Consider the following 115,343-nt stretch of genomic DNA (forward strand, 5'->3'; position numbering starts at 1 on the left):
AGCCGACGGCGATCGTCGGGGGGGTTACCGTATTCGGGGGAGCGGGGCTGCTGCTCGCGCGCCATGCTCCGTTCGGAACGGTTCCGGTCGTGCTGCTCGCGGCGCTCTGCGCGGTCGCGGCGGCGATCGGAATCTATTGGCTGTATATCCGGCCGATGGAGCGAAGCGAGAATTCGACCGGCTACTCCATGAAAGAGCTGACCGGCATGATCGGCGAAGTCAACGTGCCGATCCCGGCCAAGGGCTTCGGCGAGGTGACGGTGAAGGCGGGCGCGGGCTTGACGAATCATACCGCGGCCAGCTTCGACGGCGTCGAGATCGCGTCCGGCGAGCGGGTCGTGATCGTGGGGCTCGACGCGCACACGCTGCTCGTCTCCAAGCTGGAGCTTTGACCGGACATGAATGAGGAGAGGGGAATACGACGTGCCAGATTATTTAGTAATACCGGCTATCGTGGTCGGCATATTGATCGTGCTCGGCTTGGCGTTCTGGGCGAGATACCGGACGGTGGGACCGGACAAGGCGATGATCGTGACGGGCTCGTTCCTGGGCAGCCGCAACGTCGCCGAAGACGAATCGGGCCGCAAGAACAAAATCGTCCGCGGCGGGGGCGCGTTCATCCTGCCGATCTTCCAGAAGGCGGACTTCCTGTCGCTGCTGTCGCACAAGCTCGACGTGTCGACGCCGGAGGTGTACACGGAGCAGGGCGTGCCCGTCATGGCCGACGGCGTCGCGATCATCAAGATCGGCGGCTCCGTCGAGGACGTCTCGACCGCGGCCGAACAATTCCTCGGCAAGCCGACGGAATCGCTCAAGAGCGAGGCGCAGGAGGTGCTCGAAGGTCACCTGCGCGCCATCCTCGGCTCGATGACCGTCGAGGAAGTGTACCGGAACCGCGATAAGTTCGCCCAAGAAGTGCAGGGCGTCGCGGCGCGCGATCTGAAGAAGATGGGCTTGCAGATCGTCTCGTTCACCATCAAGGACCTGCGCGACAAGCACGGCTACCTCGACGCGCTCGGGAAGCCGCGCATCGCCGCGGTCAAGCGGGACGCCGACATCGCCGAAGCCGAGGCGGTGCGGGATTCGAGGATCCAGAAGGCGCGCGCGGAGGAAGAAGGCCTGAAGGCCGAGCTGCTGCGCGACACGAACATCGCGGAGGCGGCGAAGGACAAGGAGCTGAAGGTGGCGTCCTTCAAGAAGGATCAGGATTCCGCCAAGGCCGAGGCCGATCAGGCGTACGCCATCCAGGAAGCGCGCGCGAAGCAGCACGTCGTCGAGGAGCAGATGCAGGTAGAGCTCGTCCGCAAGGAACGGGAGATCGACCTCGAAGGCAAGGAAATTCTCCGCCGCGAGAAGCAGTACGACGCGGAAGTGAAGAAGAAGGCCGACGCCGACCGGTATGCCGTCGAGCAGGCGGCCGAGGCGGATAAGGCGAAGCGGATGCGCGAAGCCGACGCCGCGCAGTACAAGATCGAGACGGAAGCGAAGGCGAACGCGGAGCAGAAGCGGCTGGACGGCCTCGCGATCGCGGACGCGGAGCGGGCGAAGGGAACGGCGGAGGCGGACGTCATCCGGCTTCGCGGCTTGGCGGAAGCCGAGGCGAAGGAGAAGCTCGCCCGGGCGTTCGAGCTGTTCGGCGAAGCGGCCGTGCTCGACATCGTCGTGAAGATGCTGCCGGAGCTCGCCGGCAAAGTGGCGGATCCGATCGCCGCGATCGACAAGCTGACCGTCGTCGATACCGGCCACGGCGAAGGCGCGGCGCGCGTCAGCAATTACGTCACGTCGCTGATGGCGACGGCCCCGGAAATGCTGAAGAGCGTCTCCGGCCTCGACCTGAACGCGCTCATCCGCGGGCTGACGACGCGCGGCGCATCGGCCGCCGGCGCGGCTGTCGCGGGAGCGGCGGCTGCCGCGGCGGGAGCCGGACTGCCGGAGGCGGGTAACCCGATGCTGAAGGCCGATCCGGTCGCCGGAGGCGACCTGGCCTAAACGCCGCCGCCGACATGTCCGGGCCGCGCTGCGCCGGTTCGGGCGGAAGCGGCCGCGCGGAAACTGGCTACGCGAAACGGCCCGTCCCCTAAGGGACGGGCCGTTTCGCGCGTCCGTCCGAGACCGGTAGGGACGCGAGCCGGCCGCGGATTCAAGCCGGCTTGACGTTCGCGACAGGAACCGCGCGGCTTCGCGGCGAAGGAATACGGCATTAGGCAATCGGAGGAGATGGCAGCCATGATCAAGATGCACACGTGCTACGTCAAGGATTTTCACGGGAAATGGGAAATGGGCCGGGAGCCGACGCAGTACAACATTCTGCTGGTCGTGACGCGCGGGAAGATCATGTACTACGTGAACGACGAGACCGTGTTCCTGCAGAAGGGCGACGTGCTCTTCATGCCGGCCGGCACCGTGCGGGGCGGCGTATCGATGGAGGAGCATCAGCGGTACGCGACGCACTTCACGCTGGAGGCGCACGACCGCGCGCTGTTGCCCGTGCTGCGGGAGGAGCGCTTCTGCAAGACGTCGATCCCCGGCTTCGAATATTTCAAGCAGCGCTTCTTGCTGCTGAAGCATCATTGGCTCATGCGGGGGCCGTACTCGGAGACGGCCTGCTACGCCGTGCTGCTCGAGCTGCTCGGCATCCTCAACTACGAGCGGGACAAGCGGAAGCTGCCGGCCAAAAAAATCGACATGGCGGAAGACATCAAGCGCTACATGCTGGACCATTTCAAGGAGCCGGTGACGCTGAGCGACCTCGCCGCGTATACCGGGCGGACGCCGAACCACGTGTCGCATGTGTTCAAGTCGGTTACGGGCCAATCGCCGATCGAATATTTGCACCACGTCCGGATATCCAAGGCGAAGGAGCTCATGTTCGACAAAATGACGCCGATCAGCGTCGTCGCGGAAGAGACCGGCTTCTGCGACCAGGCCTACTTCAATCGGGTGTTCAAGAAGCTGACGGGCTGTTCGCCGACGGCGTTCCTGAAGGGACGGACGGATTGACGAAAGAACGGGCGATAGGATGAGGCATAAATGTCAGCGCTCTCATCAAAATCGTTGAATCGTGCAAAAGAAAGCCGGATCGTTAATCGAATGCGCCCCCTCGGCCCCGTATGATGAATACATGCGTTAATTACTCAGTTGGAGGGGATGTCGATGAATCCGTCTTGCTTGCAGTACGCATTGACCGAGGAAGAGCGCAAAACGTTTTTGGAAACCGGCTATCTGATCATGGAGGACGCGCTGTCGCCGGAGCAGGTCGCCGCGCTGACGGTGGAGTTCGACCGCATTTACGACGATAAGCTGAAGGCGGGCCATGATCCGAAGACGGCGCTGTTTTATCCAAATTTCATACCCGACCACGACGTCTTCCTGAACCTCGTCGATTACGAGAAGGTGCTGCCGAAAGTATGGGGCATTCTCGGCTGGAACATCTACCTGTACCACGCCCACATGATCGCGACGCCGCCGAACGGGCAGGCGAAGAACGACAACACGTTCGGCTGGCATCAGGACAGCGGGCGCGTCAACCAGGAGATGGAATCGCATCCGCGTCCGCGCTTGTCGCTGAAGGTCGCGTATTTCCTGTCGGACGTGTCCGAGCCGGACCGCGGCAATTTCTGGATCGTGCCCGGCAGCCATTTGAACGACAATCTCCGGCTCCCGGCCGACCGCCAGGGCCAGCCGGAAGGCGCGATTCCGGTACGCGTGAAGCCGGGGACGGCGGTATTCTTCGACCGCCGGTTGTGGCACGCGGGCACGCCGAACTGGTCGGAGCTGCAGCGCAAGGTGCTGTTCTACGGGTACGGCTACCGCTGGATCCGGACGAAGGACGACATGACCGTGCAGCATTTGTGGGACAAGAGCGACCCGATCCGCCGGCAGCTGCTCGGCGCGGGCGTGAACTGCAACGGCTATTATACGCCGACGGACGCCGACGTGCCGCTGCGCGTCTGGTTGAAGGAGCATCAGCCGGAGCTGGTGCGTTAAGAGGAGGCGGGAGGATGGCCCCGAGCCGTTGCGGCGCTCCGCGACGGCTCGGGCCGGCCCGCGAAAATAGGCGGAAAAAAAGAGTTGACGGATATCCTTGCCATCCGGTACGATGAACATGTGAACGGCAAGTAATCGATTACATACGGCTGGCTGCCGAGTTTCGCGCAAGCGCGGAGCTTGGAGCGGCATGCCGGGAGCGATCGCGCGGCAGAGGCGCCGACAGGGCAAGGAGACGAAGGCGCCTTCTTTTTCGAACCGATTTGAAAGCGGTTACGCATTGCCCGTGATCCGACATTGGAGCGGCGTTCCAAGCCCAAGCAGCGCCGACCGGCGTGTTGTCCCGACGTGAAAGACCGACGTGCTGTCCGATACGAGGCGAGAGCGGCAAGAAAACCGGCCGGCGGGGGGAAGAAATAAGGCTTCCGCGAGCTAGTAGGACTGCAGCCGCCGGCAGCCGGCGCCGATCGTGCGCCATGGCTTGACTTCATTCTGCAATCGATTGCAGAATTCGTCGCTCCCGGCCACCGGCCGCTCTCATGGCGCGTCCGCTCCGGTGACCCCGCCAGGATTGCGGCTGCGACGTTCGGATCCCGGTCCCGGAAGCTAACCGGGCGAAGCGGTCTTGGCCCGACAGGCCGCATGTCTGATGCGGGCTCCCGAGGAAGGCAAAGCTGACGCCTTCGAGCCGGCGACAGGAGCCGACGAGAAGCAAACCGGCAAAACAAGTAAGCCGCTTCCCTTTTGTGGCATCGATTGCACATGGGGTGTTCAAGAACACGACTATACGGCAAAGGGAGTGCCCATCATGGACGTACAGCAAAGCCTCGCGGGTTTGAGCCAAGCGCGAATCGGCAAGCGCAAGCGCGAATCGAGCTATGACCGCACCGGCGGCAACAAGGACTTTTTCACGATCAAGCCGGGCGACGTCACGGACGTCTGCCGCCTTTCCGGGGCGGGGGCGATCACGCACATCTGGATGACGATGGCGCCGGACGCGCCGGTCGAGGAAGCGTTCCTGCCGCGCAAGATCGTCCTGCGCATGTTCTGGGACGACGAGACGGAGCCGAGCGTGGAAGCGCCGATCGGCGATTTCTTCGGGATGGGCCACGGCTTGACCCGGAATTACGCGTCGGCCGCGCTGATGATGAGCCCGGAGGACGGCAAGGCGTTCAATTCCTTCTTCCGGATGCCGTTCGCGGACGGCGCCCGCATTCAGATCGAGAGCGAAGCGGAGCATCCGATCAAATTTTACTTCTACGTCGATTACGAGGCGTACGGCAAGCTGCCGGACAGCGAGCTTCGTTTCCATGCCTCGTGGCGCCGCGAGAATCCGACGGACGGCATCCCGGATGACGGCGTCGACAACGCCTATTACGAATTCGGCGGCAAGAACACGACGGGCGACGGCAATTACGTCATTCTCGAGGCCGATGGGAAGGGACACTACGTCGGCTGCAACTTCAACGTGCATAATCTCCGCGACTCGAACGAGTGGAACTGGTACGGGGAAGGCGACGACATGATCTTCATCGACGGGGAGCCTTGGCCGCCTTCCCTGCACGGCACGGGGATGGAGGATTATTTCAACACCGCTTGGTGTCCGCAGCAGGAAGTTTTCACGCCGTACCACGGCATCATTCTGGGAGGCGGACCGAACTGGAGCGGCAAAATCACGACCTACCGCTATCATATCCTCGATCCCGTCATGTTCGAGCAGAGCATCCGGGTGACGATCGAGCACGGCCATAACAATCACCGCTCCGACGACGTCTCGTCGACGGCCTACTGGTACCAGCAGGAGCCGCATCGCCCGTTCGCGCCGCTGCCGAAGATCGGCAAGCGGCTTCCGCTGCCGGATATCAAGCCGTTCGACGGCGGCAGCCTGGCCCGCATTTTCGGCCACGCCAATCCGTAATCCGGACTTATAGCCTCGAAAGGACGGTGCCGCATTGAAACCGAAGAGCGGTATAGCCATAACCGCCGCGGCCGCCGCGCTGCTGCTCGTCGCGGCGGGCTGCGCGGACGGCGGAAAATCGAATCCGATGCTGGACGGCGCAGGGAAATCGTTCCTGCTGAAAGGCGTATCGGGCGTAAAGCAGATCTCGCAGCTCACGGGCGCGGAGTCGCCGAACAAGACGGAGCGGTTCGGCGTCTACGGCACGGACCTCGGCTCGATGTTCAACGTCGGCGACCGGACGTATTTCGTATTCGGCGATACGTTCGGCGAACGCGATCCGGATCAGATCGGCGGGGGCGGCAGCTTCTGGCGCTCCAACACGATCGGGTATACGACGGACGGCGATCCCGCGGACGGCATTGCGCTGGACGGCATGATCGCGGACGACACCGGCCTCGCCAAGGAGCTGGTGCCGTCCAAGAAGACCGATTACGACGAGATGACGACGATTCCGACGCACGGGCTGTCGGCGAACGGCGCGATGTACCTGTACTACATGTCCGTCAACCATTGGGGCGATCCCGGCAAGTGGGACGCCAATTTCGCCGGCGTCGCCAAGTCGGCGGACGAGGGCCAAACCTGGACGCTGCTGGACGGCTTGAAATGGCCGGGCGACAGCAATTTCATTCAGATCAGCCCGTATCGCGTGGCAGCGGACGCTAACGCCGCGGAGATTTATTTCTGGGGCATCCCGTCGGGCCGGTTCGGCGGCGTGCAGCTGATGAAGGTCCCCGAAGCGGACATCGAGAAGCCCGAAGCGTACCGCTATTACGGGGGCAGCGACGAGAAGGGAGCGCCGGTCTGGAGCGAGGCGGCCTCCAAGGCGAAGACGGTGGTCGACGACACGGTCGGCGAACTGTCCGTCGTTTGGAATCCCTACCTCGAACGCTGGCTGATGACGTACCTCAAGGAAGGCGAAGGCGTCGTCATGCGGGAGGGACTGGCGCCGTGGGGGCCATGGGGTGACGCGATCGATCTCGTCACGGCCTCGGAGCAGCCGGGGCTCTACGCCCCGTTCATGAACGACCGCTATACGGCGGACGGCGGCAAAACGATCTATTTCACGCTGTCCCTGTGGAACCCGTACAACGTCTTCTGGTTCAAAGCCGACTTGCAAAAATGAAAGCGGATGCAGGTTGACGATCATCATCCATCCGGTTTAAGCGCCACCGGCGTTTAAATAGCATGTCGACAAAAAAGGGAGGTTTCTTTCATGCAGCCAAAGAAGGGAATTCACTACGGCACGGCGCTGCTATCGCTCATGCTCGCATCCTCGCTCGCGCTGACGGCTTGCGGCGGTTCGGGCGGCGGGAACGGCGCGAACGGCAACGCGGCGAACGGGGGCAATGCGGCGAACGGCAACGCGGCAAGCGGCAACGCATCGGGCGGCAACGGGGCGGACGGCAGCGGCGCGGCGGACGCGGGCGGGGCGAACGACGGCGGCAGCGCGGCGCCGGCGGAGAAAACGACGATCGAGTTCTGGGCGAACCAATTCGAAAACACGACGAACGACTGGTTCAAAAAATGGGTCGCCGAATTCAACAAATCGCAGGACGCCGTCGAAGTGAAGATCCAAATCGTCCCGGGCGACGCCTGGGCGCAGAAGATGAAAGCGGCGCAGGCCGCCGGGAAAGCGCCGGACCTGTATACGATGAACTACGGCAGCATCGCCAACTCCGCGAAGCTGGCGCAGATTCAGCCGCTCGACGGGCTGATCGACGGCGGCAAGTTCGACGACGTGTACGACAACATCAAGGATTTCGTCTCGGCCCAGGGCAAATTCTACGCGTATCCGATGCTCGTCGAGCCGTCCGCGGTGCTCTACTACCGGAAGGATCTGTACGAGAAGGCCGGCCTCGATCCGGAGAAGCCGCCGGCGACGTGGGACGAACTGCTCGCGAACGGCAAGAAGCTGACGGAGAAGGGCATCTTCGGACTCGGCACCGGCGGCAACGCGGGCGACATCGGCTGGTCCTCGTGGGGGCTGCAGTACGGCGCGGCCGGCCATCTGGCGCTGACGGACGACTGGTCGAAGGCCGACGTGCTGAACGACGGCTACCGCGCGGTCGTCGACTTCTACGCCACCGCGTACAAGTCGGGCATCATGCCGAAGCAGCCGCTCGCCGGCTATACGGACATGGCGCCGTTCGGCCAAGGCAAGCTGGCGCAGCAGGTCAACGGCTCGTGGGGCATCGGACAGCTGCGCAACGACTACAAGACCCTGCTCGATAAAGTCGGCGTCGCGCCGATGCCGTCCAAGGACGGCGATCCGTCGGCCACGACGGCCACGCTCGGCGGCTGGTCGCTCGTCGTCGACGGCAAGTCGAAGCACGCGCAGCAGGCGGCGGCGTTCATCGGCTACCTGCTCGCGGGCGACCCGAACATCATGATCGACTTCTTCAAGACGGCGCAATTCTCCAAGTTCTCGCCGCGCAAATCCGTCGACGAAGCGATGAAGGCCGATCCGGCCGCTTCGCAGGATCCGTGGCGCGCCTTGATCGCCGAGAAAGTCATTCCGTTCGCGAAGGCGGAGCCGATCTACCCGTACGACGTCAGCCTCGCGGTCTCGACGGCGATCGAATCGGCCATGAAAGGAACGGACACGGAGAAGGCGCTGGAGAAGGCGGATAAGGACATCAACGACTTCATCGCGAAATCGAAGCTCGCCGGCACGAATCCGAAGCAAGCGCAGCAGTAGCGACAGCCGGAAGACGCCCGGGGACGCGGCGGGTTCAACCCCCCGTCAACGGGCGTTCGTTCCGATTCCGAACCCACGGTGGTGAGTGAAGCCATGTTCAAAAAGAATTTCCGGCACGACAACAAAACCGCGTATCTGCTGCTTGCGCCGATACTCGTGCTGCTGACCGTCTTCGTCGTCATTCCGTTCCTCTATTCCGTCCGCGTCAGCTTCTTCAACTGGAGCTTCTATCAGCCCTCCCGGTTCGTCGGCGTCGACAACTTCTCGTTCGTCCTGTCGGACGACCGGTTTCTGAAGTCCGTCTGGATCGGCCTCAAATTCGCGCTCATGGTCACGCCGGCCACGCTCGTCGTGTCCTTCCTGTTCGCGAACGTCATTAAAGGCATGGGCGGCAAAATGTCGGGCTTCGTCAAGACCTCGATCTATATCCCGACCGTCATATCCGGCATCGTCGCATCGGTCATCTTCGTATTCATTTACGATTATCTGGGCGGTCTCGCGAACTACGCGCTCGGCCTGTTCGGCGCCGAGCCGAAGGCGTGGCTCGCGGAAGTCGGCACCGCGCTGCCGAGCATCGCCGTGCCGGCCGTCTGGCTCGGGTTCGGGCTGACGACGCTGATCATGCTCGCCGGCCTGCTCGACATCCCGGAGAGCTATTACGAGGCATCCGATCTCGAGGGGGCCGGCGCGTGGCAGAAGATGCGCTACATTACGATTCCGCTGCTCAAAAACATTTTCCTGTTCCTGACGGTCACGGGCTTCACGGCGAATATTTCCCAGTACGAGCTGTCGCTCATCATGACGAACGGCGGGCCGCTCGATTCCACGATGACGCCGAACCTGTACATTCTGACTCATTTCCGGAACGACGTGATGGTCGGCAACTCCATCGCGGCGTCGCTGCTCCTGTTCGTCGTGCTGGGCAGCATTTCGGCCATCATCTTCAAGGTGCTCAATTCCGACAAAGCGATCGACGGCTAACGGCCGGGCGGGAAGGAGGATACGGACTATGAAAACAAAGCAAACCGCCGCGAAGGCAACGCTGACGGTCATCGCGCTGATCTGCACGCTGCTCGCGCTGTTTCCGCTCGTCTGGGTCATTCTCGCCGGCTTCAAGGAGAAGACCGAGGTGCTGGCGACGCCGTTCCGGTTCTTGCCCCGGCAGTGGCTCAGCGTCAACTACGCGGATATCGTGAAGGATGCGGCATTTCAGGAAACGATGCTGACCACCTTCGGCGGCGCGCTGCTGTTCGCGGTGCTCTGCCTTGCGGTGAACGCGGCGGCGGCCTACGTGTTCGCGCGGCTGGAGTTCCGGTTCAAGACGTTCCTGTGGCTGTACGTCATCTCGACGATGTTCATTCCGAGCATGGCGATTCTGCTGACTTCGTTCATCGTCGTCAACAAGCTGGGCATGCTGGATACCTTCGCGGTGCTCGTGCTACCGGGGGTGGCCTCGGCCGGCTCGATGTTTTTCATCCGGCAGTTTTACTTGAACATCCCGCTCGCGCTGGAGGAAGCGGCGCTGATCGACGGCGCGGACCGGATGCGGATCTTCACGAGCATTTTCGTGCCGATGTCGTACCCCGTGTTCGTCATCGTCGGCATCGGCGCCTATCTCGGCTATTGGAACTCCTTCGTCTGGCCGACCATGACGATCACGAACCCGCATCTGTTCCAAATCATGCAGTATCTGGCGACGTTCCGCTCCGAGCGCTCGACGGAGCTCGGCATGCTGATGGCCGGCTCCGCCCTGTCGGCGATTCCGACCATCGTGCTGTTCCTGATCTTCCAGAAGTACATCATCGCGGGCGTCAAAATATCCGGCCTGAAGTAACGGCCGCCCAACAAGGAGGCGCATGCGCATGATCGTGCTTGAAAACGACCACGTCCGGCTCGAACTCGGCGATTCCGACGGAACGGTCCGCGGCTTGCGGGACAAGAAGCGGGACCTGGCGTTCATCGCGGACGGCGGCGCGGAAGGGGCCGTGCCGTTCCGGCTCGAACGGGACGGCGGGGCCGACGGGGCGTTCGCGTCGTTTGCTTGGGAGCTGGCGTTGACCGAGGCGGGTGCGCAGCAATTAAAGCTGGCGTGGACGACGGAGGACGGCGTCGCGGTGCGGGCCGAGGTCTTCCTGGCGCCCGGCGAAGGCGAGCTCGTCTTCCGCTGCGCCGCCGACAACGGTTCGGGCGAGCGGCTGCTCAGCCTGGAATACCCGGTGCTCCCGGGCATCGGCACCATCACCGAGGGCGGCGCGGCCGACGTCGTCGCCCATCCGTTCGCGACGGGCGTGAAGGTGCGCGATCCGATGGCGAATTTCGCCGCGGACGGCCCCGGGCTGCGCTACATGCCGTACCCGGAAAGCTTCTCCGGCGCGTCGATGCAGTTTTTCGCCTATTACGGCGAGAATCGGGGCGGACTGTACTTCGCCGCGGACGACGGGGAAGGCCGGCCGAAATGGCTCAACTTCTTCAAGGGCGCCGGCGGCTTGCTCGAGGCGTCCTTCATCCACGGCTGCGAGAACATGGGACCGGGCAAAGGGATCGCCCCGCCTTATGCGGTGACGGTCGCGCTGCTCGCCGGGGAGGGCTGGGAGGAAGCCGCGGACCGGTACAAAGGCTGGGCGCACGCGCAAGCCTGGTGCGCCTCGGGCAAGCTGGCCGACCGGCCGGCGGGGGACGGCGGCGAATGGCTCTTCAAGGACATGGGCGCCGCGACGTTCGGCATCAACGCCGGTTCGGACCGGACGGCCTGGCTGCGCGCCTACCACGACGCGATCGGCACGCCGATTTTTCACGTGCTCGGCCCGGATTGGACGAACGCGCCGCAGACGTTCTACAAGGGCGTGCCCGGCGGCTTCGACGATTGGTTCCCGACGCGGTTCAACGAAGCGAACCTCGCCTGCATGAAGGCGTTCGGCGATAAGTTCGCGCCGTTCGAATTCGATTATCTGTACCGTTTCGAAGGCGCGGACGGCGAACTCGGCCGCGCGGCGGCCCAGAAGTTCCCGGACGCGAAGAAGAGCATCGACGCGTACCGGTTTCCGTTTCTCTGTCCCGTGCATCCGTACGCGCACGATTTTCATGTCCGCCGGGACGCGGAGCTGCAGCGGGCGAACGACGTCGACGCGATCTACTACGATATTTCGGCCAACAATATCCTCAAAGTATGCATGGACGATTCCCACGGCCATCCGGTCGGCGCGGGCCGCGTCGTCGAGGAGGCGTACCGGCGCAATTACGCCGACACGAAGCGGGCCATGCGCGAGGCGGCCGGACGGTACGTGCCGATGGGGACGGAAATGATGAACGAAACGATGCTCGGCCTCATCGACTATTACCAGGCGCGGGCAGGCGGTCAGCCGGCGGCGCCGCTCGAGCTGTGGCCGCTCCGCGAGCTGCTCAAGACCGGCGAAGCGGAGCTCGCGCCGATGTTCGCGTACGTCTACCACGAGTACGGCATCCTGCGGATGGACGGCTGGGGCAAGCTGACGGAGGAGATCGGCGAGCTGTTCTACTTCACGGTGGCGCGAACCTATCTGTGGGGCGGCCTGTACGAGCTGAATTACGAGTACAGCCCGATGGAAGCGCTGGACGGCCGGGAGAACGCGCCGGAGGCGCATTATTATCCGTTCGAGCCGCGGGGTTACGCGTTCTCGCCGTCGCGCGCGGCATACCTCGGGGCTTATGCGAAATTGCGCGTCGGCGAAGCCAACAAGTACTGGGCATACGGCCGGATGCTTCGGCCGCCGGCGTACGAATGCGCGCGCGTCCGGCTGGATTGGTTCCATTACAATCACGGCAAGGAGTCGCCGGAGTACAACGACGCCGGCACGCTGGAGGTCGAGGCGGTCGTTCACGCCGCCTGGGCGCACAAGGACGGAAGCGCCGCCTTGTTCTTCGCCAACGCCACGGGCGAGGAGCAGACCGTGCGTACCCGAATCGATGCCGGCGCGCTCGGTTTGAATCGGGACATCGGCGTCTCGGTCGCGGTCCGGTTGTTCGGCGCGTCGGCGCAAGCGGGAGGCGTTCGGCTCGACCTCGGCGATGCGGGCGAAACGGAGTTCAAGATTCCGGCCAGGAGCGCCGCGATGATCGAGCTCTCGTAGCGGGCGCGCCGTCCCGCCGGCCGGTGTCGTCATGAAGGCAGGAAGGCGCGAATCGGCGGCTTTCGAGGGGCGCGGCTCTTCGGAGGCCGCTTTCGCATCGGCCGGGAGGATGGCCGAGCCGCGGGCAGGATTTGTTTGCCTAATGATAGATTAGATGATACTGTGAGCTTAATCGTTTTTTCATAATCGGTTACTTGACAAAGGCCACGGAGGACACTTCATTACGATGGACAACAATACCATTTACCATATCGCGGAGCGGGTCGGCGTCTCTCCCTCTACCGTATCACGTGCGCTGTCCGGTAGAGGCTATTGCGGTCAAAAAACGAAAACGAAAATCCTGGCCGTCGCCAAAGAATTGAATTACGCGCCGGACAGCGCGGCGCAGACGCTGAAAATGCGGCTGACGAAGAAGATCATTTTCGCCGTGCCCGATATTTGCAATCCGTTCTATTTCGATATGATCAACGGAATCAATCAAGTGCTGGAAGAGCACGGCTATCTGCTCATCCTCATCTATACGAAGCACAGCCTGAAGGAAGAGCTGCGCGCCATTCAGAACTTGAAGGAGAAAGTCGCCGACGGCATGATCATGGTGTCCTTCAACTTCATGGAAGACAACATCGGCGCGATCAACGCCCTCCAGTCGCCGGTCGTGCTGACGAACAAATACGTTTCGCCCGAAGGCGCCGACCGGTTCGATTACGTGTATGCCGATACGTATCTGGGCATTAAGCTCGGCGCCGAGCATCTCATCGCGCAGGGCGTAGCGCGCATCGGCTATATCGGCGGGAGCAATGCCGAACAGACGGGCTATCAGCGGTTTTGCGGTTTCCGCGACGCCTTGGATCTGGCCGGGCTGCCGGTGCGCATGGACTACGTCGCCGAATCCGATTACACGGAGAACGGCGGGTACGAGACCGCCAAGGCGTGGCTTCAGCGCGCCGAGCTGCCGGAAGCGATCGTGGCGGCCAACGACCTGATGGCGATCGGGGTGATGAAGGCGTGCGAGGAAGCGGCCCTCCGCATTCCCGAGGATATCGCGATCGTCGGCATGGACAATCTCGACATCGCCTCTCGGGTGTACCCGAAGCTGACGTCCGTCTCGCTCAATCAGGAGGAGATCGGCCGGCGAGCGGCACAGGTGCTCATGGACCGACTCCTCGGCAAGCCGCGGGAGAAAGGGGAGATCCGGATCCAGCCGCGGCTCGTCGTCCGGCATTCCAGCATCCGGCCGGGATGAGGAGGAGCGGAATTGGGGCCGCGGTGCCGCTAGACCGGATGGAAGAAGGCGCATGCGGCCGGGAAGGAGAAAGGGAGCTTTGCGTAAGGCCGAATGGCTTTCGCGAAGCTCCCTTTGTTCGTGCTCGGACAGCGGCGGGGATACGTACGCGGATGGCTCGGCCCTCAACGAGACGTCGCGTCCCGGTAGCCGGACGGACTGCAGCCGGCGTTCGCCTTGAACGCCCGGCTGAACGCATGGATCGTCGAATAGCCGAGCTGGTCCGCGATTTCCTGGATGGACAGGTATGTATATCGGATCATCGTCTTCGCCTTCTCGATCCGAATCTTCTGGTGGTACTGGATCGGGGTCATCTGAAACCCTTTCTTGAACAGGTGGATCAAATGAAACTTGCTGACGTGGAACCGCTCCGCGAGCTCGTCCAGCTGCACGCCGCGGTGCGCGTTGTCGTCGAGGTAGGCTCGCACCTCCGACAACCGCTCCAGCTGACCGCCGCTCTTCATCGCGCTCCCCCAGTAATGCTCGCGCATGATGCGGGCCAGGATGGCCAGCATGGCGCTTTTCAGCCGTAGCTCGTAGAAGGGCGGTTTGGCGGCGAATTCCCGGATGACCTCGAACAAACTCTTCTCCAGCGGCAGCGGGTCGGCGGGACGGAATCGAGACGGAATGAAATAAAGCCGGTCGTTCAGCTCGTTCTCCCGAAACCAGCCCCGTTCCTTCGCGTTCATCTGCGCGAGCGGCTTGAAGGAGACGCCGACTTCCCGGCTGTCGGGCCGTTCGGTCAGGTCGAAATGGATGTGGGGCTGGCGAATCCGCGACTCCCCGACGATGCGAATGGCATGCCGCTGCCCCGGCTTGAAGAAGAAGAAATCCCCGGCTTGCCCGTGCAGCACCTCGTCTTCCACCGTAACCAGCAGCTGACCCTCCATCAGGTAGAGCAGCTCGTAATCCCAGATAACCCGTTCCTCCAGCGTCCACGACGGATCGAGGATGCTGTCGATCGCGACGCGGACATAAGGGGAGAGCTTCTCGATTTCCATGACGGCACCTCGCAATAATAGATAAACAATTCAACAATAACCGCTAACGAATCTCTTCGTTCATCATTATATAATAGATTCGGAAATGCACAATAATTGATACACGAGGTGATCGGTCAATGCTGCAACAATACGGACTGGGATTAGGGCTGTCCTCCGCGCCGCTCGTCATGAAAGCGCGCACGCGGTCGATTACGGCGGAAAATCCGAACGGCGAAAAAGGGCAAGGCGGCAAAGAAGCGAACCATTTGGGAACGGGCCGCAAAGGCCGGCCGGCCATCACGCTGAAGCAGGGCGACGAGGTCACGCTCGCCGAGGTGCAGGGCACCGGCATCATCCAGCATTTCTGGATCACGGTGACGGACAAGACGGGCAAGGGACATGCGGGCCAGTTCGTGCTGCGCGACCTCGTCCTGCGCATGTACTGGGACGACGAGACGGAGCCTTCGGTCGACGTGCCGCTCGGCGACTTCTTCTGCAACGGCTTCGGGGTGCGCACGAACGTGAGCTCGCTGCCGATCTGCGTCGTGCCGACCGGCGGCATGAACTGCTACATTCCGATGCCGTTCCGGAAGTCCGCCAAAATTACGATCGTCAACCAGCATGCGGTCGACATCGACGGGTTCTTCTACGCGTTCAACTATACGCTCGTGGACGAGCTGCCCGAGAATACGGCGTATTTCCACGCGCAATGGCGGCGGGAAGCCGTCACCGAACGCGGCAAGGATTACACGATCCTCGATAACGTCAAGGGCGAAGGCCAATACATCGGCACGTACCTGGCCTGGGCGGCGCTCGAGCGGAACTGGTGGGGCGAGGGCGAGATCAAGTTCTACATGGACGGCGACGACGAATGGCCGACCATCTGCGGCACCGGCGTCGAGGACTACGTTGGAGGGGCCTGGTGCTTCAACAACATGAAGACGAACGAGCCGGAATCCTACTCCACGCCGTATTTGGGCTATCAATTCTATAAGGAAACGACCGAGATCGACGCCTGGTACGGCCACGACGTGCCGATGCACGGCATGTACCGCTGGCATCTGCCCGATCCGATCCGGTTCGAGCGCGATCTGCGCGTCACGATCCAGCAAATCGGCCACGACCATGCGCAGCTGTTCGAACGCTCGGACGACGTGGCGTCGGTCGCGTATTGGTACCAAATGGAGCCGCACGCGTCGTTCCCGGCGCTGCCGCCGGCCAACCGGAGATGGCCGCGCTAAGCGCCGGCGCACGCGTCAAGCCGATGAATTGAACGCACCTCGAGCAGGCGCGCCCACAGGTCCGGCTGAACAAGCGCGCAAAAAAAAGAGGTCCAAAGCATTCGCTTTGGACCTCTTGCTTATTAACGGCTGTAAAACTCGACGATTTGCTTCTCGTCGATCTCTTGCGGAAGCTCCGCGCGCTCCGGAAGACGAACGTATTTGCCTTCGACGGCAGCGTCGTTGAATTCCAGGTAGTTCGGCAGGAAGTTGCGGCCTTCCACCGCTTCTTTGATCGATTTCAGGGCGCGGCTGCGCTCGCGCAGGCCGATAACGTCGCCGACCGAAACCGTGTACGAAGCGATGTCGACTTTCTTGCCGTTGACCGTCACGTGACCGTGGGATACGAGCTGACGCGCGCCTGCGCGGGAGTTCGCGAAACCGAGACGGTATACGAGGTTGTCCAGACGGCTTTCAAGCAGCGTCATGAAGTTTTCGCCGGAGATGCCTTTCATTTTCGACGCTTTGTCGAACAGGTTGCGGAATTGCTTTTCGTTTACGCCGTACATGTGGCGCAGTTTTTGCTTCTCTTGCAGTTGAATGCCGTAGCCGCTCATTTTTTTGCGTTGGTTAGGACCGTGTTGACCCGGAGGGAATGCGCGCTTCAGTTCTTTGCCCGTACCGCTCAGGGAGATGCCGAGGCGGCGGGAGAGTTTGAATTTAGGGCCTGTATATCTTGACATGTGTCGTAAAACTCCTTCTTCAAATGGAATGTTTGAAAATGGGTGTTTCGCCGAGTACTGTCCGCGCTACGCTGCCGGGCAGCGAAGTCCGATCGGGCATGTTCAGCCGCAGGCCTGACCGCGACAGCCTCTTGAGGGTGACACAAAACCGCTCCCATGTATTCAACTATAAAATATTATATAAAATCATGGCGTTTTGTCAAGTCATGACTAGCGTCCGCGCCCATGTAAACGGCAACATCGATGCGACTCAAGAACTGAAACCAAAGTCCTATTAGCACGAATCATTTCTAGTGCAATCCAGCTAGTTTTCCAGTATAGTGAAGGGTAGAGATAACCGATTAATCATGAGGTTTACGACAGAGCGGGGTGATGCTGCGTATGAACGATTCCACGAAAATGAGCGAACCGGCTCCCGGCGGCCTGCGGGCGGAGGAGCCGAAGGAAGCGCAGCAGCCCGACGCTTGGACGCCTTCGGGCGCGTATAACCTCGGCGGCGAGCCGCTCTGCGAAGACCTGCTGGCCCAGGCTTGGGAGAGCTGGCTGGCGGAAGCGCTGGCCGTCGATTCCCCGCTTGCGCGCCATACGCTTCGGCTGTCGAACGAGCACGGCGATGTAGTAGCGCGCCGGCAAAGCGGCACCGGTTCCGCCGGCCCGCGCGCGCTGGAAGAGCCGCTATTCGGCCGAGCAGGCGGCCCTTTGAACGGTCCGAGCCTTGCTTTGGAGCCGTCGGGCGAGGTCGACGAGGCGTTCTACCGGCCGCTCCTCCAGATAGCCGCCATGCTGCTCCGCGAGAAATGGGAGCGCGCCGCCGAATCCGCGGCCGTTCAACGGGCGATCAAGCGGCATCGGCTTAACGAACGGGAAGCCCGGCGGCGCGACAATCTGTTTCAAGCGGCCATTCGGCTGAATAACTTGAACGACGTCTATTCCGTGCTCCGCGCGCTGCTTGACGACGTCGGGCTGCTCTATCCGAGCGCGAACGCGCATTTGTTTTTGACGCAGGATTACGTCGACGGCGACTCGCGGATTCAGCCGCTGCTGCTGCGGCATACGAGCGACGACCTGAACGCCGACGCCTTTTTGTCGGGCAGGCCGGTGACGGGGACGGACGCGGACGGCACGATCCGGCTGGCGATTCCGATGCGGGGCAAGCAGGCGGTATACGGCGTGCTGAGTCTGGCGCTGCCCGGCGAGGATTGGGACGCGCCGGAGCTTCAATCCGTCGCGATGCTGACGGAGACCGCGGGTTTCGCGTTCGAGAACGCGAAGCTGTTCGAGCAATCCAACCTGCTGGTGAGCGAGCTGCAGCTGATCAACGAATTGACGAAGCGGCTGAATCAGTCGCTGCGCCTGAACGAGATATTCGAATTCGCGATGACCGAGCTGCTGCAGATTTTCAAAGCCGACTACTGCAATTTGCTGCAGCTGAGCGCGGATAACCACTTCCAGATCGTGGCGAGCAACGTGCCGGCTGCGGCGAACGAGCTGTATTCCGCCGGCTACGGTTTTTGCGGCATCGTCTACAGCACGAAGGAGCCATTGATCATCTCCGATTATACGGCGACGCGCGTCGTCGATTCCCGGCTGATGGACGCCACGGGATCGCGCTCGCTGATCGCCGCGCCGGTCATGGCGGGAACGGAGGTCGTCGGGGTCATCCTCGTGTCGCACAGGGTACCGAACTATTTCTCGTACGAGAACTACAAGCTGCTGCAGGTCCTCTCCACGCATATCGGGCTGGCGATCTCCAACGCCTCGCTGCACGCGGAGGTGCGGCGGATGGTCATAACCGACAATTTGACGGGGCTGCACGCGCGGCATTACCTCAACGAACAGATCCAGCTGCGCCAGCGGAAGGACCGATGCGGCTCGCTCGTTCTCGTCGACATCGACCATTTTAAGCGCGTGAACGACACGTTCGGGCATTTGACCGGCGACAGCATCCTGGTCATCGTGAGCGACGTCATTCGCGCCAGCATCCGGGATTCCGATATCGCGGCGCGCTGGGGCGGGGAAGAGCTGGCCGTCTACTTGCCGGACATCCAGTCCGGCCAAGCGTACCGGATCGCGGAGCGGATCCGCAGCGCCGTCGAAGCGCACACGAACCCCGCCGTCACCGTCTCGTGCGGCTTGTCGGAGTGGATCTTCGAGGAAGAGAAAATCAGCGTCGAGTCGTTGTTCAACCGCGCGGACATGGCGCTCTACGAAGCGAAGAAAAACGGACGGAACCGGATATGCGTCGGTTGACAGCGCGCCGGCCGGCCATAACGAGAGCTCATTATAACGGAAACGGCGGGCATAGAGCCCGCCGTTTTTCCGTTTCGTACAGGTCGCGTACATAAAGAAGAATCGGGAGACAGACGCTATCCGGGAGGCTTGCAATCAAGCTTGAAGGATGGTGGATTTGATGAGCTGGTATATGAACAAATCAATGGGCAGGATCGCGGGGGCATGCGGCTTGGCGCTGGCGCTGTCCGGCTGCGCCCACGACGCGAACCGGTCGCCGAAGGAGCTGTTGTCGCTGTCCGTATCGGGCTTGTCGGGCGTTGACCGGTACGCGTTCAGCGGCGACACCGCGATCGGCGCGGCGAGCGGGACGGCGAGCCGCCCCGCCGCTTTTCGCGGCACGGTGCAGCATCATGACCAAGTGTCCGTCCAGACCGAAGGCGGGGCGGACGAGATGCCGGCCGGGGTCCATCCGCTTCGGCTTCTGAACGATGTCGAGCGCATGGCGGCGCGCGCGGAGGTCGTGCCCGAAGCGTCGAACGGACAGCGGACCGTGCTGCGCATTACGGCCGACCCGGCGAAAGCCGCGAAGGTCTGGTCGAACCGGCTGCGAAGCGAGTTCGCGTTGCTGGAGAATAAAGTGCCCGCGAATAGTCCGGCTGCCTCGGCGCGGGACGACGGGACGCGCAGCCAAGCGAAACCGTCCGCGTTCCGGGAAGCATGGGACCGGGAGCTCGACCGTTCCAGGAAGGAATTCGAGGCGATGCTGTCGACGATGTCGGTGCGATCGACCAGCACGCTGGCCATCGACCGCAAGAAGCTGCTGCCGCTGTCGCTCGAAGAGCGGACCGAGTTCCGCTACGAGGCGAACGGCAAGCCGGCGCGGGAAAGCCGGACGACGCGGATCGCGTTCAAGCGGCCGTGAATCGGAACGCAGGGCCGTGCCATACTCGTGCATCGGCCGGCCAAACGTGATAGGATTAACTCCGTAACGATCGAACCATGGAGGTAATGAACGATGCATGATCCAAGAATCCGGAAGCTGGCGCAGAACCTCGTCAGCCATTCCATCAACGTGCAGCCCGGAGAAAACGTATTGATCGACATGATCGGCTCCGAGCGCGATCTGGCGAAATGCCTCGTCGAAGAGGTCGCGAAGCGCGGCGGCCGTCCGTTCGTGGAGACGAGTGACCGCTCGGTGCTTCGCGCGATGCTGATGAACGCGACCGAAGAGCAAATCAAGCTGTGGGCGTCCTTCGATCTGAAGCGGATGGAGGCGATGCAGGGCTACATCGCGATCCGTTCCGGCGAGAACGTCAACGCGCTCGCGGACGTGCCGGGCGATAAAATGCGGCTGTACGACAAGTACTACCGGCATCCGATCCATTCGGAGCGGCGCGTGAAGCATACGAAGTGGGTCGTTCTGCGCTATCCGAACGACGCGATGGCCCAGCTGGCCAACACGAGCACGGAAGCGTTCGAGGATTTTTATTTCGACGTGTGCAACTTGGACTACGGCAAGATGGACAAGGCGATGGAGCCGCTCCGCGAGCTGATGGACCGGACGGACCGCGTGCGCATCACGGCGCCGGGGACGGACCTGTCGTTCTCGATCAAGGGCATCGGCTCGATCAAATGCGCCGGCGAGAAAAACATTCCGGACGGCGAGCTGTACTCCTGCCCGATCCGCGAGTCCGTGCAAGGCACGATCACGTACAACACCCCGTCGGTCTATTCCGGCATCACGTTTGAGAACATCGCGTTCACGTTTAAGGATGGGAAGATCGTCGAGGCGACAAGCAACCAGACGGACAAGCTGAACGAAGTGCTCGATACGGACGAAGGCGCGCGCTACATCGGCGAATTCAGCCTGGGCTTCAACCCGTATATCCTGCATCCGATGAAGGATACGCTGTTCGACGAGAAGATCGCCGGAAGCCTGCACTTTACGCCGGGCCAGGCCTACGAAGACGCGGACAACGGCAACCGTTCGGCCGTGCATTGGGATCTCGTGCTCATTCAGCGGCCCGAATACGGAGGCGGCGACGTGTATTTCGACGACGTGCTGATCCGCAAGAACGGCCTGTTCGTACTGCCCGAACTGCTTGGCCTGAATCCCGAAAATTTAAAGTAAAAGGCTCTTGTAGGAATGGGGAAATCGGGTTATGATGAGTGAAGTTAGCGCAGTCAACTAAATAATGGAGGGATTCCTATGTCCAATAACGCGGCAATCGTAGACATTTCCCAAACGGCCAATAAATTCCGGTCGTCGATCGTTCTTCAAGCCGAGAACAAATACATCGACGTTAAAAGCATCCTCGGTCTCTTCACGACATTGGTCGGCGGACACTCCTATGAACTGCATGTCCACGGTCCGGATGCGGAAGAAGCCAAAGCGGCGATGTCCGAAGTATTCGCGAAACATAACCTGAACGTTACGGTCATCGAATAGCGTTTCGTTCTAAACGACAAGGTAAGCGCTTCACTGAGCAATCGGTGGAGCGCTTGTTTGTTTTATCCTTGTACATTGCTTCGATATCGTCTAATATAAAGGATAAAGACGATAAGCTTGATGGACAAGGAGGGTTACGATGTCTTCATCCGATGTTCTTATTCATTTGCATCAAAAAGCGCTGAACCTCCTTCACGAGGACGCCACCAAAATCGAGAAGCTGATCGAAGTGCAAATGGAAAATTTGACGACGAGACAATGTCCGCTCTACGAAGAGGTGCTGGATACTCAAATATATGGCTTTTCCCGAGAGATCGATTTTGCCATTCGCGCGGGGCTCGTAGCCGAAGGGGTCGGCAAGGAAATCATCAGCAAGCTGGAACGGAATTTGGCGCAGCTGTACGAGGCGTTGGAGAAGTAGCCGCGCTTTTCGCAGCTGCTTTTTTTTGAAATGGGCCGAAAGACCGATGGGCCATACGAAAAAAGACGCTCCGTACGGGAGCGTCTTTTTTGCGTCCTTGCGCTTCAAAGGGCCTTAGACGAGGTAGAACGAAATGCCGAGAATGATGTACACGAAGATCAGCAGCGAGCCCTCGTACCAGTTGGTCGTTCCGTCTTTGGAGATCGACTTGGCGATGAAGACGGAGACCGCGATGGCGGCGAGCTCGATCGGGCTGAAGACGATGTCCATCGTCGGACCGAAGAAGGTGCTGACCAGGATGAGCACCGGCGCCACGAACAAGGCGATTTGCAGGCTGCTGCCGACCGCGATTTCGACGGCCGCGCCGATTTTGTTCTTCATGGCGAGCATGACGGCCGCGCTGTGCTCCGCCGCGTTGCCGACGATCGCGATCAGGAACGCCCCGATGAACACTTCGGAGAAGCCGAACTTGGCCGTGAACGTATGCAGCGTGCTGACGAGCCATTCGCTGACGAAGGCCGTCATGACGGTCGCCAGGACGAGGAACAGCACGGAGGTCGTCTTGGACCAGGCTGCTTCTTCGCCGTGATCCGGCGTGGTCTCCTCGACGTCCGCGAGCACGTCCTTGTGCGTGATCATCGAGAAGATCAGCCACAGGACGTAGGCGACGATCAAGATGCCGGCGATGGTCAAGCTGAGCAGCTCCGACTTGTGCGCGGAGAAGTGCTGCGTGGAGATGAAGATCGCCGGAATGCCGAGCGCGATGACCGCGAGAATCATCAGGGACGAGTTGTGGCTGGCCAGCTGGACGTTGAACCGCTGTTCCTTGTATTTCAGGCCGCCGAGCAGCACGCTCGCCCCGAGGACCAGCAGCAGGTTGCCGATGATGGAGCCGGTGATGCTCGCCTTCACCATATCGAACAAGCCCGCGCGTACGAGGAAGATCGCGATGATCAGCTCGGCCGCGTTGCCGAACGTCGCGTTCAGGAATCCGCCGAGCCGCTGTCCGGCGTAATGGGAGACGCTCTCGGTCGCTTTCCCCAGGAAGCCGGCCACGAACAGGATCGCGAGAGCGGAGATGATGAACTCGGCGACGGTCCCGAAGTGGGCGTAGTGAGCGACCCCGCTAAGGACGAACAGACAAGCGAGAAGCAGAAAAAACAGTTTTTGATTCAATGGTTCAGGCACCTCGTTCTGCGGATATAGGAAATCGAAATCTGTAAACACTATAGCGGAAAAAGTCATTTGTGTAAACTTGGAAACGGACCGGCCGGATACCTTGCTTCATGGGTAACCTTCCATTACAATGAAAGCATGAAAGCATTAGGTGAACGAGGAGTGAGTGGCATGGCAGAAGAACTTCAAACCGGCATCATTCGTATCTCCGACGACGTAGTCGCCACGATCGCAGGCTTGGCTGCGCTTGAAACTCCTGGCATTGCTGCAATGTCCGGGGGGATATCCGAAGGCCTTGCGAAACGTCTCAGCGGCAAGAACGCTCAAAAAGGCGTATCGGTCGAAGTCGGCCAGCTCGAAGCGGCGATCGATCTGCGGATTATCGTGAAATACGGCATTCCGATTCAGGAAGTATGCCGGCAGCTGCAAGAGAACGTTCGCGAAGCGGTCGCGAACATGACGGGGCTGCACGTCGTGGAAGTGAACATCAAGGTCGAAGGCGTGGCCTTCAAGGAAGAGGAAATCCCGGTGGAACCAGAGGCGCCGGCTCGTCTCAAATAACGAAACGAACGAAACGCAAAAAAAGGCATGTCCATCGCGGACATGCCTTTTTCGGATTTATTTGCGCGCGAGCGGTTTCTCCTGCAACGGCCGGTTGTACTCGCGGGAGATGCTGAGCAGTACGCCCATCCCGAGCAGGCAGACGATGAGCGACGAACCGCCATGGCTGATGAAGGGCAGCGTAACGCCGGTGAGCGGCATCGCGCCCGTGACGCCGCCGATGTTGATGATGGCCTGCACCGCGATCAGGCTGACGATCCCCACGCCGACGATCGTGCCGTACGTGTCGGGACATCGAATCGCCACGAGCATGCCCCGCCAGATGAAGAACAAGTAGAAGACTAGGAACAGGAGACTGCCGATGAAGCCGAATTCCTCCCCGATGACGGAGAAGATGAAGTCGCTGTACGGATACGGCATGTACCGCAGCTTCTGGACGCTGTGGCCGAAGCCCGCGCCGGTGATCCCGCCGTGTCCGAGCGCCTCGAGCGAGCGCGACAGGTGGTACGTCGTGTTCTGCATGTCCGAGGTCGGATCCATGAACGCCGTGAAGCGGTTGATCCGGTACGTCCAGCTGTCCGGGTCGTGCAGCATCGAGACGCTGACGAGCGCGGCTACGATGGAGGCGATGATCACGCCGGACAGGAAGAGCTGCTTGAGGTTCGCTCCGCCGGCCACGATGATGATGAGCGACGTGCCCGCGATGACGATGCAGGCGCCAAGATCGGGCTGCAGCATGATGAGTCCGCAAATGACGGCGATGATGATAAAGACGGGAACGAGTCCTTTCTTGAAATCCCTGAATTTCTCGCCTTTCTTGGCGATCAACGAGCCCAGATAGAGCACGAGACCGAGCTTCGCGAACTCCGTCGGCTGAATGCCCAGGGAGCCGATGCCGAACCAGCTGCGCGCCCCGTTCAAGCTTTTGCCGACGAACGGGACGAGGATGAGCATGATCAATACGGGGAAAAAGTAGATGACGAACCCTTTCTTAAACGCCGTATAGGGGATGTTCATCGCGACGAACATGCTGAACGTGCCGAGCACCGCGAAGAGAAGCTGGCGCTTCGTGAAGTACAAGGCGTCGAAATTGTTGCTCTTGGAAATGACCGCCGTGTTGGAACTGGCACTGAAGACCATGATCAGTCCGAAGCCGACAAGCAGGAGGGTGAGCACGAGAAGCAAGAAATCCGGCCTGCCGCGCAGGCCGTTCGTCTTTGGTTTCATTTGTGGACTCATCGCGCGGGTTAGGCGAGCAGCTTCTTCAATTCTTGCAAGCGCTGCGAAGCCGCGTTCAGGATCGGCTGCGGAATCGGCGAATCATAGTCCAGCCCGTGCGGGAACGTAGCCCGTCCGATATAAACGGACTCCACTTGCAGCACGGCGTGCGCGGATTCCAGCTTCCCCTCGATCGCGCGGGTGTTGAAGCGCAGGTAGTAGTCTTCGCGGTTGGCGCGATCCTCCAGCTTCAGGTCGTACGTCGCGCGGTAATATTCCCATTGCCAGCGCACGAAGCCGAGCTTCTCCGCGGATTCGTCGAGATGCGCGAGTTCGCTGCTCATGCCGTTCAAGCCCGTATTCTCAATAATCATCGGTGATCCTCCTTCTAACTAAAAGCAGGTTTATTCTTCATTTATGATAGTCGTTTTCATGAGGCAGTGCAAGCCTTCGCCGAACGGGCTTCCGCGGGCAAAAGTGACAGCTTTACGAAAAATCCCCGCTTTCGCGGACAAACAACTTCCGTCCCCTTCCGGGCTTCTGTTACAATAAAGAGATCGCAAACGATTCAATGAATAGGGGGTTTGTAAGCGTGAGCGTGATGGCAAGGGTGGATGCACAGCTGCAAACTGCTTATCCGAATATGGTGGATGCGCGCCGGTACCTGCACCGGCATCCGGAATTGTCGTTCCACGAGCGGGAAACGTCCCGCTGGATCGCGGAACGGCTCCGCGGCATCGGCTGCGAGGTCAGGGAAGGCGTAGGCGGCTACGGGCTCGTGGCGACCGTCCGCGGCGAACGGCCTGGACCCGCGATCGCGCTGCGGGCGGACATCGATGCGCTGCCGATCCAGGACGAGAAAGGGACGGAATACGCGTCGCAGGTGCCGGGGGTCATGCACGCGTGCGGCCATGACGCGCATACCGCGACGATGCTCGCGATCGCCGCGTTCTATCAAGCCAACCGGGACGGCTTCGCCGGCGAGCGGCGCTTCCTGTTCCAGCCGGCCGAAGAGGTGTCGCCGGGCGGCGCCGTCGGCATGATCGCGGACGGGGCGCTGGAAGGCGTCGATGCCGTCTACGGCGTGCATCTGTGGACGCCGCTGCCTTACGGCGTCGTCGCGACCCGGTCCGGCCCGTTCATGGCCGCGCCGGACGAGATCTATATCGACATCGCCGGCAAAGGCGGCCACGGGGCGCTGCCGCACGAGACTATCGACGCCGTCGTCGTCGGCGCCGCGATGGTGCAGGCGATGCAGACGATCGTCAGCCGGAGCGTCAATCCGCTCGACCCGGCGGTCGTGACGGTCGGGTCGTTCCACGCGGGCTCGACGGCCAACGTCATCGCCGAGCGCTGCCGGCTGACGGGCACGGTGCGGTCGTTCTCGGAAGACGTCCGCGCCTTGGCGAAGGAGCGCCTGGAGGCGATCGTCGGCCAGACGGCCGCGATGTACGGGGCCAACGCTTCGCTGGAATACCGCGACGGGTATCCGACGGTCGTGAACGACGCCAAGGAGGCGGAACGGTTCTTCCAAGTCGCGGCCGAGACGTTCGGGGCGGAGGCCGTGCGCGAATCGACCCTGATCATGGCCGGGGAAGACTTTACGTACTACTTGCGCGAAGCGCCGGGCTGCTTCATGTTCGTCGGCGCGGGCAATCCGGACTGCGGCGCGACGTTTCCGCATCATCACCCGCGGTTCGACATCGACGAGCGGGCCATGCTGCGGGCGGCAAAGCTGATGATCGCGATGGCGGAGGATTTCGCGGCGGAAGCGTTGGCCGGACGGAACGGCGAATCGGCCTGATCCGGCAGCGGCGGCATGGCAAGAGTTGACGTCGCGCGCGGCGCATGGCGGCAACCGGACGGGGCCAACCTAAGGGACGCAAGCGACGAACCAAAGGGAGGCATGCGACGATGTCACGCGTAGTCAAGGAATTGATGTCGACGGATTGCGTAACGGCCACGCTGAAGGATAACGTGTATGAATTGGCGGTATTGATGAGAGACCACGATATCGGCTTCGTGCCGATCGTGGAAGGCAAGAAGCTGATCGGCATCGTGACGGACCGGGACTTGGTGATTCGCGGGTACGCGGAGAAGCATTCCGGCTCGACCGCCGTCTCGGACGTGATGACGGACGAGGTGAAGACGATCGACGCGGGCACTTCGGGCGACGAGGCGGCGAGAATCATGGCCAGCCATCAGATCCGGCGGCTGCCGGTCGTCGAGAACGGCAACCTGGTCGGCATCGTATCCATCGGCGACTTGGCGGTCCGCGAAATTTTCGTGGACGAAGCCGGGCAAGCGCTCAGCAGCATCTCCGAGCAAGGCACGGGCGAAACGCACGCGTATCACTGAGCGTCGGCGCGCGAATCGAAATTCATGGAAAACGCAATTCCTTCGGGGATTGCGTTTTTTCGCGCGCTACTGCCCGGGGCGGCGGCAAATGCATAAAATCGGCTCCATTCCTTCATACTGACTGATGACTATACATGCGGGAGCTGGAAATATGTTGAAACGAGAGCATCGGCCGTTGAGCGTGCAGGCGGATATGACCGTCCTGCTCGACGACCGGCACGAGCAGGCGGACGCGGCGCGCGAGCAGCTAAACCGGTTCGCGGACTTGATCAAACGTCCGGGCCATATCCATACGTACCGGATCTCGCCGATGTCGCTGTGGAACGCCGCTTCGGCGGGCATGACGCCGGACGACGTGCTGCGGGCGCTCGCCGCGCACAGCGCGTACGACCTGCCGCTGCAGGTCGTCGGCACCGTCCGCAAGCTGGGCGACCGTTACGGCAAGCTGCTGCTGGAGCAGACGCCGGACGGCCGCCTGCTGCTGCTTGGCGAAGAGGAGCTGCTCGCCGCGCTCGGCGAGCATGCGGCGGTAGCCGCCGCGCTGCAGCCGGAAGAGACGGCGGAAGGACGGCGAAGCGTGAAGCCGGAGGCCCGCGGCCTGCTGAAGCAGGAGCTGATCCGGCTCGGCTACCCGGTGCTGGACAAGGCCGGCTACCGGCACGGCGAGGCGCTGGACGTCGGGCTGCGGACCAAGACGGCGGGCGGGCGGGCGTTCCGGCTGCGCGACTATCAAGAGCGGGCGGTCAATTTGTTTTACCGCGAAGGGCAGGCGGACGGCGGAAGCGGCGTGCTCGTGCTGCCGTGCGGCGCGGGCAAGACGGTCATCGGCATCGCGGCGCTCGCGCGGCTGCGGTGCGACACGCTGATCCTGACGTCGAACGTGACCTCGGTCCAGCAATGGAAGGCCGAGCTGCTCGACAAGACGTCGCTCCGGGAAGACGAGATCGGCACGTACGCCGCCTCGTCCAAGGAAGTCCGGCCGGTTACGATCGCGACGTACCAGATTTTGACGAGCCGCCGCCAGAAGAGCGACGAATATGGACATATGCGGTTGTTCGGTCAGCGGAATTGGGGACTCATTATCTATGACGAGGTGCATCTGCTGCCCGCGCCCGTGTTCCGGATGACGGCGGATCTGCAGGCAACGCGGCGGCTGGGACTGACGGCCACGCTCGTGCGCGAAGACGGCCGGGAAGAGGACGTCTTCTCGCTGATCGGCCCGAAGCGGTTCGACCTGCCGTGGAAGACGCTGGAAACGCGGAATTGGATCGCGTCCCTGACCTGCACGGAGGTCCGGATTCCGCTGGCGAGCGACGATGCGAAGGCGTACATGGAGGCGGACGAGAAGGCGAAGATTCGCTTGGCCGGCGAAAACAAAGACAAAATCGACGTCGTGCGCGGGTTGCTGGAACGGCATGCGGGCAAGCAAGCGCTCGTGATCGGCCAATATTTGACCCAGCTTCACCGGCTGGCGGAAGCGCTTGAAGCGCCCGTCCTGACGGGCGAGCTGCCGCACGAGGAACGGACGGCGCTGTACGACCGCTTCAAGACCGGCGAAATTCAAGTGCTCGTCGTATCGAAGGTCGCCAATTTCGCCGTCGACCTGCCGGAAGCGGCGGTCGCGATTCAAGTGTCGGGCAGCTACGGCTCCCGGCAGGAGGAAGCGCAGCGGATCGGCCGCGTGCTGCGGCCGAAGGCCGGCGATAACGAGGCTTGGTTTTATACCGTCGTCACCCAAGGTACGAAGGAGACGGAATTCGCGAGCCGGCGGCAGCTGTTCCTGCTCGAGCAGGGCTACAGGTACGAGCTGACGGAATGGCGCGAGCCGCAAAACCGGCTGCCGGGTGGCGCAGCCGCGCTGAAACGGGGGGCAGCGCGGTGATGGCGCACGATATCGCGGCGAAGTTGACGGAAGAGCAGGCCGGACGGCTGCGGGAGCAAGCGATATGGGCCGGCTTGGCGGCGTCTTGGCCGGAGGCGATGCTGAACCCGGAGTGCGCGCGGACGGTATGGACCCGGTTGCCGGAGGAGGCGGCCTTGACGCTCGGGCTGATTCTGGCCGGCTTCGGGCCGGCGCCGTTTAAGGAAGAGCAGCTGCTGCAAGCCGCCCGCCCGGGCATCGCCGCCGGGGCCGACCTGCGGCTCGGGTTGCTGCGCCTTGCGGAGGCGGGCATCGTATTCCCCGTCCGCCGAGGCTGGGGCGAGAAGCTGTTCGTGCTGCCGCCGGACAGCTTCTTCGTCTGGCGCCGCGCGATCCGGTCCACGCGGAGCCCGCAGCCGCCCGAAGTCGACCCATTGTCCGTGCGGCCGATCGACGACGAAGGCTACGTCCCGCCGTTCAGCCTGCAGCTGCTGCACGTCATGGCAGCGATGGGGGAAGCCGGACTGAAGCTGACGGCCAAGGGCGTTCTGGCCAAGCGCACGGTGGCCAAAGCCGCCGAGCAGCTGCATGTCCGGGGCGAAACGCTCGCGCCGCTCCTTCCGCCGCCGGCCGGGGCGGAGGCGGAGGCGTATCCGGCGGGCGTGCTGCTCGCGCTGGAGACGATGGCGCGGCAGGGCTGGCTCGTCCGAAGCGGGCAATCGCTCGCGCGGGACGACGCGGTTTGGGAGGCTTGGCTGCGCCTGGATGCCGCGGACAGGGAAACGGCGCTGTGCCGGAGCCTCGTCGAGGCGATCGCGGCGCGGAACGGCCCGGCGGCGGCCGGCGCGGCGGCGCTTGCCGCGCTCGAGGCCGGCAAATGGTTCCGGCTGCGCGACGTCGACGCGTCGCATGCGGCCGGGCAAGCGCTGCTGGCGAAGCCGCAGCCCTCGGCGATCGAGCCGTGGTGCCGCCTGCTGCGGCAGCTGGGCTGGCTGGAGCTCGCGGCCGACGGTGCCGGCGAGCCCGCGGTTCGGTGGCGCCTCGACCCGCTCGGGCTCACGGACGCGCCGCGGGAGGAGGGCGGACGGGAACCGGCGGAGCCGGCATTCGGCCCGCCCCCGGTGCAGCTGACGCCAGACGGCGAAATGTTCGCGTACGAGGATTGTCCCTATTCCGTCCGCTGGCAGCTGGAAGGGCTTGCGGAACGCCGGCGTACCGACCACATGACGGCGTACAGGCTGGAGACGCACGGCTACGCCCGCGCGGCCGGGGCCGGCCATACGGCGGATTCGTTGGCCGCGGCCGTGGAGGCGATGACGGGCGAACCGCTGCCGGACACGGTCCGCGCGATGATCCGGATGGGCATGGATGCCCGAACGGCCGCGGCGGGAACGGTGCGGGACGAAGCGGCGGGCACGGCCCGCGCCGACGCCGCCGGAGCTGCGCGCGGCGATACTCCCGGAGCTGCGCGCGCCGGCCTCGAGCCGCGCGGCGATACCGTTCCCGGAGCCGGCGGATCCGCTTCCGGGCCCGGCGAGCCTAAGCCCGTCGGCGCCGCGTTCGTTTACCCGCCTTCCGGGGAGGGCGGTTACGAGCTGCTGAACGAGCGTCCTTCCGTGAAGCAGCTGTTCGCCGGCATCGACGAGGTGCCTTCCATGTGGCTGAAGCAATTCCGAACCTACCATCATTCGACCCGAAGGGAACTGCTGGAGCAGGCATTAAGTTGGCGCGCGACGGTGAGACTGAATTGCGAAGGCGTCGCGACGGCGTTCATCCCGGAGCGGATCGTCGACGAGGCGGACGGATGGGCGGTCGCCGGCTATCGCCCGGACGCGGAGGAGCCTCAGACGGTCACGAAGCTGTATCCCGGCATGTGGGATGAAATGATGCTCGTGCTGCCGCCGCCGCTCGGCGTCCGATAACCGCGATTTCCCAGTCCGCTCTACCTTTTTGCGGCCGTGGTATGGTATGATACCAGTAAGGCATACGCCTATCGATCCTAGAGGGGGCGGGAATAATGGAAACTTTGCCGTTATCGGACCCCGGAGCGCCCGAATTGAATTTGCCGCTTTACGAATCTTACGATTCCAGCGAGGGCAGCGGTTCGGCATCGCTCGATATGGGGCAGCTGCTGTTAAGCGCCTACGAATTAGGCGATTTGATCAACCAATCGGCGGAAGTCGCCGAATACGCATATTGGAAATCCGTCGTCGACGGCGACGAGCAGGTACGCGGGCTGGTGAAGAAGTTCGCCAAAGCGAAGGAGCAGTTCGCGGAGTGCGAGCGGTTCGGCCGTTTCCATCCGGACTACAACGCCGCGAAGGACAACGTGCAGGCCGTGCAGCGCGAGTTGAACGAGATCGACTGCGTCGTCCGCTTCAAGGCGGCGGAGCAGGCGGTGGACGACCTGCTGCACGACGTCGCGGCGCAGATCGCCGGCGCCGTGTCGGACGCGATCAAGGTGCCGAGCAACGACCCGTTTCCGAAGGGCGGCGGCTGCGGCGGAGGCGGTTCGTGCAGCTGCGGCAGCGGAGGCTGCGGGTAAGAGAAGCAAGCGGAGAAAGAGGAGAAAGCGGGGGGCAGTCATGTTTTCGGAACGCGTGGGTTACATCGTGTGGGTCAGCGATCTTAAAGCGGCCCGTTCGTTGGAGAAATACGGAACGGTTCATTACATGTCGCGTAAAATGCATTACGTCGTCATGTACATGAACGCGGACCGGGCGGACGAAGTCGTGCGCAACATGGGGCGCCTGCCCTTCGTGAAGCGCATCGAGCGCTCGTACCGCAACGAAATCAAAACGGAGTACACGCAGGGCGTACCTGACAAAACCCGTTTTTACAGCTTGTAATTCGCAGGCCCCCGGCCGTTTTTTCGGAGTTGGGGGTCTTTTTCTATCCCTGCAACATCCAGTAAAAACCAAATTTGGGTCGTCTTTATTTTTATGTTGAAATATCGGACATGCATGCTACAATAATATGGAAAGTACATATAGATAATAAGGCCTACTTCTGGGGAGGGGTGGATCGCGAAATGAAAGACAAGATGACGGAGCGTTGGAACACGTACGAGTCCTTTCATGTCGTATTGGGCGATAAGAAGGTGGCGGACATTGTCATCACCAACCACGCCAAAAGCCGCTGGGCCGACCGAGTCGAAAGCGAGCGCACCGGCTTCGAGGACATTGCGGATTTCATGTGGCAGTGCTTGAAGCAGGGGCGCATCGAACCTTATTACCGAAACGAACAAGACGTCTACCTGATCGACGAAGACCTGGTGTTCGTGGCCGAATTCGCCGTGCTGGAGAAGGAAACGGACCTCGCCGGCAATCCGCTGCACAAGATGATCGTCGTCACGTTTCTCGGAAGAATGTCTGAGACTATAGAACTACGCGATTTGAAATCGTATTATTCCTGGCTGCGTCATTCCCGCCGAATGACGTTAATCAAGAATAGCCGGAAACGCAAGTAAAACGGGGACGCGCCCGGCGCGGCCCGATTGATCTGCGACGTACAAGCACGAGCTGCTGCGGCTCGTGCTTTTTCTATGCCGGGGCGAGGATTTGCGGCGCGATTCATGTATAATAGTGGACAGACAGCGCACAGAGAAAGGGAGGGGTGCCCGTCATGGCGCTAAATTTTCATCAGCTGCATATCTTCTACACCGTGGCGGACCGGGGCAGCTTCTCCGCGGCCGCGCAGGCGCTGCACATGACGCAGCCGGCGGTGACGATGCAGGTGCAGTCGCTCGAGGATTACTTCGGCACGAAGCTGCTTCAACGCTCGACCAAGCGGATCGAGCTGACGGAAGCGGGCAGGGCGCTCATGCCGTACGCCCAGCGGAGCATCGACTTGATCCGCGAAACCGACCAGCAGATGTCCAAGTTTACGAAGCAGCTCAAGGGCCGGCTGCAGCTCGGCGCGAGCCTGACGATCGGCGAATACATCCTGCCGAGGCTGCTCGGCCCGTTCGGCCAAGAGTTCCCGCATATCGCGATCAGCATGAAAGTGATGAACACGGCGCAAATCATGGAGGAGATCGTCAACCACCAGCTGAATTTCGGCCTGATCGAGGCGCCCGTCAATCATCCCGACATGCATATGGAAGCGGTCATGAGCGACGAGCTGAAGCTGATCGTCGGCAAGGCGCATCCGCTGGCCGGCTCGCGGGAAGTCGAGCTCGAGGACGTGATGAAGCATCCGATCGTGCTTCGGGAGCAGGGCTCCGGCACGCGCCTCGTCATGGAGGAGCAGCTGCGGAAGAAGCAGATCAGCATCGCCGACATGAAGATCGTCATGGAGCTCGGCAGCACGGGCGCGGTCAAATCGGCGGTCGAGGCGGGGCTCGGCCTGTCGTTCGTGTCCGCTTCGTCGGTCAAGCACGAGGTGGCGCTCGGACTCATTCAGACGATTCCGATTCGCGACGTCCATTTCAAGCGGCAATTTTATTCGATATTTCTGAAGTCGGCGCTGCTGCCGATATCGGCCGTGACGTTCCTGACTTTTTTGAGAGAGAGGGATCTGCAGCAATGGCTATGAGCGGAAGAGCGGATTTGCACACGCACACGACGGCGTCCGACGGCCTCCACCGTCCGGCGGATAACGTGGCCCGGGCGAAAGCGAACGGGCTCGCGGCCGTCGCGATTACCGATCACGACACGATCGACGGCATTGCCGAAGCGCTGGAAGCCGGCGAACGCCTCGGCGTGACGGTCGTTCCCGGCGTCGAGATCAGCACCGTCGCGGAAGGCATCGACGTGCACGTGCTGGGATATTACATGGATTGGAACGACGCCGGGTGGCGAACGAAGCTGAACCGCCTGCTGACGCTCCGGGAACAGCGCAACGAGCTCATTATCGGAAAGCTGGCCGAGCTCGGCCTGCCCGTCTCCTGGGACGAAGTGGAAGCGGAAGCGAAGGCGCATGGCAAGGACGGGGGCTCCATGGGCCGCCCGCACATCGCCGCCGTGCTCGTCAAGAAAGGCTACGTCGGCACCATGCAGGAGGCGTTCGACCGTTACCTCGGCCAAGACGGGGCGGCCTACGCCAATCCGCCGCGGCTGCATCCGTTCGAAGCGCTGGCGTGGATCCGCGAAGCGGGCGGGACGAGCGTCATCGCGCATCCCGGCTTGTACCATAACGACGCGCTCGTGGAAGCGATCATCGCGCAGGGCGCGCAAGGCATCGAAGTCTTCCATCCCGATCACGACGCCGCAGCCGAGGCGCGCTATCTGGCCATGGCCGAGCGGCACGGCTTGATCGCGACCGGCGGCTCCGATTTCCACGGCGAGCGGCAGGGCGTCGTCTTCCACGGGGAGATCGGCAGCCGGACCGTCGACGTCTCGGTGCTCGAACGGTTGAACCCGGCCGGGCGGCGAAACGGTTGACGGCACGCCGTTTCCGGGTCGGAAAGCGGCGTGCCGTCCGGGGAACGTCGTCGTCGATTGAAGGGTGAAGGCAGCGATCGCGCTGGAACATGTATAACAACCGCGATTGCTCGTTCTCTCGTTCTATTGAAGGCGGGCAGGCGGCCCTGCGATTCGCGCTCCGCGATTCGCGGCCTATGCCGGGCGACGCGCCGCCCGGTCAACGGGCGCGACCGCTACGCTTTGATTTGCGAAGGCAGTTCCTTCAGACGCTGTTCATCCGGAGTGATGAACAGCGTTTTTTGATGGTCGTAGATGACGAAGCCCGGCTTGGCGCCGCTCGGCTTCTTCACGTGCCGGACGAGCGTGTAGTCGACCGGCACCATGGAGGAGGAGCGGGCTTGGCTGAACTGGGCCGCCAGCATGGCCGCTTCCTCGAGCGTCCGGCTGCCGAAGCCGCTGCCGCGGATGACGACGTGCGAGCCCGGAATATCCTTCGTGTGCAGCCACGTGTCGTTCGGACCGGCGAGCTTGTTCGTCAGGAAGTCGTTCTGCGTGTTGTTCTTGCCGACGTAGATCGTATGGCCTTCCGAGGACGTGTAGCTGAGAAGGGCGGGCTGCTTCGGCTTCTTCCGCTTCGCGCCGCGCTTCGCGCGCTGCCGCATGTAGCCCTCCTCCGAGAGCTCGTCGCGGATTTCTTCGATGTCCGCCAGGGACGCGCTGTCCAGCTGCTGCAGCAGCGAGGCGAGATACGCGATTTCTTCCCGGGCGCGCTCCATCTGCTCGGCCACGTACGTTTGGCTGTTGCGGAATTTCGCGTATTTCTTGAAGAGGCGCTGCGCGTTCTGCGACGGCGTCAGCTGCCGATCGAGCGGCACGGCGACGGTCGGCATCTCCTCCTCGAAATAGTTGACGAGCTCCACGGCGTTGTCGCCGCGCTGAATCAGATGCAGGCTGGCCGTGAGCAGCTCGCCCAGGATCCGGAACTTGTCGGCCTCTTGCGCTTCCCGCAGCGAATCCTCGAGCTTCTCCAGCTTCTTCTCGTTCTTGCTCCGTTCGTTCTGCAGGAAGCGGATGAGATCCGTGACGCGCTGCTTGACCGTGTCCCGCTCCGCCTTGTCGCCGTAGAAGGCTTCCAGGCAGGCGCTGACCGAGGCGAATGCGGTCCGTGCTCCGTTCAGATGCGTGAGGACCGTCACCGAAAACGCGGCTTTGCCTCCGCTTCCGCCATCCGGCGCGACGATCTGCGGCTCATAATTGCCCGCGCGGAAGCCCTCCAGCATGTCGCGGAACGAAGGCCACACCGTCTTGACCGTCACGTCCAGCCGGTCGAGGCCGTACGGCAGGACGACGCCCGCGGCGCCGCGGAAGACGATTTCCCGGGCCAGCAGCGGGCTGAGGCCGCTGAACGCCGCGACGATCAGCTTCTCGGCCGTGAGCGATTCGGGCGCGGCCGGCTTCGGCGCGGTGCCGAAATGGATGCTGTCCTCGTCCGGCACGGGCGGGTGGAGCAGCAGCTCGCCGGCCGCGCGCAGCGCGCCTTCGAAGGCGGCTTCGTCCCGAATCGCGAACGGATCGCGCTTGCCTTGCTCCGGCGGGGCGACGTACGCGGTGCCGGGCATGACGACGCGGTAGCTGCTGATGGACGGCGTGACGTGATGAATGCCGTCGTGGATCGTCTCGGTCGCGGCGTCGAGCAATATAATATTGCTGTGCCGGCCCATCAGCTCGACGACGATGCGCTTCTGGAACGTATCGCCGAGCTCGTCCCGCTTGCGGACGTCCAGGTGCAGGATCCGTTCGCTGCCGACCTGGCGGACCGCCTCGATGACGGCCCCTTCGCAATATTTGCGCATCAGCATGCAGAACATCGGCGCTTCCAGCGGATTGACGAACGATTGCTCGGTCCAATGAACGCGCGGGTAGGTCGGGTTCGCCGAGAGCAGCAGGCGGCCTTGCGCGCCGCCCCCCCGGATTTGCAGCACGAGGTCGTGCGGCGAAGGCTGATGTATTTTATGGATGCGCGCGCCGACGCAAGCTTGCAGCTCGTCGGCGACGGCGCGGGTCACGATACCGTCTAAGGCCATGATGCGAAAATCCCCTTTTCTTCTGAGTCATCCTCCCTATCATGCCATATCCGGACCAAAAACTTAAGTCCCCGCTGGGATATTTTGCGGGTTGTCCGAATACATTTAGGCCATAGAGGCTGTCCGTCAGGCGGCAAGTATCGGAAGGGAGTCGGAGCAATGGAACAGGGAATGTGGCATGGGCTGGAAACGGCCGAGCTGGCCAAAGCGCTTGACGCGAATTTGGATGCCGGGCTGACGCCGGAAGCGGCGGCGGAACGGCTGGCCCGCACGGGACGCAACGAGCTGTCGGAGGGCAAGAAAGCATCGCCGCTGATGCTGTTTCTCGGCCAGTTCAAAGATTTCATGGTGCTGGTGCTCATGGGGGCGACGCTGATCTCGGGGCTGCTCGGCGAATACTTGGATGCCATCACGATCATCGCGATCATCATCATCAACGCCGTGCTCGGTTTCGTGCAGGAATTCCGGGCGGAGAAGTCGCTGCGCGCGCTCAAAGCCCTATCCGCTCCGATGGCCAAAGCGCTGCGGGGCGGGGAAGTCGTCATCGTGCCGGCGAGCGAGCTCGTGCCGGGGGACGTCGTGGAGTTGGAGAGCGGCGACCGGGTTCCGGCCGATATCCGGTTTCTCGAAACGAACAGCTGCTACGCGGAGGAATCGGCGCTCACCGGAGAATCCGTGCCGGTCGGCAAGCATTGCGACCCGATCAAGACGGCCGACCTGCCGCTCGGGGATATGCGCAACATCGGCTTCATGGGGACGATGATCACCCGCGGCACGGCCAAGGGCATCGTCATCCGGACGGGCATGAACACGGAAATGGGCAAGATCGCGAACCTCATCCAGCAAACGGAATCGATGGAGACGCCGCTGCAGCACCGGCTCGAGCAGCTCGGCAAAATCCTGATCATCGTGGCGCTCGCCTTGACGGTCCTGGTCGTCGCCGCGGGCATCCTGCACGGACAGCCCGCCTACGAAATGTTCCTGGCCGGCGTGAGCCTCGCCGTCGCCGCCATTCCGGAGGGTCTGCCGGCCATCGTCACCATCGCGCTCGCGCTCGGCGTGCAGCGCATGATCAAGCGGCGCGCGATCGTACGCAAGCTCCCGTCGGTCGAGACGCTCGGCTGCGCGTCCGTCATCTGCTCCGATAAGACGGGCACGCTGACGCAAAACAAAATGACGGTCACGCAGCTGTGGATCGGCGGCCGGAAGATGGACGTTACGGGCGAAGGCTACGAGCCCGCCGGCAGCTGTCTCGAGGGCGGCAAGCCGGTCGACGTCAAGCACGACCAGTCGCTCCGCCGGCTGCTCCAGATCGCGGCGCTGTGCAACAACGCGACGGTCACGAAGCTCGACGAGGAGCCGGAGTCGGCGAAGCGCAAGAAAGGCAAAGGGACGGTCGTCCAGGACGAATGGGTGCTGAAGGGCGATCCGACGGAAGGCGCGCTCACGGTGCTGGCCTCCAAGCTCGGCGTCTCGGCCAAATCCATGGAAGGGCTGTACAAGCGCGTCAAGGAGTACCCGTTCGACTCGGATCGCAAGCGGATGTCCGTGCTCGTCCACCATCAGGGCGGCCGCCTCATCTGCACGAAAGGCGCGCCGGACGTGCTGATGAACCAGTGCACGTATACCCTGTGGGACGGCAAAGTCGTGCCGTTCACGGCCACGCTCAAGCAAAAGGTGAGCGAAGCCGCGGAAGGCCTCGCCGCCGGCGCCTTGCGGGTGCTCGGCTTCGCGTACCGCGAGCTGCGACCGCACGACGCGTCGGAGGTGGATACCGACGTGGAGAACCAGCTGATCTTCGTCGGGCTTTCGGGCATGATCGACCCGCCGCGCCGCGAAGTGAAGGACGCGATCGCGCAATGCCGGCGCGCGGGCATCAAGACGGTCATGATCACGGGCGACCACCAGCTGACGGCGGAGGCGATCGCGGGACAGCTCGGCATCATGCCGCGCGGGGGCATCGCGGTCAGCGGCCAGCAGCTGAACGAGATGTCGGAGGAGCAGCTCGACCGGCTCGCGGACAATATTTTCGTCTATGCCCGCGTCTCGCCGGAGCATAAGCTGCGCATCGTCAAGGCGCTGCAGCGCAAAGGCCACGTCGTGGCGATGACGGGCGACGGCGTCAACGACGCGCCGGCGATCAAAGCGGCCGACATCGGCATCGCGATGGGGATCACGGGCACCGACGTGTCCAAGGAGGCGTCGTCCCTCGTGCTGAGCGACGACAACTTCTCCAGCATCGTGTCCGCGATCGAGGAAGGCCGCGGCATCTACGAGAATATCCGCAAGTTCATCCGTTATCTGCTCGCGTCCAACGTCGGCGAAATCCTGACGATGTTCCTGGCCATGATGGCCGGCCTTCCGCTGCCGCTCGTGCCGATCCAGATTCTGTGGGTCAACCTCGTGACGGACGGCCTGCCGGCCATGGCGCTCGGCGTCGACCAGGCGGAGAAGGATCTCATGCAGCAGAAGCCGCGTTCCGCGAAGGAGAATATTTTCGCCCGCCGGCTGGGCTGGAAAATCATCAGCCGGGGCATCCTGATCGGCGTGTTCACGCTGCTGGCGTTCTGGATCACGCTCCGCATCAAGCCGGGCGATCCGCAAAACCTGATCCACGCGCAGACGGTCGCGTTCGCGACGCTGGTCATGGCGCAGCTGATCCACGTGTTCGACTGCCGGAGCTCGCGCTCGATCTTCCACCGCAACGTGCTGCAGAACAAATATTTGCTCTTCGCGGTGCTGTCCTCCGTCGCGCTCATGGCGGCCGTGCTGTACGTCCCGGCGCTGCAGCCGATCTTCAAGACCGTGCCGCTCGGACTGCGCGACTGGTGCCTCGTCATCGCCGCCGCCGGCGTGCCGACGTTCTTCATGGGCATCGGCAGCGTGCTCGGCACGACGGACAAGAAGAAAAAGAAGAAAAAATCCGGCATGCAGCTCGGCGGGCAAAAGCCGGCCATGCGCTGAGTTTGCGCAGGCACGGATTCTGCCCGGAAGCGTTCAAGCTTGAATAAGAGAGGTAACGAGGCCGCCGGGGTTAGTCCGGCGGCCTCGTCCGCGTTTCCGGGCTGCTGGACCTTCACCCTGCGTCATGGTTTATAATGAACGCAGCCGATGAACGGGACGGGAGGAGGGGATGAAGTTGAAAATCCATGAAGTCGCCGGCAAGCTCGGCATCACGCCGCGCGCGATCCGGCTGTACGAGGCGAAGGGCCTGCTGCGGCCGGGCCGGGAAAGGGACAACGGCTACCGGACGTTCTCGGAGCGCGACGCCTGGCGGCTGCAGACGATCGCCGCGCTGCGGGACGTCGGACTCGGACTGGAGCGGATCGCCGCGATGCTCGACAAGCTCGACCGCGGGGACTCCGCGAGCGCGCATCATTATCTGGAGCTGCAGCGGATGGCGCTTGCTTCCAAGCGGGTGGAGGGGAAGCACGCCCTCGACGTGCTCGACGAGCTGATCGGCCGCCTGGAAACGAAAGGCCGGCTGGAGGCCGACGCTCTGTTCCGGTTAACGGGCCGGCTGAACGAGATCCGGCGGCAGCAAGCCTCGTGGATCGACGCGTGGCGGTTCGACGAGCTCGCAACGCGGTTCGACGGCTCCGCGGCGCTGCTGTCCACCGGGCCCGCGCTCTCGCAGGCGGAATACGGGCGGACGCTGGACATGATCGCGCAGTGGACGGCTCCGCGGCCGGGAGAGCCGGGGCTGGACGTCGGGACGGGGACGGGCAATCTGGCCGGCCTGCTTGCCGCGCGGGGCGCGCGGATGTCGGCCGTCGACCAGTCCAAGGCGATGCTGGCGATCTGCCGGGAGAAGCATCCCGATGTGGCGGCCAAGCTCGGCAACGCGCTGGCGCTGCCGTTCGCGGACGGCCGGTTCGCGTTCGTCGCGTCGGCGTTCTCGTATCACTTCCTGAACGCGGAGCAGCAGCTGCTCGCGCTGGCGGAGATGGACCGCGTCCTAAAGCCCGGCGGGCGCGCGTGCCTGGCCGGACTCATGACGGAGGAAGGCGGGGAAGCGGCCGGGACGGAGCCGGCCAAGCACAGCATCGGGCGCGAGAGGACGGCGGCATGGTTCCGCGAGCGGGGGTACGTGACCGTTCATTATGCCATTAATCCGCAAATCGGCGTCCTGCACGCCGCCCGCGCGTCGTGACTTGACCTTCGCCCGGCGTCAGGGCTCATGCTGGGGATGCACCAACACACGGGAGGGAACAAGATGATCGATCACGACGTGATTTATCGGGAAGAAGCGGCGCGCTACGACCGGCTCGTCGCCCGGGAGGACCAAGCGGGCAATCTGTTGAAAGCCGTTCGCGCGGTCATGCCGGATTTGGAGGCGAAGGACGCGGCGGACATCGGCGCGGGCACGGGGCGGCTGACTTCGCTGCTCGCGCCGCACGTGCGGTCCATCCGGGCGACGGACGCCTCGGAGGCGATGCTCCGGCTCGCCGCGGAGCGGCTCCGCGCATCGGGCGCGGCCAACTGGACCGTCGCGCCGGGAGCCAACGACCGTCTGCCTTTGGCGGACCGCTCCGCCGACCTGCTGACCGCGGGCTGGACGATCTGTTACTCGGCCAGCTCTTCGGCAAGCGGGTGGCGGGACAACCTGCGGGCGATTATGGCCGAAATCGACCGCGTGCTGCGCCCGGGCGGCGCGGCGATCGTGTTCGAAAATTTCGGCACGGGCTCGGCGGAGCCGAATCCGCCGGAATTCCTGACCGCGTATTACGCCGAGCTCCAAAACCGCTACGGCTACAAGCACGTCTGGATCCGCACGGATTACCGGTTCGAAACGAACGAGGAAGCCGTGGCGCTGACCGATTTCTTCTTCGGCGGCGAATTAAGCCAAGCGCTGGCCGAGACCGGCGCGACCGAACTTCCCGAATGCACGGGCGTCTGGTGGAAGCACGTATAAGCGACATGCCGGCGGCCCCCAATTGCCGGCGAGCGAATCGCGAGCCTTGGCAATCCCGTGCGGCTAGCGTGAAGCGTGTCCCGCCAGGGACGAAAGCGAGCCAAGCACGCATATCCGGCAAAACCGTCTCTGCGGCGCGTCACGTTCCCATGGTCCCGTCAGGGACATCAGGCAACTCGCGAGCGCCAGACGTTAAGCGCGCCCGCGGGGGACGAAAGCGAGCCCTGCGGCCGGTCCCCCGGGCGCGCTTCTCGGTTCCGCCGACGTTAGACCATCGGGGTGTCCAGAGGACGGAGCCCTTGGGCTCCCTTGGCATAAGGGGGATTTAGGGGGAAGGTCCCCGGGGTGGAAAACTGTCGACAATTCCCCCCGGTGTAAGGTAAACTATCTCTTAATAAGCAAGTTGGCCAATCGGCACTTATGACGCTTTTCGACAAATTTTTCCGAACGGGGAGACCAGGGATCATGAACTTTACGAAAATGCACGGACTCGGCAACGATTTCATCGTGGTCGCGGGCGAATCGAAACTGCCGGACGACGCGGCGCAGCTGGCGGAACGGCTGTGCAACCGCTTCTTCGGCATCGGCGCGGACGGCCTCGTTTATATTTTGCCTTCGGAGCAAGCGGACTTCCGCATGCGGATCATCAACTCGGACGGCTCCGAGGCGGAGCAGTGCGGCAACGCGATCCGCTGCGTGGCGAAGTACGTGTTCGATAACGGCCTCACGGACAAAGAAACGCTGACGATCGAGACGCTCGGCGCGGGCGTGCAGGAAGTGCAGCTGACCGTCGACAACGGCAAAGCAAGCCGCGTGCGGGTCAATATGGGCCAGCCGATTCTCGAAGGCCTCAAAGTGCCGACGACGATCGACGCCAACCCGGTCATCGGCCAAGCGATCGAAGTGGACGGCCGCGAGTTCAAGTTCACGGCTGTGTCCATGGGCAACCCGCACTGCGTCATCTACGTCGACGACGCGGTCAATTTCGACCTCGCGACCTGGGGGCCGAAGCTGGAAGTGCACCCGATGTTCCCGCGCAAAATCAACGTCGAATTCGTGACGGTGCGCGCCAAGGACCGCACGGACATGCGCGTATGGGAGCGCGGCGCCGGCCCGACGCTGGCATGCGGCACGGGCGCGTGCGCGACCGTCGTGGCGTCGGTGCTGAACGGCTTGACCGACCGGACGGCGACGGTGTCGCTCAAGGGCGGCGATCTGCTCATCGAGTGGGACGAAGCGACCAACTACGTGTTCATGACGGGCCCGGCGGAAGAAGTCTACCGCGGAACGGTCTAAGCAGCGGACGAAGGAGTTTTGACATATGAAACCGGATTTGAGGGAAGCGCTGAAGGCGCGTATCTTGACCGGCGACGGCGCGATGGGAACCTACCTGTACGGAATGGGGTTCCCTGTCGGCGTTTCCTACGAAGAATTCAACCTGCTCCGGCCGGAGGTCATCGCGGACGTGCATCGCCGCTACTACGGCGCCGGGGCGCGAATCATCGAGACCAACACGTTTTCCGCCAACCTGATGAGCTTGACCAATTACGGGCTGGACGCCGAGGTGGAAGCGATCAACAGAGCGGGCGTGCGCATTGCCCGCGAAGCCGTCGGCGGCGACGCATACGTCGTCGGAGCGGTCGGCTCCATCCGGGCCGGGAAGCGCAAAAACATTTCGACGCTCGACCTGGAAGGGCTGTTCCGCCAGCAAATCGGGGCGCAGCTCGCCGAAGGGGTCGACGGCATCCTGCTGGAGACGTTCTACGACCTCGAAGAAGCGCTGCTAGCGCTTCGGATCGTGCGCGAGCGGTCCGACCTGCCGGTCATCTGCCAGTTCGCCGTGGAGAAGGAAGCGGTGACGCTGGACGGCAAACCGATCGCGGCGGCGTTCGAAAGCTTGCGCCTCGAAGGGGCCGACGTCGTCGGCTTTAACTGCCGCAGCGGCCCGAACGGCATTCTCCGCGCCATCGATTCCATCGGCGGGGAGCCGGGGCTGCCGCTATCGGTCTTCCCGAACGCGGGCATCCCGGACTACGTCGACGGCAAGTACCAATACACGTCGACGCCGGATTATTTCGCGGAATCGGCGCGCAAATTCGCCGACCGCGGCGCGCGCATCATCGGCGGCTGCTGCGGGACGACGCCGGAGCATATCGCGGCGATCGCCGCGGCGCTGGACGGCTACGCGCCGCGGCCGGTCGACCCGGCGGACCGGCTGGCGGCCGCGCCGGCGGAGCGCCTGACCGTCCGCGAGCCGAAGCAGCCGGAGGAACGCGCGGCGAAGACGGAGCCGACCATCGTAGACCTGGTCAACCGGCGCCACACCGTCATCGTCGAGCTCGACCCGCCGCGCGACCTGGACATCCGCAAATTCATGGACGGCGCCAAGGCGCTGAAAGCGGCCGGAGCCGACGCCGTGACGATGGCCGACAACTCGCTGGCCGTCACGCGGATGAGCAACATCGCGCTGGCTTCCCTCGTGCAGCACCAGATCGGCATCAAGCCGCTCGTGCACATCGCCTGCCGCGACCGCAACCTGATCGGGACGCAATCGCACATGATGGGCCTCGACGCGCTCGGGATCGACCACGTGCTCGCGGTGACCGGCGACCCGGCGCGGTTCGGCGACCTGCCGGATTCCAGCTCGGTGTACGACCTGACCTCGTTCGAAATGATCCGCATGATCAAGCAGCTGAACGAAGGCGTCGCTTTTTCCGGCAAGACGCTGAAGCAGAAGGCGAGCTTCGTCACCGGCGCGGCGTTCAACCCGAACGTGAAGTACTTGGACAAGGCGGTCGCCCGGCTGGAGCGCAAAATCGAAACGGGCGCCGACTACATCATGACGCAGCCCGTCTACGACAAGGCGCTCATCGCGCGGATCGCGGAGGCGACGCGGCATCTGAACGTGCCGATCTTCATCGGCGTCATGCCGCTCGCGAGCGGGCGCAATGCGGAGTACCTTCACAACGAGGTGCCCGGCATTCAGCTGTCGGACGACGTTCGCGGCCGGATGGCCGGCCTGGAGGGCGAGGCGGGCCGCGCCGAGGGCGTACGCATCGCGGAGGAACTGCTGGACGCGGCGACGGACCATTTCAAGGGCATCTACCTGATCACGCCGTTCATGTTCTACGAGATGACCGTGAAGCTGACCGATTACGTATGGCGAAAAACAGGCAGTTTGGCGAGGTAACCTCGTTATTTCTCGCGTTTGCGCTTTAACACTTGTTCGTCCGATAAAAATGGATTAATATAGACGTTGGATGCACTTGCCATGCCGCGCCCCCATGCGTTACAATTAGGGGCCCGAAACCCCGCGCCTCCGCTTGGGCTTTCGGCTAAGCGCAACGTATGCTCCGGACTTTTTTCGTCAAGAATAGTGCAATATTCTGCCATCGGCAGACGCCTTCATTCTTGCGCTTATCGATAGATCGTGTACTATTCCTAACCAAGCACGAGAGATACCGGAGGGGAACCTTAACATGGCCATCAAACTCATCAATATCGGCTTCGGCAACATCGTGTCCGCGAATCGGATCATTTCGATCGTCAGCCCGGAATCGGCGCCGATCAAGCGGATCATTCAGGAGGCGCGCGACCGGCACATGCTGATCGACGCGACGTACGGACGCCGCACGCGCGCCGTCATCATCACGGACAGCGACCATGTCATTTTGTCCGCAGTGCAGCCGGAAACGGTTGCGCATCGTCTCTCGACCAAGGATGACGATCACGACGAATAAGTAACGGGGAGTCTTATGAAAAGAGGATTGTTAATCGTATTGTCCGGTCCTTCGGGCGTGGGCAAGGGCACCGTGTGCGCGCAGCTTCGGCATAAGCAGAACGATCTGGTGTATTCCGTTTCGGCGACGACGCGCAAGCCCCGCCAGGGAGAAATCGACGGCATCAATTATTTTTTTAAGAGCAAGGAGCAATTCCAGGACATGATCGCGCGCGACGCGCTGCTGGAATACGCGGAGTACGTCGGCAATTACTACGGCACCCCGCGCGATTTCGTGGAGCGGACGCTGGCTTCGGGCAAGGACATCATCCTTGAAATCGAAGTGCAGGGCGCGCTGAAAGTGAAAGAGAAATTCCCGCAAGGCGTGTTCATCTTCTTGGTGCCGCCGTCTCTTGACGTGCTCAAACAGCGCATTACGGGACGCGGCACGGAGAATGCCGATATAATCGACCATCGCATGAACGTCGCGGTGGAAGAGATGAATTTGATTCATTATTACGATTATGCCGTCGTCAACGACCAGATCGACGCCGCGTGCCACCGGATTCAGAGCATCATCGTCGCGGAGCACTGCCGCAGGGAACGGTTCGTCGAAGAACTCGAAGAAATGAAAGCAGCTTCCGAGAAAGCATGAGCGAGGTGAAAGCAGATTGTTATATCCATCCATCGATGAAATGATGAAGAAAGTCGACAGCAAGTACTCGCTGGTCGTGGCGGCATCTCGCCGGGCGCGCAAGCTGCGGGACGGCAGCAAGAGCGAAATCCGCACGCCGAAGTCGCACAAATACGTGGGCGTCGCGCTCGAAGAAATCTACCATGACATTCTCGTGGTCGAAAGCACGCTGAACAAGAAGGACGAACAGGAATAACAACCCTCGCGGTTGTTATTTTTTTCATCCCGGAAAAGGAAGCGGCGCATTCCGCTGGACCGGGCGAACGGCGGCGCGGCCATGGATCAAGAGAGGAGAGCAGCCATGCTACAGGGAAAAACGATTTTGCTCGGCATTACGGGGGGCATCGCGGCTTACAAGGCGGCGACGATCTGCAGCCGGCTGACGCAGGCGGGCGCGAACGTGCGCGTCATCATGACCGAGTCGGCGACCAAATTCATCTCGCCGCTGACATTGCAGACGTTGTCGCGGCATCCCGTCTATCTCGACACGTTCGACGAATTCGATCCGGCCGTGGTCGCGCATATCGACGCGGCTGACAGCGCGGATCTGGTGCTGGTCGCGCCGGCGACGGCGAACGTGCTCGGCAAAATGGCCAACGGGCTCGCGGACGATTTCCTCAGCACGACGCTCCTGGCGGCGACGGCCCAGGTCATCGTGGCCCCGGCGATGAACGTGCATATGTACGCGCATCCGGCGGTGGAGCGGAACATGGCGCTGCTCGCGGAGCGCGGCGTCCGGTTCGTGGAGCCGGGCACGGGCAACCTGGCGTGCGGTTACGTCGGCAAAGGGCGGCTCGCGGAGCCGGAGGAGATCGTCTTCGCCGTGAAGCAGTGGTTCGCCTCGCGCACGGAGCTGGCGGGCAAGAAAGTGCTGATAACCGCCGGCGGCACGGTGGAACGGCTTGACCCCGTGCGTTACCTGACGAACGATTCGTCCGGCAAAATGGGCTTTGCCTTGGCGGAAGCGGCGGCGAACCGCGGCGCGGACGTCACCGTCATCGCCGCGCGGACGACGGCGGCGCCGATCGGCGGCGTCGAGCTCGTCCGCGCGGAGTCGGCTGAAGAGATGCTGCAGGCGGTGCTGGCGCGCTACGATTCCGCGGACCTCGTCATCAAGGCGGCGGCCGTCGCCGATTACCGGCCGGCCGCGCAGGCGCCGTCCAAGATCAAGAAGAGCGACGAACGGCTCGTCGTCGAGCTGGAACGGACGACCGATATTTTGAAGACGCTCGGCGAACGGAAGACGCATCAATTTCTCGTCGGCTTCGCGGCCGAGACGGAGCATGTGGCGTCCTACGCCATGGATAAGCTGGCCCGCAAACATTGCGACCTCGTCGTCGCGAACGACGTCTCGCAGGAAGGCGCGGGCTTTAACGCGGATACGAACGTCGTGCAGGTCTTCGGGCCGGAAGGGCTGGTCGAAGCGCTGCCGCGGCTGCCCAAGCGCGAAGTGGCGGAGCGGCTGCTCGCGCGGATCGCGGAGCGGATGAACGCCAAGACGGCGCCGGGAGACGCGGAATGATCGCGAGAGTCATCGTGGACGTGCCGAGCCGCGCGACGGACCGGCCGTTCGATTACGCGATTCCGGACGCGATGGCCGGCTGGGTGGAGGTCGGCAGCCGGGTCGGCGTGCCGTTCGGCGGCCGCGTGCTGCAGGGCTTCGTCGTCGGCATCGCGCCGTTCGCGGAAGTGGACGCGCGGAAGCTGAAGCCGATCGCGGAGCTGCTCGACCATCTGCCGCCGCTGTCGCCGGATCTCGTCGAGCTCGCGCAGTGGATCGCCGAGAAATACTGCTGCCCGCTCACGACGGCGCTGCAGGCGATGATCCCGTCGGCGCTGAAAGGCAAGGCGGACTCCGTCGTGCGGCTGTCCGAGGAGGCGGCGGCGGAGCCGAACGGCTTATTCGGACCGGAGGAAGAGCCGTGGCTGCGGTATTTGCGGCAGCAAGGCGGCGAAGCGCGGCTCGCGCTGCTGCAGGAGCGGTTTCCCGAAGCGGCGGCGTCCGTCAAGGCGGCGATCGGCCGGGGCATGCTCGAGGAGCGGGTGTCGATCCGCGACCGGCTCGCGGTGCGCAAGGTACTTACGGTGTATCCGCCGGAGGATGCGGACGCCGTCCGCGCCGAGCTCGCGAACGCGTCGGCCCGCGCGGCGAAGCAGCGGGAGGCGGCGCAGTACATGCTCGAGCATGCCGAGCCGATCCCGCTCGCCGCGCTGGCGCAGGCGCTCGCGACGACGACAGGCACGATCCGCGGCGCGGAGGCGAAGGGCTGGCTCGCGATCCGCGAAACGGAGCAGCGCCGCGACCCGTACGCCGGCCGCGGCTTCGGCAAGACGGCGCCGCTGCGCCTGACGGAAGGGCAGCAGGCGGTCTACGACGAGCTCGCGCAAGCGGTGGACGACGCGTCGCCCCGCGTGTTTCTGCTGCACGGCGTGACGGGCAGCGGCAAGACGGAAGTGTACCTGCAGGCGATCGAACGCTGTCTGAAGGACGACCGGCAGGCGATCGTGCTCGTACCGGAGATCGCGTTGACGCCGCAAATGGTGGAACGCTTCAAAGGCCGCTTCGGCGACGCCGTCGCCGTGCTGCACAGCCGTCTCTCGAGCGGCGAACGCTACGACGAGTGGCGCAAAATCCGCGAAGGACGCGCGGAAGTGGCGGTCGGCGCGCGCTCGGCCGTGTTCGCGCCGTTCAAGCGCATCGGACTCATCATTATCGACGAGGAACACGAATCGTCTTATAAACAAGAAGAAAGCCCGAAGTACCACGCCCGGGACGTCGCGGTCCGACGGGCAAACCAGCATGGCGCCGTCGTCGTGCTCGGCTCGGCGACGCCGTCGCTGGAGTCGTTCGTCGCCGCTTCCGCTTCCCGCGGCGGCCAGGAGGCGCCCGGCGAGGGCGCGGCCGCCAAACGCGGCGCGTCGCTGCTGCCGATGCCGGACCGGGTGGCCGGCCGGCCGCTGCCCAAAGTGCACGTCGTCGACATGCGGGACGAGCTGAAGGACGGCAACCGCTCGATGTTCAGCCGCCAGCTGCACGAGGGACTGCTGCAGCGGCTCGAGCGCGGCGAGCAATCCGTGCTGCTGCTGAACCGCAGAGGCTATTCGACGTTCGTGATGTGCCGGTCCTGCGGGTATACGGCGCAGTGTCCGCATTGCGATATCTCGCTCACGTACCATCAGAAATCGCGGGCGCTCCGCTGCCATTACTGCGGCCACGCCGAGCAGGAGCCGAAGGCGTGCCCGTCCTGCGAGAGCGAGCATATCCGGTTCTTCGGCACCGGCACGCAGCGCGTGGAGGAAGAGCTGGCGAAGCTGTTTCCGGGCATCCGCGTCATCCGGATGGACGTCGACACGACGACGGAGAAAGGCTCGCACGAGAAATGGCTGACGCAGTTCGGCAACCGGGAAGCGGACGTGCTGCTCGGGACGCAGATGGTCGCGAAAGGGCTCGATTTTCCCTATGTGACCCTGGTAGGCGTCATCGCCGCGGATACGTCCCTGCATCTGCCCGATTTCCGGGCGGCGGAGAAGACGTTCCAGCTGCTGACCCAGGTCGCGGGCCGGGCCGGGCGCCACGAACTGCCGGGCGAAGTCATCGTGCAGACGTATAACCCCGAGCACTACGCCATCGTCAGCGCGCGGCATCACGACTACGCGTCGTTCGTCCGGGAGGAGCTGAAGCACCGCCGGTTCATGGCGTATCCGCCGTTTTGCCGGCTCATTCTCGTGACGCTGTCCCACGAGCAGCTCGCGCTCGTCATCGGCGAAGGCGAGAAGCTCGCGGGGGCGCTGCGCGACTTGGCCCGGGCCGCCGGCATCCGGGGCTCGGACGAAGGAGACGGCAGCCGGTTCATGGACGTGCTCGGGCCAGTCGCCTCGCCGATTCCCCGCATGAAAGATCGCTATCGTTTTCAATGTATGCTAAAATATCGGGGAAACGTGGGGGCCGCGGACCTGCTGCAGCAGGCGATCGCGCAGCTCGCCGGCACGAACGGGCAGCCGCCGGTCACCATGAGCGTGGACGTGGATCCGCAAATGATTTTATAACGTACGTTATAGAGAGCAGCTAAGATTGGGAGGTCGTTTGGTATGGCAATTCGATTAATCGTGCAGGATCCGGACCCGGTGCTCCGCGAACGCGCGGCCGCGGTGACGAAGTTCAATTCCAATTTGCATAAGCTGTTGAACGATATGGCGGAAACGATGTACGACGCGGAAGGCGTCGGCTTGGCCGCGCCGCAGGTGGGCATCTCCAAGCGCGTCATCGTCGTGGACGTCGGGGACGACCATGGGCTGATCGAGATGGTCAATCCCGAAATCGTGGAGCGCTCGGGCGAGCAGCTCGGACCGGAAGGCTGCCTCAGCATCGCCAACCTGAACGGCGAGGTTCGCCGCGCCCAGCACGTCAAGCTGAAGGGCTTCGACCGCAACGGCGCGCCGATCGAGCTCGAAGCGAGCGACTTTTTGGCGCGGGCGTTCCAGCATGAAGTGGATCATTTGAACGGGGTGCTGTTTACCGACATCGCGGAAACGGTGTACGACGTCAGCAAGCGTCCCCGCCCGGACGGAGAGTGACCGCATGCGCATCGTGTTCATGGGCACGCCGGAGTTCGCCGTGCCTTCCCTGGAAGCCATCCTGGATGCCGGCCATACGGTCGAGCTGGTCGTGACGCAGCCCGACCGCCCGAAGGGCCGCAAAAAAACGTTGACGCCGCCTCCGGTCAAGGAAGCGGCGCTTCTGCGCGGGCTCCCGGTCGAGCAGCCGGAGCGACTGCGCGGCTCGGAGACGGCGGCGCGCATCGCCGGGCTGCGGCCGGATTTGATCGTCACGGCCGCCTACGGGCAGATTCTGCCGAAAGCGGTGCTGGACGTGCCGCGGCTCGGCTGCATTAACGTGCACGGATCGCTGCTGCCGCGTTATCGCGGGGGCGCGCCGATCCAGCGCGCGATCATCAACGGCGAGACCAAGAGCGGCGTGACGATCATGTACATGGCCGAAGGGCTCGATACGGGCGACATGATCAGCGTCGTCGAAGTGCCGATCGCCGAGACGGACACGTCGGGCAGCCTGTTCGAGAAGCTGACCGCCGCCGGCGCGAAGCTGCTGGCCGAGACGCTGCCGGCGATCGAAGCGGGAACGGCGAAAGCGGTCCCGCAAAATCACGACGAGGCGACGTACGCGCCGAATCTGACGCGCGACGACGAGCGCATCGACTGGAGCCGACCGGCGCGCGACGTCTACAATCAAGTGCGCGGTTTGTCGCCGATGGCCGGCGGCTTCACGGTATGGAACGGCGAGCCGTTCAAGGTGTGGGGCTGCGAGCCGGTGAAGCGGGGCAACGCCGCGGCGGCCCCGGGAACGGTGCTGGCCGCGGACGAGCGGGGCATCGCCGTGCAGACGGGAGCGGACGCGCTGCTGCTGACCGTCATCCAGCCGGCGGGCAAGAAAGCGATGCCCGCCTCCGAATGGCTGAAGGGCGCGCGGCTCGCGCCGGGCACGGTCTTCGGCGCGGAGGCGGAAGCGTGAGCGGGGCCGGCGAAGGCAAGCGTCCGGCGACCGGCGGCCAAGCCCGCGGCGGCGGAGCGGCGGCCGGCGGCAAGCCGGGGGCGAAGCCGCGCGCTCATGCCGGCGCACGGCCAGGCGGCGCGCGCCCGGCAGCCGGAGCCGGCCAGCGCCCGGGCGGCAAGCCCGGATCGCCGGCCAAGGCCGGCCGGAAGCCGGAGCCGCGGCGCAAGACGGCGCGCGAGGTCGCGCTGGATACGCTGGTCCGGGTCATGGAGGCCGGCGCCTACAGCAACCTGCAGCTGAACCGCGCGCTGCAGGACGCGGAGCTGTCCCGGGCCGACGCGGCGCTCGCGACCGAGCTCGTGTACGGCACGATCCAGCACCAGCGGCTGCTCGACGACAGGCTGGACGCCTTGGTCGCGAAAGGAGTGCGGAAGCTGGCGCCTTGGGTGCTCGCGCTGCTGCGGATGAGCGCGTACCAGCTGCTGCTGCTCGACCGCGTACCGCCGCACGCGGCCGTCAACGAGGCGGTCGTCATCGCGAAGCGGCGCGGCCACGCCGGCATCTCCGGCATGGTGAACGGCGTCCTCCGCAACATGGAACGAAGGCTGAACGAGCTGAAGCAGCCGTCCTCGCTGACGGATCCGGTACGACGGATCGGCATCGATCATTCGTATCCCGATTGGCTCGTGAAACGTTGGATCGACCGCTACGGCGAAGAAACCGCGGAGCGGATCTGCGCCGCCGGCAACGAACGGCCGCATGCCAGCGCGCGCGTCAACGCGCTCAAGCTGTCGCGTGAGAAGGCGATCGCGCTGCTGGCCGAGCACGGGGTCGAAGCGAAGCCGTCCGCGTTGGCGGACGAGGGCGTCGTCGCCCTCGGCGGCGGCAACCTGGCGCAGTCCGGCGGCTACCGCGACGGCTGGCTGACGCCGCAGGACGAGAGCTCGATGCTCGTGGCGGACGTCTGCGCGCCGCAGCCCGGCATGCGCGTGCTGGACTGCTGCGCGGCGCCGGGGGGCAAGACGACGCACCTCGCGGAATTGATGGGGGACCGCGGCGAAGTCGTCGCGAACGACGTCCATCCGCATAAGCAGCCGCTGATCGACGAACACGCCGTGCGTCTGGGGCTCGCGTCCGTGCGCACGGTCGTCGGCGACGCGGCAGCGCTGTCGGAGCGATTCGCGCCCGGCAGCTTCGATCTCGTGCTGCTGGACGCCCCGTGCTCCGGCTTCGGCGTCATCCGCCGGAAGCCGGAAATCAAATGGACGAAGTCCGAGTCGGACGTCGCGGCGATCGCGGAGCTGCAGGAGCGGCTGCTGGCCGAAGCGGCGAAGCTGGTCCGCCCCGGCGGCACGCTCGTTTACAGCACCTGCACGATCGAGCGGGACGAAAACGAGCGGCAAGTACTGAAATTCCTGGAAGCGCACGAATGGTATAAGCTGGATGCCGACTGGCCGTCCCGGGTGCTCCGGCCGCTCCGGACGAACGGGATCGTCGGCGACGGTTTCGAAGGCATGGTCCAGCTGCTGCCTCAGCATTTCGGCAGCGACGGCTTTTTCATCGCCCGCATGAAACGCGATCCCGAAGGTTCCGCATAACCGTCTTGCCCATACGCCCCTAACAGCGCGCAAGTGGCCTGTTATGGGCGTTTATGGTACTATAAACGTGGCGGTCCGCAGCTATCGGACGCCAAGCCAACATTTCATGAAGAAATAGGTGTGAACCCGATGAAACCGTTCATCTACGACTATACGCTGGAGCAGCTGCAAAATTGGATGAAGGAGAACGGCGAGCCCGCGTTTCGCGGCACCCAGCTGTTCGAATGGTTGTACGTCAAGCGCGTGAAGAGCTTCGACGAGATGAGCAACCTGTCCAAGCCGCTTCGGCAAAAGCTTGAAGACCAGTTCGCGTTCGTGACGCTGAACGAAATCACCCGCTTCGAATCGAAGGACGGCACGGTGAAGTTCTTGTTCGGCCTCCACGACAACCACGCGATCGAAACGGTCATCATGCGCCATAACTACGGCAACAGCATTTGCGTGACCACGCAGGTCGGCTGCCGGATCGGCTGCACGTTCTGCGCCTCGACGCTGGGCGGCTTGAAGCGCAACCTGACCGCGGGCGAAATCGTCGCGCAGGTCGTCGTCGCGCAGCAGATGCTCGACGAAACGAACGAGCGCGTGTCCAGCATCGTCATCATGGGCTCCGGCGAGCCGTTCGAGAACTACGACGCGACGATGACGTTCCTTCGCCTCATGATCCACGAGAAGGGACTCAACATCGGACAGCGCCATATCACGGTGTCGACGAGCGGCATCGTGCCGAGCATGTACAAGTTCGCCGAGGAGAACACGCAGATCAACCTGGCCATCTCCATTCACGCGCCGAACGACAAGCTGCGCTCCAAGCTGATGCCGGTCAACCGCCGCTTCCCGTTCGAAGAAGTCATGGAAGCGTGCCGCAACTACATCGCGAAGACGGGAAGGCGCATCACGTTCGAATACGCGCTGATCGGCGGCGTCAACGACCAGAGCGAGCACGCGGAAGAGCTGGCGCAGGTGCTGAAGGGCATGCTTTGCCACGTCAACCTGATTCCGGTCAATCACGTGCCGGAGCGCGATTACGTGCGCACCCCCCGCGAACAAATTTTCGAATTTCACCGGATCCTGGAGAAGAACAAAATCAATGCCACCATCCGCAGAGAACAGGGCCACGACATTGCGGCGGCTTGCGGACAATTGCGCGCGAAACATATGGAGTCTACGGCGGGGTGATGATGGTTGAAAACGGCTTTGCGGAGTGATATCGGAAGAATTCGACTCGTGAACGAAGACCGGGTCTGGTCGGAAGTACTGGAACCCGGTCTCGTCGTTGCGATCGTGGCCGACGGAATGGGCGGCCACCAGGCAGGGGAAGTGGCAAGCAATCTTGCCGTCGATACGTTTCGCGAAGCGCTGAAGGGCTCGACGGCGGCCTTGTCGCCGGAAGAGCGCAAGACGCTGATCAGCCAGGCGATTTTACAGGCCAATGAAGTCGTGTTCGACACGGCATCCAACAACGAACAGTATTATAATATGGGCACGACGGTCGTTGCGGTGCTGCTGTCCGAGGATCATGCCGTCATCGGCCATATCGGGGACAGCCGCGCCTATCAATGGCGGGGCGGCAAGCTGACGCAGCTGACGGAAGATCACACGCTCGTGAACGAGTTGGTGAAGTCCGGGCAAATCAAGCCGGAAGAGGCCGAGCACCATCCGCGCCGCAACGTGCTGACGCGGGCGTTGGGCACGGATGAGCAGGTAGAGGTCGACGTCCAGAGCATTTCTTGGATGAAGGACGACCTGCTGCTGCTTTGCAGCGACGGGCTGTCCGACATGATCAATACGGCTGCGATCGTCGAAACGTTGGAACAGGACGGACTGGATCTGGACCAGAAGGCGGACAGGCTCGTACAGCTTGCGCTGCAAGCCGGCGGAGACGACAACATTACCGTCGCGCTGCTGCATCATGCCGAAGACACGGAGCTTGAGGGGTGATCGACATGATAGGACATGAGCTCGGCGGAAGATACGAAATCATTGCGCGTATCGGCGGCGGCGGCATGGCGCTGGTGTACAAGGCCCATGACGTGCTGCTGAACCGCAACGTGGCGGTCAAGGTGCTTCGCCAGCAATACGTGCACGACGAGGAATTCATCCGGCGGTTCAGACGGGAAGCGCAGTCCGCCGCGGCGCTGTCGCATCCGAACGTCGTGAGCATTTACGACGTGGGGCAGGAGGACGATACGCACTACATCGTCATGGAATACGTCGAAGGCAACAATTTGAACGAAATCATCAAGGAACGCGCGCCGCTCCAGGCCGAGGAAGCGGTCAAGATCGCGATCCAGATTTGCGATGCCCTGGAGCACGCGCACCATAACCAAATCATCCATCGCGATATTAAACCTCATAATATTCTTATCGGCAAAAACGGCCGCGTGAAGGTGACGGATTTCGGCATCGCGCGGGCGGTCACGTCGTCGACGATCACGCAGACGGGCTCCATGGTCGGTTCGGTGCATTATTTTTCGCCCGAGCACGCGAAGGGCAGCGCGACCGGCGAGAAGTCGGACCTGTATTCGCTCGGCATCGTGCTGTACCAGATGCTGACGGGCAAGCTGCCGTTCCTCGGCGAAAGCCCGATCAGCGTCGCGCTGAAGCATTTGCAGGAAAATTTCGAGGAGCCGCGCGAGCTGAATCCGTACATACCGCAGAGCGTCGAGAACGTGATTCTGAAGGCGATGCGCAAAAATCCGAACGAGCGGTACCATTCGGCGACGGAAATGCTGGCCGATCTCGAAACCTGCCTGCAGCCCGGACGGCTGCGGGAGCCGAAGATCGAATTCGATAATCCCGACTTCGACGAGACCCGCGTCATGCCCGCGATCCGCGGGAGCATCGCGGATACGCTCGCCGCGTCGTCGGCCGCCGCGAAAGCGGACAGGACCGCGCCGTACGGCGCGGCTGAACGGGAGCGGACGCCGGCGGAACGCACGGCCGCGACGTCGGCCGCGCGCGCGGACGAACCGGGCGAGGAAGAGGAAGACCGCTGGAATTCCGAAGGACTCGAAGAAAAAAAGCGCGGACGGCGGTGGGTCAAGCCCGTCGTGACGGTGGCGTCGACGCTGGTCATTATCGCGCTCGTTTACTGGGGCGCCATGACCGTGCTCGGCTGGTTCGACATCGAGGAGGTCGACGTCCCGTACGTCGTCAACATGAACGAGACCGACGCCCGGATGACGCTGGAGAAGGCGGGGCTGAAGGTCGAAGAGCCATCGATCTACACGGATAAGGAAGGCGTCGCCAAAGACATCGTCTACGAGCAGTCCAAGCCGAACCAGCGCGTGAAGGTCGGCTCGTTCATCAAGCTGTACGTCAGCACCGGACCGAAGCTGGAGGCGGCCGACAATTACGTCGGCAAGTCCTACGACGACGCGGTGGCGGCGCTCGTCGCGCTCGGCCTCGACCAGGAGAAGCAAATTTCCAAGAAAGAAACGTTCAGCGACGAAGCGCCGGGGACGGTGCTGGAACAGACGCCGCCGGCCGGCGAGCAATATGATCCCAAGACCGCGGCGTTCTCCTTCACGGTCAGCCAGGGCAAGGAGACGCTGAAGATGCCGAAAGTCATCGGCAAGAAGGAAAGCGAAGCCATCGCCCAGCTCCGTTCCCTGGGGCTCGTCGTGAACGATTCCGATATCGTCCGGGAGCCGAGCTACCGGCCGAAGGGCGAAGTAACCGCCCAATATCCGTACGATCCCGACGCGCAGGTGACCAAAGGGTCGGCGATCACGCTGACGGTCAGCTCCGGCTTGCCGGACGACGCGCTCGAGTATACGTTCAATATCGTCATTTCCCCGGCGCAGGCGGGCAAGACGAGCGAGATCCGCATCGTCTACTCCGACGCCACGGGACAAAACATCGAATGGGGCAAACGGAAGATCAAGGATACCGAGACGTTCCCGGTGAAGGTCGTGCTCGACCCGAATACGGAGGCACAGGTGCAGATCTACCGGGACGGCCAATTCACCGATACGTTCTCGCGCACGTACGGCGACGTTCAATCGGGCGCCGACGCGCCGCCGGAAACGGTGCCGGGCATGGACCCGCCGCCGGCCGACCAGCCAGCCAACACCGAGGAGAGTCCGACGAATGGCAACACGAACACGGATGGAGCCGACAATGACGCAGTCGCGCAATAAGGAAAGCAAAACCGGCCGAATCGTCAAGGCGCTCAGCGGCTACTACTACGTGCGTCCGGAGGTCGCGGCGCCGGGCGAGGCGGACGTGCAGTGCCGGGCGCGCGGCATCTTCAAGAAACGGGGCGAATCGCCGCTCGTCGGCGACGTCGTCGACTTCGAAGAGACGGAGAACGGGGAGGGCGCCGTGAACGCCATCGCGCCGCGAAGCTCGGAGCTGATCCGGCCGCCGGTGGCGAACGTGGACCTGGCCGTGCTCGTGTTCTCCGTCACGGAGCCCGCGCTGAACCTGCAGCTGCTCGACAAATTTCTGGCGCATATCGAGCATGCCGGCATCGACGCCGTACTATGCTTAAGTAAACAGGATTTGGCGGAGGACGGCGAGGAAACGGAAGAGGCGCGGCGCGCGATGGGCGAGGTGCAGCGGATCTACGAGCCGATCGGCTACGAGGTGCTCGTCACCAGCTCGAGGCGCGGCGCGGGCACGGCGGCGCTCAAGGAACGGCTGCAGGGGCATTTGGCGGTGTTCGCCGGGCAATCCGGCGTCGGCAAATCGTCGCTGCTGAACGCCCTCGTCCCGGGCCTTACGCTGGAAACGAACGAAATCAGCAACCGGCTCGGCCGGGGCAAGCATACCACGCGTCACGTCGAGCTGATCGACATCGGCGGCGGCTTGGTGGCGGATACGCCGGGGTTCAGCCAGCTGGACTTCGCGGAGCTCGGCATCGAGGAACTCGGCAGCTGCTTCCGCGAAATGCGCGAACGGGCGCCCGAGTGCAAATTCCGCGGCTGCACCCACATCCATGAACCGGAATGCGCGGTGCTGAAGGCGGTGGAGGACGGCGAAATCGCGCCGAGCCGCCATGCCAACTACGCGCTGTTCATGGCGGAGATGAAAGAGAAAAAGCGGAGGTACTGACATGTCCATCATCATCGCACCATCGATTTTGTCCGCCGATTTCGCGGCGCTCGGAGAAGAGATCAAAGACGTGGACCGTGCCGGCGCGGATTGGATCCATATCGACGTCATGGACGGCCATTTCGTGCCGACCCTGACGTTCGGCCCGCAGATCATTCAAGCCGTTCGGCCGGCGTCGAAGCTCGTCTACGACGTCCATCTGATGATCGAGCGGCCGGAGCTGCACATCCCGAATTACGTCGCCGCGGGCGCGGACCGCATCACGGTCCATGCCGAGGCTTGCGTCCATCTGCATCGCGTGGTGCATCAGATCAAGGAAGCCGGCCTTCCCGCCGGCGTGGCCCTTAATCCCGCGACGCCGGTCAGCGCGCTCGAGAACGTGCTGGACGATATCGACATGATCCTGCTGATGACCGTCAACCCCGGCTTCGGCGGCCAGAAATTCATCGCGCAGTCGCTGCAGAAGATTCGCCAAACGCGCGCGCTGCTGGCGGAGCGGGGCCGCGAAGGCATGCTGATCCAAGTGGACGGCGGCATCAACGCCGAGACGGCGCCGCTCGTGCGCGAGGCCGGCGCCGACGTGTTCGTCGCGGGCAGCGCCGTGTTCACCGAGCGCGACCGGGCGGCGGCGATCGCCGCGCTGCGTTAAGGGGCGCGCGGGTGGGCGGGCGCTTGAAGAAAGGGCTGCTGCTGCTTCTGTACGGCATCGGCTGCGGCCTGATGCTGTGTTTGTTCACGATCATCAAGGGCATGGCGAACCTGGTGTTCTCCCTGCTCGCCGTCGTGATCGCGATCCATTATTTCAAGAACTTCGCGTCGATCCGTTCGCGGATCGCGTTCATCGCGCTGGCGATCGTAAGCTTTCTGGTCTTCGTGTTCATCTATGCGGTGATCACGGCGATGCGGAGCGGGGCGCCAGGCGCGGCATAGAGAGAGAACGGCCCAAGCCCGGGTTTGGAATAGGACAGTCCCGCGGCGCATAGGATGGTTACATGAACGAACGTCGTTCTTGTAGCCTTTTTTTTATGGACGAAGGCGCGGAACCGTTACGGATGTTAAAGACGGCCCGTGCTTCAACGATCGGAGACCGCTTCCGGCACTTTGGGGCAAACGGGTTTTCTGCCTGCAATAACTCTTAGGAGGGGTGGAGCATGAAATTCTATACGATCAAGCTGCCGAAGTTCTTGGGTGGTTTCGTGAAGGCCATCTTAAACACGTTTCAGAAGAGCTAGCAGCGGCTGCCCCTGAAGCGGACGTTCGGCGTGCGAAATCCGGAGCGCGGAAGGCTTCGCCGGCTAACGTCGCGCCTTTCGCGCTTTGACATGCAAAAAAGCACCTGATGTTGAATCAGGTGCTTTTTGTCCATGGCTTCATGCCGTTATACGCGAGTGACTTTACCGGATTTGAGCGCCTTGGTGCTGACGTAAACGCGCTTCGGCTTGCCGTTAACAAGAATTCTTACCTTCTGAACGTTAACGCCCCAAGAGCGGCGGGTTTTGTTGTTAGCGTGCGATACGTTGTTGCCTACACCAGGACCTTTGCCCGTAATGAAACATTTGCGAGACATGGAATACACCTCCCCTTGACAATCACTGCAAACAAACAGACTTCAATATAATAGCATATGTCCGGGCTTTCATCAAGCATTGTCAACGCGCAATATCGACATCTAGCGCTTAAAAAAGGATGAAAACGGTCGAGAATGGGGGGCTGGACTTCAAAATCGTTCAAATTTATAGTACAATGTGGATTAGTCCATAATAACAACGGTGAAGGAGTGGTTTTCCATGCCTCTGCAGCTACAATCCGAACTCGGAAGCGTTCATATAACCGATCATGTGATTTCCGTCCTTGCCGGGTCCGCAGCCATGGACTGTTATGGGCTGGTAGGCATGGCATCAAGAAAGCAGCTGAAAGACGGCATCGCCGAGCTGCTGGGTCGGGATAATCTGTCGCGCGGTGTCGAAGTCCACCGAGAGAACGATTACTTACACATCGATTTGTACATCATCGTGAGCTACGGGACAAAAATTTCCGAGGTCGCACATAATATTCAGTCAAAAGTGAAGTATGTGATGAACGAGGTTGTCGGCGTAAAAGTCGACGTCGTCAATATTTTTGTCCAAGGCGTACGGGTATCTCGGTAGGAAGGGGTAATCACGCTTGATCAAACGCTTTATTAACGGCTCGGATTTCGCGAGAATGCTCCTGAGCGGAGCGGACAATTTACAACGAAACGAATCGCGCATCAACGCGCTGAACGTCTTCCCGGTTCCGGACGGAGATACGGGATCCAATATGAATTTGACGATGAGCTCCGGAAAACGCGAGCTGCAGAAAAACCCGAGCCAAGCAGTGGGCAAAGTTGCGGAAGCGCTTTCTAAAGGGCTGCTGATGGGCGCGCGGGGCAATTCCGGCGTCATTCTGTCGCAGCTGTTCCGCGGCTTCTCCAAGAGCGTCGCGAACCAGGAGCAGATCGACGCGCAGCAGTTCGCCGCGGCGCTGCAGAACGGGGTCGACATGGCTTATAAAGCCGTCGTGAAGCCGGTGGAGGGCACCATCCTGACCGTGGCGAAAGACACGGCCAGGCATGCCGTCGCCTTCGCCAAGCGCAACAACGACGTGGCGCAGCTCGTGCAGGAGGTCGTGTCGCGCGCGAACGAGTCGCTCGAGCGGACCCCGGAGCTGCTGCCGGTGCTCAAGCAGGTCGGCGTCGTCGATTCCGGCGGGCAGGGGCTCGTCTGCATCTATGAGGGCTTCCTGAGCTGTCTGGCGGAGGAGAACGGCATATCCGGCGAAGCCGCGGTCGGCGCGGAAGCCGCCGCTCCCATGGCGTTCCCGCGCCAAGAGGCGCCTAAGGCGCCCGCTCAGCCGATGCCGATGACGGTTCCCTCGGCGTCGCGGCACGCGAGCGCGCAGTCCAAGCTGGAAACGGAGCAGATCGAGTTTCTCTACGACATGGAGTTCTTCATCAACCGCAAACAGGCGGGACGGACGGGACTCCGCTTCGACGAGGCGCTCTTCAAGGGCATGCTGTCCCGGGACGGCGACAGCATTCTCGTCATCGTGGACGACGAGATCATCAAGGTTCACGTGCATACGCGCAAGCCGGGCGACGTGCTGAACTTCGCCCTGCCGTACGGCGAGCTGACGGAGATTCACATTTTGAACATGCGCGAGCAGCATCGGGATTTGCTGCATGAGGAGGAGAACGCGGCGATCGCCGGCGGCGTGTCCGCTCCGGGGGCCGACGTGCTGCCGGAGACGGCGGTCGTCGAAGAGGCCGCCCTCGGGCTCGCCGTCTCCGAGGTGCTTACGGGCACCCCGGCCGACGCCCTCTCCGCGGAGCAGGCGCACGAGCTCGCGCCGTTCGGCCTCGTCGCGGTGGCGATGGGGGACGGCATCCGCGCGATCTTCCTCGACAACAACGTCGACGTCGTCCTGTCGGGCGGCCAGACGATGAATCCGTCGACGGAGGATTTCGTCCGCGCCATCGAGTCGCTGCCGGCGGAGCATATTTTCCTGCTGCCGAACAACAGCAACATCATCCTGGCGGCCCAGCAGGCGGCGGAGCTTAGCGGGCGCAACGTCACGGTGATCGGCTCGAAGAACATTCCGCAAGGGCTGGCCGCGGTCCTGGCGTTCCGGGAGGAAGAGCCGGCGGAGATGAACGCGCAGGCGATGAACGAAGCGGTGCTGCAGGTGCGCTCCGGCCAAGTGACGAACGCGGTGCGCAACACGTCGATCGACGGCATCTCGATTCACGAAGGCGATTATATCGGGATATTGGAGAAGACGATCGTGACCGCCTCCCCGAGCCTGCAGGAAACGTGCAGGGAGCTGCTTGCGCGGATGCTGGAAGACGGCGGCGAGCTGGTCACGGTACTGACGGGCGAGCAGGCAAAGCCGGCGGAAACGGCCGAATTGACGGCATGGGCGAAAGAAACGTTCCCGGATGCGGAGTTCGAAGTGCATGCGGGCGGCCAGCCGCTCTATCCATATTTAATCGCGGTCGAATAGGGGGCATCTGCATGAGCGGGGTTAAAATCGTGACGGACAGCACCGCCGATATCCCGAAACGGGTCAGAGAGCAATACGGCATCGAGATGGTTCCGCTGAAGGTCATGTTCGGCGAAGAGTCGTTCCTGGACGGCGTCTCGCTGACCAACGAGCAGTTTTACACGCGGCTCGCTTCGTCGGCCGCGCTGCCGACGACGTCGCAGCCGTCGCCCGTGGAATTCACGGAAACGTACGAACGACTGAGCAAGCAATATCCGGATTCGGCCATCATTTCGATTCATATTTCTTCCATGCTCAGCGGCACGTACCAATCCGCGCTTCTCGGCTCGACGCTGATGGAAACGCAGGCCGACGTCACCGTCATCGATTCCCGGTCCGTCTCCTACGGGCTGGGCATGCTCGTGGTGAAAGCCGCCGAGATGGCGGCCGGCGGCGCATCGAAGGACGAGATTCTCGCCGCGGTCGACGCGATGCGGAAGGACATGAACATGTATTTCCTCGTCGATACGCTGGAGTATCTCCAGAAGGGCGGCCGGATCGGGAAAGCCGCCGCGCTGTTCGGCTCGATCCTGAACATCAAGCCGATCCTGACGATCGACCGGGAAGGCGAAGTCTCGCCGGTCGACAAAGTACGCGGCACGAAGAAGGCGATGCAGCGCATCGTCGACCTGTTCAAGGCGGAGTTCGGCGATCATCCGATCGACATGACGGTCGGCTGGACGTACAAGCGCGAGCTCGCGCTCGAGCTGGCCGCGCTCGCGCAGGGACAGCTGAACGTGCGCAGCATCAGGCAGACGGACATCGGCGCGGTCATCGGCTCGCATGCCGGCGCCGGGGCCGCGGCTTTATTTATTACGCGGGTGTGAGGTAATGGGGATGAAGCTGGATCAAGTACCGGTCCGGCAAATGAAAGGCGTGAGCGCTCAGAAGGAAGTGGAGCTTCACGCCTTTGGCGTTCATACGATCGCGGATTTGCTGGACTATTTTCCGTTTCGCTACGAGGATTATCGCATTCGGACGCTCGGAGAGACGAAGGACGGCGAGAAAGCGACCGTAGAAGGCAAGATCATGGGCAATCCGGTGCTGCAGCGTTACGGCCGGGCGAAATCGCGGCTGACGTGCAAGATCGCCGTGGACGGCTTGCTCGTGACGGCCGTCTGGTTCAACCGGCACTTCCTGCAGGAGCAGCTCGTGCCGGGACGGGACATCGTTCTGACCGGCAAATGGGAGCAAAGGCGGCTGCAGATCACGGTGTCGGAATCGGAATTTCCCGATAAGGGCACGGCTCGTTCCGGCACGCTGCAGTCGGTGTATTCCATCGGCGGGAGCGTCACGCAGGCGTGGATCCGAAAGCTGATCGCGCAAGCGCTGCAGCAGTACGGCGATATGGTCGAGGAGATTTTGCCGGCCGAGCTGGTGGACAAGCACGGCTTCATGCCGAGGCGCGAAGCCGTGCGGCTGATTCATCAGCCGGACGATATCGCGCTGGGCCAGGACGCGCGGCGCCGGCTCGTGTACGAGGAGCTGTTCCTATTTCAGCTGAAGCTCCAAGCGTACCGCTCGCTGAACCGCAGGCGGATGGACGGCATCGCCCACGTCGTCGACGCGGAGTCGATCCGGGCGTTCTCGCGGACGCTGCCGTTCGAGCTGACGGATTCGCAGAAGAAGGTCGTGAACGAGATTCTGATCGACATGCGGTCGCACGCGTGCATGAACCGGCTGCTGCAGGGCGACGTCGGCTCCGGCAAGACGGTCGTGGCGGCCATCGCCCTGTTCGCGACGTTCAAGGCGGGCCACCAAGGCGCGTTGATGGTGCCGACGGAGATACTGGCGGAGCAGCATTACCGCTCGCTGCAGAAGCTGCTGGGACCGGCGGGCATGGAGGTTGCGCTGCTGACCGGCAGCTTGACGGAGAAGAAGCGCCGGGAGGTGCTGGCCGGCCTGCAGATGGGGCTGATCGACGTCGTCGTCGGCACGCAGGCGATCATCCAGGACGGCGTCTTCTTCCGCAGCCTCGGGCTCGTCGTCACCGACGAGCAGCACCGGTTCGGCGTGAACCAGCGCAGCGTGCTGCGGCGCAAGGGATTGAACCCCGACGTGCTCACGATGACGGCGACGCCGATTCCGCGGACGCTCGCGATCACGGCGTTCGGCGACCTCGACGTCTCGACGCTGCGGGAGCGTCCGCACGGACGCAAGCCGATCCAGACGAATTGGGTGAAGCACGGCATGCTGGACCGCGTGCTCGGCTTCGTGCGCCGCGAGGTGAAGGCAGGCCGGCAATGTTATTTCATCTGCCCGCTGATCGAGGAATCGGACAAGCTGGACGTGCAGAACGCGATCGACCTGCATGTCCAGATCCAGCAGGCGTTTCCGGATCTGCGCGTCGGGCTGCTGCACGGCCGGCTGTCCGCCGCCGAGAAGGACGAGGTCATGCGCGCGTTCGCCGCAAACGAAACCCATGTCCTCGTGGCGACGACGGTCGTGGAGGTCGGCGTCGACGTACCGAACGCGACGCTCATGGTCATCATGGACGCCGAGCGCTTCGGGCTGTCGCAGCTGCACCAGCTGCGCGGCCGCGTGGGCCGGGGCGGCCACCAGTCGTACTGCGTGCTGATCGCCGATCCGAAGTCGGAGATCGGCCGGGAACGGATGAAGATCATGACGGAAACCGACGACGGCTTCGAGGTATCGCGCCGCGACTTGGAACTGCGCGGACCGGGGGATTTCTTCGGAACGAAGCAGAGCGGGGTGCCGGACTTCAAGCTGGCCGACATGGCCGCGGATTTCGCGGTGCTGGAGGAAGCGCGGGACGACGCGGCGGAGCTGACCGGACGCGCGGATTTCTGGCGCGAAGCGCCTTACGCGAGGCTGCGGGACTTGCTGCGCAAAGAGCAACTTTTTCAGGGGGAGCTGTTGGACTAGTTTTTATTGCGAACCCGCCGGCATATAGTACATCTATACGAGGTTTTCGGAGGTCAGCCGCGCCTTGCTCGCGGGGGAGGGCTTCTTGAAGCTGGACGGAGGTGCTATAACCGGACATGAGTTACGCGAAATTCGGCATACGCCCGGAGCTGGTCGAACGCATCAAATTCAAAATGAAAAATCCGGTCATCAAGGACCGGATCAAAATGCTGATGAACGGCGTGAACAAATACGATTTGCAGGACCGCGCGAAGGTGCGGAAGCTTGTCCGCACGGCAGCCGGCATCATGCAGGAAAACTTGACGGAGCAGCAGGAGGAGCAGATCATCGCGTTCGTCCTCGCGCAGAAGATCGATCCGAACAATACGCTGCACTTGATCCGCCTTTGGGCGATGTTCCGCTGATCCTTCGGGGTCGGCGGTTTTTTTCGGTTCGGCGCCCGGAATCGGGTTCGGGTCAGCCGTTCGACGCAAGCGGGGCGATGCAGCTCTCGTCGTCCTTCGCGACGCTGCCCACCTGCGCGCCGACCGGATAGGCCTCCAGCAGCTCGGACGGGAACGGGCGCAGCAGGCGGTTCAGCGTCGCGTTGTCGCGTTCGGAGCGGTCCAACCACGTTGCCTCGTCTTCGGGCCGCAGGATGACCGGCATGCGGTTATGGATCGGCTCCATGAGCTCGTTGGGCGCCGTCGTCAGCACCGTGCAGGTGCTCAGCTTGACGCCGTCCGGGGATATCCAAGTGTCGTAGAGGCCGGCCATGCTGAACAGCTTCCGGTCGCGACGGACGATGCGCATCGGCTGCTTGCGCCCTTCCTCCTGCCGCCATTCGTAGAAGCCGTCGGCCGGAATGACGCAGCGCTTGCGCTCCATCAGCTTGCGGAACGCCGGCTTCTCCCAGACCGTTTCGGAACGGGCGTTGATCATTTTGGCGGCCAGCTTCGTCGTTTCGGCCCAGGAAGGGACGAGGCCCCATTTCAGCTCGCCGAGCCGGTTCTTCTCGCCGTCGTGGATGACCGCGAGCACCATTTGGCCCGGCGCGACGTTGTATTTCGGCTGCTGGTAAGGCGCGTTCGAGTCGGAGATCCAGTAATGGAGCAGCAGCTCCTCGAGCGTAACGGTAATCGTATAGCGTCCGCACATGGCGCTTAAGCCTCCTCCCGTACCGAAACGGCACGTCTTTGCATAGCTATAGTATACTACAACGGCTAAGCGAGCGTGGAGCAGCCCATACTAATCCACAACGGATGCGGCAGAACAGAGATACGGGAGAACGGATGTAAAGGAAGGAGGACGAACGGCGATGACTCAACATCGGCCGCGCCGCGGCAAGCCGTCGCTGTTCGGATGGCTGCTGCACGCGCTGCGGCTCGTCCGCGATTACGCGGCGCATAAGCGGGACGCGCGCGCCGTCTCGCACGACTTGGCGGCGCACGCGCTGCCGGCCGTCATTCGCCGGGAGTCGGCGGAAGAGCTGTTCGCCGCGCTGGCCCGCGCCGCCGCGGATTCCTCCGGCTCGCAGCCGCAGGCGGAAGGCGCGGGAGGGGACGGCTTATCGGACGAGGAGCGCGCGCTTATTCATCGGATCCGGCACGAAACCGAGCTCGCCAACGTCAATAACGTGACGCGGACCGAAGCCTACCGCGCGGTATATCACCGCATGCCGGAGCTGCACTGGGCGCTGCTCGCGCACGTCGTCTCCCGCAACGGCGGCTGGAACATGACGGATTTGCAGGGCGAGCTGCTGCCGGAGCTGCTGGACGAGGAGAGCCGGCTGCATACGTTCATCCTGCTGGAGCGGATCAACGCGCTTATCTTCCACGACGCCTACCCGCAGCTGCTGCTGTACGAGGCATCCCGCAAGGAAGGACGGGACTTGTCGCCGCTCCTGCCGGCTTTCGGCGTGTCGCGCTTCATGCCGCCCGTCTGGGCGCACTATTGGGAGCGCCGCGATCCCGTGCTGCTGACGACCGCGCTCATCGTGAACGAACAGCACGTCATCGAGGCGCCGCTCGTGCAGAGCGATTACTTCAAGTCGCACGTGACGAAACGGCTGCCGTTCCTGATGCAGATCCCGCTGCAGACGAACACGGTCGTCCTGCCGTACGGCTCCCCGCTCGACGCCGGGGGCGAGATGCAGCTGGCCGGCTTGGTGCTGGAGCAGTTCGGCAGCCTGTACGAGCGGATCGAATTCGGCAAGCGGCTCTACGCGATCCTCCTGCGCGTGCCGGAGGTGATGCAGGGCGTGCTCGCGTTCGTGCGCGGCGTTCATCATACGGGCTCCCGCGCGGATTACGCGCCGCATCTGTTCGCGAAGGAGCGCGAGGCGTTCGACTGGGACGCCGCGTACGAAGAACGGCTGGCGGGCTGCAGCCTGATTCAAGGCGCGAAGAAGCTGCTCAGCCCCGAGCTGGCCGCCGCGTGGCCGAACGTGCCGGTCGCCATTCCGGAGCGGAGCGACTGGCTGCAGGACCCGGAGGCCGTCGCGGCTTACTTCGAGGAGCTGCCGCTGCCGGCTATCTTCGAGATTACGTTCGAGCACTGCATGGCATTCAATAAGCTGGAGCTGGCCGTGCAGGCGAAGCAGCGGTTCGGCGGGAACGGCAAAAGGCGATAAGCGCGGCTGATCGGTCAGCCGGCTTATCGCCTTTTTGGGCTTGCTCGGGGACGGGACGCGCCCGGTCCGTACGGTTAACGGCGGTGCAGCAGCTCCCAGCGGTAAACGTACTCGAAGAGGAATTCGAACGCCTCGAGATGGCGTTTCGCCTCGAAGGCGTTGGCGCCCCAGGCGTAGATGCCGTGCTTGCGCAGCATGATGCCCGGAATGCGCTTGTCGAGCCGCTCCGTCACTTCCGGCACGATGCTCGGAATATGGGCGTAGTTCGAGACGATCGGAATCTCGATATGCGCTTCCTCGTCCCAGATGTTGAACGCTTTGATCAGCTCCACGCCGTCGACGGGAATCGATTTGCGTTCCCAGAACAGCTCGGAGACGAGGTTGTTGAACACCGTATGGACGTGGAAAATCGCGCCGCAGCCCGTTTGCCGGTAAATCTCGCAGTGGATGAGCGTCTCGGCGGACGGCTTCAGGCCCGTCGTCTCGCTCGGCTTGCCTTCGCGGTCGACGAAGAGGAAGTCCTCCGGCGTCGACAAGGACTTGTCCTTGCCGCTCGCCGTGATGGCGAAGTGAAAGTCGTCCGGCGCGATATCGCCGACGCGGACGGACAGGTTGCCGCTCGTGCCGGGGAACCAGCCGCGGTCCGCGAAGAGGCGCTTCACGTCGGTCAGCTCGGCGAGCGCCCGTTGTTTCGTTTCGAGGGAAAGGGATGCAAAGGACATCGGTTAACGTGTCGCCTCCTGCAGCTTCAATTGATCGATGACGTCGTGGAACGTCTCGTATTCGTGGCACGGCAGTCCGAGCTCCGCGCATTTCTGCGTCAGGTGGGAGCGGGCGAAGACGGTGTCCACGAGCTTCGCGCCTTCGAAATCGGTGACGCTGTCGCCGATCAGGATGCGCTCGTACCGGTCGGCCGGGAAACGGTTAATGATCGTCTTCTTGCACATGCCGCATTCCGTCGCGCAATCCGGACCGCAAGGATGCGGCCAGGTGATCTCGATGGACGCTCCGCTGAAGTCGCTGCCGTTGCAATAGATATGGTCTTCCGGGATGCCGAACGGCGCGAGCAGCGGATAGACGAAGAAATCGATGCCGCCGCTCGTCACGTAAAAGTCGATGCCGTTGTCCTTGCAGTACCGCAGCAAGTCGGCGAACCCCGCCCGAATGCGCGCGTTCGAAATCGCGTAGTCGACGACCTCGCGCTTCATGGAAGACGGAAGCAGGCGAAACAGCTCGCCGACGCCCTGCTTGATGGACTTCGCTTGGCTGACGATCGCGTTCACGATCGCTTCCCAGCCCGGCGGGTTGAAGTGGCGGATGATCGCCACGATGTTGTCGTTCTCGGTGATGGTGCCGTCAAAATCGCAAAAGATGACGCGCTGCTTGGTCATGGTCGCCGCTCCTTCGTTCATCGTCATGGGTGCTTGTGGCCCCAGCTGTCGATCGCCGCGCGAAGCGCCTCGCTGCCCGGCTGCGCGGCTGCCTCCGGCAGGGACTCGCCGCGAAGCGTCGCGTCGATGGCCTGGCGGAACGCCTGTCCGCCGGCGGCCGTGCCCATCGGATGGCCGTGGATGCCGCCGCCGGCGTTGACGACGACGTCGGTGCCGAAGTCGCGCAGAATGAGCGGCACGAGGCCGGGATGAATGCCCGCGGACGGCACCGGGAAGCTCGTCCGTACCGGCAGGGCCGGATCGAGCAGGGCGGCCTGCACGGCCAGGTTCTCTTCCCGCGGCATGACGACGGAGCCGTAGGGGGACGGGAAGAGCGCCAGGTCCGCGCCGGCGAGCCGCATGAGCTTGCCGAGCAGCAGCGGCGCCGCGATGCCGTAATGCGGCGACGGATAGAACGCGCCCGCCATCGCCGGATGCGCGGCGATCGGCACGTTAATCTCCGGATCGGCGCTCAGCTCGTGCAGAACGTCGAAGCCGTACGCCAGCACGTTGAAGAGCAGGGCGTTGGCGCCGGAGGCGATCGCGAGCTTCGCTTGCGAGGCCAGTTTCGACGTCGGACCGGTGAGGTTCACCGCGTAGAGCAGCTTCTGGCCGGTCTCGGCTTCCGCCTGGCGGGCCGCCTCCATGCACGCCTCGACGCGCTTCCGGAGGGGAGTCAGCGGGTTCTCGAACAAAATTTCGTCGTCCTTGATCAGGTCGACCCCGCCGAGCGCCTGCTTATAAAATTGCTCGCGCAGGTTCGGCAGGTCGTGGCCGATGACGGATTTGAAAATGCTCATCAGAAGCGGACGCTCCTTGACCCCGAGTTGCTCGCGGACGCCGTCCATGCCGAACTTCGGCCCCGGGAACGCGGACAGGAAGTCGGACGAAAATCCTAGGTCGAGCAGCTTGATGCGCCCGTCCATGGACAGCTTGCCGAACACGGTGACGAGCAGGGCGGGCAGGTCGCGGCTGAAATTGACGTCCGGGTAGGCGATGACGATGTCCGCGTAACGGGTGCCCGGTTCCGAGCCGCCATGCTCCGTTACGGACACGACGCGGCCCAGATGCTTCTCCATCTCGGCTTTGCGCGCTTCCGGCAGGTCGGTCCAGCTGCCGACGGTCAGGCCGACGGCGATGCCGAGCGCTTTCTTTTGAAAATCGGCTTTATCGTCGTAGCAGCGATACGTCGCTGTGCAGTACGCTTGGCTCATGATTTCGCATTCCTTTCGATTTCGGCTCCCATTTCGACGGCGCGCTCGGCCGAACGGGCGACTGCGGCCTCGACCGCCTCCGTGAACCGGTAGGCGTCGAATTTCTCGATGGCCGCCTGCGTCGAGCCGTTCGGCGAGGTCACCTTGCGGCGCAGCTCGGCCGGATCTTCACCCGTAGCTTTTACCATGTGGGCGGCGCCTAGTACGGTCTGGACCGTCAGCTCGCGCGCGGCTTCCGGGGTCAAGCCGAGCTTGGCGCCGGCGGCGATCATCGCTTCCATCATGTAGTAGATATAGGCCGGTCCGCTGCCGGACAGCCCCGTTACGACTTCCAGCAGCGGCTCTTCCACCATAGCGGTGAGGCCGACGGCCTGGAACATCGCGTCGGTCAGCCGCCGCTGCGCGTCGGTCGCCGAAGCCGAAAAGCTGAGGCCCGTCGCGCCTAGCCCGATCGTGCTGGACGTGTTCGGCATCGTCCGGGCGATCGGCATCGGCTTGCCGAGCAGCGTCTCGAGCGTCGCGATCGTCATGCCCGCGATGAGCGAGACGACGAGCTGGCCGGGATGAAGCAGGTCGCGCACGCCGCGGATCGCGTCGGCGGCGTCCTTCGGTTTCATGGCCAAGAAGACGATGTCGGCTTCGCGGAGCATCGTTTCTTTAGCGGCGTCGCCGACGGCGCCGGTAATGCCGTACCGGTCGGACAGCTCGCGCATGCGCTCGGCGTTTTGCCGGTTCATCATGCCGATGCGGGACGGCTCGGTCAGCCCGCGGTCCAGCACGCCGCGCACGAGCGCCTCGGCCATGGAGCCCGCGCCGTAGAAGCATAGGTTCATCGTTTGAATGTCCGGCGCGATGCCGGAAGAGGATAGTGTCGTCATGATTGCGGTAAAACCTCCTTCAAGTAAGCGGACCGCCGCATGCTCTGCATGGAATCAATCCGGGTCGGAACGCTGCATGCAACGTATGGCGCTGCACGCAAACCAATCTGCTTTCATGCAGAATGCTGCATGCAAAGCTCGCGCTTTGCGCGCAAACCAATCCGCTTTCATGCAGAATGCTGCATGCAAAGCTCGCGCTTTGCACGCAAACCAATCCGCTTTCATGCAGAATGCTGCATGCAAAGCTCGCGCTTTGCACGCAAACCAATCTGCTTTCATGCAGAATGCTGCATGCAAAGCTCGCGCTTTGCACGCAAACCAATCTGCTTTAGTTCCTAATTTGCCCGCTGCCGTAGACGCGGAATTTGGTGGACGTCAGCGCGGGCAGGCCCATCGGGCCGCGCGCGTGGAGCTTCTGCGTGCTGATGCCGATTTCGGCGCCGTAGCCGAATTCGAAGCCGTCGGTGAACCGGGTCGACGCGTTGTGGTAGACCGCCGCCGCATCGACGCGCTGCATGAACGCCGCGGCGTTCGCCTCGTCTTCGGTGACGATGCATTCGGAATGCATCGTGCCGAAGCGGGCGATGTGCGTAAGCGCCTGCTCGAGCCCGTCGACGACGCGAATGTTCATGATGTAGTCGTTATACTCCGTGGCGTAATCCGCGTCGGTCGCCGCAGCGGCTTCCGGCACGAGCGCGCGCGTCCGCTCGCAGCCGCGAAGCTCCACGTTCGCGGACCGGAAACGGTCCGCCAGCGCCCGCAGGTGCTTCTCCGCGAAATCTTCGTGGACCAGGAGCGTCTCCATGGAGTTGCAGACGGACGGACGCTGCACCTTGGCGTTGAAGGCGATGTCGGCCGCCATCTCGTACGCGGCGCTCGCGTCGACGAACGTATGGCAGATGCCCGCGCCGGTCTCGATGACCGGCACCGTCGCGTTATCGACGACGTTGCGGATCAGCGCCGCGCCGCCGCGCGGAATGACGACGTCGAGCAGGCCGTTCAGCTTCAGCATCTCGTCGACCGACGCGCGGGAAGGATCCTCGACGAGTTGCAGCGCGTCCGGCGGAAGCGCCGTTCCGGCCAGCGCGCCCCGGAGGACGCCCACGATCCGGCGGTTGGATTCCAGCGCGGCGGAGCCGCCGCGGAGAACGACGGCGTTGCCGGTCTTGAGGCATAAGGCTGCCGCGTCCACCGTCACGTTCGGCCGGGCTTCGTAGATCATGCCGATGACGCCGAGCGGCACGGAAATTTTCTCGACCAGCAGGCCGTTCGGGCGCTGGAACGATTCCAGCGTCAGGCCGACCGGATCGGCCAGCGATTCCACTTGGCGCAATCCTTCGGCGATGCCTGCGACGCGCGCCGGCGTCAATTTCAGGCGGTCGAGCAGCGAATCGCTCGTACCGTTCCCGCGGCCGCGCTCGAGATCGAGCGCGTTCGCCGCGATGATCGCGTCCTGTTCCGCTAGCAGCGCGTCCGCCATGGCGAGAAGCGCTTCGTTCTTTTGCGCCGTCGTCAGGCGGTTCATGATTTGCGCGGCCTGTTTGGCCAGCGCGGCTTTCTCGCGTACTTCGCTCATCGTTTGCCCCTTCTTTCGCTTAACTATTCCAATTCGTCGCGATACCGGTCATTTTAGGCTTTCAGCGTGACCCATTCGTCCCGGTGAATGACTTCCATGCGGACGACCTCGACCCGCCTGCGCACTTCCTCGGAGCTGAGGCCCGCGGCCGCCTGCGCCTGCCAGGCGGCGTAATTGACGACGCCGCGTCCGAGCGTCTCGCCCCGCAGATTGCAGACCTCGACGACGTCGCCCGGATGAAAGTCGCCCTCGATCGCCCGGATGCCGGCGGGGAGAAGGCTCTTGCCCCCGAGGAGCAGCGCCCGTTCGGCGCCTTCGTCCACCAGGATGCGTCCCTGCGGCATGGAATGGAACCCGAGCCACTGCTTCTTCATCGGCAGATTATGCAGGCTCGTATCGAAATACGTCCCGCGCCCGTTGCCGTCGACGGCGAGCATCAGGTCGCCCGGTTCGACGACGCGGCCGATGAAGGCGGGAATGCCCCCGCGCATCGCGATGCGGGCGGCCTCGATTTTGGACCGCATGCCGCCCGTGCCGACGGACGAGCCCGCGCCGCCGGCAATGCTCAGGATGTCGTCCGAGATCTGGTCGACCCGTTCGATGCGGCGCGCGGCGGGATTTTTCCGCGGGTCCTCGGTGTAAAGGCCGTCCATGTCCGTGATGATGACCAGCCGTTTCGCCTTGACCATGTTGCCGACCAACGCCGAAAGCGTGTCGTTGTCGCCGAACTTGAGTTCGTCCGTGGCGACCGTGTCGTTCTCGTTGATGATCGGCACCATGCGCTGCTTGAGCAGCTCTTCGATGGTCAATTGCGCGTTCTGGATCCGCCGGCGGTTGGAGAAGTCGGCGCGCGTGAGCAATATTTGCGCCACGCCGATCCCGCCGTCCGCGCCGTACGAAGCGAACGCCTCTTGATAGGCCTGCATGAGCAGCGCCTGCCCGACGGCCGCGGCCGCCTGCTTCTCGTGCACGATCTTCGGCCTCGCCGCGTAGCCGATCTTGCGGAAGCCGGCCGCCACGGCGCCGGACGTCACGAGCAGCACCTGCCGGCCGGATTCGTGCAGCGCCGCGAGCTCGCGCGCGAAGAACGCGATGCGTTCGCGGTTGAGGCCGCCTTCCTCGGACGTCAGCGAGCTGCTGCCGATTTTGACGACGATCGTCTCTGTCATGTGCGCTCAAACCTTTCCCATGAATGGACTGCGATGCGGTAAAACAAAAAAACTCCCGCCCTCTGCAATGACAAAGGACGAAAGTTCGACTTCCGCGGTACCACCTTTAATTAACGGCCTCTCCGTTCCAGCGGACTGGAAGGGAGCCGTTCGGCTTGAAGACCTGATAACAGCAGGCCGCTGTCCGACTCGTCGCCGGCCGTTCAGGGGTGGGTTTCTGCAGCAGGCGCGGTAAATTCTCGCAGCAAGCGAATTTACTCTCTGGTCGCGTCGCGGATTGCATACTTAGCCCCGTCAAGACGTTGCTCGTGTGAAATTAAAGCTAGCATACCATGTGAGCCGCCGACCTGTAAAGCGATCGGGAGCCCGCGGCTGCGGGCTTGGCATAAAAAAATCGCCCGAACGCTCGTTCAGGCAATTGCGATTGGTTACGGCGCCATCAGCCGAATAAGCCCAGCTTGCCGATCCGGTGGATCGCTTCCGCCAGCCGGTCCTCGGAGGCGAGCAGCCCGAGCCGCACGTAGCCTTCGCCGTGCGTGCCAAAGCCGACGCCCGGCGCGAGGACGACGTCGGCCTGCTCGAGGACGCGGTCCGCGAACGACGCCGACGTGAAGCCTTTCGGCACCGGAAGCCAGCAGAAGAACGAACCGCTCGGCTTGCGGCTTTCCCAGCCGATCTCGTCCATGGCGGCGAACAGCGCTTCGCGGCGGCTTTCGTACGCGGCCGTGAGCTCCGTCACGCACTGCTGCGGACCGGTCAGCGCCGCGGCGGCGGCGGCTTGGATGCCGCCGAACAGGCTGCAGTAATAATGGTCTTGAATCAAATTGATCAGCGAGACCACTTCCGGATTGCCGAGGGCGAAGCCGACGCGCCATCCGGCCATGTTGTACGTCTTCGACAGCGTGTAGAATTCGATGCCGACTTCCTTGGCGCCCGGCGTCTGCAGGAAGCTCACCGGCGCTTTGCCGTCGAAGCCGATCGCCCCGTAAGCGAAATCGCTCGCGACGACGATGCCGTGCTTCGCGGCGAATTCGACGGTGCTCGCGTAGAAATCCGAACCCGCGGTCGCGCCGGTCGGATTGTTCGGATAATTAATGAACATCAGTTTCGCTTTGTCCGCGACGCCGGCCGGAATCGCGGCGTAATCCGGCAGGAAGCCGTTGCCTTCCAAGAGCGGCATGTACTCCATGACGCCTCCGGCCAGCGCGACGCCGGACCAGTAATCCGGATAACCGGGATCCGGCACGAGGCAGACGTCGCCCGGGTTCAGCAGGCACTGGCTGATCTCGATCAAGCCGGTTTTGCCGCCGAAGAGAATCGCGACTTCCTTCTCGGGATCGAGGTCGACGCCGTAGTCTTCTTTATAACGCTGGGCGACGGCCTGCTTCAAGAACGGAAAGCCGCTGAACGGCGGATACTTGTGGTACAGCGGGTTCGGCGCGGCTTCCCGCAGCGCCTCCACGATATGCGGCGGCGTCGGGCGATCGGGATTGCCCTGGCCCAAATTGATGACGTCGCGCCCTTTGGCGGCCTGCGCGTTCGCCTTGCCGACGAGCGCGGCAAAAAATTGAGCCGGCAGACCGGTCATCCGGGTTGCCGGCGCGATTTGAAATGGTTGTGTGCGTTCCATCTTTCTCCTCCACCCTTATTCTATGCTTTAATGTAGCATACGGATCGAATAAGTGTCGAGCATCGGCGGTCCGGCGCGCCGCGCGCTACAGATCCATCGCCTTCAGGAACGGCTTGACGTTCGCTTTGAATTTCAGCAAATAAGGCTTGCGGTTCTCGTCGAAAATAAGCAGCAGCTGCGGTTTTTTCGGGCAGTAGAACAAGAAGACGTCCTGCGTCGTGATCTGCTCCGAGCCGGCTTTGACCGCGGTCGGTTCGTCGAGCGGAATGCGGAAGACGTACCCGCATTTGTCTTCGGCCTGCAGCTTCGGCGACAAGCCGGTGACGCCTTTCAGCCACGATTTGGCATAGCCTTGGAACTCGGGTCCGTTCGGCACCGTCTTGACGACTTTGCCGGCGACGACGTCGAACGCCTGGACGGGACGCTGGTCCGGCATGTGATGGTCCGCGGCGTTCGCGAAGGCGGACAGGGGGAATACCAAACAAAGCAAAAGGCCGAATGCGGCGACGATTTTCAGGCTTCGTATTTTCATGACAAGGGCTCCTTTGGCGATCATGGATTTCGTTTCGTTGTTACGGTGCCCATCTTGACAGCGAAGCATGAGACGTTATGATTAGGTAAAAACTGCGCGGAAGCCGAATAGCGGCGCGGCCGCGCGGCAGGCATGGGAAACGGGAGGCAATGGCAATGAACGGTACGAAATTGAAGGTGGCGCTGGTGCAAATGCACGTGGACGCGGGCGAGCCGGACGCGAACTTCGAACGCGTCGCGCGCAAGCTGGAGGAAGCGGTCGGCGGGGAGACGAAGCCGGAGTTGATCGTGCTGCCCGAGATGTGGAACACGGGCTATGCGCTGGAGCGAATCGAAGACATCGCGGACCAAGGCGGAGAACGCGCGAAGGGGCTGTTGTCCGCGTTCGCGAAAACGCATGGCGTGCGGATCCTCGGCGGGTCGATCGCGGAGAAGCGCGCGGACGGCGTGTACAATACGACCTACGTTTTCGACGAACGGGGCGAGCTGACGGATGCGTATTCCAAAATCCACTTGTTCCGGCTGATGGACGAGGAGAAGTATTTGCAGGCGGGCGACCGGCCCGGCACGCTGAACGCAGGCGCGGTTCAAGCCGGCATGATGATCTGCTACGATCTCCGGTTTCCGGAGCTCGCGCGCAAGCTGGCCTTGGGCGGCGCGAAGGCGCTGTTCGTGCCGGCGCAGTGGCCGAATCCGCGGCTTCACCATTGGCGGACGCTGCTCACGGCGAGGGCCATCGAGAACCAGATGTACGTCGTCGCCTGCAACCGCTGCGGCGCGAGCGGCGACACGACGTTCTTCGGCCATTCCATGATCATCGACCCGTGGGGCGAGATCGTCGCCGAAGCCGGAGAAGCGGAGACGATCCTGCGCGGCGTAATCGATCCCGCGCTCGTCGAAGCGGTGCGCGCGAAGATCCCGGTGTTCGAGGACCGCAGGCCGTCGATGTATTAGTTAATCCGGCAAGGGTAACGGCGCGCGGTACGACGTTCGGCCGCCGGTCAGGAGCCGAAATGCTCTTCGGCGGTCACGTTCAGCGTGGCGATGAACGCTTCGGCCGCTCTCGACAGATAGCGGCCTTTTCGGCTCGCGATGACGAGCGTCCGCGTCGGCTTCGGCGCGTCGAACGACAGATAGGCCGGCGCCAGCTCGCCTTCGGCCGCCCGGATCAGCATCTTCGGGACGAACGTGATGCCCATGCCCGCGGCCACGAGCGACTGCACGGTCTCGATGTTCGTGCTCTCGAACACGACGCGCGGCTCGAAGCCGGCCCGCTCGCACGTTTCCAGTACGATTTGGCGGAAGCCTTGGCCCTTCTTCAGAACGATGAACGGCTCCGCGCGCAGCTCGTCGACGCGGACCGGCGTCGTCCGGTTCGCCAGCGCGTGGCCGGGGGGGACGGCCAATATGATTTCCTCCTCGATGATCGGCACCCATTCCAGCGACGGCTCGTGCAGCGGCAGCGCTAGGAGGCTGAGATCGGTCTGGCCGCTGGCCGTCAGCTGCTCCAGCTTGGACGGCGTGTCTTCCACGAGCACCACCTCGATCTCGGGAAAGCGGCGGTTGAAGATCGGCAGGACGATGGGGAGGACGTGGGAGCCGGTAATCGAGAGGCAGCCCACGACGAGCTTGCCTTTGCGCATGTGCGCGAGATCGTCCAGCTCCTGCTTCAGCTGCTCGACGTTGTCGAGGATGCCCTCCGCCTTCTCCACGAAGACGGCCCCGGCATGCGTCAGCTCGACGGAATTGGTCGTCCGCCGGAAGAGGAGGACGCCGATTTCCTTCTCCAGCTTGGACAGCTGCTGGCTGAGGGACGGCTGCGCGATGTGCAGCTTCTCGGCGGCGCGCGAAAAGTTTTTCTCCTTGGCGATTTGAATGACGTACTGGAGCTGGCGAAGTTCCAAGTAAAAGCACTTCCTTTCCCGGGCGATTTCCGTTACGATCGTCATAGGCCGTACCTATTGCTTTTATAGATATTATATCTTGGATCAATGAAGAAAGAAATGCTATGATGACTGCATGGATTTCATAGACAGCGCAACCGCACTTATGAGACTACGATGAGGTGAGTTCAATGACGAAGAGAACGATGTTTGAGAAAATTTGGGATAACCACGTCATTCATGCCGAAGCCGGCAAGCCGAGCGTTATTTATATCGACCTGCACCTCGTGCACGAAGTAACGTCTCCGCAAGCCTTCGAAGGCCTCCGCATGACGGGCCGCCAGGTTCGCCGTCCCGACCTGACGTTCGCGACGATGGACCACAACGTGCCGACGAAGGACCGCTACAACATTTCCGACCCGATCTCCAAGCAGCAGATCGATACGCTGACGCAAAACTGCAAGGATTTCGGCGTCACGCTGTACGACCTCGACTCGATCGACCAAGGCGTCGTGCACGTCATGGGTCCCGAGCTCGGCCTGACGCATCCGGGCAAAACGATCGTCTGCGGCGACAGCCACACGTCCACGCACGGCGCGTTCGGCGCGCTGGCGTTCGGCATCGGCACGTCCGAAGTCGAGCACGTGCTGGCCACGCAATGCCTGCAGCAATCCAAGGCGAAAACGATGGAAATCCGCTTCGTCGGCAGCCGCAAGCCGGGCGTTACGGCGAAGGACTTGATCCTCGGCGTCATCGCGAAATACGGCACCGACTTCGGTACGGGCTACGTCATGGAATACACGGGCGAAGCGATCCGTTCGCTGTCGATGGAAGAGCGCATGACCGTCTGCAACATGTCGATCGAAGCCGGCGCCCGCGCGGGTCTGATCGCGCCGGACGAAACGACGTTCAACTACCTGAAGGGCCGCGAGCACGCGCCGCAGGGCGAAGCGTTCGACCGCGCCGTCGCCGCGTGGAAAGAGCTGGCGACCGACGAAGGCGCGGCGTTCGATAAAGTGCTCGAATTCGACGTCGATTCGCTGATCCCGCAAGTGACCTGGGGCACGAGTCCGGGCATGGGCACCGACATCACGAAGAGCGTGCCGGTTCCGGCCGAGCTGCCGACGGAGAACGAACGCAAAGCGGCCGAGAAGGCGCTGGAATACATGGGCCTGACGCCGGGCACGCCGATGAGCGAGATCGGCATCGACTACGTCTTCATCGGTTCCTGCACGAACGGCCGGATCGAAGACCTGCGCGCCGCCGCCGAGATCGCGCGCGGTTACCAAGTGAGCGACCGCGTCACGGCGATCGTCGTGCCGGGCTCCGGACGCGTCAAACTGCAGGCCGAGAAGGAAGGCCTCGACAAAGTGTTCACCGAAGCGGGCTTCGAATGGCGCGACGCCGGCTGCTCCATGTGCCTCGCGATGAATCCCGACGTGCTTGAGCCGGGCCAACGCTGCGCGTCGACGTCCAACCGCAACTTCGAGGGCCGTCAAGGCCGCGGCGGGCGCACGCACCTCGTATCGCCGGCCATGGCCGCGGCAGCCGCGATCACGGGCAAATTCACGGACGTCCGCGACTGGAAAATCAAGTCCGAAGTGCTGAACTAACGGGGAACGAGAGAGGAGCCAACCAACATGGAAGCATTCAAACAACTGACGGGGATCGCCGTTCCGGTGGACCGGGTGAACGTCGACACGGACGCCATTATTCCGAAACAATTCCTGAAGCGCATCGAGCGCAGCGGCTTCGGCCAATTCCTGTTCTTCGAATGGCGCTGGGACGAGAAGGGCAACGTCATCGAGTCGTTCAGCCTGAACCAGCCGCGCTACAAGGGCGGCGAAGTGCTGCTGTCCCGCGCCAACTTCGGCTGCGGATCTTCCCGCGAGCACGCGCCTTGGGCGATCCTCGACTACGGGTTCAAGGTCGTCATCGCGCCGTCGTTCGCGGACATCTTCTACAACAACTGCTTCAAGAACGGCATCCTGCCGATCAAGCTGAGCGAGGAGCAGGTGGAAGAGCTGTTCCAACGCACGGCGAAGACGGAAGGCTACAAGCTGTCGGTCGACCTTGAGACCAAAACGATCACCGACGACCAAGGCCTGAGCATTCCGTTCGACCTTGACGAGCACCGCCGCCAATTCCTGCTGCTCGGCCTGGACGACATCGGCCTCACGCTGCAGCACGAAGACAAAATCGCCGCCTACGAAGCCAGCCGCGTCGCGTACTAAGCGGCCCCTCGCGGCGTTTCGCCACCGGAAAACCCCGGCATTTTTGCCGGGGTTTTTCTATTGTCGTTTTCTTTAGCTACATTTTTCCTAAAAACGCAACTTTTTCTGACAAGCCGCGTCTAATGTACGTCTGTAAGCATCGTCTTGTACGAGCTGCTTCAAGGCGAAAAAACAGTCACTGAGGTGAAAGATGAAGAAGATTGTAACCGCTGTTTTGCTGTTGTCGTTTCTCATCACATTGTTTCCGGTTCTTGCGGGAGCAGCGGAAGCACCGAAGCTTTATCTGAATGGCAAACAACTGTCGAGCAGCGCGGAACCGAAGAACGTGAACTCCCGGATCTTCGTTCCGATTCGTACCGTGACCGAAGGGCTCGGCTACGACGTCGACTGGAAATCGCCGAACGCGACGATTTCGAACGGCAGCACCCTCGTCGTCCTGACGATCGGCAGCAAGACGGCCGTCGTCAACGACCGGGAAGTCGCGCTTGACGCGCCGGCGATGATTTCGTCGAACTTGACGTACGTCCCTCTCCGTTTCGTAGGCGAGCAGTTCGGTTTAGATGTGTATTGGGATGCCGAGACCCGCTCCGTACATATGTACTCAAAACTCGTGGACACGCCTCCTCCGGCCGATCCGGACGGCGGCGGCAATTCGGCGCCCGGCGACGGAACCGACGGTTCGGGCCAACCCGGCACGGATCCCGGAACCGGCGGCGGCACGACCATCCCGTCCACCGACGAGAAGGCGCTTCTCAAATCCATTACGTACGACGGCCTCGGCAGCATTTATTTGCCGTACGAAGGCGATTTCGACGGCGTCAAGACGCAGGTGCTCCATAACACGGAGCGGATCGTCGTCGATTTGCCGTACATGAACTTCGACCCGTACTTCACGCCGGGCTTCCTGCCGTCGACGAACGGCACCAAGCTCGGGGAGCTGCTGATCGATTCCCATCCGACGCTGCAGAAGGTCCGGTATTCGTATTATTCGGACAAGCCGTCGACGATCCGCGTCGTGCTGGATCTGTCCGCGCCGACGAACTTCAAGGTCACGAACGAAGATCACGTCGTGCGCATCGACGTGCTCGAGCAGACCGGCCCGGCCGTCGATCCGCCGGTGACGCCTCCGGGCAACACGCCCGACAAAGGCGTATTCAAGGTCGTGCTGGATGCCGGCCATGGCGGCAAAGACCCGGGCGCCTCGAGCGTGAACGGACGCAAGGAGAAGGAGTACAACCTGGCGGTCACGCTGAAGGTGAAGGCGCTGCTCGACCAGGAGCCGAAGATCAAACCGTACCTGACCCGCTCGGACGACACGTTCGTCGAGCTGGCCGACCGGGCGAATTACGCGAACAAGCTGCCCGCGGACGTTTTCGTCTCGTTCCATGCGAATATGGCGACGTCGGGAACCGCGAGCGGCTCCGAAACGTATTACTGGCGTTCGGACAGCCTCGCGCTCGCGAAAGTGATGCACAAGCATCTCGTCGCGGGAACCGGCTTGAAGGACCGCGGCGTCCGCACGGGCAACTATCACGTCATCCGGGAAACGACGATGCCGGCGGTTCTGCTCGAGGCGGGCTACCTGTCGAACAGCACGGACAGCGCCGTGCTGTACAACAGCGCGAAGCAGGACCAGATCGCCAAGGAAATCGTGGCGGGCATCAAAGAATATTTGAAGATCGGCTAGGAGGATGCAGATGAAGCGACAGATGACGAAGACGATTTTGCTGGCATTCATAGCGGCTGCCACGATCGCATCCCTCAGCGCCTGCGGCAGCAAGGAGCAGCCGCTCCAGAACGGCGGGACAAGCAACCAGAATCAAGCGGCGACGGAGGGCGGCGGCAATGCCGGCGGGACGGCCGATAACGGAGGCGCGAACGACGACGGCGGCGCCGCGAATGCCGGAAACGCCCCGGACGCGAACGGCGCGGGCAACGCGGCGACGGGAAGCGCGGGCAACGCGGCGACGGGAAGCGCGGGCAATGCCGGCGGCGCCACGGAGCCGGCCGACGCGGCGGTCGAGAAGAAGCAGGCGGACATTTCCGTCTATTACACGGACGACCAAATGCTCGATCTGCACGCGCAAAAGGCCAAGATCGAATACGCCGACGACAAGGAGAAGCTTACGGCGGCGTTCGCTGCGCTCCGCAAGGACAGCGACAAAGGCGAGGCCTCCCTCTGGAAGAACGTCGAGCTGCTGAGCGCGAAGCAGGACGGCGGCGAAGTGACGCTCGACGTGCATATTCCCGTCGAAGCGAGACTCGGGGCGCCGGGCGAACAGCTGGCCGTCTCCGCCATCGCGCAAACGTATTTTCAATTCGAAGGCGTGACGTCCTTGAACATCCTCGTCGACGGCGAAGCGGTCGAAAGCCTGATGGGACACGAAGATCTGGAACATCCGATCAAAAAACAATAAAGGGGAGCACGGAGATATGCCGCAGCAAAAAAAATGGGTCAAGCTCGTCTCGTCGTTCATGGTATTCTCGCTGCTCACGGGCTTTACGGCGGCGGGCGCCGCATCGGTGCACGCGGACGCGGCGGTCGCGACGACGAAATTCAGCGACGTGCCGGCCGGACATTGGGCCGAGAAGCACATCGCGAAGCTTGCCAGCCAAGGAATCGTCAAGGGAACCAACGGCGCGTTCAAGCCGAACGACAACATCAGCCAGCAGGAAGCGGTCGCGCTCGCGATCCGGTTCATCGGCAAGGAAAGCGAAGTGAAGGCGGACGAAGCGGTCGTTTTTCCGGAGAACTTCAACGTCAGCACTTATTTCAAGCCTTATATTATCCTCGCGTTTCAACAAGGGCTGCTGAACCGCGACGAAGAGTTCAAGCTGGCCGACGCGGATCCGGCAACGGCCTGGGGCACCAAGAAGGCGTCCCGCGAATGGATCACGAAGCTGCTCGTCAAAGCGATCGGCAAGGAAGAGGCGGCGAAGGGGCTTGCGACCGCGCCGATCTCGTTCAAGGACGGCAATCAAGTCGGAGCCGGCTATGCCGGCTACGTCAACGCGGCGGTTCAACTTCAGCTGATCAAAGGCGTCGCGGTCGATAAATTCGATCCGAAGGGCAGCATTACGCGCGCGGCGATCGCGACGATGTTCAGCCGCGCCGAAGCGCAGTATCCGGTGGCGTACGCCGGGCAGTTCACGGCGGTGCTGACGGGCGCGGACAGCGCTTCGCTCAAGCTCTATCAGGACGGTAAAGAGATCTCCGTCGCGCTCGGCGCCGATACGTACGTCTACCGGGTCGATTCCGAGAAAGCGGCGACGCTCGACCAGCTGCAGCCGAACACGAACGTACTCGTCGTCGCGAGCGGCGGCAAGGCGCTGTACGTCGAGCAGCTGGACGACAAGCAGCAGGTCGAGAACCTGACGGGCACGTTCGATCGGCTGGTGACGAGCGAAAGCAAGCTGTGGATGTGGGTCGACGACGAGCCGATCGCCGTCAATTACAGCAGCGCCACGAAAGTCGCCGACGGCACGGGGAAGGCCATTCCGGTTACGTCGCTGACGAAAGACAGCAATATCGTCGTCGCGCGCGATACATACCGGGCGAAACCGATCGCGGTATCGATTACCGTACAGTCGGCGCCGGTGAACACGGCGGGCAGCGGCAAGGTCGAAGCCGTGCAAACGACGCCGCCAACGGTCACGATCGCCGACAGCGCGACGAAAACAACGGTCATGTACAGCGTGTCTCCGCAGGCGGACGTCGTATGGCAGGGGCAGATCTTGGACGGCGGCTTGTCGCAGCTTCGCGTAGGCGATGCCGTCTCGTACGAAGTAAAAAATTCCGTCGTGACGAAAATCACGATCACCCAAACGTCTTCGAAAGTAGTGCGGGGCGAGTTCAATTCCGCGAGCAGCGACGGCAGCACGATTCAATACGTCATGAACGCGGGTACCGCGCAGCAATCGCTGGAAGCGAAATTCGTTAGTCCGTCGGCCGACGTCTCCATCGACGGGCTGACCGGCACGACGATCTCCGACCTGGTGAAAGGCGACGTGCTCGACATTACGTTGAACGACAACGGGCAGGTATCGGCCATCAAAGTCGTCAACCGCAAAGTCAATACGCTGCCTGGCGCGACCGTCCTCAGCTACGACGCCGACCTGAAGGCGCTGACCGTCCGGGACACGAGCAACAATCTGGTGTCCGTGTACTTGAGCGACAAGACGAAGCTGGACATGAACGGATCGACGCTCCAACTGAGCGCGGCGACGTCCTTGCTGGCCAAGGGCAAGAAAATTACGCTCGGTTATACCGAGAACAAAGCCGTCTTCATTCAGTTCGTCTACAAATATACGGGCACGGTGACGGCGATCAATACGAACAACAACTCGATTACGCTGCTGCAGAACGGCGTTCCGGTGACGGTAGCGCTAGACTACCCGTACTACGTCGAAATCTCGGGCAAAACCTCCGCGACGCTGAGCGACGTGAAGGCAGGCGATACGGTGACCGCGCTGCTGAACGCGAATCAAGACAAAGTATCGACGCTTCAAGTCCAAACCGCCAAGCAGGTCGAAGTCTATTCCGTCGATCTCGTAGGCAAGCGGGCGAAATTCAAAAACGCCGACGGCACGGTCGCGGACTACGCCGCATCGGCGCTGACGCTGACGAACGAGAAGGGCGACAGCCTGGCCCTCGGCAGCCTGGCCGCCGGGCAGGTAGGCAACCTTTACTTCATGGGACAGACGGTTTCTTCCTTTAAAGCATTGAACGTTACGGTCGGCCGGGTAGCCTCGGTCGCGGCCGACAAGGTGACGGTGACCGATTACAACGGCAATACGGTGACGGTGCCGCTCGGCTCCGCGTATACCGTCGTCAAGAACGGCGCGACCGGCAGCTCCGCATCGGTGCTGACCCCGGGCGACCGGGTCGAAGTCAAGCTCGACGCAAAGGATCGTTTGTCCATTACCGTTAACAGCGGCATCGCGAAGAAATTCTGGAAGTACGACGCGAGCGCGCGCGTATTGTCCGTCAAACGGGAAAACTTGACGGATGCCTATACGTACGCGGTGCCGGCTTCGGCCAAAGTCACGCAGAACGGCGCGGCGATCAGCCTGAGCCAGCTGACCGACGGCGATGCCATCGTGCTCTATTTCTACCGCGATACGCTGGTCGAAATCGCGAAGGTTTAATAGCCGCGCAGGTAGAACGATTTGTCCCGGCGTTTCGCCGGGGCAAATTTTTTTCTATCAATTCTGTGAAAACCGCGAAAACTTTCCCGATTCGCCCGGTCTGGCGGTTGATTAAAGCGACAATTTTCGCTACACTTTGAAGCGATGGTTCTATTAGGAGTTGAGCGTTAGTTGAAGGCGAAAGAGAAAATGGCACACGTGCTCGCGGTCATCGGCGAGATGTTCCCGGACGCGCATTGCGAGCTTCATCACGGCAATCCGTTCGAATTGACCATCGCCGTGCTGCTTTCGGCGCAGTGCACCGACGAAACCGTGAATAAAGTCACGGCGACGCTGTTTCAGAAGTACCGGACGCCTGCGGATTATCTGGCCGTCCCCCTGGACGAGCTGGAACAAGATATAAAGCGAATCGGCCTGTACCGCAACAAGGCGCAGTTCATCCAGAAGCTGAGCCGCATCCTGATCGACGACTACGGCGGCGAGGTGCCGCGGGAGCACGAGGCGCTGACGAAGCTGCCCGGCGTCGGGCGCAAGACGGCGAACGTCGTCGTCTCCAACGCGTTCGGCGTGCCGGCGATCGCGGTCGACACCCACGTCGAACGCGTCTCCAAGCGGCTCGGCTTCGCGAAGCCGGACGACAGCGTGCTCGAGGTGGAGAAGAAGCTGATGCATCTCGTGCCGCGCGAGCTGTGGACGGAAACCCATCACCGCTTGATCTTTTTCGGCCGGTACCACTGCAAGGCGCAAAACCCGCAGTGCCCGGTATGCCCGTTGCTAGAAATTTGCAAAGAAGGCAAACAACGTATGAAACCCGCTCCAATCCGAAAGGCTAAGAGCTAAACGCTTTTCCACCCACCCCATAACAAGAAGGATGATAAACGATGAAATGCATTTCCGTGTACACGAAAGACTTTGCGTTGTTTTCCGACATTTACGAACAGATCATGGAAGCGCCGCCGGCCGAAAACGAAGAAATCGTATTGGAAGGCGTGACGGTCAGCGGAGCGGGCGACGTGCCGGAGCAATATATTGAACGTATGAGGCTGAAGCCGGAATGCGTCGTCATGAAGGAGAAGGAACGCGGCGTGACGATTTTGCAGCACGGCGACGTATTCGAAATTTGCCTGCCGGCCGTTCAGCTGGTCTAACTAGGGCCGCGAACGGAAGGGAACGCGTAAGACGGGGAGCAGACAGGGAGAGAGAAACATGAGCCATACGATGGAAAAAACGGCGCTCGCCATGGAAACCGCGCTGGGGAACATGGCGTCGCCGATGGCGGAGGCCGGAGACGAAGGCGACGCGAAGCGGATGCTGGAGTTGCGGTCGAAGCTGGACGACGGCCGGCTGACCATTGCGTTCTGCGGCCACTTCTCCGCGGGGAAATCGACGCTGGTCAACCGGATTTGCGGCACGGAGCTGCTGCCTTCGAGCCCGATTCCGACGAGCGCGAACGTCGTCCGCATCCTGAACGGGGAAGCGAAGGCGACGATCCGCAAGCTCGTCGGCGGGCAAGAAACGACGCTGGACGTGCCGATCCAAGACGTAAACGAGTACTGCAAAGACGGCGAGACGGTGCTATCCGTTTCCCTGTCTTACCCCATTCCCCGGCTCGGCGGCCATACGGTGCTGCTGGACACGCCGGGCATCGACTCGACGGACGACGCGCACCGGATGGCGACCGAATCGGCGCTTCATTTGGCGGACGTCGTTTTTTACGTCATGGACTACAATCACGTGCAGTCGGAAATCAATTTCACGTTCGCGAAGCAGCTGAAGGAATGGGGCAAGCCGCTGTACCTGATCGTGAACCAGATCGACAAGCACCGCGAAAGCGAGCTGACGTTCGAAGCCTATCGGCAAAGCGTGGACGAAGCGTTCGGGAACTGGCATTTGGAACCGAGCGGCATCGTTTATTTGTCGTTGCGCGAGCCGAACCACCCGCACTCCGAATGGGCGTCGCTGCTGGCGCTGTTCGAGTCGCTCGCCGAGCTGCGCGGGCCGCTGAACGTCTGCAGCGTCGACGCCTCCGCGCGGCACGTCGTGCGTCTGCACGGCAAGGCGATGGAGGAAGCGTCGGAGGCGGAGCGCGAACGGCTGCTGGCGCAAGCCGGCGGCGAAGCCGAGGCGGAGCGCGTCCGCGCGGAGATCGCGGAGCTGGAATCGCGGCTTCGGGGCATCGAAGACGAAGCGGGCGGCCTGCGGACCCGGCTGCGGCTGGACGTGCAGAGCCTGCTGGACAACGCGAACATCATGCCGGCGGCGACGCGCGATCTCGCGCAATCGTTCCTCGAGAGCCGCAAACCGGGCTTCAAGACGGGCCTGCTGTTCGCAGGCGCCAAGACGGCGGCCGAGCAGGAACGCCGGCTGCAGGCGTTTTATCATGATTTCCACGCGCTCGTGCAGGCGGGCATCGAGTGGCATCTCCTCGATCTGTTCCGCCGCGCGGCGGACGGCATCGGCTGGCGCGGCGAAGGGCTGGAAGCGGAGCTGGCGTCGTTCGTGAACGGCTTGTGGGACGCCGACCTGCTGATTACGCGCGTGAATGCCGGCGCGTCGTTCGGCAGCGCGTATACGATGACGTACGCGCGCGAGATCGCCGACGCGGTGAAGGGCTTGTACCGCAAGCGCGCGCTGGCGTGGATCGACGCGCTCGGCGACCGGGCCGCGGCGGCGGGCGAAGCGTCCGCCGCGCCGCTGCGCGCGCGGCTTGCCGAGCTCGGCTCGCAAGCCGGCGCGCTCGCGGAGCTGGCCGCGCTCGACGCGCGCGCGGCCGCGCACCTGGCGCGGCTGGCGGCGCTGCTGCCGCCGGCGCCGCCGCGCCCGGCGCTGCCGAAGCCGCAGGCGCCCGGAGGAGGCACGCGCAGCGCCTTCGGCGCCGAGCCGACGGCGGCGTCGCGGGCGGCCGAAGGCGCCGGCGCGGCCGCGCCGCAGGGCCGCGCCGCGGGCGCGCCCGGGCCTGCGGCGGCGGCCGTGCCCGCCGCCGCGGAGGCGCTCGCGCCACAGCGCGAGGCGGCGGAGCGGCTGAGCCGGGCCGCCGCGCTGCTGGCGCCGCATCCGGCGCTGGCCGCGACGGTGGGCGGCATGCGCGAGAAGGCGGAGCGCCTGCGCAGCAGCCGCTTCACGATCGCGCTGTTCGGCGCGTTCAGCGCGGGCAAGTCTTCGCTCGCCAACGCCCTGCTCGGCGAGTCGGTCCTGCCGGTTTCGCCGAATCCGACGACCGCCGCGGTCAACCGGATCGTGCCGCCGGCGGCGGACCGTCCGCACGGCACGGCCAGCGTCGTGATGAAAGCGCGCGAGGCCATGCTGGACGATCTGCGCTACTCGCTCGGCCTGCTCGGCGAAGAAACCGCGAAGCTGAGCGAAGAGGGGCTGCTGCAGGCGATCCGGAAGCTGTCCCCGGACGGCGTCCATGCCGGCGGGCGGCCGCATTACAGCTTCCTGAAGGCGGCGGCCAAAGGCTGGGCCGAGCACGAATCGCTGCTCGGGCAGCGGCTCGCCGTGACCGGCGAGGATTACCGCCGCTACGTGGCGGAGGAATCGCGCTCCTGCTTCGTCAGCGAGATCGAGCTGCATCACGCGAATCCGCTGACCGCGCAGGGCATCGTGCTCGTCGACACGCCGGGCGCCGACTCCGTCAACGCGCGCCATACGGGCGTCGCGTTCAACTACATCAAGAACGCGGACGCGATCTTGTTCGTGACGTACTACAACCATGCCTTCTCGCAGGCCGACCGGCAGTTCCTGATGCAGCTCGGCCGCGTGAAGGATCAATTCGAGCTCGATAAAATGTTCTTCATCGTCAACGCCGCCGACCTGGCCGCGAACCGGGAGGAGCTGGAGGGCGTGCTCGCGCATGTCGAGCGCAACCTGCAGCAGCACGGCATCCGCTTCCCGCGGATGTTCCCCGTCTCGAGCCTGCAGGCGCTCGACGGCAAGCGGACCGGCGTCGCCCGGCTGGTCAAGGAATCCGGCATCGCCGCGTTCGAGGAAGCGTTCCTCGGCTTCACGCGCGGCGACCTCGGCAACTTGGCCGTCGCCTCGGCCGAGCAGGAGCTGGAACGCGCCCGCCGGACGATCGCGAACTGGCTGGAGGCCGCGTCCGGCGACGAAGCGACGCGCGCCCGCGTCCGCGAAGCGCTGATCGCGAGCAAGGAGCAAGCGCTCCGGATCGCCGCCGCGCTGGCAGAGCCGAAGCCGCACGCGCAGCTGCAGCAGGAGCTGAAGGAGCTGCTCTTCTACGTGCTGCAGCGGGTGCAGTTCCGATTCGGCGATCATTTCAATTTCGCCTTCAACCCGGCCGCGCTGCAGGACGACGGCAGAGACTTGAAGAAAGCGATGTGGACGTCGTGGCTGGAGCTGCAGCGGCTGCTGCAGATCGAACTGGCCCAGGAGCTCGAGGCGACGTCGCTCCGGCTCGACAATACGCTCAACCGGCTCGCGGCGAAGCTGTACGCGGACGCGGCGGAAGAAGCCGCCGGCCGCCTGGAAGGCTTCGCGCCGTCGCCGTATAAGCCGGCGGAGCTGCCGGATCCGGAGGAGCGGCCGGCCTGGACGGCGCCGGACGTCGACCTGAAGCTGCTGTGGGGCAAGTTCAAATCGCCGAAGCATTTCTTCGAGGGCGAAGGGAAGGCCGCGCTGCGCGCCGTGCTGGAGCAAGAGCTCGCGACCCCGCTGCAGGCCTGGATCCAGGAAGCGGAGCAGGAATGGAGCGGCCGGTACGACGGCTTCATGCGGCAGGCGGCCGCCGACGGCGCCGCCGCGCTGCGGGACGATATCGCGGCGTTTGCCGAAGGCAAGCTGGCTTCGCTGACCGGCGGCACGGATCTCGCCGGGCTGCGGCGGCTGCAGGCGGAGCTGCTCGCGATCTAATCGCTTGCTTCGCGCAGCGTCCTTATCCCCGATCATCGCATACGACCCGAAGAAGCTTGCCGGGCGCCTCCGCGAGGCGTTCGGCAAGCTTTTTTGCCGCGGGCGGGAATAGGCTCGTCCGCGGACCGCGCGGCCGGCTGCGAAAAGGCCGGGAAGCCGCGCCGTTGCGGGCTTTTTTGAAAGCCCTTACAGGTTGTGAAAAATAAATCATGCAAAAACGGAGGCAAATGTGCAAAAACGGAGGAATATGGCCCTATTTGCCATGATTTCCGACGATTTCGAAGAAACCCCCCTTACTTTCGGTCGAGATGGAAGCGGAAGCGAATATTGTCACTTATATGCCCCCGCACCCTGTTTGCCGTGCCGCAATCATGCTGTTAATATTCAGTCATATCTAGAAGAAACGGCGAAGACGCCTGCTGCGGCGCGGCTTGTTTCTCCCGGATGACGCCTTGCGATGGCCGGATGGGACCGATGCCCGTACCTGGACGCGAGGCCGATAAACAAAAGCGTCACAAAACAGCACAGGGAGAGGGTTACCCAATTGGAAGTCTTCAGGCAGCTTAAACCGTTTTACTGGGTCGAACGCAAGAGCTTGTTTGCTTCGATCATTTTTATGATGTTCGCCACCGCGCTCGGCCTCGTTTATCCGAACTTGCTTCGCGTCCTCATCGACGATGTCATCGTTCCCAAAAACTTCACGTGGGTGCCCGGGCTGTCGCTCGCCGTTGTCGGGGTCGTGTTCATTAAAGGCAGCATGTCGTTTCTGTCGGGCCTCTTCGGCGGCCGCCTGGGCAACCGGGTCGCGTTCCGCCTGCGCAACGCGTGCTACGAGAAACTGCAATCGCTGTCGTTCCAGTACTACGACACCGCGAAGACCGGGGACCTCATGTCCCGCCTGACGGCGGACCTGGAGGCGGTCCGGAACTTCATCGGTTTCGGCTTCACGCAAATGCTGAACATGTTCTTGATGGTGATCTTCGGGGCGATCATGATGTTCTCGATCCACTGGCAGCTGACGCTAATCACGCTCTGCACGATGCCGTTCCTGGCGTTCACCGCCATGCGGTTCGAGAAGAAGATCCACCCGGCGTTCCGGGAAATGCGCCAAGCGATGAGCAACCTGACCACGGCGGTTCAGGAGAACATCACCGGCGTCCGCACCGTCAAATCGTTCGCGCGCGAATCGTTCGAGATGGAGAAGTTCTCGAACCGCAGCGGCATGTACAAGAGCAACCAAATCAACGCGTCGGGGCTCTGGGGCCGGTACTTCCCGGTCATGGAGCTGCTCGGCAGCCTGTGCGTCGTCATTCTGCTCGTCGCCGGCGGCCGGCTGGTCATCAACCACTCCATCACGCTGGGGCAGATGGTCGCCTTCTATTCCATGCTCTGGTACATTATCGGCCCGATGTGGAGCATCGGCTTCCAAATCAATAACTATACGCAGTCCAAGGCATCCGGCGAACGGCTCGTCGGCCTGCTGAACGAATACATTCACGTGAAGGACAACGACCATCCGATCGATCTGGACGAACGGACCGCGCAAGGCCGCGTCGAGTTCCGGAACGTGACCTTCAATTACGCCGACAAATCGCCGGCCCTGACGAACGTCGACATCGACGCGAAGCCGGGCATGGTCATCGGGCTGCTCGGCGCGACGGGCGCCGGCAAATCGACGATCATCCAATTATTGATGCGCGCGTACAACGTCAAAACGGGCCAAATCCTGATCGACGGCATCGACATCCGCGATCTGTCGCTCGAAAGCCTGCGCAAGCAAATCGCGATCGTATTCCAGGAAACGTTCCTGTTCTCCTGCTCGATTCGCGACAACATCGCGTACGGCATCGAGGGCGTCACGATGGAGCAGATCATTCACGCCGCCAAGCTGTCGAAAGCGCATGATTTCATCATGGAGCTGCCGGAAGGCTACGACACGGTCGTCGGCGAACGCGGCATGGGCCTCTCCGGCGGCCAGAAACAGCGGATCGCCATCGCGCGGGCGCTCATCAAGAACCCGCGGATTCTCATTCTCGACGACGCGACGAGCGCCGTCGACATGGAGACCGAGCACGAGATTCAAGCCGGCTTCAAGGAAGTCATGGCCGGCCGTACGACCTTCATCATCGCGCACCGCATCTCTTCCCTCCGCCACGCCGACGAGATCATCGTCCTGGAGGAAGGGCACGTGGCGCAGCGCGGCACGCACGATCAGCTGGTGAACGTCCCGGGACGTTATCGGGACACGTACGACATTCAATATGCCGACCGTCCTTTGACCGCTGACGAAATCATCGCAAGAGTGGAAAGAGGGGTCGTATAGTGAGCGAGCAAGAAACGAAGAAGCCTCGCGGCGCGCACGAGCGCTTCGTCTACAAGGACGACGACGCGATCGAGAAGCCGTTCAACTGGGCGCAGGTGAGACGCCTGTTTAGCTACATGAAACCGTACCGCAAGCAGCTGCTGCCGGTCATCCTCGTGACGATGGTGCTCGGCACGGCGACCCGGCTGGCCATTCCCGCGCTGTTCATCCAGGCGATCGACGAAGCGATCCAGCCGAAGGACGGCGGCGCGCCGAGCATGACGAAGCTGTACTTGTACGCCGCGGCGATGCTGGCCCTTTATCTTATTCAGTGGGCCGCTAACACGTACCGGATCCGCTACACGAACATGATCGGCCAGCAGGTCATTTACGATCTGCGCCACGATTTGTTCCGCCACATCCAGAAGCTGTCGTTCCGCTTCTTCGATAAGCGGCCGGCGGGCTCCGTGCTCGTGCGGGTCACGAACGACGTCAACGCCTTGCAGGACTTGTTCACGAACGGCGTCGTCAACCTGCTGATGGACTGCATCCAGCTCGTCGGCATCGTCCTCATCCTGCTGATCTGGAACTTCCAGCTCGGCATCGCGATCATGATTACGGTGCCGCTCATGTTCGTCGTCTCGACGGCGCTGCGCCGCCGGATCCGCTTCGCCTGGCAGGACGTGCGGATGAAGCAGTCGCGGATCAACGCGCACTTGAACGAGAGCATCCAGGGGATGCGCGTGACGCAGTCGTACACGCAGGAGAAATCCAACTTCAAGTTCTTCCAGAGCATCAACGAAACGAACATCAAAGCGTGGAACAAAGCTTCCGCGCTGAACCAGGCGTTCGGCCCGATCATCGAGGTCACCTCCGCGATCGGCACGCTCATTCTGTTCTGGTTCGGCTCGCATCTGATCATGACCGGGGCGATCACCGTCGGCGTGCTCGTCGGCTTCGCCAACTACGTCGGCAACTTCTGGGATCCGATCAACCGGCTCGGCCAAATGTACGCGCAGCTGCTCATCGCGATGGCGTCCTCGGAGCGGATCTTCGAATTCATCGACGAGGAGCCGACGGTCGGGGAGCTGGGCGAGGCGCGCGAGCTGCCGCGGATCTTCGGCGACGTGCAGTTCGAGAACATCGTCTTCGAATACGAGAAGGGCCGTCCGGCACTGAAGGGCATCGACCTCCACGTCCGGGCGGGCGAGACGATCGCGCTCGTCGGCCATACGGGCTCCGGCAAAAGCACGATCATGAACCTGCTCTGCCGGTTCTACGATCCCGTGGAGGGCGCCGTGAAGGTCGACGGCGTCGACATCCGCACGGTGACGTTGGAGAGCCTTCGCTCCCAAGTCGGCGTCGTACTGCAGGATACGTTCATCTTCTCGGGCACGATTCGCGAGAACATCCGGTTCGGCCGGTTGGACGCGACCGACGACGAGATCGTGAAAGCCGCGACCGCCGTCGACGCGCACGACTTCATCATGAATCTTCCGGACGGCTACGACACGGAGGTTCAGGAACGCGGCAACATCCTGTCCATGGGTCAGCGGCAGCTGCTGTCGTTCGCCCGCGCGCTGCTGGCCGATCCGCGCGTCCTCATTCTCGACGAGGCGACGGCGAGCATCGACACCGAGACCGAGCTGAAGATCCAGGAAGCGCTCAAGAAGCTGCTTCAGGGACGGACCTCGTTCATCGTCGCGCACCGGCTCTCGACGATCCGCAACGCCGACCGCATCGTGGTCCTCGACCATGGCCGGATCGTCGAAATCGGCAGCCACGACGAGCTCGTTCGCCACAAGGGCACGTACAACGGGTTGATCGAAGCGCAGTATCGCTTTTTATCGGCATAATTCTTGCAATTTCGGTACGGAACCTCCACAATGGAAGAAAAAACGCGCGCCGGCGGACGTTGGAAACCGTTCGTTTCCCCTCCGCCGGCGCGCGATCTTCCCGGGAGGTTCTTTTTGTCTTATGTATGGATCGCCTTATTCCGCCAACGCTCGTAAAATCATGCTGCTCGGCTCCGGCGAGCTCGGCAAGGAAGTCGTCATCGAAGCCCAGCGGCTCGGCGTCGAGACGATCGCCGTCGACCGCTACGCGAACGCGCCCGCGATGCAGGTCGCTCACCGGTCCTACGTGATCGACATGCTGGACGCCGACGCGCTCCGCGAGCTTATTCTGAAAGAAACGCCGGACCTCATCGTCCCCGAGATCGAAGCGATCGCGACGGGCGCGCTCGTCGAGCTGGAGCAGGAAGGCTGGGGCGTCATCCCGACGGCGCGCGCCGCGCTCCTGACGATGGACCGCGAAGGCATCCGCCGGCTGGCGGCGGAGACGCTCGGCCTGCCGACGGCGCCGTACCGGTTCGCCGACACGCTCGAGGAGATGAAGGCGGCCGTCGCCGAGCTGGGCACCCCGTGCGTCGTCAAGCCGATCATGAGCTCTTCCGGCAAAGGCCAGAGCGTGTGCAAAACCGAGGCGGACGCCGAAGCCTGCTGGCAGTACGCGATGGACGGCGGCCGCGCGAAGAAGCAGCGCGTCATCGTTGAAGGCTTCGTCACGTTCGAGTCCGAAATCACGCTGCTCACGGTCCGTTCCGCATCCGGCACGTCGTTCTGCGCGCCGATCGGGCACGTGCAGAAGGACGGCGACTACATCGAATCGTGGCAGCCGCACGAGATGTCGCCGCACCAGATCGCGCAAGCCGAGGAGATCGCCCGCAAAGTGACGGACGAGCTCGGCGGCTACGGCATCTACGGCGTCGAGCTGTTTCTGACGAAGGACGGCGTGCTGTTCAGCGAAGTGTCCCCGCGTCCGCACGACACCGGCATGGTCACGATGGCGACGCAGGACCTGTCGGAGTTCGCGCTGCACGCGCGCGCCATTCTGGGCTTCCCGATTCCGTCGATCCGGCTGCTGACGCCGGGCGCGACGTACACGCTGAAGGTGGACCGCGACGCCGATGCGTTCCGGATCGACGGCCTGCAGCACGCGCTCGCCGTCCCGAACACGCAGGTGCGCGTATTCGGCAAGCCCGTTACGAAGCCTGGCCGCCGCATGGCCGTCGCGCTCAGCACGGCGGCCGACGCGGAGCAGGCGCGAGCGCTCGCGAAGCAGGCCGCGCAGTCGCTGGTCATCCGTTATGACGCATAATCCGTTTTGATGCTTATCCGCGCATTGTCCTTGATGCGGCCGCAACCCGGAAACTCCGGGCGATCGGCCGCGGGCATGCACGGATTTTTTTGTCGTCGAACGCCGTCGCGGTTTTTCCTAGAAATGGGTGGAATTTGCAAATTGACTTCGAAAGCATTACTTTAAAAAGACTAACCGTTTGCGAAAGCCATTGATTTCAAACAATCGAGGAGAGACCCCCTGATGAGACCGTTATCCTCCGGAAGCTTATGGAAAATCATCGGCGTTTCCGCCGTTTTGTCGACCCTGCTCTTGCTGGCGGGGTTCGGGTACGCCGTCAAGGACATGCTGTATCCGAAGGGCGAGGCGTTCGCGGGAAGCGCGAACGCGCCGGCGCTGCCGGCGGGCGGCAAGCTGAGCGAAGGGAAGGACATATCGATCACGGCCATCGGCGACTCGCTGACCAAAGGAACCGGCGACGGGTCGGGCGAAGGCTACGTCAAGCAGGTCGTCGCGCTGCTGAAGAAGAAGTACCCGGACACGTCCGTCCGGCTCAACAACAATTTGGCCGTCAACGGCTTGAAGGCCGACCGGCTGGAGCAGCTGCTGGAAACGGACAAGGGCTACGGCTTCGCGCTCCGTCAGGCGAACGTGATCCTCTTCACCATCGGCGGGAACGATCTGTTTCAAATCGCCTCGGGCACGAGTCCGGGCAAGGCACTGGGCGAATTGAACCTGGATACGCTGAAGGCCGAGCTGCCGCAGGGGTTGAACCGGCTCGCGCAGGTCGTGAAGCGGCTGCATGCGATCAACCCCCAAGCGCAGATCGTGTACGTCGGCTTGTACAATCCGTTTTACGATATTCCGGAATACCGCGACGGCTCGCTCCAGATTCAACAGTGGAACGATCGGGCGTACGCGCTGCTTCACCGCTACCCCGACATGACGATGGTCCCGACGTTCGATCTGTTCGAGAACGCGATCGGCCGGTATTTGTCGTCGGACCATTTTCATCCCAACCACGACGGGTACGCGCAAATCGCCGCCCGCATCGTGCAGTCATTGGAATAGGAGGGAATGCGCATGCAACACGCGAGGCAGGAGACCGGGCGAACGCGGAATGAAGAAGTCGTGCTGTCCGTCCGCAGCGTCAAGAAACAAATCGGCGGCAAGCCGATCATCAAGGACGTCACGTTCGAAGTGAAGGCCGGCGAGATCTTCGGGTTTCTCGGACCGAACGGCGCCGGCAAAACGACCACGATCCGCATGCTCGTGGATCTCATCAAGCCGTCTTCGGGCGAGATCCTGATCTGCGGCGACGACATCGGCCGCCATCCGGAGGCCGCGCTCCGGCACGTCGGCTGCATCGTCGAAAATCCCGAAGCCTATTCCTACCTGACGGGCTGGGAAAATCTCGAGCATTTCGCGCGCATGCAGCGCGGCATCGACGACGCCCGCATTCGCGAGGTCGCCGCCATCGTCGGCCTCGACGCGCGCATCCACGATAAAGTGAAAACCTATTCGCTCGGCATGCGCCAGCGGCTCGGCATCGCGCAGGCGCTGCTCGGCCGGCCGAAGCTGCTCATCCTGGACGAGCCGACGAACGGGCTCGATCCGAAAGGCATCAAGGAGCTGCGGGAATTCGTCCGCATGCTGGCGGATCAGGGCATGAGCCTGTTCATCTCGAGCCATCTGCTGAGCGAGATCCAGCTGATGTGCGACCGCGTCGCCATTATCAGCCGCGGCGAGGTGCTGGCCGTCGGCACGGTGGACGAGCTGATCCACGGCGCGGACAATTACGTGGTGTGGCAGTTCGAACAGCCGGAAGCGGGGCGGCGGCTGCTTGCGGGCGAGCGCGGCGTCGAGCTCGTGCCGGAGCACGAGCAACGGATCGACGAGAGCTTGCTTGCGGGGATGAAGGAAGCGCTCGTCACGGCGATGAACCCGGAGCGGATCTCGTCCTTGGTCGAGAAGGCGGTGCGCGCCGGCATCGGCATCGTGTCGGTGCAGAGCATCGCGCCGACGCTGGAGCAGTTATTTTTACGGATGACGGAAGGTGAAAGCATTGGATAGATTGCTCCCGCTCATACAAAACGAGACGCTCAAGATCTGGAAGAAGAAACGGTTTTTCGTCATCGTGCTCGTGCTGCTGATCCTCATTCCGATCTTCACGTACGCGCAGCTTCGCATCGCCGAGACGAACAAGAAGAACTTCAAGGATTGGCGCAACCAGCTCGTGCAGCAAATCAGCGAATACCAGAACATGCTCTCGAGCGACCGGATCCCGGACGAATGGAAACGTTCGCGGCGGATCGCCGTGCAGCAGCTGCAATATTACCTGGATCACGACGTCAACCCGAATTCTCCGGACGGCGTCACGTTCACCCGCAGCTTCCTGTCGAACGCGGTCACGCTGTTCTTCCCGCTGCTCGTGCTTGCGCTCGCTTCCGACCTCGTGTCGGGCGAACGCACGTCGGGCACGATCAAGATGCTGCTGACGCGGCCCGTGCGCCGATGGAAGATTCTGTTCAGCAAACTCGTGGCGCTCAGCCTCTACGTGTCATTGACCGTTGTGGTCAGCGCCGTTCTCTGTTATCTTATATCAGGCGCGGTATTCGGCTACGCTGGATGGGGCATGCCTGTGTTTACGGGTTTTGTCATTAACGGTTCCTCGGTCGAAAGCGGCTTCGTGCACGCGATTCCGCAATGGCTCTATTTGCTGATGGAGGCCGGGCTGATTTGGGTGTCGGCCATGTCGGTGGCCTTGCTCGCGCTGATGGTGTCCGTGCTCGTGCGGAGCACGGCCGCGAGCATCGTGACGATGATGGCGGCCGTCATCTCCGGGACGATCTTATCGAATATGGCTTCCTCGTGGCACAGCGCGAAATTCATCTTCTCCGTCAATCTGCAGCTGACGGATTACCTGGCGGGCTCGCCGCCGCCGATCACGGGCATGACGCTCGGCTTCTCGCTTGTCATTTTGGCCTGCTGGGGGATCGCTTCCTTGGCCGTTTCGTTCTCCGTCTTTACGAAACAGGACATCTTGAATTAGAATAGCTTGAAGCGAGCGGCGATCGGATGACGCAAGATTTCGAAGCGAATCGCGGGAACGGAGCAGGATTATGCGGATTCCCCGATGAAGTTATATCGCAATTCTCCAAGCACCATCGCAAGTAACGAAGCAGATGCTTCCGAAGCGGGTTTTTTGCTCGCAATGAGGTTTGATCATCGAAGTAACCGCAAAAAACTTAGGTTTATGCTTCCGAAGCGAGTTTTTTACTCCCAAAGAAGCGTTCCATGCAGTGTTGAGTAAAAAACGAAGCCTAAGCTTCCGAAGCGAGTTAATTGCTCGCAAAGTAGCAACGCAAAGCAGCATCGCAATTAACTTTTAGGAGGCTCTCTATGACTGATCAGCTGGATCTGTTTGCGGGCGGGAACAATACGGCAGCCGGCAACTACGACGCGGACGACATTCAGGTGCTGGAAGGGTTGACCGCCGTTCGCAAACGCCCTGGGATGTATATCGGGAGCACGAGCGCCTCGGGTTTGCACCACCTCGTCTGGGAGATCGTCGACAACGCGGTGGACGAGCATTTGGCGAAATTTTGCAGCGCGATCGACGTCACGATCAACAGCGACGGCTCGGTCACGGTGCGCGACAACGGCCGGGGCATCCCGACCGGCATGCACAAGACCGGCATTCCGACGCCGCAGGTCGTCTTCACGATGCTGCACGCGGGCGGCAAATTCGGCGGCGGGGGATACAAGAAATCCGGCGGCCTGCACGGCGTCGGCGCGTCCGTCACGAACGCGCTGTCGGAATGGCTGGAGGTCGAAATCTTCCGGGACGGCAAAATACATAAGCAGCGCTTCGAATATTGGGTCGACAAGAACGGCAAGGAGCATGTCGGCGAACCGGTGACCGGCCTCGAAATCATCGGCAACACGAACCGGACCGGCACGAAAATCACGTTCAAGCCCGACGGCCGGGTCTTCCACGGCAACACGTCGATCAACTACGAAACGCTGTCGGAGCGGCTGCAGGAGATCGCGTTCCTCAATTCCGGCCTGAAGGTGAACGTGAAGGACAACCGCAGCGGCAAGGAAGAACAGTTTTATTACGAGGGCGGCGCGAGCCAATTCGTGCAGTTTTTGAACGAGGACAAGACGGTGCTGCACGACGTCATCCATTTCGCCGGCGAGAAGGACGACATCGAGGTCGAGGTGGCGCTGCAGTACAACGACGGCTACACGGAGACGATGGCCTCCTTCGTCAACGCCATCCCGACGCGGGGCGGCGGCACGCACGAGACCGGCTTCAAAACGGCGTATACGCGCGTCATGAACGATTATGCCCGCAAGAACGGCCTGCTGAAGGAGAAGGACAAGAATCTCGACGGCAACGACTTGCGCGAAGGCATGATGGCCGTCATCAACATCAAAATGGCGGACGTGGAATTCGTCGGCCAGACGAAGGACCAGCTCGGCAGCTCGTCGGCCCGCGGCGCCGTCGACGCGATCGTGTCCGAGAAGATGCAGGTGTTCCTCGAAGAAAACCCGCAGGTCGCCCAGCTGCTGCTGAAGAAAGCGGTGCAGGCGGCCAGAGCCCGCGAAGCGGCGCGCAAGGCGCGCGACGAAATCCGCAGCGGCAAGAAGAAGAGCGAAAGCTCCAACCTGAACGGCAAGCTCTCGCCGGCGCAGTCGAAGGACGTGTCCCGGACCGAGCTGTTCATCGTGGAAGGCGACTCCGCCGGCGGTTCCGCCAAGCAAGGCCGCGACTCCAAATACCAGGCCATTCTCCCGCTCAAAGGCAAGCCGATGAACCCGGAGAAGGCGAAGCTGCTCGACATTCTCAAAAACGACGAATACAAGGCGGTCATCGCGGCGATCGGCGCCGGCATCGGACCCGAGTTCGACGCGGAATCGTGTAATTATAGCAAAATCATCATTATGACCGACGCCGATACGGACGGCGCGCACATTCAAGTGCTGCTGCTGACGTTTTTCTACCGCTACATGAAGCCGTTGATCGACTCCGGGCGCGTCTTCATCGCCCAGCCGCCGCTCTACAAGATCACCCGCAAATCCGGCAAGCTGGAGACGGTCCGCTACGCCTGGTCGGACGAGCAATTGCAGAACTACTTGAAGGAATTCGGCAAAAACTTCGAGCTGCAGCGGTACAAAGGACTCGGCGAAATGAATCCGGAGCAGCTGTGGGAGACGACGATGAACCAGGAATCCCGGACCTTGCTGCAAGTGCAGATCGAGGACGCCGCGAAGGCGGAACGCCGCGTCTCCACGCTGATGGGCGACAAGGTCGATCCGCGCAAGCGCTGGATCGTGGAGAACGTCGACTTTACGGAGTTTGAGGAATAACCAACGAGGAGAGGTTCGGCATGAGTACGCTCGAACAGTTTTTACCGGCGTTTCTGGAAGAGGTCGTCGGCGACCGCTTCGGACGCTATTCCAAATACATCATTCAGGACCGCGCGATTCCCGACGTCCGCGATGGGCTGAAGCCGGTTCAGCGGCGGATCCTGTACGCCATGTACGACGCGGGCAACGCGCCGGACAAGGGCTACCGCAAGTCGGCCAAAACGGTCGGCGACGTCATGGGCAACTACCACCCGCACGGCGACTCGTCGATCTACGAGGGCATGGTGCGCATGGCGCAGCCGTGGAAGATGGCCCATCCGCTCATCGACGGCCACGGCAACTGGGGCTCGATCGACGACGACCCGGCCGCGGCGATGCGGTATACGGAGGCGCGCCTGTCGCCGATCGCGATGGAGCTGCTGCGCGACATCGAGAAGCGGACGGTGCTGTTCAAGGATAATTTCGACAACACGACGAAGGAACCGGTCGTGCTGCCGTCCCGTTACCCGAATCTGCTGGTCAACGGCGTCAGCGGCATTTCGTCCGGCTTCGCGACGGAAATCCCGCCGCATAACCTGCGGGAAGTCATTAACGCGTGCATGGCCATGATGGACCGTCCGGACATCGAACTGGCGCAGCTCATGACGATCGTGAAGGGACCGGATTTCCCGACCGGCGGCTTGATCATGGGCGAGGACGGGATCCGCGACGCGTACCAGACCGGCAAGGGCCGCATCTACCACCGGTCCAAGACGGAGATCGAAGAGCTCAAAGGCGGACGCCAGCAGATCGTCATTACCGAGATTCCGTTCCAGGTCGTCAAATCCCGGCTCGTCACCGCGATGGAGAACATCCGGATCGAGAAGCGGGTGGAAGGCATCGCGGAGGTGCGCGACGAGAGCGGTCGGGGCGGCCTTCGCATCGTCGTGGAGCTGAAGAAGGAAGCCGACGCGCAGGGGATTCTGGCGTACCTGCTGAAGAAGACCGACCTGCAGGTCGCGTACAACTTCAACATGGTCGCGATCGTCAACAAGACGCCGCAGCAGCTGGGCCTCAAGGCGATGCTGAGCGCGTACATCGACCACCAAAAGGAAGTCGTCACGTTCCGTTCGCGCTACGAGCTCGAGAAGGCGGAGGACCGCGCGCACGTGCTGGAAGGATTGGCCAAGGCGCTCAACCTGCTGGACGAGGTCATCGCCACGATCAAGGCGTCGAAGAACCGCCAGGACGCGCAGAACAACCTGGTCGCCAAGTTCGCGTTCTCGGAGCGCCAGGCGGACGCGATTCTGACGCTGCAATTGTACCGTCTGACCAACCTCGAGATCACGTCGATCGAGAAAGAGCTGAAGGACATCCAGAAGCGGATCGCGTACCTGCGTTCGATTCTGGACAGCGAGAAGAAGCTGCTCGGCGTCATCAAGGACGAGCTGACGGAAATCCGCGAGAAGTACGGCATCGACCGCCGCTCCGACATTCGGGGCGAAGTGGAGGAGCTCAAGGTCAACCTGGAGGTCATCGTCGCGGCGGAGGACGTGTTCGTGACGCTCAGCCAGGACGGCTATATCAAGCGGACGTCGAAGCTGTCGTTCACCCGTTCGGGCGGGGAGCTGGCGAGCGCCGGCGTGAAAGAAGGCGACGTCATTCGCACGCTGCTCGACGTGAACACGATCGACCAGCTGCTGCTCTTCACCCGCAAGGGGCAGTACTACCAGCTGCCGGTTCATCTCATTCCGGAGTTCAAATGGAAGGATACCGGCACCGCCGTCGTGAACGTCGTGCCGATGCCGAAGGACGACAGCATCGTCAGCATCATGCCGGTGAAGGACTTCGACGCGCCGGGACGCTCGCTCGTCTTCGTAACGAAGCGCGGGCAGGTGAAGCGGTCCGAGCTAAAGGATTACAAATCGTCGCGTTCGACCGCGATCGCCGCCGTCAAAGTCGCCGAAGGCGACGACGTGCTGCGCGTCTTGCCGAGCGATAACGGCAAAGAAGTGCTGCTCATCACGAAGGGCGGCATGAGCATCCGCTTCGCGGAAACCGAAGTGAACACGATGGGCCGCGTCGCGGCCGGCGTTCGCGGCATCGCGCTGCGCGAGGACGACGAAGTCGTCGCCGCGGAGCTCGTCGGCGGAGATGAGGGCGAAGTGCTCGTCCTGACGGATCTCGGCTTCGGGAAGCGCTCGCTGCTGCTGGACTACCCGGTGCAAGGCCGGGGCGGCAAAGGCGTGGCGACGTTCGAATTCAAGGAAGGCAAGCGCGTCCGCCCGAACGGCGAACGGCTCGTCGGCGGCCTGCACTGCAAGGAAGCGAAAGAGCTTGTCCTGCTGACGGCTTCGGGCGCCGCCATGGCGGTCTCGACCGAGAAGGCGCCGATCGAGGACCGCAGATCGACCGGCCGCGCGCTCGTGCCGGTCGATAAGAAAGACGGCCTCGTCACGGCGTTCGTCCGCGCGGATCTGCAGCAGCAGCCGGATCAATCGAACGGCTGATGCGGGGATTCCCGCTGTTCGAGCATCGCCACCATCATTTCCAGCACGACCCACAATGGAGCCGGCTCGTCGAGCCGGTCAAGCCATTGCGGGTCTTTTTGTATGCCGAGCCGGCTGAGTTTGCGCAGCAATTCCAGCTTGCGTTCCTCCATATCCGTTCACGCTCCTGATCGAAATTCGAGCCGGTACAACAGCCTATATCTTCAATCTATGTCTAACGGTGTCAAATGGTTCTCTTTTATCGCGATTAAGGGGACAAAATATTAACCGCGTTAACCTTAAATTCGACATCGGCGCATGGTATAATGAGGTATAAGCCTAATTCGGACAGAAAGCAGGTGATGGTCATCGTTTCTACGGAATTCGCCCGACTGTGGATGAAGATGACGAAGGAATGGAAGACGCATCTGGAGGATGAGCTGGCGCCGAACCTGACGGAGGGACAGCTGGTCGTGCTGGAGCTCATGCTGCAGCACCAGCCGATGAAGCCGTCGGACTTGCTCGGCTACTTGGAGACGACCCCGGCGGCGATCACGACGCTGCTCGACCGAATGGAGCGCGGCGGCCTCGTCGTGCGCAACCGCGACGAGAGCGACCGGCGGATCGTTTGGGTTACCTTGACCGAGAAAGGGAAAGAGGAAGCCGCGCGCGGCGTCGGGATCCGGGATGCCTACATCAGCGAGGCGCTCGACCGGATATCGCTTCATAATCAGCAGCTGCTCGTGTATTTGCTCGGCAAAGTCGCGAACGCGTAACCTAACCTGCCGTAACGACAAACCGCCCCTTTTCGTTCAACCGAACGGAAGGGGCGGTTTATGTTGGCTCAGGGGCTTGCCTGCAGCTCGACCGGCACGCTGCGCATGGCGTCGATGCGCTTCGTTACCTGCGCGTACGTGCTCTTGAGGGCGGCATAATCGGCGGCGCTCAAGTCCTTCAGCGATTTGGCGGCCAGGACGTCCGTTAGGGGCACGACCTCGTAATGGCCGACGCCCTTGACCGACGTACGGTGCACCCAGGTCGGAATCGCCTTCACGTCGCCGATCGTCGTGACGCCATGTTCCTTATGAATCCGGACCTTGTAGATTACGCCGTAGTCCTTGGTGCCGCCGCGCTGATTGGAGATGAAGTTGCCCATGGAATAAATGATGAGGCCCTTGCGGACGGAGCCGCCGGGCTGCGTCACTTCGGCGAATTCGTAGGGCTGCACGACATGCGGATGGGAGCCGGCGATGATGTCGGCCCCGGCGGCGACGAGGTCGCGCGCGAGCTTCTTCTGCGCGTCGTTCGGCGTCGTCTGGTATTCGATGCCGAAGTGCAGGGCGACGGCGACGAAGTCCGCGCCGGCCGCTTTCAGCCGGCCGATGTCGCGGATCATCGCCTGCTCGTCGATGAGCGAGACGGCGTACGGCTGATCCGCCGGCAGCGGAATGCCGTTCGTGCCGTACGTGTACGCGAGCAGGCCCATCGCGATGCCGTTCGCCTTCACGATCGTCAGCTTGTCGGCTTCGGCTTGGGAGCGGGCGGTTCCTTTCGTGGCGAAGCCGAGCTTCTGCAGCTTCGCAAGCGTCATCGCGATGCCTTGAACGCCGCGGTCCATCGCGTGGTTGTTGGCGTTCGTCACCGCCGTGAAGCCGGCGTACCGGAGGGCGTCGGCCAGCTCGGGCGGCGCGTTGAAGCGGGGATAGCCGGACAGGCCGAGCGGCTTGCCCGCGACCGGCGTCTCCAAATTCGCGAGCGTCCAGTCGCCCTGCTCCAGGATCGGCTTCACCGGGGCGAAGAACGGCTTGAAATCATACCGTTCCGTCTTCGCGTCGTAGGCGCCGGGAAGCTGCGGCATATGCATCATCACGTCGCCGACGGCGATCCAGGTCGCGTCGTGGATCCCGTTGTCGGCGGGCGGAGGCGCTTCTCCGGCAGGCTGCCCGGCGCCATCGCCGACGTCTTGGCCGGCGTCCGCGGAGCCGTTGCCGGCCGCGCCGTCGCCGCCGGGCTGCCCGTTCCCCGGCTGGCCGGCATTCGGCTCGCCCGGGTTCGGATCGGCTCCGCCGCCCGAGCCGTCCGGGACCGGCTCGCCGGCCGGCGGCTTCGACGCGTCCGCGGCCGGATCGGGCTTCGCGGGCTCGAGCTTCGGCGGCGTCGCGCAGCCGCCGGCGAGCAGGAGCGCGAGCAAGGCGAGGACGAGCCAGCTGAAGCGCGTCGCGGCGCCGCGGTTCATCGGCCGCCGCCTCCCTCGGGTCCGAGCAGGACGAGCGCTTTGGCGTAATCCTCCTCCGCGAAGCGGGTCCACGGCTCGGCCGCCGGCGGCTGCGCCACGATCGTCAGCCATTCCTTGGTGACGGGATGGGCCACGCCGACGGACGTCGACCAGAGCGCGATGTCCTGCTCGCCGTGCACGGGAGGCGCGCCGTACTTGCGGTCGAAGACGAGCGGGCAGCCGATGGCGGACAGCTGCGCCCGGATCTGATGCGAGCGGCCCGTCAGCAGCTTGACCGCGATTAGCGAATACGGGCCTTTCCGGGCGGCGACGGCGTAATCGAGCACCGCCTCCTTGGCGTCCCCGGCCGGCTTGTCGTGAACGGTCACGACGTTTCGCGCGGCGTCCTTGCGCAGGTAATGCTTCAGGCGGCCGGAAAGGGCCGCGGGAGCGCCGTGCGCGACGGCGAGGTATAACTTGTCAAAACTGCGGCTGCGAACGGCCTCCGATAGCCTGGAGGCCGCCTTGGACGTCTTGGCGAACAGCATGGCCCCGCCGACGGGCCGGTCCAGACGGTGGACAAGCCCGACATATACGTTGCCGGGCTTGTCGTATCGGTTCTTCAAATCCTGCTTCAGCAAGGTGACCATGTCGGCCTCGCCGGTCTCGTCGGCTTGCGACAGGATGCCGGGCGGCTTGACGACGGCGAGCAGGTGGTTGTCCTCGTACAGCACGGGCAGCAGGGGGGCGGGCGTCGTCCCGCCGTTGCCGCTCATGCTAGCGGCCCTCCCAGCGTCCCAGAATGCCGCAGGGCAGCGTCAATCCCGTCGCCGTGATCGGAATGCCGATCTCGCCGCTGTGGATCGTTCCGTCGAATTTTTGGCCGACCGTCAGGTGCAGCATGTTGTGCAGCACGGTCGGGGAGAGCCCCGTCGTGTAGGAATTGACGAGCACGAACAGCGGATTCTCGGACAGGATCGTCGTGCAGAACTCCAGGAACGGATACAGGTTCTGCTCCAGCTTCCACATCTCGCCGTTCGGCCCGCGCCCGTAGGACGGCGGGTCCATGATGATGGCGTCGTACTTCTTGCCGCGGCGCTCCTCGCGCTGGACGAATTTGAACACGTCGTCCGTGATGTAGCGGATCGGCGCGGCGGCGAGGCCGGACAGCTCGGCGTTTTCCTTCGCCCACTGCACCATGCCCTTGGCGGCGTCGACGTGGCATACTTCCGCGCCTGCGGCCGCCGCGGCGACCGTCGCGCCGCCCGTGTAGGCGAACAGGTTCAGGACCCGGATCGGCCGGCCGGCGGAGCGGATTTTGTCCATCATCCACGTCCAGTTGACGGCCTGTTCCGGGAACAGGCCGGTATGCTTGAAGCTGGTCGGGCGGATGTGGAACCGCAGCTCGCCGTACGAGATCGCCCAGCGGTCCGGCATCTTCGTGCGGAACTCCCATTCGCCGCCTCCGGAGGAGCTGCGGTGATAGTGGCCGTCGGCCGTCTTCCAGCGGCCCGTCTCGTTCGCGATCGGCCAGATGACCTGCGGGTCCGGCCGGCGGAGGACGTAGGACCCCCAGCGTTCCAGTTTTTCGCCGTTGCCGGTGTCGAGCAGTTCGTAATCTTTCCATAAATCGGCTTTATACATGCGGGCTTCCTTCCTTGATGCTGAATTTATAGCCGACGCCGCGCACCGTCACGATATACGTCGGGTTGGCGGGGTCGGGCTCGATTTTTTTGCGGAGGTTGCTGACGTGCACCATGAGCGTCCGCGTGTCGCCCATGCTGTCGTGTCCCCAGACGATCGTATACAGGTCGTCCAGGGCGAAAGCGCGGTTCGGGGACTTCGCGAGGCGAACCAGCAGCTCGAATTCCTTCGTGGACAGGAACACTTCCTTGCCGCCGACGTGGACGGTCCGCCCGGGCAGATCGATGACGAGCCGGTCGAAGCGGAGCACCTCGTCCGCCGCGCGCCGCCGGTCGTTCACCGTCTGCCGGCGCAGATGCGCCTTGACGCGCGCGACCAGCTGGCTCGGGCTGAACGGCTTCGTCATATAATCGTCGCCGCCTACGGTCAGACCATGTATAATGTCAGTATCGTCGTTTTTGCAGCTGACGAACAGGATCGGGACGTCCGACACGGAACGGACCTGCTTGCAGACGTCGAAGCCGTCCATATGCTTCAGCTGAATGTCCAAAATGATCAAATCCGGCCGGAACGAGGCCGCGAGCGCCACGGCGTCTTCGCCGTTGTCCGTCGCGCGCACGAGATAGCCTTCGCGTTCCATATATAAGCTAATCAGCTCGGTAATATCCGCCTCGTCGTCAACGACCAATATTCTGCTCCCAGACATCTTCCAGTTCCCCCTCTTCCTCGCACTATTATAGCGAATGGAGGGAGGGGTGGGCAATCTGCGTTTTCAGGAGGGTTCCGCCATTCGCCGCTTCGCCGCACTATTTTCGATCCTCTTATTGACCGCCGCCTTCCTGAGCGGCTGCAAGGCAAGCGCCGGCGGCGGCGCGCCGACGGCCAAGGACGGCGTCATCGACCTGCGGGACTGGTCCTTCGCGGAGGACGGGCAGGTCGCGCTCTCGGGACGCTGGGCGTTCTACGGCGACCGGCTGCTGGCGCCGGGCGACCCGGGGCTTGCGCAGGACGCGCTTTACGTGAACGTGCCCCGATCGTGGAACAGCTACAAGGGCAAGTTCGGCTTGCAGGACGGCCAAGGCTACGCGACGTACAAGCTGACGGTGCTCCTGAAGCCCGGCGAGCGCGTGCTGGCGCTGCGGGTGCCGAATATTTTCAGCAGCTACAAGCTGTGGATCAACGGCAAGGCGGCGGCGGAGCAGGGACGGGTCGGGACGAGCCGCGAGACGTCGGTGCCGCAGCAGTATCCGCGGATCGTCTCGTTCGCGCCCGGCGCCGAGCGCGTCGAGCTCGTCGTCCAAGTATCCAATTTCCAGCATCGCAAAGGCGGCATCTGGGTGCCCGTGATGCTCGGCGACAGCGATACGATCGTGCGCGCGCAGATGAAGACGACGGCGAAGGAGATGCTCATTCTCGGCAGTCTCGTCATCATCGGCGTCTACCATATCGGCCTCTACGCGTTCCGCCGGCAGGAGCGCTTCACCATCCACTTCGGCCTGCTCTGCCTGTTCGTCGCGGCGCGGGCGAGCGTGACCGGGGAGAATTATTTGCTGCAAATGTTCCCGATCCCCTGGGAGGGCGGACTCAAGATCGAATACATCTCGTTCGCGCTGAGCGCCGTCTCCGGCTACCTGTACGTCTACCGCCTGTTTCCGCTGGACGCGTCGAAGAAGGTCATCCGGTACGTCATCGGCGCCGGCGTCGCGCTCTGCGCGTTCGTGCTCGTCTGTCCGGCGGTCGTCTATTCGCGGCTGCTGTGGGCGTTCCAGCTCTACGTCATCGCGGTCAGCGTCTATACGCTGTGCGTGCTGGTCACCGCCAAGCTGCGCAGGCGGGTCGGCTCGGCGTTCGTGCTCGCGGGCGTGGCGGTCTTCGTCGTCACCGTGCTCAACGACATGCTGTTTTACAACGAATGGCTCGTGTACGCGCAGCTTGTCCCGCTCGGTCTCTTCTTCTTCATGCTGATGCAGTCGTTCATCATTTCCAAACGGTTTTCGAACGCGTTGTACCAGATCGAGCACGTCTCCCACGAGCTGCGGGAGCTGAACGTGCATCTGGAGGAGCGGATCGAGGAACGGACGGTGGCGCTGAGCGAGGTGAACGCGTCGCTCGCGCAGACGAATCGGGATCTGGAGCGGTCGGAAACGTCGCGGAGGCAGCTGATGACGAACATTTCGCATGATTTGCGAACGCCGATCACGCTGCTGCAGGGGTACTTGGAGGCCTTTCAGGACGGCGTCGTCAAAACGGAGGAGCAGCAGCAGCGGTACATCCGCATGATGCTGGGAAAGCTCGGCGGGCTCAATCGGCTCATTCGCGATCTGTTCGAGCTGACGAAGCTGGAGGCGGGGCAAACGCGGTTTGATTTCGGGGAGGTGGCGCTCGGGCAGTGGATCCGGCAGGTGCACGACCTGTACGAGATCGACATCATCAGCAGCGGGCTGCGGTTCAGCTGCGACTACCTCAGCGAAAACGTGCCCGCGGAAGGACAGGCTCGCGAGATCGAGCAGCAGAACCGCATCCGGCTGAGCTTGGATCTGTCCCGCATGGATCAAGTGATGGCGAACATCATTTACAATGCGATCAAGCATACGCCGAGAGGCGGAGAGATAACGCTTTCGTTTTATTTCGAAGCGTCCACGAACCGGGTGATCGTCACCGTGAGCGACACGGGCGGCGGCATCGACGAAGAGCATCTGCCGTTCATCTTCGACCGGTTCTACAAAATCGAGGCGTCCCGCAACTCCGCAGACGGCGGCAGCGGTCTCGGGCTCGCGATCGCGAAGGAAATCGTCGAAGCCCACGGCGGCACGATCGGCGCGGTCAGCGCTAAGGATAAAGGCACCATGATCTGGTTCATGCTGCCGTGCACCGTCAAATAACCTCAATCGGCTTGTTTCAGGACGGCCATCATCCGGTCGATGGACTGCTTGCGCCGTTCCTGATCCATCCCGTTCAAAATGCGGATGATCTCGATCGCTTCCGGCGTCACGGGCGTTTCCGGCTTGACGGGCTCGCCGCCGATAATGTAATCCAACGAGACGTTGAAGAGCGCCGCCAGCTTTTTCAGCGTTTCGTACACGGGCTGGCGGTTGTTGATTTCGTAATGGCTGTACGCGGACCGGGTGATGCCGATCTGCTTGGCGACTTCCTCTTGCGAGATGTTCATGCGCAGTCTCAGTTCTCTCAATCGATCTCCCATCGTCATGGTTTGAGTCTCCTTACGTCAATCTGGCCAGCTCGGACTCGTACAGAAGGGCCGGGCGGCTTTTCCTCTACTAATTTATGATACAAAATGTATCAATGTCAAGGAATTTGTAGAATCCGAAAGGCAGATTAACGATTTCTAACCAACGGTGAGCCGAGATCGCCGCGAATTGACGGTTGAAATGAAAGCCCTCTCATCGTACAATGAGGGAAGTTAGAGGTTGTACGTACAAGTTAACCGCGGTGATTGGGCCGTAATTCGGGATGTTCCGTCCGTACAAGCGCGCGCGTCTAGCGTCGAATCATGACGGTTTACTCTCCTGTTCGTACAAGTTGACAGCACTCATCGATTCCGTGAAGGAGGAGTTGTTCATGCTTACCGCAACGCCCTATCAATTCTGGTTCGTCACCGGGAGCCAGCATCTGTACGGCCCGGAAACGCTGCTCGAGGTCGCGGCGCATTCCCACGCCATCGCCGAAGGACTGGACCGCGACGAAGCCGTGCCCTACGAGGTCGCGTTCAAGCCCGTCGTGACGACGCCGGAGGACATTTACGCGCTGTGCGCCGCGGCGAACGCGGACGCCCGCTGCGCGGGCATTATCACGTGGATGCACACGTTCTCGCCCGCCAAAATGTGGATCGCCGGCCTGGCGGAGCTGCGCAAGCCGCTGCTGCACCTGCACACGCAGTTCAACCGCGACATTCCTTGGGATTCCATCGACATGGACTTCATGAACCTCAACCAATCCGCGCACGGCGACCGCGAATACGGCTTCATCGGCGCCCGGATGGGCATCGCCCGCAAAGTCGTCGTCGGCTATTGGGAAGATCCGGCCGTGCGCGGCCGCGTCGCCGGCTGGATGCGCACGGCGGCGGCGTTCACGGAGAGCCGTTCGCTGAAGGTCGCGCGGTTCGGCGACAACATGCGCCAAGTGGCGGTAACGGAAGGCGACAAGGTCGAAGCGCAGGTGAAATTCGGCTGGGCGGTGAACGGCTTCGGCATCGGCGATCTGGTGGCTTCCATGGCGAAGGTCACGGAGGCGCAGGTGGACGCGCTGATGGACGAGTACGCGTCGCGATACGCGATCGCGCCGGAAGTACGGGGCGATGCGGCCGCTTGGGCGGCCATCCGGGAGCAGGGCCGGACGGAGCTCGGCCTGAAGGCCTTCCTGGAGGAAGGCGGCTTCACGGCGTTCACGACGACGTTCGAGGATTTGCACGGCATGGAGCAGCTGCCCGGACTCGCCGTGCAGCGGCTGATGGAAGCAGGGTACGGCTTCGGGGGAGAGGGCGACTGGAAGACGGCCGCGCTGACCCGGGTCATGAAGCTGATCGCCGGCAACCGGGGCACGTCGTTCATGGAAGATTACACGTACCATTTCGAGCCGGGCCGGGAGATGATCCTCGGCGCGCACATGCTGGAGATTTGCCCGACCATCGCGGCGGACCGCCCGCGCCTCGAGGTGCACCCGCTCGGCATCGGCGGCAAAGCCGATCCCGCGCGCATGATTTTCAACGGCCGCAGCGGACAAGCGGTCAACGCGTGCCTCATCGACCTGGGCAGCCGGTTCCGCCTGATCGTGAACGTCGTCGATGCGGTCGACGTTCCGCACGACATGCCGAAGCTGCCGGTCGCGCGCGTCCTGTGGAAGCCGCAGCCGTCGCTGAACGAATCGGCCGAAGCGTGGATCCGCGCCGGAGGCGCGCACCATACCGTCTTCTCGTACGAGGTGACCGTGGAGCAGCTGACCGACTGGGCGGAAATGGCGGGCGTCGAGTGCGTCGTCATCGACAACAAGACGGACGGGTACGCGTTCCGGAACGAGCTGCGCCTGAACGATATGTACTGGCGGATGCAGCGGTAAGACCGGCGATTGGCGGGGCGGGGCCGGCGCGTCCGGCTCGGCGGGCGTTTCGGCGCCTCGCCGGCCGTGGCAGAGGAAGCGGGTTCGTCCGCGTCCGCGCGTCCCGCGGTCAGTGAAGGGAGATTCCCGGGAGCGCGCGCTCCTGCCCGGGGTCTCCTTTTGTTTATTGGCCGCCCCTGCCGCGGATGGACTTATTCAAGCGCCGGCGCGCCGCCGTATTTGTCGCGGTAATGCGCCAGCGCGAGCAGCGGCCAGACGAGCGAATAGCTGTCGTAGCGGGCGTACAGGCAGCCCGGCAGCCCGCCGCCCGTCGGGTACTCGGTCTCGGGACCGCTCCCCGCCTGCAGATGGCGCAGCAGATAGTCGCAAGCCCGTTCCATCGCGGGATTCGGCTTCGCGTGCGCGGCGATGAGCGCGTCGAGCGCCCAAGCGGTCTGCGACAGCGTACCGTGCGTCAGCGGCGTATAGCGCCTGGCGCTGTCGCTGGCGCACGATTCGCCGAAGCCGCCGTCGGCGTGCTGGATGCCGAGCAGCCACTCCGCCGCTTTGCGAATGCGCGGATGATCGTTCGGCTCGCCGACGGCGGTCAGTCCGGTCAAGGCCGCCCACGTGCCGTAGATGTAGCAGACGCCCCAGCGGCCGTACCAGGAGCCGTCCTTCTCCTGGCGGCGGTACAGCCAATCCGCCCCGCGGCGGACGTAGGCGTGCGCGGTCGTCAAGCCGGCGCACCGTCCCAGGTATTCCAGCGTCCGGCCGGTCAGATCCGGGGTGGACGGATCCGTGGCCGCGTCCTCGGCGCCGTCGAGCGGCACCCAGCGGATGAGCGGATGGTCGACGTTGCGTTCGAACGCGGCCCAGCCGCCGTCGGCGTTCTGCATCGCGAGCAGCCACAGCAAGCCGCGGTCCGCGGCCGCTCTTCCGCGATGGCCGGGAAGGCCGCGTACGGCGCGGAGCGCGGCGGTCGTGTCGTCCATGTCGGGATTGATCGCGTTGACGTCCGAGAAGCCCCAGCCGCCGGCCGCGGGCCGCTTCACGCCGCGCTTCCAGTCGCCGAGCTTCACGTGCTGGCGGGCCAGCAGGTATTCGCCGGCCTTCTCTACCGCCGGATGACCCGCCGGGACGCCCGCGTCCTGCAGCGCGTGGCTGATCAGGGCGGTATCCCAGACCGCCGACGTCGTAATCTGCATCGACGTCCTGGAGGCGCTGGCGATGTCCGGCGCCGTCAACGATTCGAGCCCCCGCACGGCCTTCTCGACGACGGGATGCGAGGTGGAGTAGCCGAGCGTGCGCAGGGCGTGCAGCATCAGCAGCGTCGCGCTGGAGTAGCCGTACAGCGTGCCGTCCGCCTCGATCCGCTCGAGGATGAAGCGCTCGGCGCGGTCCGTCGCCAGCTCGCGGATCTTGGCGGCCGGGCTCCACGGCCCTTTGCGCCGGTCTTCGGACAAGCCGCGGACGGCCGCGCCGAAATGCGCGTGCCAGCCGCGCTGCAGCCGCTTGAGCTCGGCGTCGCTCCGCGTATCCGGGGTCAGCGGCCGGATATGCGGCTGCTTGTCGACCGGCTTCCGGTCGGCGAGGATCAGCATCGGCGCCATATGGACGCGGGCATAACCCGAGAATTGAAAGAAATGAAGCGGGGACGAGGCGGGCAGCAGCAGGATCCCGATCGGGACGGGAAACCAGCGCGGCCACGGGTAGCGGCCGATGAGCGCGAGCTGGAATTTGGTCAGCAGGCTCTCGATCCGGCCCAGGCCGCCGATGTCGGCGAACGCCTTGCGCGCCTTGCGCATGAACGGCTCATCCGGCGAGATGCCGGCATACTGGAGCGCGTAATAGCATTCCGCCGTCGCGGACGCGTTGCCGGTCTTCTCGTCGGGATAGACGCGCCAGGCGCCGCCGTCCGACTGCTTGGCGATCATCCGCTCCGCCAGCGCCTTCACGAGCTTCGGCCGGGCGATGCCCGCGTTCTGCAGCTGGAGCACGGTCGCGGCGTCGAGCGACGTGCCCTGCTCGATGAAGCCGAGCCGCCAGCTGCCGTCCGCCGCCTGGCCCCGCAGCAAGCGGGCGACGAGCGCGTCGATGTCGGCCTGCAGCCGTTGTTGCATGCGAATCCCCTCGTTTCGGCGCGAATCGCGCGTAATGGTGCCGGGATGGCCGGCATCGGTCCGCCTCCCGGGCCGAAGGACGCGGGCATGAAGCTCCGTAAGCCCCGGCACGGCGGCGCGAACCGCCTTCTCGTAGTGTATGACGGCAGCCGTCCGGTTCATGATGGTTCGGCCGAAGTCGCGCGCCGGTCGCGCAGGCGGCGCGTTCGCTTGGCGTTCAGGGCCGCGACGGCGGTCTTTCGGCCTATAAAGGCATGGACAGGGCGCGTCGAACCCGATACAATTGAGATTGATTCTCACTTAAGGCGAGGCTGCGGCAAAACTTCCGCCCGTATCGCCGCGCCCTCGGCGGCGGCGCTCCCGGTGCGGCGGCACCCGCGGCTGCGGCCGCTCCCGCCGCCGCCGCACCGCATCGCGAAGGAGGAAAGAATGTCATGCTGTCGCGCTTCATCGCGTACTACAAGCCGTACAAGAAATTGTTTTACCTGGATTTTTTCAGCGCGATTCTCGCCGGTTTCCTGGAGCTCGGCTTTCCCGTCGCCGTCAACCAGTTTATCGACAAGCTGCTTCCAAGCAAGGATTGGAGCCTGATCGCCTGGGCCTGCGCGGGGCTCTTGTTCATCTATGCGCTGAACGCCTTTTTGAACTACATCGTAACGTATTGGGGCCACATGCTCGGCATCAACATCGAGACGGACATGCGCCGCAAG

The 115,343-nt window shown here is 62.9% G+C and carries 98 protein-coding genes (2 of these 98 running past the window's edge); 74 read left to right on the plus strand and 24 right to left on the minus strand.

Annotated features, from left to right (window positions below; genetic code table 11):
* The 11 genes from BMZ79_RS00790 to BMZ79_RS00840 all read left to right on the plus strand — a co-directional run.
* Positions 1-392: the 3' portion of an NfeD family membrane protein gene (locus BMZ79_RS00790; RefSeq protein ID WP_090635738.1), read on the plus strand. 136 nt of this gene lie to the left of the window's left edge; 392 of the gene's 528 nt are visible here — the last part of the coding sequence; its start codon lies beyond the left edge, outside the window; the stop codon is at positions 390-392.
* A gap of 10 nt (positions 393-402) precedes the next feature.
* Positions 403-1,989 carry a flotillin family protein gene (locus tag BMZ79_RS00795; RefSeq protein ID WP_090635740.1) on the plus strand — a complete coding sequence of 529 codons (1,587 nt, stop codon included), beginning with the start codon at positions 403-405 and terminating at the stop codon, positions 1,987-1,989.
* 237 nt (positions 1,990-2,226) lie between these two features.
* Complete coding sequence (locus BMZ79_RS00800) at positions 2,227-3,000, plus strand: helix-turn-helix domain-containing protein (protein WP_177221939.1); 774 nt, start codon at positions 2,227-2,229, stop codon at positions 2,998-3,000.
* Between the two features lie 153 nt (positions 3,001-3,153).
* Entirely contained in the window at positions 3,154-3,987 is an 834-nt protein-coding gene (locus BMZ79_RS00805; protein ID WP_090635743.1) for a phytanoyl-CoA dioxygenase family protein, read from the plus strand.
* Between the two features lie 808 nt (positions 3,988-4,795).
* Positions 4,796-5,905 carry a glycoside hydrolase family 172 protein gene (locus BMZ79_RS00810; RefSeq protein WP_090635744.1) on the plus strand — a complete coding sequence of 370 codons (1,110 nt, stop codon included), beginning with the start codon at positions 4,796-4,798 and terminating at the stop codon, positions 5,903-5,905.
* A gap of 34 nt (positions 5,906-5,939) precedes the next feature.
* The gene (locus BMZ79_RS00815; RefSeq protein ID WP_256252493.1) at positions 5,940-7,070 is read left to right on the plus strand and encodes a DUF4185 domain-containing protein; all 1,131 of its coding nucleotides are present in this window, start codon (positions 5,940-5,942) and stop codon (positions 7,068-7,070) included.
* Between the two features lie 90 nt (positions 7,071-7,160).
* Complete coding sequence (locus tag BMZ79_RS00820) at positions 7,161-8,645, plus strand: ABC transporter substrate-binding protein (RefSeq protein ID WP_090635746.1); 1,485 nt, start codon at positions 7,161-7,163, stop codon at positions 8,643-8,645.
* A gap of 93 nt (positions 8,646-8,738) precedes the next feature.
* Complete coding sequence (locus tag BMZ79_RS00825; RefSeq protein ID WP_090635747.1) at positions 8,739-9,626, plus strand: carbohydrate ABC transporter permease; 888 nt, start codon at positions 8,739-8,741, stop codon at positions 9,624-9,626.
* Between the two features lie 28 nt (positions 9,627-9,654).
* Positions 9,655-10,479, plus strand: a complete 825-nt coding sequence (locus BMZ79_RS00830; RefSeq protein ID WP_090635749.1) for a carbohydrate ABC transporter permease — start codon at positions 9,655-9,657, stop codon at positions 10,477-10,479.
* A 28-nt stretch (positions 10,480-10,507) separates the two neighbouring features.
* Positions 10,508-12,751, plus strand: a complete 2,244-nt coding sequence (locus BMZ79_RS00835; protein WP_090635750.1) for a DUF6259 domain-containing protein — start codon at positions 10,508-10,510, stop codon at positions 12,749-12,751.
* A gap of 226 nt (positions 12,752-12,977) precedes the next feature.
* A complete protein-coding gene (locus tag BMZ79_RS00840; RefSeq protein WP_090635752.1) occupies positions 12,978-13,994 on the plus strand; it encodes a LacI family DNA-binding transcriptional regulator in 1,017 nt (338 codons plus the stop codon).
* Between the two features lie 164 nt (positions 13,995-14,158).
* Here BMZ79_RS00840 and BMZ79_RS00845 read toward each other — a convergent pair whose 3' ends face one another.
* A complete protein-coding gene (locus tag BMZ79_RS00845) occupies positions 14,159-15,034 on the minus strand; it encodes an AraC family transcriptional regulator (protein WP_090635753.1) in 876 nt (291 codons plus the stop codon).
* A 119-nt stretch (positions 15,035-15,153) separates the two neighbouring features.
* Between BMZ79_RS00845 and BMZ79_RS00850 the strand changes: the two genes are divergently transcribed.
* Complete coding sequence (locus tag BMZ79_RS00850; RefSeq protein ID WP_090635755.1) at positions 15,154-16,257, plus strand: glycoside hydrolase family 172 protein; 1,104 nt, start codon at positions 15,154-15,156, stop codon at positions 16,255-16,257.
* Between the two features lie 122 nt (positions 16,258-16,379).
* Here BMZ79_RS00850 and rpsD read toward each other — a convergent pair whose 3' ends face one another.
* Positions 16,380-16,979 (minus strand): 30S ribosomal protein S4, encoded by a 600-nt coding sequence (gene rpsD, locus BMZ79_RS00855; protein ID WP_090635757.1) that lies wholly within the window; start codon positions 16,977-16,979, stop codon positions 16,380-16,382.
* A gap of 381 nt (positions 16,980-17,360) precedes the next feature.
* Here rpsD and BMZ79_RS00865 point away from each other — a divergent pair, with 381 nt between their 5' ends.
* The 5 genes from BMZ79_RS00865 to BMZ79_RS00885 all read left to right on the plus strand — a co-directional run bounded on the left by BMZ79_RS00865 (position 17,361) and on the right by BMZ79_RS00885 (position 22,081).
* Entirely contained in the window at positions 17,361-19,229 is a 1,869-nt protein-coding gene (locus tag BMZ79_RS00865) for a GGDEF domain-containing protein (protein WP_256252494.1), read from the plus strand.
* Positions 19,230-19,401: 172 nt separating this feature from the next.
* Positions 19,402-20,133 (plus strand): hypothetical protein, encoded by a 732-nt coding sequence (locus BMZ79_RS00870; protein WP_218154633.1) that lies wholly within the window; start codon positions 19,402-19,404, stop codon positions 20,131-20,133.
* 93 nt (positions 20,134-20,226) lie between these two features.
* Positions 20,227-21,342 (plus strand): aminopeptidase, encoded by a 1,116-nt coding sequence (locus tag BMZ79_RS00875; protein WP_090635763.1) that lies wholly within the window; start codon positions 20,227-20,229, stop codon positions 21,340-21,342.
* A 78-nt stretch (positions 21,343-21,420) separates the two neighbouring features.
* Entirely contained in the window at positions 21,421-21,660 is a 240-nt protein-coding gene (locus BMZ79_RS00880) for an HPr family phosphocarrier protein (protein WP_090635765.1), read from the plus strand.
* A gap of 139 nt (positions 21,661-21,799) precedes the next feature.
* Positions 21,800-22,081 (plus strand): Fpa/YlaN family protein, encoded by a 282-nt coding sequence (locus BMZ79_RS00885; protein ID WP_090635766.1) that lies wholly within the window; start codon positions 21,800-21,802, stop codon positions 22,079-22,081.
* Between the two features lie 114 nt (positions 22,082-22,195).
* Here BMZ79_RS00885 and cax read toward each other — a convergent pair whose 3' ends face one another.
* Positions 22,196-23,257, minus strand: a complete 1,062-nt coding sequence (gene cax / locus BMZ79_RS00890) for a calcium/proton exchanger (RefSeq protein WP_177221940.1) — start codon at positions 23,255-23,257, stop codon at positions 22,196-22,198.
* 171 nt (positions 23,258-23,428) lie between these two features.
* On the opposite strand from cax, the gene BMZ79_RS00895 reads away from it, so the two are divergent.
* Positions 23,429-23,818 (plus strand): Asp23/Gls24 family envelope stress response protein, encoded by a 390-nt coding sequence (locus BMZ79_RS00895; RefSeq protein WP_090635769.1) that lies wholly within the window; start codon positions 23,429-23,431, stop codon positions 23,816-23,818.
* A gap of 57 nt (positions 23,819-23,875) precedes the next feature.
* Here the strand turns inward: BMZ79_RS00895 and ftsW are convergent, their stop codons facing one another.
* Both ftsW and BMZ79_RS00905 read right to left on the minus strand, forming a co-directional pair.
* Positions 23,876-25,045 (minus strand): putative lipid II flippase FtsW, encoded by a 1,170-nt coding sequence (ftsW, locus tag BMZ79_RS00900; RefSeq protein WP_090635771.1) that lies wholly within the window; start codon positions 25,043-25,045, stop codon positions 23,876-23,878.
* Between the two features lie 20 nt (positions 25,046-25,065).
* Positions 25,066-25,410, minus strand: coding sequence for a YugN family protein (locus tag BMZ79_RS00905; RefSeq protein WP_090635772.1), 345 nt, complete (start codon positions 25,408-25,410; stop codon positions 25,066-25,068).
* 227 nt (positions 25,411-25,637) lie between these two features.
* On the opposite strand from BMZ79_RS00905, the gene BMZ79_RS00910 reads away from it, so the two are divergent.
* The 9 genes from BMZ79_RS00910 (at position 25,638) to BMZ79_RS00950 (ending at position 34,639) form a co-directional block, all read left to right on the plus strand.
* Positions 25,638-26,840: an amidohydrolase gene (locus tag BMZ79_RS00910; protein WP_090637035.1), complete on the plus strand. Its 1,203-nt coding sequence runs from the start codon at positions 25,638-25,640 to the stop codon at positions 26,838-26,840.
* Between the two features lie 110 nt (positions 26,841-26,950).
* The gene (locus tag BMZ79_RS00915) at positions 26,951-27,394 is read left to right on the plus strand and encodes a CBS domain-containing protein (RefSeq protein ID WP_090635774.1); all 444 of its coding nucleotides are present in this window, start codon (positions 26,951-26,953) and stop codon (positions 27,392-27,394) included.
* 151 nt (positions 27,395-27,545) lie between these two features.
* Positions 27,546-29,276, plus strand: coding sequence for a DNA repair helicase XPB (locus tag BMZ79_RS00920; RefSeq protein WP_090635776.1), 1,731 nt, complete (start codon positions 27,546-27,548; stop codon positions 29,274-29,276).
* Entirely contained in the window at positions 29,276-31,177 is a 1,902-nt protein-coding gene (locus BMZ79_RS00925; RefSeq protein WP_090635778.1) for a hypothetical protein, read from the plus strand. Before BMZ79_RS00920 ends, BMZ79_RS00925 begins: the two co-directional genes overlap by 1 nt.
* 197 nt (positions 31,178-31,374) lie before the next feature.
* A complete protein-coding gene (locus BMZ79_RS00930) occupies positions 31,375-31,800 on the plus strand; it encodes a YlbF/YmcA family competence regulator (protein WP_240546132.1) in 426 nt (141 codons plus the stop codon).
* Positions 31,801-31,840: 40 nt separating this feature from the next.
* A complete protein-coding gene (locus BMZ79_RS00935) occupies positions 31,841-32,104 on the plus strand; it encodes a YlbG family protein (RefSeq protein WP_090635781.1) in 264 nt (87 codons plus the stop codon).
* Positions 32,105-32,286: 182 nt separating this feature from the next.
* Positions 32,287-32,724, plus strand: a complete 438-nt coding sequence (locus BMZ79_RS00940; protein WP_090635783.1) for a hypothetical protein — start codon at positions 32,287-32,289, stop codon at positions 32,722-32,724.
* 155 nt (positions 32,725-32,879) lie between these two features.
* A complete protein-coding gene (locus BMZ79_RS00945) occupies positions 32,880-33,791 on the plus strand; it encodes a selenium metabolism-associated LysR family transcriptional regulator (RefSeq protein WP_090635784.1) in 912 nt (303 codons plus the stop codon).
* Positions 33,782-34,639, plus strand: coding sequence for a PHP domain-containing protein (locus BMZ79_RS00950; RefSeq protein WP_090635786.1), 858 nt, complete (start codon positions 33,782-33,784; stop codon positions 34,637-34,639). Before BMZ79_RS00945 ends, BMZ79_RS00950 begins: the two co-directional genes overlap by 10 nt.
* A gap of 215 nt (positions 34,640-34,854) precedes the next feature.
* Here the strand turns inward: BMZ79_RS00950 and BMZ79_RS00955 are convergent, their stop codons facing one another.
* Positions 34,855-36,705 carry an Rqc2 family fibronectin-binding protein gene (locus tag BMZ79_RS00955; RefSeq protein ID WP_090635788.1) on the minus strand — a complete coding sequence of 617 codons (1,851 nt, stop codon included), beginning with the start codon at positions 36,703-36,705 and terminating at the stop codon, positions 34,855-34,857.
* A 159-nt stretch (positions 36,706-36,864) separates the two neighbouring features.
* Here BMZ79_RS00955 and BMZ79_RS00960 point away from each other — a divergent pair, with 159 nt between their 5' ends.
* The 20 genes from BMZ79_RS00960 (at position 36,865) to spoVM (ending at position 59,429) form a co-directional block, all read left to right on the plus strand.
* The gene (locus BMZ79_RS00960) at positions 36,865-39,669 is read left to right on the plus strand and encodes a calcium-translocating P-type ATPase, SERCA-type (protein ID WP_090635789.1); all 2,805 of its coding nucleotides are present in this window, start codon (positions 36,865-36,867) and stop codon (positions 39,667-39,669) included.
* Positions 39,670-39,844: 175 nt separating this feature from the next.
* Complete coding sequence (locus BMZ79_RS00965; protein ID WP_177221941.1) at positions 39,845-40,858, plus strand: MerR family transcriptional regulator; 1,014 nt, start codon at positions 39,845-39,847, stop codon at positions 40,856-40,858.
* Between the two features lie 63 nt (positions 40,859-40,921).
* A complete protein-coding gene (locus BMZ79_RS00970; RefSeq protein ID WP_090635792.1) occupies positions 40,922-41,620 on the plus strand; it encodes a class I SAM-dependent methyltransferase in 699 nt (232 codons plus the stop codon).
* Positions 41,621-42,085: 465 nt separating this feature from the next.
* A complete protein-coding gene (gene dapF, locus BMZ79_RS00975; RefSeq protein WP_090635794.1) occupies positions 42,086-42,916 on the plus strand; it encodes a diaminopimelate epimerase in 831 nt (276 codons plus the stop codon).
* A 25-nt stretch (positions 42,917-42,941) separates the two neighbouring features.
* Positions 42,942-44,810 (plus strand): bifunctional homocysteine S-methyltransferase/methylenetetrahydrofolate reductase, encoded by a 1,869-nt coding sequence (locus tag BMZ79_RS00980; RefSeq protein ID WP_090635795.1) that lies wholly within the window; start codon positions 42,942-42,944, stop codon positions 44,808-44,810.
* A 289-nt stretch (positions 44,811-45,099) separates the two neighbouring features.
* Complete coding sequence (gene remA / locus BMZ79_RS00985; protein WP_020615370.1) at positions 45,100-45,360, plus strand: extracellular matrix/biofilm regulator RemA; 261 nt, start codon at positions 45,100-45,102, stop codon at positions 45,358-45,360.
* A gap of 15 nt (positions 45,361-45,375) precedes the next feature.
* Complete coding sequence (gene gmk / locus BMZ79_RS00990) at positions 45,376-45,993, plus strand: guanylate kinase (protein ID WP_090635797.1); 618 nt, start codon at positions 45,376-45,378, stop codon at positions 45,991-45,993.
* A 16-nt stretch (positions 45,994-46,009) separates the two neighbouring features.
* A complete protein-coding gene (rpoZ, locus tag BMZ79_RS00995; protein WP_090635799.1) occupies positions 46,010-46,228 on the plus strand; it encodes a DNA-directed RNA polymerase subunit omega in 219 nt (72 codons plus the stop codon).
* A 105-nt stretch (positions 46,229-46,333) separates the two neighbouring features.
* Positions 46,334-47,554 (plus strand): bifunctional phosphopantothenoylcysteine decarboxylase/phosphopantothenate--cysteine ligase CoaBC, encoded by a 1,221-nt coding sequence (gene coaBC, locus BMZ79_RS01000; protein WP_090635800.1) that lies wholly within the window; start codon positions 46,334-46,336, stop codon positions 47,552-47,554.
* The gene (priA, locus tag BMZ79_RS01005) at positions 47,551-50,079 is read left to right on the plus strand and encodes a primosomal protein N' (RefSeq protein WP_090635802.1); all 2,529 of its coding nucleotides are present in this window, start codon (positions 47,551-47,553) and stop codon (positions 50,077-50,079) included. The genes coaBC and priA overlap by 4 nt, the downstream gene beginning before the upstream one ends.
* A gap of 42 nt (positions 50,080-50,121) precedes the next feature.
* Positions 50,122-50,607, plus strand: coding sequence for a peptide deformylase (def, locus tag BMZ79_RS01010; RefSeq protein ID WP_090635804.1), 486 nt, complete (start codon positions 50,122-50,124; stop codon positions 50,605-50,607).
* A gap of 4 nt (positions 50,608-50,611) precedes the next feature.
* A complete protein-coding gene (gene fmt / locus BMZ79_RS01015) occupies positions 50,612-51,559 on the plus strand; it encodes a methionyl-tRNA formyltransferase (RefSeq protein WP_090635805.1) in 948 nt (315 codons plus the stop codon).
* Positions 51,556-53,139 carry a 16S rRNA (cytosine(967)-C(5))-methyltransferase RsmB gene (rsmB, locus tag BMZ79_RS01020; protein WP_256252496.1) on the plus strand — a complete coding sequence of 528 codons (1,584 nt, stop codon included), beginning with the start codon at positions 51,556-51,558 and terminating at the stop codon, positions 53,137-53,139. The genes fmt and rsmB overlap by 4 nt, the downstream gene beginning before the upstream one ends.
* 129 nt (positions 53,140-53,268) lie before the next feature.
* Positions 53,269-54,315 carry a dual-specificity RNA methyltransferase RlmN gene (gene rlmN / locus BMZ79_RS01025; protein WP_090635809.1) on the plus strand — a complete coding sequence of 349 codons (1,047 nt, stop codon included), beginning with the start codon at positions 53,269-53,271 and terminating at the stop codon, positions 54,313-54,315.
* A gap of 6 nt (positions 54,316-54,321) precedes the next feature.
* Positions 54,322-55,077 (plus strand): Stp1/IreP family PP2C-type Ser/Thr phosphatase, encoded by a 756-nt coding sequence (locus BMZ79_RS01030; RefSeq protein WP_090635810.1) that lies wholly within the window; start codon positions 54,322-54,324, stop codon positions 55,075-55,077.
* A 5-nt stretch (positions 55,078-55,082) separates the two neighbouring features.
* On the plus strand, positions 55,083-57,281 hold the full coding sequence (pknB, locus tag BMZ79_RS01035; RefSeq protein WP_090637037.1) for a Stk1 family PASTA domain-containing Ser/Thr kinase: 2,199 nt from the start codon (positions 55,083-55,085) through the stop codon (positions 57,279-57,281).
* Entirely contained in the window at positions 57,262-58,197 is a 936-nt protein-coding gene (rsgA, locus tag BMZ79_RS01040) for a ribosome small subunit-dependent GTPase A (RefSeq protein ID WP_090635812.1), read from the plus strand. The genes pknB and rsgA overlap by 20 nt, the downstream gene beginning before the upstream one ends.
* A 1-nt stretch (position 58,198) precedes the next feature.
* Positions 58,199-58,846: a ribulose-phosphate 3-epimerase gene (rpe, locus tag BMZ79_RS01045; RefSeq protein WP_090635813.1), complete on the plus strand. Its 648-nt coding sequence runs from the start codon at positions 58,199-58,201 to the stop codon at positions 58,844-58,846.
* A 23-nt stretch (positions 58,847-58,869) separates the two neighbouring features.
* Positions 58,870-59,127, plus strand: coding sequence for a hypothetical protein (locus BMZ79_RS01050; RefSeq protein WP_143088859.1), 258 nt, complete (start codon positions 58,870-58,872; stop codon positions 59,125-59,127).
* 221 nt (positions 59,128-59,348) lie between these two features.
* Complete coding sequence (gene spoVM / locus BMZ79_RS01055; RefSeq protein WP_040711006.1) at positions 59,349-59,429, plus strand: stage V sporulation protein SpoVM; 81 nt, start codon at positions 59,349-59,351, stop codon at positions 59,427-59,429.
* 146 nt (positions 59,430-59,575) lie between these two features.
* Here spoVM and rpmB read toward each other — a convergent pair whose 3' ends face one another.
* Positions 59,576-59,764 carry a 50S ribosomal protein L28 gene (gene rpmB, locus BMZ79_RS01060; protein WP_090635816.1) on the minus strand — a complete coding sequence of 63 codons (189 nt, stop codon included), beginning with the start codon at positions 59,762-59,764 and terminating at the stop codon, positions 59,576-59,578.
* 220 nt (positions 59,765-59,984) lie between these two features.
* On the opposite strand from rpmB, the gene BMZ79_RS01065 reads away from it, so the two are divergent.
* The 5 genes from BMZ79_RS01065 to BMZ79_RS01085 all read left to right on the plus strand — a co-directional run bounded on the left by BMZ79_RS01065 (position 59,985) and on the right by BMZ79_RS01085 (position 65,546).
* A complete protein-coding gene (locus BMZ79_RS01065) occupies positions 59,985-60,344 on the plus strand; it encodes an Asp23/Gls24 family envelope stress response protein (RefSeq protein ID WP_090635818.1) in 360 nt (119 codons plus the stop codon).
* Positions 60,345-60,360: 16 nt separating this feature from the next.
* Positions 60,361-62,217 (plus strand): DAK2 domain-containing protein, encoded by a 1,857-nt coding sequence (locus BMZ79_RS01070; RefSeq protein ID WP_090635820.1) that lies wholly within the window; start codon positions 60,361-60,363, stop codon positions 62,215-62,217.
* Between the two features lie 11 nt (positions 62,218-62,228).
* On the plus strand, positions 62,229-63,083 hold the full coding sequence (locus BMZ79_RS01075; RefSeq protein ID WP_090635822.1) for a DegV family protein: 855 nt from the start codon (positions 62,229-62,231) through the stop codon (positions 63,081-63,083).
* A 4-nt stretch (positions 63,084-63,087) separates the two neighbouring features.
* Positions 63,088-65,142, plus strand: coding sequence for an ATP-dependent DNA helicase RecG (gene recG / locus BMZ79_RS01080; RefSeq protein ID WP_090635823.1), 2,055 nt, complete (start codon positions 63,088-63,090; stop codon positions 65,140-65,142).
* Between the two features lie 116 nt (positions 65,143-65,258).
* Positions 65,259-65,546: a stage VI sporulation protein F gene (locus BMZ79_RS01085; RefSeq protein WP_090635825.1), complete on the plus strand. Its 288-nt coding sequence runs from the start codon at positions 65,259-65,261 to the stop codon at positions 65,544-65,546.
* 52 nt (positions 65,547-65,598) lie between these two features.
* On the opposite strand, the gene BMZ79_RS01090 is transcribed toward BMZ79_RS01085, so the two are convergent.
* On the minus strand, positions 65,599-66,279 hold the full coding sequence (locus tag BMZ79_RS01090; protein ID WP_090635826.1) for an SOS response-associated peptidase: 681 nt from the start codon (positions 66,277-66,279) through the stop codon (positions 65,599-65,601).
* Positions 66,280-66,439: 160 nt separating this feature from the next.
* Between BMZ79_RS01090 and BMZ79_RS01095 the strand changes: the two genes are divergently transcribed.
* Positions 66,440-67,753, plus strand: a complete 1,314-nt coding sequence (locus BMZ79_RS01095) for a DUF2515 family protein (protein ID WP_090635828.1) — start codon at positions 66,440-66,442, stop codon at positions 67,751-67,753.
* A gap of 74 nt (positions 67,754-67,827) precedes the next feature.
* On the opposite strand, the gene mtnB is transcribed toward BMZ79_RS01095, so the two are convergent.
* The 8 genes from mtnB to BMZ79_RS01135 all read right to left on the minus strand — a co-directional run bounded on the left by mtnB (position 67,828) and on the right by BMZ79_RS01135 (position 76,182).
* Positions 67,828-68,475 (minus strand): methylthioribulose 1-phosphate dehydratase, encoded by a 648-nt coding sequence (gene mtnB / locus BMZ79_RS01100; RefSeq protein WP_090635829.1) that lies wholly within the window; start codon positions 68,473-68,475, stop codon positions 67,828-67,830.
* Between the two features lie 3 nt (positions 68,476-68,478).
* Positions 68,479-69,144, minus strand: a complete 666-nt coding sequence (locus BMZ79_RS01105; protein WP_090635831.1) for a 2-hydroxy-3-keto-5-methylthiopentenyl-1-phosphate phosphatase — start codon at positions 69,142-69,144, stop codon at positions 68,479-68,481.
* A 23-nt stretch (positions 69,145-69,167) separates the two neighbouring features.
* Positions 69,168-70,397, minus strand: coding sequence for a 2,3-diketo-5-methylthiopentyl-1-phosphate enolase (locus tag BMZ79_RS01110; protein WP_090635832.1), 1,230 nt, complete (start codon positions 70,395-70,397; stop codon positions 69,168-69,170).
* Positions 70,394-71,275 (minus strand): pyrroline-5-carboxylate reductase, encoded by an 882-nt coding sequence (proC, locus tag BMZ79_RS01115; protein ID WP_090635834.1) that lies wholly within the window; start codon positions 71,273-71,275, stop codon positions 70,394-70,396. Before proC ends, BMZ79_RS01110 begins: the two co-directional genes overlap by 4 nt.
* Positions 71,276-71,603: 328 nt before the next feature.
* Positions 71,604-72,851, minus strand: coding sequence for a glutamate-5-semialdehyde dehydrogenase (locus tag BMZ79_RS01120; protein WP_090635835.1), 1,248 nt, complete (start codon positions 72,849-72,851; stop codon positions 71,604-71,606).
* 53 nt (positions 72,852-72,904) lie between these two features.
* Complete coding sequence (gene proB / locus BMZ79_RS01125; protein ID WP_090635837.1) at positions 72,905-74,020, minus strand: glutamate 5-kinase; 1,116 nt, start codon at positions 74,018-74,020, stop codon at positions 72,905-72,907.
* A 439-nt stretch (positions 74,021-74,459) separates the two neighbouring features.
* Positions 74,460-75,650: a pyridoxal phosphate-dependent aminotransferase gene (locus tag BMZ79_RS01130; RefSeq protein ID WP_090635838.1), complete on the minus strand. Its 1,191-nt coding sequence runs from the start codon at positions 75,648-75,650 to the stop codon at positions 74,460-74,462.
* A gap of 85 nt (positions 75,651-75,735) precedes the next feature.
* Positions 75,736-76,182, minus strand: a complete 447-nt coding sequence (locus tag BMZ79_RS01135; RefSeq protein ID WP_090635840.1) for a hypothetical protein — start codon at positions 76,180-76,182, stop codon at positions 75,736-75,738.
* Between the two features lie 155 nt (positions 76,183-76,337).
* Between BMZ79_RS01135 and BMZ79_RS01140 the strand changes: the two genes are divergently transcribed.
* The gene (locus BMZ79_RS01140; protein WP_090635841.1) at positions 76,338-77,135 is read left to right on the plus strand and encodes a carbon-nitrogen family hydrolase; all 798 of its coding nucleotides are present in this window, start codon (positions 76,338-76,340) and stop codon (positions 77,133-77,135) included.
* Positions 77,136-77,182: 47 nt separating this feature from the next.
* On the opposite strand, the gene BMZ79_RS01145 is transcribed toward BMZ79_RS01140, so the two are convergent.
* Positions 77,183-78,085, minus strand: a complete 903-nt coding sequence (locus tag BMZ79_RS01145; protein ID WP_090635843.1) for a LysR family transcriptional regulator — start codon at positions 78,083-78,085, stop codon at positions 77,183-77,185.
* 170 nt (positions 78,086-78,255) lie between these two features.
* On the opposite strand from BMZ79_RS01145, the gene leuC reads away from it, so the two are divergent.
* The 16 genes from leuC to gyrA all read left to right on the plus strand — a co-directional run bounded on the left by leuC (position 78,256) and on the right by gyrA (position 103,620).
* Positions 78,256-79,677 (plus strand): 3-isopropylmalate dehydratase large subunit, encoded by a 1,422-nt coding sequence (gene leuC, locus BMZ79_RS01150; protein ID WP_090635844.1) that lies wholly within the window; start codon positions 78,256-78,258, stop codon positions 79,675-79,677.
* A gap of 27 nt (positions 79,678-79,704) precedes the next feature.
* Entirely contained in the window at positions 79,705-80,298 is a 594-nt protein-coding gene (gene leuD, locus BMZ79_RS01155; protein ID WP_090635846.1) for a 3-isopropylmalate dehydratase small subunit, read from the plus strand.
* Positions 80,299-80,488: 190 nt separating this feature from the next.
* Positions 80,489-81,985: an N-acetylmuramoyl-L-alanine amidase gene (locus tag BMZ79_RS01160; RefSeq protein WP_090635848.1), complete on the plus strand. Its 1,497-nt coding sequence runs from the start codon at positions 80,489-80,491 to the stop codon at positions 81,983-81,985.
* 10 nt (positions 81,986-81,995) lie between these two features.
* Entirely contained in the window at positions 81,996-82,715 is a 720-nt protein-coding gene (locus BMZ79_RS01165; RefSeq protein ID WP_143088860.1) for a GerMN domain-containing protein, read from the plus strand.
* 16 nt (positions 82,716-82,731) lie between these two features.
* Positions 82,732-85,446 (plus strand): S-layer homology domain-containing protein, encoded by a 2,715-nt coding sequence (locus BMZ79_RS01170; RefSeq protein ID WP_090635851.1) that lies wholly within the window; start codon positions 82,732-82,734, stop codon positions 85,444-85,446.
* Between the two features lie 189 nt (positions 85,447-85,635).
* Complete coding sequence (nth, locus tag BMZ79_RS01175) at positions 85,636-86,286, plus strand: endonuclease III (RefSeq protein ID WP_090637039.1); 651 nt, start codon at positions 85,636-85,638, stop codon at positions 86,284-86,286.
* 41 nt (positions 86,287-86,327) lie between these two features.
* The gene (locus tag BMZ79_RS01180; RefSeq protein WP_090635853.1) at positions 86,328-86,594 is read left to right on the plus strand and encodes an NAD/NADP transhydrogenase alpha subunit; all 267 of its coding nucleotides are present in this window, start codon (positions 86,328-86,330) and stop codon (positions 86,592-86,594) included.
* A 58-nt stretch (positions 86,595-86,652) separates the two neighbouring features.
* A complete protein-coding gene (locus tag BMZ79_RS01185) occupies positions 86,653-90,315 on the plus strand; it encodes a dynamin family protein (protein ID WP_256252498.1) in 3,663 nt (1,220 codons plus the stop codon).
* 544 nt (positions 90,316-90,859) lie between these two features.
* Complete coding sequence (locus tag BMZ79_RS01190) at positions 90,860-92,638, plus strand: ABC transporter ATP-binding protein (RefSeq protein WP_090635855.1); 1,779 nt, start codon at positions 90,860-90,862, stop codon at positions 92,636-92,638.
* The gene (locus BMZ79_RS01195; protein ID WP_371263628.1) at positions 92,635-94,473 is read left to right on the plus strand and encodes an ABC transporter ATP-binding protein; all 1,839 of its coding nucleotides are present in this window, start codon (positions 92,635-92,637) and stop codon (positions 94,471-94,473) included. The genes BMZ79_RS01190 and BMZ79_RS01195 overlap by 4 nt, the downstream gene beginning before the upstream one ends.
* A 121-nt stretch (positions 94,474-94,594) precedes the next feature.
* Positions 94,595-95,776 carry a formate-dependent phosphoribosylglycinamide formyltransferase gene (gene purT, locus BMZ79_RS01200; protein WP_090635856.1) on the plus strand — a complete coding sequence of 394 codons (1,182 nt, stop codon included), beginning with the start codon at positions 94,595-94,597 and terminating at the stop codon, positions 95,774-95,776.
* Positions 95,777-95,998: 222 nt separating this feature from the next.
* The gene (locus BMZ79_RS01205) at positions 95,999-96,826 is read left to right on the plus strand and encodes a GDSL-type esterase/lipase family protein (RefSeq protein WP_090635858.1); all 828 of its coding nucleotides are present in this window, start codon (positions 95,999-96,001) and stop codon (positions 96,824-96,826) included.
* Between the two features lie 12 nt (positions 96,827-96,838).
* Positions 96,839-97,828 carry an ABC transporter ATP-binding protein gene (locus BMZ79_RS01210; protein WP_090635859.1) on the plus strand — a complete coding sequence of 330 codons (990 nt, stop codon included), beginning with the start codon at positions 96,839-96,841 and terminating at the stop codon, positions 97,826-97,828.
* Positions 97,821-98,807 carry an ABC transporter permease gene (locus tag BMZ79_RS01215; protein ID WP_090635861.1) on the plus strand — a complete coding sequence of 329 codons (987 nt, stop codon included), beginning with the start codon at positions 97,821-97,823 and terminating at the stop codon, positions 98,805-98,807. Before BMZ79_RS01210 ends, BMZ79_RS01215 begins: the two co-directional genes overlap by 8 nt.
* A gap of 350 nt (positions 98,808-99,157) precedes the next feature.
* Complete coding sequence (gene parE / locus BMZ79_RS01220; protein WP_090635862.1) at positions 99,158-101,131, plus strand: DNA topoisomerase IV subunit B; 1,974 nt, start codon at positions 99,158-99,160, stop codon at positions 101,129-101,131.
* A 20-nt stretch (positions 101,132-101,151) separates the two neighbouring features.
* Positions 101,152-103,620, plus strand: coding sequence for a DNA gyrase subunit A (gyrA, locus tag BMZ79_RS01225; RefSeq protein ID WP_090635864.1), 2,469 nt, complete (start codon positions 101,152-101,154; stop codon positions 103,618-103,620).
* On the opposite strand, the gene BMZ79_RS34085 is transcribed toward gyrA, so the two are convergent.
* Positions 103,605-103,772: a hypothetical protein gene (locus BMZ79_RS34085; protein ID WP_177221942.1), complete on the minus strand. Its 168-nt coding sequence runs from the start codon at positions 103,770-103,772 to the stop codon at positions 103,605-103,607. The two genes, gyrA and BMZ79_RS34085, sit on opposite strands and share 16 nt — an antisense overlap.
* 195 nt (positions 103,773-103,967) lie before the next feature.
* Between BMZ79_RS34085 and BMZ79_RS01230 the strand changes: the two genes are divergently transcribed.
* Complete coding sequence (locus tag BMZ79_RS01230; protein WP_090637044.1) at positions 103,968-104,375, plus strand: MarR family winged helix-turn-helix transcriptional regulator; 408 nt, start codon at positions 103,968-103,970, stop codon at positions 104,373-104,375.
* 68 nt (positions 104,376-104,443) lie between these two features.
* On the opposite strand, the gene BMZ79_RS01235 is transcribed toward BMZ79_RS01230, so the two are convergent.
* From BMZ79_RS01235 to BMZ79_RS01250, 4 genes are read right to left on the minus strand one after another with little or no spacing between them, the layout of a single operon-like run.
* Positions 104,444-105,835, minus strand: coding sequence for a CapA family protein (locus tag BMZ79_RS01235; RefSeq protein ID WP_305728337.1), 1,392 nt, complete (start codon positions 105,833-105,835; stop codon positions 104,444-104,446).
* Positions 105,832-106,590: an RluA family pseudouridine synthase gene (locus tag BMZ79_RS01240; RefSeq protein ID WP_090635866.1), complete on the minus strand. Its 759-nt coding sequence runs from the start codon at positions 106,588-106,590 to the stop codon at positions 105,832-105,834. Before BMZ79_RS01240 ends, BMZ79_RS01235 begins: the two co-directional genes overlap by 4 nt.
* Before the next feature lies 1 nt (position 106,591).
* Positions 106,592-107,458, minus strand: coding sequence for a class I SAM-dependent methyltransferase (locus tag BMZ79_RS01245; RefSeq protein WP_090635868.1), 867 nt, complete (start codon positions 107,456-107,458; stop codon positions 106,592-106,594).
* Positions 107,451-108,164 carry a response regulator transcription factor gene (locus BMZ79_RS01250; RefSeq protein ID WP_090635869.1) on the minus strand — a complete coding sequence of 238 codons (714 nt, stop codon included), beginning with the start codon at positions 108,162-108,164 and terminating at the stop codon, positions 107,451-107,453. The genes BMZ79_RS01245 and BMZ79_RS01250 overlap by 8 nt, the downstream gene beginning before the upstream one ends.
* A 49-nt stretch (positions 108,165-108,213) precedes the next feature.
* On the opposite strand from BMZ79_RS01250, the gene BMZ79_RS01255 reads away from it, so the two are divergent.
* Complete coding sequence (locus BMZ79_RS01255; protein ID WP_177221943.1) at positions 108,214-110,340, plus strand: sensor histidine kinase; 2,127 nt, start codon at positions 108,214-108,216, stop codon at positions 110,338-110,340.
* 2 nt (positions 110,341-110,342) lie between these two features.
* Here BMZ79_RS01255 and BMZ79_RS01260 read toward each other — a convergent pair whose 3' ends face one another.
* Positions 110,343-110,666 (minus strand): helix-turn-helix domain-containing protein, encoded by a 324-nt coding sequence (locus tag BMZ79_RS01260; protein WP_090635872.1) that lies wholly within the window; start codon positions 110,664-110,666, stop codon positions 110,343-110,345.
* Positions 110,667-111,037: 371 nt separating this feature from the next.
* Here BMZ79_RS01260 and araA point away from each other — a divergent pair, with 371 nt between their 5' ends.
* Positions 111,038-112,531, plus strand: coding sequence for an L-arabinose isomerase (gene araA / locus BMZ79_RS01265; protein WP_090635874.1), 1,494 nt, complete (start codon positions 111,038-111,040; stop codon positions 112,529-112,531).
* A 191-nt stretch (positions 112,532-112,722) separates the two neighbouring features.
* Here araA and BMZ79_RS01270 read toward each other — a convergent pair whose 3' ends face one another.
* Positions 112,723-114,795: a terpene cyclase/mutase family protein gene (locus tag BMZ79_RS01270; protein ID WP_256252500.1), complete on the minus strand. Its 2,073-nt coding sequence runs from the start codon at positions 114,793-114,795 to the stop codon at positions 112,723-112,725.
* Positions 114,796-115,067: 272 nt separating this feature from the next.
* On the opposite strand from BMZ79_RS01270, the gene BMZ79_RS01275 reads away from it, so the two are divergent.
* Positions 115,068-115,343, plus strand: the 5' end (the start) of a protein-coding gene (locus BMZ79_RS01275) for an ABC transporter ATP-binding protein (protein ID WP_090635877.1). 1,440 nt of this gene lie beyond the right edge of the window; 276 of the gene's 1,716 nt are visible here — the first part of the coding sequence; its start codon is at positions 115,068-115,070; its stop codon lies off the right edge, out of view.

This window comes from Paenibacillus sp. UNC496MF (assembly GCF_900113915.1).
GTDB lineage: Bacteria > Bacillota > Bacilli > Paenibacillales > Paenibacillaceae > Paenibacillus_Z > Paenibacillus_Z artemisiicola.

Excerpts from the sequence above, each read along its gene's own strand:
- BMZ79_RS00795 (WP_090635740.1), top strand. The coding sequence starts at position 403 with ATGAGGAGAGGGGAATACGACGTGCCAGATTATTTAGTAATACCGGCT.
- BMZ79_RS00800 (WP_177221939.1), top strand. The coding sequence starts at position 2,227 with ATGATCAAGATGCACACGTGCTACGTCAAGGATTTTCACGGGAAATGG.
- BMZ79_RS00805 (WP_090635743.1), top strand. The coding sequence starts at position 3,154 with ATGAATCCGTCTTGCTTGCAGTACGCATTGACCGAGGAAGAGCGCAAA.
- BMZ79_RS00810 (WP_090635744.1), top strand. The coding sequence starts at position 4,796 with ATGGACGTACAGCAAAGCCTCGCGGGTTTGAGCCAAGCGCGAATCGGC.
- BMZ79_RS00820 (WP_090635746.1), top strand. The coding sequence starts at position 7,161 with ATGCAGCCAAAGAAGGGAATTCACTACGGCACGGCGCTGCTATCGCTC.
- BMZ79_RS00825 (WP_090635747.1), top strand. The coding sequence starts at position 8,739 with ATGTTCAAAAAGAATTTCCGGCACGACAACAAAACCGCGTATCTGCTG.
- BMZ79_RS00830 (WP_090635749.1), top strand. The coding sequence starts at position 9,655 with ATGAAAACAAAGCAAACCGCCGCGAAGGCAACGCTGACGGTCATCGCG.
- BMZ79_RS00835 (WP_090635750.1), top strand. The coding sequence starts at position 10,508 with ATGATCGTGCTTGAAAACGACCACGTCCGGCTCGAACTCGGCGATTCC.
- BMZ79_RS00840 (WP_090635752.1), top strand. The coding sequence starts at position 12,978 with ATGGACAACAATACCATTTACCATATCGCGGAGCGGGTCGGCGTCTCT.
- BMZ79_RS00845 (WP_090635753.1), bottom strand. The coding sequence starts at position 15,034 with ATGGAAATCGAGAAGCTCTCCCCTTATGTCCGCGTCGCGATCGACAGC.
- BMZ79_RS00850 (WP_090635755.1), top strand. The coding sequence starts at position 15,154 with ATGCTGCAACAATACGGACTGGGATTAGGGCTGTCCTCCGCGCCGCTC.
- rpsD (WP_090635757.1), bottom strand. The coding sequence starts at position 16,979 with ATGTCAAGATATACAGGCCCTAAATTCAAACTCTCCCGCCGCCTCGGC.
- BMZ79_RS00865 (WP_256252494.1), top strand. The coding sequence starts at position 17,361 with ATGAACGATTCCACGAAAATGAGCGAACCGGCTCCCGGCGGCCTGCGG.
- BMZ79_RS00870 (WP_218154633.1), top strand. The coding sequence starts at position 19,402 with ATGAACAAATCAATGGGCAGGATCGCGGGGGCATGCGGCTTGGCGCTG.
- BMZ79_RS00875 (WP_090635763.1), top strand. The coding sequence starts at position 20,227 with ATGCATGATCCAAGAATCCGGAAGCTGGCGCAGAACCTCGTCAGCCAT.
- BMZ79_RS00880 (WP_090635765.1), top strand. The coding sequence starts at position 21,421 with ATGTCCAATAACGCGGCAATCGTAGACATTTCCCAAACGGCCAATAAA.
- BMZ79_RS00885 (WP_090635766.1), top strand. The coding sequence starts at position 21,800 with ATGTCTTCATCCGATGTTCTTATTCATTTGCATCAAAAAGCGCTGAAC.
- BMZ79_RS00895 (WP_090635769.1), top strand. The coding sequence starts at position 23,429 with ATGGCAGAAGAACTTCAAACCGGCATCATTCGTATCTCCGACGACGTA.
- ftsW (WP_090635771.1), bottom strand. The coding sequence starts at position 25,045 with ATGAAACCAAAGACGAACGGCCTGCGCGGCAGGCCGGATTTCTTGCTT.
- BMZ79_RS00905 (WP_090635772.1), bottom strand. The coding sequence starts at position 25,410 with ATGATTATTGAGAATACGGGCTTGAACGGCATGAGCAGCGAACTCGCG.
- BMZ79_RS00910 (WP_090637035.1), top strand. The coding sequence starts at position 25,638 with ATGGCAAGGGTGGATGCACAGCTGCAAACTGCTTATCCGAATATGGTG.
- BMZ79_RS00915 (WP_090635774.1), top strand. The coding sequence starts at position 26,951 with ATGTCACGCGTAGTCAAGGAATTGATGTCGACGGATTGCGTAACGGCC.
- BMZ79_RS00920 (WP_090635776.1), top strand. The coding sequence starts at position 27,546 with ATGTTGAAACGAGAGCATCGGCCGTTGAGCGTGCAGGCGGATATGACC.
- BMZ79_RS00925 (WP_090635778.1), top strand. The coding sequence starts at position 29,276 with ATGGCGCACGATATCGCGGCGAAGTTGACGGAAGAGCAGGCCGGACGG.
- BMZ79_RS00930 (WP_240546132.1), top strand. The coding sequence starts at position 31,375 with ATGGGGCAGCTGCTGTTAAGCGCCTACGAATTAGGCGATTTGATCAAC.
- BMZ79_RS00935 (WP_090635781.1), top strand. The coding sequence starts at position 31,841 with ATGTTTTCGGAACGCGTGGGTTACATCGTGTGGGTCAGCGATCTTAAA.
- BMZ79_RS00940 (WP_090635783.1), top strand. The coding sequence starts at position 32,287 with ATGAAAGACAAGATGACGGAGCGTTGGAACACGTACGAGTCCTTTCAT.
- BMZ79_RS00945 (WP_090635784.1), top strand. The coding sequence starts at position 32,880 with ATGGCGCTAAATTTTCATCAGCTGCATATCTTCTACACCGTGGCGGAC.
- BMZ79_RS00950 (WP_090635786.1), top strand. The coding sequence starts at position 33,782 with ATGGCTATGAGCGGAAGAGCGGATTTGCACACGCACACGACGGCGTCC.
- BMZ79_RS00955 (WP_090635788.1), bottom strand. The coding sequence starts at position 36,705 with ATGGCCTTAGACGGTATCGTGACCCGCGCCGTCGCCGACGAGCTGCAA.
- BMZ79_RS00960 (WP_090635789.1), top strand. The coding sequence starts at position 36,865 with ATGGAACAGGGAATGTGGCATGGGCTGGAAACGGCCGAGCTGGCCAAA.
- BMZ79_RS00970 (WP_090635792.1), top strand. The coding sequence starts at position 40,922 with ATGATCGATCACGACGTGATTTATCGGGAAGAAGCGGCGCGCTACGAC.
- dapF (WP_090635794.1), top strand. The coding sequence starts at position 42,086 with ATGAACTTTACGAAAATGCACGGACTCGGCAACGATTTCATCGTGGTC.
- BMZ79_RS00980 (WP_090635795.1), top strand. The coding sequence starts at position 42,942 with ATGAAACCGGATTTGAGGGAAGCGCTGAAGGCGCGTATCTTGACCGGC.
- remA (WP_020615370.1), top strand. The coding sequence starts at position 45,100 with ATGGCCATCAAACTCATCAATATCGGCTTCGGCAACATCGTGTCCGCG.
- gmk (WP_090635797.1), top strand. The coding sequence starts at position 45,376 with ATGAAAAGAGGATTGTTAATCGTATTGTCCGGTCCTTCGGGCGTGGGC.
- coaBC (WP_090635800.1), top strand. The coding sequence starts at position 46,334 with ATGCTACAGGGAAAAACGATTTTGCTCGGCATTACGGGGGGCATCGCG.
- priA (WP_090635802.1), top strand. The coding sequence starts at position 47,551 with ATGATCGCGAGAGTCATCGTGGACGTGCCGAGCCGCGCGACGGACCGG.
- def (WP_090635804.1), top strand. The coding sequence starts at position 50,122 with ATGGCAATTCGATTAATCGTGCAGGATCCGGACCCGGTGCTCCGCGAA.
- fmt (WP_090635805.1), top strand. The coding sequence starts at position 50,612 with ATGCGCATCGTGTTCATGGGCACGCCGGAGTTCGCCGTGCCTTCCCTG.
- rlmN (WP_090635809.1), top strand. The coding sequence starts at position 53,269 with ATGAAACCGTTCATCTACGACTATACGCTGGAGCAGCTGCAAAATTGG.
- pknB (WP_090637037.1), top strand. The coding sequence starts at position 55,083 with ATGATAGGACATGAGCTCGGCGGAAGATACGAAATCATTGCGCGTATC.
- rsgA (WP_090635812.1), top strand. The coding sequence starts at position 57,262 with ATGACGCAGTCGCGCAATAAGGAAAGCAAAACCGGCCGAATCGTCAAG.
- rpe (WP_090635813.1), top strand. The coding sequence starts at position 58,199 with ATGTCCATCATCATCGCACCATCGATTTTGTCCGCCGATTTCGCGGCG.
- spoVM (WP_040711006.1), top strand. The coding sequence starts at position 59,349 with ATGAAATTCTATACGATCAAGCTGCCGAAGTTCTTGGGTGGTTTCGTG.
- rpmB (WP_090635816.1), bottom strand. The coding sequence starts at position 59,764 with ATGTCTCGCAAATGTTTCATTACGGGCAAAGGTCCTGGTGTAGGCAAC.
- BMZ79_RS01065 (WP_090635818.1), top strand. The coding sequence starts at position 59,985 with ATGCCTCTGCAGCTACAATCCGAACTCGGAAGCGTTCATATAACCGAT.
- BMZ79_RS01075 (WP_090635822.1), top strand. The coding sequence starts at position 62,229 with ATGAGCGGGGTTAAAATCGTGACGGACAGCACCGCCGATATCCCGAAA.
- recG (WP_090635823.1), top strand. The coding sequence starts at position 63,088 with ATGGGGATGAAGCTGGATCAAGTACCGGTCCGGCAAATGAAAGGCGTG.
- BMZ79_RS01085 (WP_090635825.1), top strand. The coding sequence starts at position 65,259 with ATGAGTTACGCGAAATTCGGCATACGCCCGGAGCTGGTCGAACGCATC.
- BMZ79_RS01090 (WP_090635826.1), bottom strand. The coding sequence starts at position 66,279 with ATGTGCGGACGCTATACGATTACCGTTACGCTCGAGGAGCTGCTGCTC.
- BMZ79_RS01095 (WP_090635828.1), top strand. The coding sequence starts at position 66,440 with ATGACTCAACATCGGCCGCGCCGCGGCAAGCCGTCGCTGTTCGGATGG.
- mtnB (WP_090635829.1), bottom strand. The coding sequence starts at position 68,475 with ATGTCCTTTGCATCCCTTTCCCTCGAAACGAAACAACGGGCGCTCGCC.
- BMZ79_RS01105 (WP_090635831.1), bottom strand. The coding sequence starts at position 69,144 with ATGACCAAGCAGCGCGTCATCTTTTGCGATTTTGACGGCACCATCACC.
- BMZ79_RS01110 (WP_090635832.1), bottom strand. The coding sequence starts at position 70,397 with ATGAGCCAAGCGTACTGCACAGCGACGTATCGCTGCTACGACGATAAA.
- proC (WP_090635834.1), bottom strand. The coding sequence starts at position 71,275 with ATGACGACACTATCCTCTTCCGGCATCGCGCCGGACATTCAAACGATG.
- BMZ79_RS01120 (WP_090635835.1), bottom strand. The coding sequence starts at position 72,851 with ATGAGCGAAGTACGCGAGAAAGCCGCGCTGGCCAAACAGGCCGCGCAA.
- proB (WP_090635837.1), bottom strand. The coding sequence starts at position 74,020 with ATGACAGAGACGATCGTCGTCAAAATCGGCAGCAGCTCGCTGACGTCC.
- BMZ79_RS01130 (WP_090635838.1), bottom strand. The coding sequence starts at position 75,650 with ATGGAACGCACACAACCATTTCAAATCGCGCCGGCAACCCGGATGACC.
- BMZ79_RS01135 (WP_090635840.1), bottom strand. The coding sequence starts at position 76,182 with ATGAAAATACGAAGCCTGAAAATCGTCGCCGCATTCGGCCTTTTGCTT.
- BMZ79_RS01140 (WP_090635841.1), top strand. The coding sequence starts at position 76,338 with ATGAACGGTACGAAATTGAAGGTGGCGCTGGTGCAAATGCACGTGGAC.
- leuC (WP_090635844.1), top strand. The coding sequence starts at position 78,256 with ATGACGAAGAGAACGATGTTTGAGAAAATTTGGGATAACCACGTCATT.
- leuD (WP_090635846.1), top strand. The coding sequence starts at position 79,705 with ATGGAAGCATTCAAACAACTGACGGGGATCGCCGTTCCGGTGGACCGG.
- BMZ79_RS01160 (WP_090635848.1), top strand. The coding sequence starts at position 80,489 with ATGAAGAAGATTGTAACCGCTGTTTTGCTGTTGTCGTTTCTCATCACA.
- BMZ79_RS01165 (WP_143088860.1), top strand. The coding sequence starts at position 81,996 with ATGAAGCGACAGATGACGAAGACGATTTTGCTGGCATTCATAGCGGCT.
- BMZ79_RS01170 (WP_090635851.1), top strand. The coding sequence starts at position 82,732 with ATGCCGCAGCAAAAAAAATGGGTCAAGCTCGTCTCGTCGTTCATGGTA.
- nth (WP_090637039.1), top strand. The coding sequence starts at position 85,636 with ATGGCACACGTGCTCGCGGTCATCGGCGAGATGTTCCCGGACGCGCAT.
- BMZ79_RS01180 (WP_090635853.1), top strand. The coding sequence starts at position 86,328 with ATGAAATGCATTTCCGTGTACACGAAAGACTTTGCGTTGTTTTCCGAC.
- BMZ79_RS01185 (WP_256252498.1), top strand. The coding sequence starts at position 86,653 with ATGAGCCATACGATGGAAAAAACGGCGCTCGCCATGGAAACCGCGCTG.
- purT (WP_090635856.1), top strand. The coding sequence starts at position 94,595 with ATGTATGGATCGCCTTATTCCGCCAACGCTCGTAAAATCATGCTGCTC.
- BMZ79_RS01205 (WP_090635858.1), top strand. The coding sequence starts at position 95,999 with ATGAGACCGTTATCCTCCGGAAGCTTATGGAAAATCATCGGCGTTTCC.
- BMZ79_RS01210 (WP_090635859.1), top strand. The coding sequence starts at position 96,839 with ATGCAACACGCGAGGCAGGAGACCGGGCGAACGCGGAATGAAGAAGTC.
- parE (WP_090635862.1), top strand. The coding sequence starts at position 99,158 with ATGACTGATCAGCTGGATCTGTTTGCGGGCGGGAACAATACGGCAGCC.
- gyrA (WP_090635864.1), top strand. The coding sequence starts at position 101,152 with ATGAGTACGCTCGAACAGTTTTTACCGGCGTTTCTGGAAGAGGTCGTC.
- BMZ79_RS34085 (WP_177221942.1), bottom strand. The coding sequence starts at position 103,772 with ATGGAGGAACGCAAGCTGGAATTGCTGCGCAAACTCAGCCGGCTCGGC.
- BMZ79_RS01235 (WP_305728337.1), bottom strand. The coding sequence starts at position 105,835 with ATGAACCGCGGCGCCGCGACGCGCTTCAGCTGGCTCGTCCTCGCCTTG.
- BMZ79_RS01240 (WP_090635866.1), bottom strand. The coding sequence starts at position 106,590 with ATGAGCGGCAACGGCGGGACGACGCCCGCCCCCCTGCTGCCCGTGCTG.
- BMZ79_RS01245 (WP_090635868.1), bottom strand. The coding sequence starts at position 107,458 with ATGTATAAAGCCGATTTATGGAAAGATTACGAACTGCTCGACACCGGC.
- BMZ79_RS01250 (WP_090635869.1), bottom strand. The coding sequence starts at position 108,164 with ATGTCTGGGAGCAGAATATTGGTCGTTGACGACGAGGCGGATATTACC.
- BMZ79_RS01260 (WP_090635872.1), bottom strand. The coding sequence starts at position 110,666 with ATGACGATGGGAGATCGATTGAGAGAACTGAGACTGCGCATGAACATC.
- araA (WP_090635874.1), top strand. The coding sequence starts at position 111,038 with ATGCTTACCGCAACGCCCTATCAATTCTGGTTCGTCACCGGGAGCCAG.
- BMZ79_RS01270 (WP_256252500.1), bottom strand. The coding sequence starts at position 114,795 with ATGAACCGGACGGCTGCCGTCATACACTACGAGAAGGCGGTTCGCGCC.